Source organism: Frankia alni ACN14a (assembly GCF_000058485.1).
Taxonomy (GTDB): domain Bacteria; phylum Actinomycetota; class Actinomycetes; order Frankiales; family Frankiaceae; genus Frankia; species Frankia alni.
Map to the genome: position 1 here is coordinate 6,316,755 of NC_008278.1, position 115,343 is coordinate 6,432,097.

Consider the following 115,343-nt stretch of genomic DNA (forward strand, 5'->3'; position numbering starts at 1 on the left):
TCAGGCCGCCGCTCAGCCGAGCTTGTCCATGGGCAGCGACCGGAGGTCGTCCCGGGCCAGCGGACCGCCGCCCAGCCGCCGCACGCGAGGCTCCTCGTCGTCCGCCCGGATGCTGCGGGGTAGCGGCATGGGCACCGGCAGCGCCGCCTCCGGCTCCGGCGTGAGGGCCGCGTGAGCGGTGGCCGCCCACAGGTCGACCTCGACGATGATCTCGCCGTTTTCCGACGACATCCGCAGCCGCCCACCGTGCACCTCGACGAGCCGCCGGACGACGTACAGGCCCATGCCGGCACCGTCGGTGGGCCGGGTGGCGGTGCCGTCCCGCTGCGTGAACGGTTCGAAGAGCTGGCGGATCGTGCCGGGGTCGAGGTCGGGCCCGGGGTTGCGGACGCGGAGAACGACCTCGTCGCCGACCCGACCCGCGATCAGCCGCACGGGCGCACCCGGCCAGGAGTGCACCAGGGCGTTGTCGACCAGGTTCGCCACCACCTGGATGAGGGCCTGCCGCGCCATCCGCACGGGTAGTTCGGGCGGCAGATCCACCGTGATGCTGCTGGGCGAGCTGGTGTACGACAGGTTGGCGATCACATGCCGGACCACCTCCGGCAGATCGGCGATGGTCGTCTCGTCCGTGCCGGTGGCCGTGGCGGCCGTCAGCATGTTCTCCAGCAGGCGAGAGAGCCGGTCGGAGTAGTTCACCGCGGCATCCAGCAGATCGTCGAGCTGGGCGTCGGAGAGCCGGTTGCGGCGCCGCTTGATGGTGAGCAAGTTCCCTCGGATTCCGGTCAGCGGCGTGCGGAACTCGTGCGAGACGGTCGCGACGAGGTCGCTGCGGATGCGGTCGGTCTCCTCCAGCCGGGCCATCAGGCTCTGCTGGCCCTCGTAGAGCTGCTGGCGGTAATGCTCCACCCGCCGCCGGGACTGCTCGTTGTAGTGCCAGAAGACCATCTGCGCGCAGGCGAGGGCGAAGATGAAACCCGCGTGCAGGCCGGCGAGCAGCCAGGCGTTGTCCAGCACCGCCGCGCCGGCGCTGACGATGTTTCCCATCGCCAGGTTCGCGACGAACACGAACGCGATGGCCAGCAGGTAGACCGTCCACTCCTCATACAGCGCGATCAACGCCACGACCACGAAGAAGTGGAAGTACATCGGGGTGAGGCCGTCGGAGATGTGCACGAGCACGACCGAGCAGCACAGCAGGCCGAGGCTCGCGGCAAGGGCACGGACCCGGCGCCGGCCGGGCACGACCGCGGCGGCGAACAGCAGGGCAGGCGGGCTGGCCGCCAGGAACCCGTGGGCGAGGCTCAGGTTCTGCCAGATTGCGTAGCCGACGATGACCGGCAGGTGCATCGCCAGCACCAGGCACATGAGAGTGTGCCGGGCCGTCCAGTCCTCGATCGGCAGACCGCGACCCTGCGGGAGCAGCGCGGTGAGGCGCCGGCCCATCCCCGGCTGCGATCCCCCGCCCTCGCCCTCCGGCCCCGCCGCCCCGGCCGAACGCAGCCGTCCGGCGCGGCGCGCGACGCGACCCGCGTGGGCGCTGCCGTGCCGGCGCCGGGCCCGTTCGGGCGTCGATGGACTGACGGTGGACATCCGCGCAAGTTTCTACCGTTCCAACCCGGGAGCACCATGGTTGTCAAGGGTGGTGTCGCATGGCGACAGTGCCCAGGTTTGACTAGGCCATCCGCACCACTCGGGACCGGGCTCAACGGAGCATGGCGCGAACCTTGGTCGCGCCGCCAGGCTGTGGTCCGCGAGGTGGCCCCAGGACGGCCGCCCATGGAGGAGGACACCGTGCCCCCAGTGGCCCTGACAGCCTCGACCGCGTCCGCGATCGTTCCGCCGACCGCGGGACGCGGCGGCCCGTCGACGGCCGGCGCCACCGACGAGCCCGCCGGGCCCGCCGTCCTGACCCACCCGGCCCGCCCGCAGCTTCGGCTCGTCGCGTCGGCCCAGGGTGGACTGGTCGGTCCCGAGGCCGAGGTGCACGGCTGGGGCGGTCCCGCCTCCTGCAGCTGCCGGGAGTGCGCGATGGCCCGCCACCCGGCCGCCATGCCCCGCCTCACCGTCGTGCGGTAGGCGGCACCTGGTCCCTGACATGACGATGGCCCCCGGAGGGAAATCCGGGGGCCATCGTGAGTTCTGGGAGGTGGGCATATCTCTGATCCTCTGCGAAGAAGGAAGATAAACCCGTTGTAGCCCCGACCGGATTCGAACCGGCGCTACCGCCTTGAGAGGGCGGCGTCCTGGGCCGCTAGACGACGGGGCCAAGACTTTCGCTATTCCGTGCTGAGGTGCACGTCGTACTGTACACGATACCGGAGCAGTCCATCGAAGCGGTGCAACTCCGACCTTTGGTGCAGCTGGGGTACCAGGACTCGAACCTAGACTAACGGAGCCAGAATCCGTTGGGCTGCCAATTACCCCATACCCCATGGGGCCCTGTTCGGGCGTTGCCCACTGTACCTCATGACGCGGGGTCGTCTGCGCTCCGGGGGTCCGATGCACACCCGTCATCCCCGACACCGCAGCCGTCCCGCGCCACCCCACCAGGGCAGGCGCCCGGGTGAGCCCCCGCAACCCGCAGAGCGGTGCGGGTTGTCCGGCCGGCGCAGGACCGAGGAATGCCCCACCCCGCCCGCGGGCGGGGGAACTCAGCGGGCCGTCACCGGGTTGGTCAGGGTGCCGATGCCCTCCACGGTCACCGCCACGGTCTGGCCCGGTCGCATCGGCCCCACCCCCGCCGGCGTGCCCGTCAGGAGCACGTCGCCAGGCAGCAGGGTCATGGCGGCGGACATGGCGGCGATGAGGGCGGGCACGTCGCGCAGCAGCAGCTTCGTGCGGGAGTTCTGCCGCAGCTCACCGTCGAGGGTGGTGCGGATCGAGAGGTCCGTGGGATCGAGCTCCGTCTCGATCCAGGGACCGATCGGACAGAACGAGTCGTGTCCCTTGGCCCGGGTCCACTGGCCGTCGGTCTGCTGCTGATCCCGCGCCGTCACGTCGTTGGCGCAGGTGTAGCCGAGCACCACGTCGAAGGCCCGCTCCGCGGGGACGTCCCGGCACAGTCGCCCGATGACGACCGCCAGCTCCCCCTCGAAGTCGACCCGGTCGCTGTCCGGCGGGAGCGTGATCGGATCGCCCGGGCCGGAGACGCTCGTCGACGGCTTGAGGAACAGGATCGGGCGCTCCGGCGGGGTGTCACCGCCCATCTCCCGAACATGGTCGGCATAGTTCTTGCCGACGCAGAGCACCTTGCTGGGCAGGACCGGAGCAAGCAGCCGGACGTCGCCGAGCGGCCGCCGGGCGCCGGTGAAGGAGAAGGGGCCGAAGGGATGGGGGGCGATGACCGAGATGACGGCGTTGCCCTCCTCGACCGCCCCCTCGACGACCCCGAATCCGGGCTCCGAACCATCGGTGAACCTCGCGATACGCACGCCCTGACCGTATCCAGCCGGGCGACGGAACCCGGCGGCCGTCGCCGCGGGCGTCCGGCGAGCGCACCACGAGGCGGCGGCCTGTGATCGGGTTCGCCAGAACGCCGGGTGTGCCAGAGAATCGGGCCAGATCGAGTGACAGGTCCAGGCACCGGGCGGCAGCCGTTGCGGCCCGGCGTCCCGCCTGCCCGGTACTTCCGGCGCCGGCGGCGGTGAGCCCGTATCGGGCGTGTCACACCCGGATTGGAAGGAGAACGGTGAGCGAAATCGATACCACCCCCGTCTACGACGTCGGGGCGCCGGAGCCCAAGCCGATCGACGAGGAGCTGAGCGTCAAGCTGGGCCACCTTGCCGACGACGCGATCCTGCGCGGCAAGCCCAACGGGGACGAACGGTGCGACAACTGCCTGTACTACCTCGACACCGACAAGGACCTCACCTACTGCTGGCACCCGAAGCTGCGGATCCTCGTCGGCGGTGACTGGTGGTGCCAGTGGTGGGAGGAGATCCCGGAGGACTGACGGGCCGTCGGACGCGGCTGGTCGGTCCGATCGCGGCCCCCGGTGCCGCGGCACCCCCTGAGCCGGCCGCTGTGTGCCTGCCAGGGGGTGCCGTCGGGGCTCGTCACCCGAGCGGCCGGCGCGTCCCTCTGCCGACCCAGCCGCCCCAGCCGTGAACGCGGCCAGCCGATCAGCGGCTGCCGGCGGCTACGAGGCTGTTCAGGTCGCGTTCGGATCGGCGCGTCAGGTCGCGTTCGGATCGGCGCGCTCGCCCTGCCGCCGCAGCCCGTAGTTCACCGCGTCCTCGAGAGCCGACCAGGAAGCGGCGATGATGTTCTCGTCGACACCGATGGTGTCCCACCGTGACCGCCCGTCGCTGGTGCCGACCAGCACCCGGGTGACCGCGCCGGTGCCCTGCTTGCCGTCGAGGATGCGGACCTTGTAGTCGACGAGCTCCAGGTCGGCCAGGCCGGGGTAGGACTTCTCCAGGGCGTCACGCAGGGCGGTGTCGAGCGCGTTGACGGGCCCGTTACCCTCGGCCGTCGCGACCTGCCGCACCCCGTGCGAGCTGAGCTTGACGGTCGCCTCGCTGACCACCTGGCCGTCGGAGCGCTGTTCGACGATCACCCGCCAGGATTCCAGGGTGTAGAAGCGCTGGCGCCCCGTCACCTCGTCACGCAGCAGCAGCTCGAACGACGCCTCGGCCGCCTCGTAGGCGAACCCGGTGGCCTCGCGCTCCTTGACCAGGTCCACCACCCGGCCGAGGGCCTCACGCTCGTGGGACAGGTCGAGCCCCAGTTCGCGGCCCTTGAGCTCGATGGTCGCGCGGCCGGCCAGTTCGGAGACCAGCATCCGCATGTCGCTGCCGACCGCTGCCGGGTCGATGTGCTGGTACATGTCCGGGTCGATCTTGACCGCGCTGGCGTGCAGCCCGGCCTTGTGCGCGAACGCGCTGGCGCCGACGTAGGGCCGGTGGGGGTCCGGAACCGAGTTGGTGACCTCGTCGATGGCGTGGGAGACCCGGACGAGCTCCCGCAGCCGCCCCGGTGGCAGCGCCGCGCGGCCGAGCTTGGTCTCCAGGCCGGCGATGACGCTGAGCAGGTTCGCGTTGCCGCACCGCTCGCCGTAGCCGTTCGCCGTGCCCTGCACGTGGGTCACTCCCGCCTCGACAGCGACCAGGGTGTTCGCCACCGCGCAGTCGGCGTCGTCGTGGCAGTGGATGCCCAGCCGGGCACCGGTCCTGGCGAGCACCTCGGTGACGACGGCGCCGATGCGGGTGGGCAGCATGCCGCCGTTCGTGTCGCAGAGCACGACGACCTCGGCGCCGGCCTCGGCCGCGGCCGAGACGACCTCGAGGGCGTACTCGGGATGCACGCGGTAGCCGTCGAAGAAGTGCTCGGCGTCGAGAAAGACCCGCTTGCCCTCGGCCCGCAGGTGGGCGACGGTGTCCCGGATCATCGCCAGGTTCTCGTCGGGGCTGGTGCGCAACGCTCGCTCGACGTGCCGCAGATCCGACTTCGCGACCAGGCAGACCACCGGGGTGCCGGCCTCCCGCAGGGCCGCCACCTGTGGATCGTCCGCTGCCACTCGGCCGGCGCGCCGGGTCGCCCCGAAGGCGGTCAACACCGCGGTCGACAGCGTCAGCTCGGTGCGGGCCCGGGCGAAGAACTCCGCGTCTTTCGGATTGGATCCCGGCCAGCCGCCCTCGATGAAGCCGACGCCGAGGTCGTCGAGGTGGCGGGCCACCGCGAGCTTGTCACCGACCGAGAGCGACAACCCCTCCTGCTGGGTACCGTCGCGCAGGGTGGTGTCGTAGATGTGCAGGGAATCGGGATCGTATGGCCGCACGGGGGCGCCTCTCCGGTGGATCGGGGGCCGTGGGACCGCGTCGTCCGGCACGGCCGTCCCGCGTCCCACCGGGTCACGCACGGACCGTGCTCCGGCAGCGACGTCCGGCAGGGTTCGGGGACCATGGGACCGCCACGCGCCCGGTCCCATGGGTCAGCGACCGGAGCGCGCGACGGAGACGGGTTCGCCGCCGGGTGACAAGCCTACGAGGTAACAGACTCGACATGTATCGAGTGTGTTACGCGCCACAATCTACCCAGCTCCGCCACTCGCGGGATCGCTGAGCCGATCCCCGGAGGCCGCCCACGGCCCCGACCCCACCCCCATGGGGATCGCCGAAGGCGATTCCCGGAAACCACCCATGGCACCGACCACCAGCAGGGGTCCCCGTGGATTCGCGAAGCGAATCCACGGGGCTGCTCGGTTGCTCAGTCTCCGGCGAAGCGGCGCAGGCGGTCGACCTGGAGGATCGTGATCGTCTGCCCTTCCGACAGGATCCATGTGCGCCGTTCGAACTCGCGCAATGCCTGGTTGACGGACTGGCGGGAACCGCCGAGCAGCGAGGCGATCTCCGTCTGGGTGAGGCCGAGCTCGATCACCGGCCGGCCTGCTTCTCGCATCCGCAACAGCAACAGCTTCGCCACCCGGCGTGGCAGGTCGAGGAAGACGAGGTCGGCGTTGGCGCCGGTGAGCCGCCGGACGTGGGCGACGAGCGCCCGGATGAGCTGCTCGGCGACGGCCGGGCGTTCCCGGACAAGCTCCCATACGGCGGCCCGGTCGAGAACCAACGCCGTGCTGGGTTCCAGGGCCTCGACACTGGCGGATCTCGTCCCGGCTTCGACGATGTTGAGTTCGCCCAGCGTCTCTCGGGGGCCGGCGATGTTCAGCACGTGATCGCGCCCGTCGTCGGCCTTCGTGAGCACCTTGAGCCGCCCCGTGGCGACCACGAGGAGGGTGTCTCCTGGCTCACCCTCGGTGAAGACGACCTGCCCGCGGCGGAATCGCCGCGTGACCGCCCGTGAGGCGAGCCGCAGCAGGTCCTCCTCGTCCAACTCCTTCAGCAGCGTGGTCGCTCGGAGCAGGGCGACCGCCTCATTGTCGTGCATGCGGTGACCGTAGCGCCGTTGCTCCACCTGATGTTCCACAGCCACCGGGGTTTGCCGGTCCGAAGTGGACGGCGCATCGGGAACATCCTTGGCGTACGTCACGGACGCATCATACCGTTATATGTTGGTCACTCCAGCACCGCACCACGTCGCGCATGGAAAGAATTCCGGCCACTCCACCACCCGACGTGACGATAAGATGACGAAATCCTCCGCGCAGCATCGCGGCTGCCGCGTCGTCGAGCGACCAGGCTGGATCGGCGAAGACGACATCGCGGGTGAGGTGATCGCCGGCGATCTCGACATCCGGATCCTGTTCCGCCGCGATCGAACGGAGAATGTCCCGTTCGGTGAGAATTCCGTAGCCCTGACTGTCCGCGTCGTGGACGACCGCCGCGCCCACCTTGCGAGCGGCCATCAGCCGCGCAGCCTGGCGGAGCGTGTGGCCCGGACCGATCATGAGAACAAGGGAGCTCATCCCCTCCGACACACGCACGATGCCCTCCGAACCCCGCTATACCGTCCGAAACCTCGGCATACCATCCAGGGCCGCCGGTACCCGCCGGCGTCGACGGGGCCGTCCGCAGCGGTAATGCCGTCCACAGGCTCCGCGCTGCCCGCACGGCGCTTGTGCATTCGTGAAACCCGCTACTCGCGACGGTAGGCGCCGCGGAGCCCATTGGCCAGAGCGAAACGGGAATTACCGTGACCTCGTTGTGACCTCGACCACTCCGCTAATCGGTATTAATGCGGCCAAAGCGGGCCCATCCGCTTGCCAGGACGGGCCCAACCGTCGCCAGGAAGCCCGCACGTGGACTCCGCCGAGGCATCCCGCGGCCGCGTGCACCGGTGTGCCTCGACGGCGGGCGACGCAGCGCGGCTCCGCCTAGTTGCGGACCAGCTCGTTCCAGGATCGGTAGCGATCCAGTTCACCTCGCGTGGCCCGGTGGAAGATCTCCAGCAGCTCGCGAGTCACCGGGCCGGGCTTGCCCGCCCCGACCTGCCGGTCGTCGACTGAGACGATCGGCACGATCTCGGCCGCCGTCCCGGTGAAGAACGCCTCGTCGGCCAGGTAGAGGTCGGTGCGCACGACGTGCTGCTCGACCACCTCGTAGCCCTGGTCGGCGGCGATCTGCATGATCGAGGCGCGGGTGATGCCGCCCAGCGGCCCGTCGGTCAGCAGCGGAGTGATGACCTGACGGCCGGAGACGATGAAGACATTTTCCCCGGTGCCGTCCGCGATATGGCCGTTCGGGCTCGTCAGGATGGCCTCGTCGTAACCCGCCTTCACTGCCGCGACCTTCGCCAAGGACGAGTTCAGGTACTGCCCGGACGCCTTCGCCGCCGGCGGGGTGATGTTGGGGTCGTTCCGCTTCCAGGAGGAGATCTGTGCTCGCACGCCGTTCGCCTCGGCCTCCTCGCCGAGGTAGGCACCCCACGGCCACACCGCGATCATCACCTCGACGGGCGAGGGCAGCGGGTTGAGACCCATCTCCCCGTAGCCGAGGTAGACCAGGGGCCGGATGTAGCAGGAGGAGATGTCGTTGACAGCGATGGTCTCCTTGGTGGCCGCCACCACCTCCTCCTGGGTGAAGGAGGGCTCCATCACGTAGATCTTCGCACTGCGGTAGAGGCGGGCGATGTGATCCGACAGCCGGAAGACGGCGGGACCTTCCGCCGTCTCGTAACAGCGGATGCCCTCGAACACGCCCCAGCCGTAGTGCAGGGTCGGGTTGAGCACGTGGATGCGGGCGTCGTCCCAATCGACGAGCTCGCCACTCATCCAGATCTTCGAGGTGGGGGTGATGGGCACAGCGCACTCCAGGCCAGGATCGACGAACCGAACAGGGATGACGAATTCGCCGATCATCGCCGTGGTGGGCCCCGTCGGCTGCCGTCTACCGGATCTACGGCTCCCACGTCGAGGATAACCACCTCGCCGCGCGGCGGGGAAAGCCGCGAGGACGACCGACGACGACCGGCACGAGCAGGCCGGCACGAGCAGGCCGGCACGACCGGCACGGTCCCGGCGGTCGCACCGCCGGGGCTGGACGCCGGCGCGGCAAAGGTCGCGCCGGCCCGGGTCGAGCGGGCTAGCCGACCGCCCGCGCGGCGAGGTCCTCGCCGCGCTCTCGGGTCGACAGGGCCGCGGCTCCCGCACCCACCCGGTCCGCGAGCGACGCCGCGACCGCGGCCTCGACCCGTGCCGCCTCCTCGGCGTGCCCCAGGTGGTCGAGCAGCATCGCGACGGAGGCGACCGTCGCCGTCGGGTCGGCGAGCTGCTTGCCGGCGATGTCGGGCGCGCTGCCGTGGACCGGCTCGAACATGCTCGGATGGGCGCCGGAGGGGTCGAGATTGCCGCTGGCGGCCAGCCCGATGCCACCGGTGATCGCCGCGCCGATGTCGGTGATGATGTCGCCGAACATGTTGTCCGTGACGATGACGTCGAACCGTCCCGGATCGGTCACGAAGAACATCGAGGCCGCGTCCACGTGCTGGTAGTCGACCCGCACGTCGGGAAACTCGGGCGCCACCTCGGCGACCGCGCGCGACCACAGGTCGCCGGCCTTGGTCAGGACGTTGTTCTTGTGCACGAGGGTGAGATGGCGGCGCTCGCGGCGAGCGGCGCGGCGGAAGGCGTCCCGCACGACCCGCTCGACGCCGTAGCGGGTGTTGAGGCTCTCCTCGGTGGCGACCTCGTGGGGAGTACCCCGCCGCAGCACACCACCGGCACCCGCGTACGGGCCCTCGGTGCCCTCGCGCACCACGATCATGTCGATCGTCGGATCGCCGGCCAGCGGCGAGGCGACCCCGGGGTACAGCCGCACCGGCCGCAGGTTGACGTGGTGGTCGAGCTCGAAGCGCAGGCGCAGCAGCAGGCCGCGCTCGAGCACGCCGCTGGGAACACCCGGATCGCCGACCGCGCCGAGCAGGATCGCGTCGTGACCGCGCAGTTCCTCGAGCACCGCGTCGGGCAGCGTCTCCCCGGTCTGATGCCAACGCCGGGCGCCCAGGTCGTACTCGGTCGTGTCGACCTTGGGGTGCACGGCCCGCAGTACCCGCAGCCCCTCCGCCACCACCTCGGGGCCGATCCCGTCACCGCCGATCACCGCAAGCCTCATGTGCCCGACTGTAGCCGGAACCGGCGGATCGGAGCGGCTCGACTCGATCCGGCGCCGGGGGCCCGGCGGGGACCGCGGAAGCACCGCGGTGAGCTTCCCGACCAGGACTGCGGGACGACGCGACGAGGGCGTCCTCGGACAGCACCCGAGGTGGACGCACGGTGACGGACGGACACGGTGGGATGAGCCGGTAGGCCGCCCGCTACCACAGGGCATCGCCGGACGACCAGCGAGACCACCACACCGCGGCCTGACGATTACCGATCGTAACTCTGGTCGGGTCGGCGCACGCGGGCTATCAGGTTCGTTGTTCCCGAATTGATGTGTGCTCTCCGGAGCACCCACTCCGACCTTGCGGCGCCGATACCTCAGAAAGTGAGGTGCATTGTCATGGTCGACAACAGATCGGTGACGATCGACGGCCCAGCCGCATAGAACACGCCGCCCCTGCCGGGCGGACGCAAGAAAGACGACAACCAGCAATCCGACCGCCACCCGCCGGTCACACAAAAGACCGCAGGATTCACAACTCCGGACGGTACTCGCGACCGGCGTCGAGGCCAGATGGTAAGAAACTCACTTACAGGACAGGTGCGACGTGCTTCGAGGCGAGGGGGTGCACGGCGCATGATTACTCGACAGCGGACTCCCGCGGGATCTCCATCCCGCGGCCGCTCCGATGTCGGCGACTCCGCAGAGACATCCGGCGAGGTGCCCGACGCCCGACGCACGGTCGCGTCCGCGGGCGCCGAGGCGTCGGGTGCGGCGAGTCCGCCGAGACTCACCGGTGGGGAACAGGACGCCTGCGAGGCCGACCACCCCGACCTGGCCCGGGTTCTCGCCGATCCCGCCGAGCCCGCGCTGTACTTCCAGCCGATCGTGGATCTGCAACGCGGGGTCATCGCGGGATATGAGGCGCTCGCCCGCTTCCACAGTCATCCGACGCACTCCCCCGACCGCATATTCGCCGCGGCGGACCGGCTCGGGCACGCGGCCGAACTCGAGGCCCGGGTTCTCGCGGCCGCGCTCGCGGCCCGTGATCGGCTTCCCGACCGGTGTTTCCTGGCCGTCAACGTCCTGCCGCACCTGCTGGACGAGCCCGTGGTCGCCGAGGTCTGGCAGGACGCGGACCTGCGCCGGCTCGTGCTGGAACTCAACGAGGCGGTCGACCTCGACGCCACCACCGGTCTGACCACCACCGCGAGCGCGCTGCGCAATCGCGGTGCCTTCGTCGCCATGGACGACGTCGGCTCCGGCTACGCCGGGCTACGGCAGCTCGCCCGGATCCGACCGGACTTCGTCAAGCTGGACCGCTCGCTGGTGGTCAACATCGACGACGACCAGGTCAAGATCGCCCTGACCGAGCTCGTCGGCAACTTCGCCAGCCGGCTGAACGGCTGGGTGATCGCGGAGGGCATCGAGCGGGGCGACGAGCTGGCCATGCTCGTCGCGCTCGGGGTGCCCCTCGGGCAGGGATTTCTCCTCGGTCGCCCGTCCGAGGGCTGGCAGCAGCTCGATCCGGGGGTGGCCCGGCGCATCCGGCAGCTCTCCGAGCGCAGCAACCGGGCGGCGAGCATCGAGAGCCTCATGGAACAGGTCACCATCCGCGTGGGTGACTCGGGCTCGTGCGCCCAGTCGCCGGACTGCCCGAGCTGCCCCATGCGAGCGGCCGCGAACCGCGGAGATCCGACCACCGCCGGCCCCGACGACGAGCAGGCCCCCAGAGCGACGATCATCGTGTCCAACCGGTGCCGCCCGGTCGCGCTGCATCTGTCCAACGGTCCCGGCGGCGGTACCGAACCCCGCCGGGTGCCCACCACGCTGTTCGCCCGTCCGGAGGAGTCGGTGACGGAGGTGGCGCGGCGCGCCATGACCCGCGCCCGGGCCAGTCGGTTCGACCCGGTGATAATCGTGACCGAGATGGGTCGACCCCTCGGCCTGGTACGGATGGAGCGTCTGATGCTGCGTCTCGCGGAAATGTCCACATGAGACGGAACCGATATTGGACCGCCCAGGCGCTGATGTCACCGAGCCCGGCGGCCGGGGGTCATTCCCTGCCCGCGGAGATCACCGTCCGGCGGCCGGCCATGAAGGAATTCTACTGCGGCGCGATCATTCACGGGTGCGAGACGCGCATCGTCGCGTCTGCCGAGGACGACCTGGTCCGTGCCGTGGACACCCACGCCCGCGTGGACCACGGCATGACCGACGTCCCGGAGGCGATGCTGGATCAGGTCCGCCGCAGCGTCCGGGACGTCGAACCGGCGGATCTCCGCGACTGATCGTCGCCGTGGCCGACCCGGCGGCGGCGCGGCGGATCGGCCTGTGGCAGCCACGAGGCCGCCGCAGGCCACCGGCCAGACCACCGCGTCCGGCTCAGGCCACCGGTGCCGCGGCGGGTCGACCGCCATCCCTCGGCGCCGCGACCGCCGGCTCGGAGGTCGGCAGGGCCGCCCGGTCACGGGAGGCACGGTTGACGGCGCTCACCACGGCCCGCAACGATGCGGTGACGATGTTGGGATCGATACCGACCCCCCAGTACACCCGGTCGTCGACGGAGACCTCGAGGTAGGCCGCCGCCCGAGCGTCGGCACCCGAACCCAGCGCGTGCTCGTTGTAGTCGAGGATGCGCACGCTCAGGCCGCGGGTCGCCAGGGCGGCCACGAAGGCGTCGATGGGGCCGTTGCCGACCCCGGTGATCACCGAATCCGCGCCGTCGAACCGCACCGAGACCGAGACCTCGTCGCGTTCCCCCGAGGCGGCGTTCGTCCGCGACCCCAGCAGCTCCAGCGGGCCCGCCGTCTCGGCGCCGTCGAGGAAGTACTCGCCGCGGAAGATCCGCCACAGTTCCGCCGCGGTGACCTCGCCGCCCTCGGTGTCGGTGTGGCGCTGCACAACCCCGGAGAACTCGATCTGCAGCCGTCGCGGCAGTTCCAGCGAGTGCTCCGACTTCAGCAGGTAGGCGACGCCGCCCTTGCCGGACTGGCTGTTCACCCGGATGACGGCCTCGTAGGTGCGGCCCACGTCCTTGGGGTCGATCGGCAGGTAGGGCACCTCCCACCGGGTCTGGCCGGTCCGCTCCATCGCCTCCAGGCCCTTCTTGATCGCGTCCTGGTGCGAACCGGAGAAGGCGGTGTAGACGAGGTCGCCGCCGTAGGGATGGCGGGGGTGCACGGGCAGCTGGTTGCAGTACTCGACCGCCCGGCGGACCCCGTCGATGTCCGAAAAGTCGATCATCGGATCGATGCCCTGCGAGAACAGGTTCAGACCGAGGGTGACCAGGCAGACGTTGCCGGTACGCTCACCGTTGCCGAACAGGCAGCCCTCGACCCGGTCCGCACCGGCCAGCACGCCGAGCTCCGCCGCGGCGACCGCGCAGCCCCGGTCGTTGTGCGGGTGCAGCGAGAGGATCACCGCGTCACGCCGGGTCAGGTTCCGCCCGACCCACTCGATCTGGTCGGCGTAGACGTTCGGCGTCGACATCTCGACCGTCGCCGGCAGGTTCAGCACCACCGGTTGCCGCGGCGTCGGCGACCACACGTCCATGACCGCCTCGCACACCTCGACGGCGTAGTCCAGCTCGGTACCGGTGAACGACTCCGGGCTGTACTGCCAGCGCACGTCGGTGCCCTCGAGCAGCTTCTCGGCGTACTGGACGCACCAGCGCGCCCCCTGCACGGCGATCTCGGTGACGCCGGCCCGGTCCAGGCCGAACACGACGCGGCGCTGCAGCGTGGACGTCGAGTTGTACAGGTGGATCAGCGCCCGGTCGGCCCCCACCAGGGAGGCTGCGGTGCGCTCGATCAGCTCCTCGCGCGCCTGGGTCAGCACCTGGATGGTGACGTCATCCGGGATGCGGTCGGACTCGATGAGCTGGCGGATGAAGTCGAAGTCCGTCTGGCTCGCGGCGGGGAACCCGACCTCGATCTCCTTGTAGCCCATCGCGACCAGCAGCTCGAACATCTGCATCTTGCGCGCGGGGGTCATCGGGTCGATCAGCGCCTGGTTGCCGTCGCGCAGGTCGACGCTGCACCACTGCGGGGCGCGGACGATCGACTTCTCGGGCCAGGTCCGGTCCGGCAGCGACACGGGGGTGAACGCCTGGTACTTCTCGATCGGCATGCCGGACGGCTGCTGCGTGGTCATCGTGCTCCTGCTTCCTCGGAAGAGCCCCACGTCGACCGGATCTCACGATCGCACAGGGGACTTGGGGGCCGGCAGATCCTCCGCGGCGCCGGACGGGCGGCCGCCCGGGCTGGGCGTGACCGCCGGGCCACCATGACCGCGAGGATCCCGACGCTGGCGCACGAGAACACCGCGACGGGGAAGCCAGCTGGATCAGGCCCCGCCGCGGCGGCTAAGGAGGAGCAGCGCACGCATCGCGGATAAACAGTACCCGATGTCGGCCCGATAGGTCGGTGGTGAGCCGGCGCGGCGCGGCGCGCTCGCGCCCTCAGGCGCCGATCGAACCGATGACCCGGAACGGGCCGGTGCGGGCCCGCAGGTCGTCGGTGCGCACCGTACAGGCGACCGAGCGCGCACCATCCTGCCAGCTCGGCTCGGACGGGTAGATCGTGCCGACGATGTAGTGCGGGGTGGCGTCGATGGCCCCGGCGAAGTCCCGCAGCGCCCCGGCGCAACGCGTCTCCGCCGCCTGGGTCACCGCCGACGCACCGGGCCAGCGGCCGAACAGCGGCGCGAGGTTCACCAGCCGGGTGACCTCGTCGATGTGCGGCCGGTCGCAGCCCACCCGGACCGGGACCACCGGGACCATCGGCACGGACACGCCGGCCGGGTAGGGCGCCCAGTTCAGGCAGTCGCCGCGGTGCAGGGCGGCCAGCAGCGTCGGGGCGACCGCATAACCGGCGGGAGGGCCGGTCAGAGAGCCGGTGACCGCGGGTCTCGCGCCCGCGGCGCTCGCCGCGCCACCCTGTGCCGCGGTCGGTGCGGCCAGGCGGGTGGCGGTGCCCGGGCCGCCCCGGGTCGCCGTCTGCCGCAGGGCCACCACCGTGATCGTGATCATCCCGACGATGATGGCGACGAAGGTGACCATCTGGGCGATCTGCCGTGAGCGTCCCGGCGGCTTCGGCGGCGACACGAGCCGGTGGAAGAACCCGGGCAGCCCGCGGGGAGCGGGGACGACCTGGCAACGACCGGATGCGGTCCGGCCGTGCTGCCGGCTGCGTTCGGCCGCGGACGGCTCGAGGAAGCGGGCTCCCCGGACGAATCGCTCATCCAGGCGAAGCCCCTCGAACGGGTCCTGATGCCGCGACGCCATGCTAGCCACGGTAAACCCGACACCCAGCTGAGGCCGCCTGTTCGGCGTAAAGATCACTCCAGGCACCTCCGGGCGGGAACCGGGCGGCCGGCACCGCCGCGCCGGGCCGGTGGGCGGCCCCGACCGGCCGCCGCCGACGACCCACCTGCGGCGTCGCGAGGCCCCGACGGCAGTCGACCGCCGCGCCGTCGCCGCACCGTCGGCGGGCCCGCCAGCCTGCCGCCGCGGTGCGCCCCCACCGGGGTGCCACCGACCCGGCCCGGCAGCCCGGCGCCGACCGGCACCGACCGGCCACCCGATCCCGGGGGGTCGGGCCCGGACTGCCACCCACCCGGTCCCGGCGCGCGGGCCCGAACTGCCACCCACCCGATCCCGGCGTGCGGGCCCGGACTGCCGGTCAGCCGGTCCGGCGCCGCTCGGCCCGGATCGCTACTCGGCCTGGATGCTGACCGCGCGCGCGTAGGAAGCACCGATGATCTTCGCGATGTCGGCGAGGATGTCGGGGGCGACCGCGTCGTCCAGCGACAACGACATCAGCGCCTCCCCACCCGCCTGGATCCGGCTCACCTGAGCACTGGCGATGTTGATGTTCGCCTCGCCGAGCAGGGCGCCGACCGCGCCGACGATGCCGGGCCGGTCCTCGTAGCGGAAGAAGGCCAGGTGCGCCTCGGGTCGGATGTCGACCTCGAAGCCGTCGATGGCGGTGATCTTCTCGACCTGCCGGGACCCGACGAGGGTCCCACTGACCGACACCGGGGTGCCATCGGCGAGCACGCCACGGACGGTCACCAGGTTGCGGTAGTCCCTGGAGCCCTCCTCGGAGGTCTCCAGGGCGACCTCGACGCCGCGCTCCTTGGCCAGCAGGGGGGCGTTGACGTAGGTGACCTGCTCCTCGATGACGTCGGTGAAGACGCCCTTGAGCGCGGCGAGCTGGAGCACCGAGACGTCGTGGACCGCGATCTCCCCGCGGACCTCGACGGTGATGGCGGCGGCGAGCCCGCCGGCGAGGCCCGAGAACAGCTGCCCCAGCTTCTCGGCGAGCGGCAGGCCAGGGCGAACGTCCTCGGCCACCACTCCGCCGGCCTGCACGTTGACCGCATCCGGCACGAACTCGCCCTGCAGCGCGAGACGCACCGAGCGGGCGACGGCGAGCCCGGCCTTGTCCTGGGCCTCCTGGGTGGAGGCGCCGAGATGCGGCGTGACGACGACGTTGTCGAGCCCGAACAGCGGCGACGCGGTCGTCGGCTCGGTGACGAAGACGTCGATGCCGGCGCCGCCGACATGCCCGGAGGCGACCGACTCGGCGAGCGCCGCCTCGTCGACGAGCCCGCCGCGGGCGGCGTTGACGATGATGACGCCGGGCTTGGTCCGGGCGAGCTCGTCGGCGCCGATCAGGCCGAGCGTCTCGGGCGTCTTGGGCAGGTGGATCGTGATCACGTCGCTGCGCTGCAGCAGTTCGTCCAGGTCGACGAGGCTGACGCCGAGCTGGGAGGCGCGCGCTACCGACACGTACGGGTCGTAGGCGATGACCTTCATGCCGAAGCCGGCGAGCCGCTGCGCGACGAGGACGCCGATGCGGCCGAGGCCGACGACGCCGAGCGTCTTCTCGACCAGCTCGACGCCGGAGAACTTCGACCGCTTCCACTCCCCGCCGCGCAGCGACTGGTTGGCCGCCGGGACCCGGCGGGCGACGGCGAGCAGCAGCGCGATCGCGTGCTCGGCGGCGCTGACGATGTTCGACGTCGGCGCGTTGACGACCATGACGCCGCGCTGGGTGGCGGCGGCGACGTCGACGTTGTCCAGGCCGATGCCGGCCCGGGCGACGACCTTGAGCCGGCTCGCCGCCGCGAGCGCCTCCGCGTCGATCTTGGTGGCGGAACGAACGATCACGGCGTCGACGTCGGCGATCGCGGGCAGGAGGGCCGACCGGTCGGCGCCGTCGACGTGACGAAGCTCGAAGTCCCCGGACAGCACCTCCAGCCCGGCCGGCGACAGCTCCTCGGCAACGAGTACGACGGGCACAGGACCTCTCCTAGCAACCTCTGGTCAGGCCGGAGGCGACGCGCGGAACGAGGTGTGATCACGTGGCCGTCGGCCTGGCGGTGGTGAGCGTGTGGACTGCGCCGGGTGGCGCGGCGGGCCCAGCCTACCGACGCGGACTGCGCCCGCCGAACGCTTTGCGCACCGGTCCCGACGGAAATGCGCGATCCCGGCGATGTGGTCCGACTGTCCTCGCCGTTCGGCGGCCGGGCTCCGCCACCATCCGGCGGCGGCGCCCGGCACCGGCGTCCGGCGACCTACTTGGCGATCCAGGACATCAGCGGGCGCAGCTTGGCGCCGACCTGCTCGATCGGGTGCTGCTTGCCCTCCTCCACGAGCTTGGTGAAGTTCGGCCGGCCGTTGTCGTCCTCGGCGACCCACTCGCGGGCGAACGTGCCGTCCCGGATCTCGTCGAGGATCTTGCGCATCTCGGCCTTGACGGCCGGGGTGACCACGCGCGGACCGCGGGTGACGTCGCCGTACTCGGCCGTGTCCGAGATCGAGTAGCGCATCTGCGAGATGCCGCCCTCGTACATGAGGTCGACGATGAGCTTGAGCTCGTGCAGGCACTCGAAGTAGGCGACCTCGGGGGTGTAACCCGCCTCGACCAGCGTCTCGAAGCCGGCCTGAACCAGCGCGCTGGCGCCGCCGCAGAGCACCGCCTGCTCACCGAACAGGTCGGTCTCGGTCTCCTCGGTGAAGGTGGTGCGCAGCGCCCCGGCGCGGGTGCCGCCGATGCCCTTGGCGTAGGCCAGCGCGACGGCGAGCGCGTTGCCGGAGGCGTCGTTCTCGACGGCGACGAGGACGGGCACGCCCTTGCCCTCCTCGAACACCCGGCGCACCAGGTGGCCGGGGCCCTTCGGCGCCACCATGAACACGTCGACGCCCGCCGGCGGCTCGATGAGCCCGTAGCGGATGTTGAACCCGTGCCCGAACGCCAGCGCCTTGCCCTCGCTCAGGTGCGGGGCGATGGAGTCGGCGTAGATCTTGCGGTGGGTGGTGTCCGGGGTGAGCAGCATGATGATGTCGGCCTCGGCGGACGCCTCCGCCGGGGTGAGCACGCGCAGGCCCTCCTCGGCGGCCTTCGCCCGGCTGCGGCTGTCCGCGGGCAGGCCGACCCGCACATCGACGCCGCTGTCGCGCAGGTTCAGCGCGTGCGCGTGGCCCTGGCTGCCGTAACCGATGACGGCGACCTTGCGGCCGGCCAGCACGTCGAGCGACGCGTCGTCGTCGTAGTAGATCTCGACCATCGTGGGGGTGTCTCCTCGTTGAGTGATGGGAGGTGCGGGCGCGGCCCGACCAGGATCGCCGCGGGACGCGCCGGGACGCCCCGGCCGGCCGGGCCGGGTGAAGCGGGTGGAACGAGTGGGACGGGCAGAACTGGCGGAACGGGCAGAACGGGTGGAACGGGGCGACCGGTCAGGCCGACCGGTCGACGGCGCGCAGGCTGCGATCGGTGATCGAACGCGAGCCGCGGCCGAGCGCCACCATGCCGGACTGGACGAGCTCCCGGATCCCGAACGGTTCCAGCATCCGGATGAGGGCGTCCAGCTTGTCGCGGGTGCCCGTCGCCTCGATCGTGACGGCGTCCGGGGCGACGTCGACCACCTTCGCACGGAACAGGGCGACGGTCTCCAGCACCTGCGATCGGACGGACGCCTCGGCGCGGACCTTGACCAGCATCAGCTCGCGCTGCACCGAGACCGACGTGTCCATCTCGACGATCTTCAGGACGTTGACGAGCTTGTTGAGCTGCTTGGTGACCTGCTCCAGCGGCAGGTCCTCGACCGCGACGACGATCGTCATCCGGGAGACGTCCGGATGCTCGGTCGGGCCGACGGCGAGCGACTCGATGTTGAACCCGCGCCGGGAGAACAGGCCGGAGACCCGGGCGAGCACCCCCGGCTTGTTCTCCACCAGCACGGACAGGGTGTGCCGGGTCATGACGTCGCGCTCCTGGGGTCGGGGGTCGGGTCGGGGGCCGTCACAGGTTCACCTCGGCGTCCCCGGAGTAGTCGAAGTCGGGCGCGAGATCGCGGGCGACCCGGATCTCGTCGTTGCTCGCGCCGGCGGCGACCATCGGCCAGACCATGGCGTCGGGGTGGACGACGAAGTCCACGACCACGGGGGCGTCGTCGATCGCCATCGCCTTCTCGATCGTCGCGTCGACCTCGGCGGCCGAGTCGCAGCGCAGACCGACGCAGCCGAGCGCCTCGGCGAGGCGGACGAAGTCGGGCACCCGCTTGACCCCGGTCCGCGGCGACCCCGGGTGCGTGCCGAGCTCGGTGTTCGAGTAGCGCTTGTCGTAGAACAGGGTCTGCCACTGCCGGACCATGCCGAGCGAGCCGTTGTTGATGACCGCGACCTTGATCGGGATGCCCTCCAGTGCGCAGGTGGCGAGCTCCTGGTTGGTCATCTGGAAGCAGCCGTCGCCGTCGATCGCCCACACGGTGGTGTCCGGGCGGCCGACCTTGGCGCCCATCGCCGCCGGAACGGCGAAGCCCATCGTCCCGGCGCCACCGGAGTTCAGCCAGGTGTAGGGGTGCTCGTAGGAGATGAACTGGGCGGCCCACATCTGGTGCTGACCGACCCCGGCCGCGAAGATCGTCTCCGGGCCCGAGATGCGGCCGAGCCGCTCGATGACATGCTGCGGGGCCAGGGAGCCGTCGGCCGGGGTGTCGTAGCCCAGCGGGTAGGTGCGCCGCCAGCCGTCCAGGGTGTGCCACCAGGCGTCGAGCTCCGGGCGGGGCTCGGCGGCCAGGGCGGCGATCAGCTCGTTGATCACCTCTCGGCAGTCACCGACGATGGGCACGTCGGCGGTCCGGTTCTTGCCGATCTCGGCGGGGTCGATGTCGGCGTGGATGATCGCGGCCTTCGGCGCGAACGAGGCCAGCCGGCCGGTGACCCGGTCGTCGAAGCGGGCGCCGAGGGTGATGAGCAGGTCCGCCTTCTGCAGCGCGGTCACCGCCGCGACCGAGCCGTGCATGCCGGGCATGCCCAGGTGCTGGGGGTGCGAGTCGGGGAAGGCGCCGCGGGCCATCAGCGTGGTGACCACCGGGATGCCGGTCATCTCCGCCAGCGTGCGCAGCTCCGCGGCGGCGCGCGCCTTGAGCACGCCGCCGCCGATGTACAGCACCGGACGCCGGGACGCGCTGATCAGCTTCGCCGCCTCCCGCACCTGCTTGTTGTGCGGCCGGGTGATCGGGCGGTAGCCGGGCAGGTCGAGCGTGGGGGGCCAGATCTCGTGCGGCAGCACCGACGTGACCGACTGCAGGATGTCCTTGGGCAGGTCGACCAGGACGGGACCGGGGCGCCCGGTGCCCGCCAGGTGGAACGCCTCGGCGATCGTCCGCGGGATGTCGTCGACGGACTGGACGAGGAAGTTGTGCTTGGTGATGGGCAGGGTGATGCCGCAGATGTCCGCCTCCTGGAAGGCGTCCGTCCCGATCGCGGCGCTGGCCACCTGCCCGGTGATCGCGACCATCGGCACCGAGTCCATGTAGGCGTCCGCGATCGGGGTGACCAGGTTCGTCGCCCCCGGGCCGGACGTCGCCATGCACACCCCCACCCGCCCGGTGGCCTGCGCGTACCCCTCGGCCGCGTGGCCGGCACCCTGCTCGTGACGGACGAGGATGTGGCGCACCCGGGTGGAGTCGAACAACGGGTCGTAGGCGGGCAGGATCGCGCCGCCGGGGATGCCGAAGACCACATCGGCTCCGACCGCTTCGAGCGAGTGGACGAGCGACTGGGCTCCGGTGATCTCTCGTGTCATCTGGGCGTCTTCCTTGACAGGCCGGGAATCTGCGACAGCGGGTGGTCTCGGCGGGCGGAACGCGGGGGCGCGCGCAATGGGGCTGGATCACGAAACTGTGCTGGATCACGAAACTGGGCTGGGCACGAAAAAGCCCCTCGTGCCTAGGGCACTGAGGGGCGGCGCACGGGGTCGAGATCGTCGACTACGCGCGCTCTGAACGTACGAGAATCTGACTGTGCACAGACATACCGTGCCGGAGTTCGGGCCGTACGTCAAGCAGCGACCGCAGGTCGCCGCCCCGCAGCTCCTGCCGGCGGGGCCGCGACCTGCGGATCAGCGGCCGCCGGAGCCGGGCGCGGCCACCGCGCCGCCGTCGAGCGCGGTCAGGAAGCGGGCGGCGACCGGGGCCGCCGTCTCGGCGCCGAAGCCGCCGTCCTCGACGACGACGGCGAAGGCCACGTCACCTCGGTAACCGACGAACCAGGCGTGGGTGGGCGGCGGGTCGCCGTCGGCGTACTCGGCCGTGCCGGTCTTGCCATGGACCTCGCCGGGCATCGGCACACTCGCGGCGGTCCCCTCGGTGACGACGGCCCGCATGAAGTCCCGCAGCGGCGGGAGCACCGCGGGCGGGATGGCGTTGCTGCGCGCCGGCTGGCCGGTGACGAACGGCTGGCGCCAGGTGCCGCTGGCGACGGCCGCCGCCACGCTCGCCATCTGCAGGGGCGAGGCCTCGATGCGGGCCTGTCCGATCGACGCCGAGGCGGACTCGACCGAGTCGCGCGGGGTCGGGAAGCTCCCGCCGACGCTGGCGATGTCCAGCGGCGCCCGGCCGTCGAAGCCGTAGAGCGCGGCGGCCTTCTCCAGCGCGTCGGACGGCAGCGACTCCTCCAGCCGGATGAAGGCGGTGTTGCAGCTCTTGGCGAAAGCGGTCCGCAGCGGGATGGGCCCGAACTGCTCGGACTCGGAGTTCTGGAAGGTCCGCCCGCCCACGCTGACCGTCTGGGTGCAGTCCAGCGGGGTGTTCGCCGACTTGCCGTTCATCAGCGCGGCGGTGGCCGTCACGATCTTGAAGGTGGAGCCCGGCGGGTACTTGCCGCGCACGGCGCGGCTCGCCCCGCTCGGCGGGTGGTTCGCCAGCGCCAGCACGCCGCCGGTGCGGGTGTCGACGGCGACCATCGCCGCGGTGGGTCGGGCGGCGGTCGCGAGCGCCGTCTCGGCGGCCTGCTGGACCCGCAGGTCGAGGGTCGTGCGGACCGACTCGCCGTCGGTCATCGGGTAGGTGTGCAGCGTCTGGACGGTGGTGCCCCGCGCGTCGCGCACGACCACGGCGCCGCCCTGGGCGCGCAGCCGGTCGTCGTAGACGCGCTGCAACCCGGACAGCGGATCGGTGCGGCCGACGAGGTTGCTGGCGAGGTCCCCGGAGTCGCGCAGCGGCTGGCCGTCGGCGGCGAGCAGGTCGCCGCGGTGGCCGGTCGAGGCGGTCCGGTCCAGGTGCAGCCCGGGGCGCAGGGCGGGATGCACGGACGCCGGCTCCGCCCGGACCTTCCAGCCCCGGCCGGTGTCGACGAGGTTCAGCACGCCCGCGTACTCCAGCGGCGCCGGCAGGCCGGACAGGTCGAGTCGGGCCAGGTAGGGCGCGGTCGCCGTCGTGCCGTTGCGGTCGATCGACCCCGCGGTGTAGGTGGCGCCGGTGACCAGGAGCCGATCCCGCACGTCGGCCATCGCGGTCAGCAGGGCGGCCACGTCGATGCTGCCGGGCACGGTCACCGCGCTCACCGCGGCCCGACCGGCCCCGTCACGGTTGCCGGCCGCGGCTGACCCGCTGGCTCCGGCACCCGCACCCGCACCCGCACCGGCCGCGGCCGGTGACGCGGCCGCGCCGCTCCCGCCGCCCGGGACTGCCCCGGCCGCGGACGCCGAGCCGGCCGGGGTGCGGGTCGCCGTCCCGCCGGTGGTGGTGAGGGTTCGCCAGGCGACGAGGTAGGCCGCGGCCGCGGCCTGGGCCCGGTGGTCGGCCGCCCGCTCGTCGGACCGGTTCTTCAGGATGTAGCCGACCCCGCTGGCGGCGGCCAGGACGACGACCACCACGGCGGCGATGATCGCCCGGCGCCGGCCACGGCCACGGCGGCGCGAGGTCGACGCGGTGAATCCGGACGGAGTGAGGGGCATGACGAGACGCCTCCCCTCGCAGACGACTGCCCGATCGGAGACCCACCCTACGAAGGCCTCCGGCACTGCGCATCCGACGCGCCGGTCGGCGTCGGCAACTCGACACGCGGGTCCGACACGGACGGAAAACGTGGTCTTCCCGGGCCCGGGCTACGCCGGGGCAACCTTCGGCACCCGCGCCTGACACCCCGAACCCGAATGACTACGCCCAACCGGGCGACATCCCCCGAATCGGGATTGTCGGCCACGAAAAAGCGCAAGGCCCCACGATGACCGCGAGAGCGATCATATCGAGCGACCCGCACAGGCCGGAGCGGCCCCGGACGGCGTCGCCGACGACCCGGGCCCGCCGCAGCCCCCGGTCACCGACGAAGGCGCCCGACGCGGGGTTGGCGCGGGCGGGCGGGCAAGCGCGGCGACGGCCGCCGGGGGCGGTACACGGGACAACGGATGCGGCACGCCGAGTACGGTCCGCCGGCTCAGACCGTGCAGAACGCACCGCAACCTGCCGGCCCCCCGCGGTCCGGGCCCACTCCTCGACCGTGCAGAACAGGCCCGCCGCTGCGGGCCCGCTCGTCCCGGCGGTCAGGACGCGCCGAGGCGCTCCAGCAGCAGGCCGCGCACGCTCGCCGCGTCCGCCTGGCCTCGCATCGCCTTCATCACCGCGCCGACGAGGGGGCCAACGGCGTTGACCTTGCCGCCGCGGACCTTCTCGGCGATGTCCGGCGCCGCGGCGATGGCGGCGTCGACCGCCGCGGTGAGCGCTCCGTCGTCCGCGACGACGGCGAGGCCGCGCCCGGCGACGACCTCGTCCGGGGTGCCCTCCCCCGCCAGCACTCCGTCGATGACCTTGCGGGCGAGCGCGTCGGTGAGCTCGCCGCCGGCGACGAGCACGGTGATCCGTGCGACGTCGGCCGGGCTGATCGCGAGCTCGCTCGGCTGGCTGCCGGCGTCGGCGGCGCGACGGGCCAGCTCGTTGAGCCACCATTTGCGCGCCGCGGCGGGGGTCGCCCCGGCGGCCACGGTCTGCTCCACCAGGTCCAGCACGCCGGCGTTGCGCATGTCCGTCAGGTCTCGCCCGGTGTAGCCGTGCTCGGCGACGAGCCGGGCGCGCCGCGCCGCGGGCAGCTCCGGCAGGCCGGCGCGCAGCTCGTCGACGTACTGCTCGGGCAGCGCCAGCGGGGTCAGGTCCGGTTCCGGGAAGTACCGGTAGTCGGTCGCCTCCTCCTTGGACCGGCCCGGCGACGTCCGCCCGGACGCCTCGTCGAAGTGGCGGGTCTCCTGCAGGATCCGCTCGCCGTCGTCGAGCCGCCCGGCCTGGCGGGAGATCTCGTAGCGCACGGCCCGCTCCACCGACCGCAGCGAGTTGAGGTTCTTCGTCTCGGTGCGGGTGCCGAAGGGCGCGTCGGGCTCGCCGGGGGCGGGGCGCCGACGCAGCGAGACGTTCGCGTCGCAGCGCAGCGAGCCCTGCTCCATCCGCACGTCGGACACGTCGAGGGCACGGATCAGCTCGCGCAGCTCGTCGACGTAGGCGCGGGCCACCTCCGGCGAGCGGACGTCGGGCTCGGTGACGATCTCGACGAGCGGGATCCCGGCCCGGTTGTAGTCGACCAGCGAGTGGGTCGCCCCGTGGATGCGACCGGTGGCGCCGCCGACGTGCAGCGACTTGCCGGTGTCCTCCTCCATGTGCACGCGGGTGATCCCGACCCGGTGCACCTCGCCGTCGACCTCGACGTCGAGCCAGCCGTCCGTGCACAGCGGCTCGTCGTACTGGCTGATCTGGAAGTTCTTCGGCATGTCCGGGTAGAAGTAGTTCTTGCGGGCGAACCGGCACCAGGACGCGATGTCGCAGTGCAGCGCGAGGCCGATCATGACGGCGAACCGCACCGCCGCCTCGTTGACCACCGGCAGCGCGCCGGGCAGGCCGAGGCAGACCGGGCAGACCTGGGTGTTGGGCTCGGCGCCGAAGGCCGTGGGACAGCCGCAGAACATCTTGGAGACGGTGCCGAGCTCGACGTGCGTCTCCAACCCGATCACCGGCTCGTAACGGGCGAGCGCGTCGGCGTAGGAGGGCAGCGCGCTGGCGGGAGCCGCAGTGCTCACCGGGGGTTCTCCTCGTGGGTCGCTGGTTGCGCGGGTCGGCCGGTCATGACAGCGGGTCCTCCCCGGAGCCGGCACCGGAACCGGGCTCGGCGGAGGTGGGCTCGGCGGAGGCGGGCTCAGCGCCAATCGGTCCGGCGGGACCGGCGGGACCGGCGGGCGGGCGGGTGTCGCGCAGGTGCACGTAGCTGAGGAACACCGCGGCCGGCAGGCCCAGCACGCCCCAGACGAGCAGGATCGGGTTCACCGTGGCGATGCCGAGGCCCAGCACCACGACGGTCAGCAGCCAGACCACGACGACCAGCAGACGGTCCTGCCGCCCGCTGCGCAGACTCACCATCGCCGACCCCCTTCGTCCTGCCCCGTCCCCCGTCCGGTCCGCACCTCCTGGCGGCCGGTCCGCACCTCCTGGGCGGTCCGCACCTCCTGGGCGGTCCGCGCCTCCTGGCCGGTCACAGCGCGGGGGCCTCGTCGAGCAGCGAGTGCCCGCGCTGGGCGTCCAGGGCCTCCTCCAACGCCCCACCGACCAGGTAGAGCCGATCGTCGGCGAACGGCGGCGCCATGATCTGGATGCCCACCGGCAGCCCGTCGGCCAGGCCCGCGGGCAGGCTCATCGCCGGGCCGCCGGCCAGGTTCGACGGGATGGTGCACAGGTCCGACAGGTACATGGCGACCGGGTCGTCCACCTTCGACCCGAGCGGGAACGCCGGGGTCGGGGTGGTCGGCGAGACCAGCACGTCGACCCGCTCGTACGCCGCGGCGAAGTCCCGGCTGATCAACGTGCGGACCTTCTGCGCCTGGCCGTAGTAGGCGTCGTAGTAGCCCGAGGACAGCGCGTAGGTGCCGAGAATGATCCGCCGCTTCACCTCCGGGCCGAAACCGGCCTCGCGGGTGCGGCTCATGACCTCCTCGGCGCCGGCCTGGCCGTCGTCGCCGACCCGCAGCCCGAACCGCATCGCGTCGAAGCGGGCCAGGTTGGACGAGCACTCGCTCGGCGCGATCAGGTAGTAGGCCGCCAGCGCGTAGGTGAAGTGCGGGCAGCTCACCTCGACGACCTCGGCGCCAAGCTCGGTGAGCGTCTCGACGGCGGCGGCGAAGGCGGCCTGCACCCCGGGGTCGTAGCCCTCGCCGGCAAGCTCCCGTACGACGCCGATCCGCAGGCCGCGGATGTCGCGCCGGCCCGCCGCCTCGACGACCGCGGGCACCGGCACGTCCACGCTGGTGGAGTCGAGCGGGTCGTGGCCGGCGATCGCGGCGTGCAGCAGCGCCGCGTCGGTGACCGTGCGGGCCAGCGGGCCGGCCTGGTCCAGCGAGCTGGAGAAGGCGACCAGGCCGTAGCGGCTCACGCCGCCGTAGGTCGGCTTCACCCCGACCAGCCCGCAGACCGCGGCCGGCTGGCGGATGGAGCCGCCGGTGTCGGTGCCGATCGCCAGCGGCGCCTCGAAGGCGGCGACCGCGGCCGCGCTGCCGCCGCTGCTGCCGCCGGGGATGCGGGTGGTGTCCCACGGGTTGCGCGTCGGCCCGTAGGCCGAGTTCTCCGTGGACGAGCCCATCGCGAACTCGTCCATGTTGACCTTGCCGAGCAGGACGACGTCCGCCGCGCGCAGCCGGCCCACCACGGTCGCGTCGTACGGCGCGTGCCAGCCCTCGAGGATTCGGCTGCCGCAGGTGGTCGGCATCCCGCGGGCGGTCAGGACGTCCTTGAGCGCCAGCGGCACCCCGGCGAGCGGGCCGAGCCGCTCCCCGGCGGCGCGGCGTTCGTCGACGGAGCGGGCCGCGGCCAGCGCGCCCTCGGTGTCGACGTGGAGGAAGGCGTGGATGGTGTCGTCGACCTTGGCGATGCGGTCGAGTGCGGCCTGGGTCGCCTCGACGGCGCTCAGCTCGCCCGCGGCGATCGCCGCCGCCGTGGCCGCGGCGGTCAGGTGCACGACGTCGGCCGCGGCGACCGGAGTGGCCGGCGCGGTCGCGGCGGTCACGGTGGTCGGGGTGGAGGGTGTCGGGTGGTCCGTCATGCGGGCGGCGACCTCACTCGTCCGGATCGAGGATGCGGGGCACCCGGAAGCGGCCGTCCTCGGTGGCGGGGGCGCCGGCCAGGGCCTCGGCGGCGGGCAGCGACGGGCGGGCGACGTCCGGGCGGAATACGTTCGTCAGCGGCACGGCGTGACTGGTCGGCGGGATGTCCGCCGCAGCGACCTCGGCGACCCGGGCGACCGCCGACAGGATCGCCTCGAGCTGCGGTGCCAGCGCGTCGAGCTCGTCGTCGGTCACCGACATCCGCGACAGCCGGGCGAGATGGGCTACCTCGTCCCGCGTGATCCCCATTGCGTGTGGCCCCTTCGTGGGCGGTGGGCACGAGGCCCGTGACTGGTCGTGCGTGCCGCGGGCGGCAGCCGGAAAAGCCGGGGACTCCGGGCCGCCCGGAGGCTGGCCGCGGGGGGGAGAACCGGACCGGACGCTTCGCCGCGTCGACGTCATGTCATGGTACGGGCCGCGGCGCGACCGGGACGGACCCCGTCCCGCCGGCCTGGCGGCCGCGCCGGCCCCGCGCAGGCGGCGGGCGGCCCGTCGGCGCCGCCCGCCGGGCCCCTGACCTGGTCGGTGGCGGCGCGGCGCGTCATCTCGGCGTGACCGGTCGGCCATGCCGACGACACACTCTTTGTGCATGCTCAACTACATGTCGTACCTGCTCCGCGTCGTGTTGCCGGACCACCCGGGCACCCTGGGCGCCGTCGCCACCGCCCTGGGCGCCGCCGGCATCGACATCGTCAGCGTCACCGTCGTGGAGCGCACCGCCGCCGGGGCGGTGGACGACCTGCTCGTCATGCTGCCGCCGGGCGGACTCGCGGACCGGGCGATGAGCGCGGCCCACTCGGTACCGGGTGTGGTTGTCGAGTCGCTGCGGCCGTTCCTCGCCGACGGCGGGGGCGTGGCCAGCGACCTCGACCTCGTCGACGCGCTGACCGAGCGGCCCCTCGACGCCCCGGCGACCCTGACGGAACTGGCCCCGGGCGTGTTCAACGCCGACTGGGCGGTGCTGCTCGAACACGTCGGCGCCGACGACGTGCGGGTGCGGGAGACCTCGGTCGGCGCGCCCACCCTCGGCGGGGACGACCTCGGGGTGCCCGAGCGGGTGCGGTTACCGCTGCCCTGGCTGCCGCTGGACCGCGCGCGGCGGATCGGGCCGGCCGAGGGCACCTTCCCGCCTCGCTGGGAGGCGGTCAGCATGGAACTCGCCGCGGCGCCCGTCGGCGGCGACCGGCTGGTCATCCTCATCGGCCGCCCGGGTGGCCCGGCCTTCCGCCCCTCCGAGATCGATCGGCTGGCCCACCTCGCCGGCATCGCGGCGAGCCTGAGCAGAACGGACCGCCCCTGACGCCGACGGCGCCCCCGCCGGCGCCCCGCCCCGGTCACCCCGGCGGGGCATCATCCTGCGCCCGCTGCGCCCGCTGCGCCCGGCGGGCGGAGTCGACGTCCGGTGCGCCCTGGCCACCCGAGGTGTCCGGCGCGGCCGGGGCAGCCGGGGCGTCGGCGGCCACGGCACGCTCGCGCGCGGCGTCCGCGCCCCGTTCGAGCAGCACGGCGAACCCGGCCTCGTCGAGCACCGGCACGCCGAGGCTGCGCGCCTTGTCGTACTTGGCCGCCCCCGGATCGGCGCCGACGACGACGAAGGCCGTCTTCTTGCTGACCGAGCCGGTGACCTTGCCGCCGCGGCCCTGCACCGCCTCGGTCGCCGAGTCGCGGCTCCAGCCGTCGAGCGTCCCGGTGATGACCACCGCGACGCCGTCAAGCGGGCGGGGGCCCTCCGCGGCCCCGGCGTCGGCGAGCGAGGCGCCACCCGCGGCGATGCGGGCGACGATGTCGCGGTGGCGGGCGTCGGCGAACCAGTCCACCACCGCACTGGCGATCTTCGGACCGACGCCCTCGACGGCGGCGAGCTGCTCGGCGGGGGCGGCGGCGATCGCGTCGAGCGAGCGCAGCTCCCGGGCGAGCGCGCGCGCCGCGGTCGGCCCGACGTGGCGGATGGACAGACCGACCAGCAGCCGCCACAGCGGCCGGTGGCGGGCCGCCTCGACGCCGCGCAGGATCTGGTCGATCTTCTTCTGACCGAAGCCGCGCAGTCCCTCGAACGACTCCGGGGTCAGGTGGAAGATGTCGCCGATGTCGCCGACCCGGTCGGCCTCGAGCAGGGCGATCGCCGTCTCGTAGCCGAGGCCGTCGATGTCCAGCGCGTTCCGCGAGGCAAGGTGGAAGATCAACTCGCGGAGCTGCGCCGGGCAGGCGTCGGTGTTCGGGCAGCGGATGTCCACCTCACCCTCGGGTCGCACCAGCTCGGTGCCGCACTCGGGGCAGTGGGTGGGCATGACGAAGGCGCGCTCGGTGCCGTCGCGCAGGTCGACGACGGGGCCGACGATCTCCGGGATCACGTCGCCGGCCTTGCGCAGCACGACCGTGTCGCCGATCAGGACGCCCTTGCGGCCGACCTCGTCGACGTTGTGCAGGGTCGCCAGGCCCACCGTGGAGCCGGCGACGAGCACCGGTTCGAGCTCGCCGAACGGGGTCACCCGGCCCGTGCGGCCGACGTTCACCCGGATGTCGCGCAGCTTCGTCGTGACCTCCTCCGGCGGGTACTTGAAGGCCACCGCCCACCGCGGCGCCTTCGACGTCGACCCGAGCCGGCGTTGCAACGCGAACGCGTCGACCTTGACGACCACCCCGTCGATCTCGTGCTCGACGTCGTGGCGGGCCCGCCCCCAGCGGTGGATGAACGCCAGCACGTCGCCCACCGACGCCAGCACCTCGAAGTGGGTCGAGACGGGCAGCCCGAACTCGGCGAACCGGGCGTAGGCCGCGGACTGGGAGGCGGCGTCGAACCCGCGCTGCGCCCCCAGGCCATGGACGATCATGTCGAGCGGGCGGGTGGCGGTGACCCGGGGATCCTTCTGGCGCAGCGACCCGGCGGCCGCGTTGCGCGGGTTGGCGAACGGCTTGCCGCCGCCGGCCACCAACGACGCGTTGAGCTCGGCGAACTTCTCGGTCGGGAAGAAGACCTCGCCGCGGACCTCCAGCAGCTCCGGCACGCTCGCCCCGCGCAGCCGGGTCGGCACGCTCGCCAGCGTGCGGATGTTGGGCGTGATGTCCTCCCCCGTACGCCCGTCGCCGCGGGTCGCCGCGCGCACGAGCCGGCCCTCCTCGTAAACCAGGTCCACGGCGAGCCCGTCGATCTTCAGCTCGCACAACCAGCCGTCGACCTCGGTCTCCCGTGCCGCGCGCGCGGCCCACAGGTGGAACTCGTCGTCGTCGAAGACGTTGTCCAGCGACAGCAGCCGCTCGAGATGCTCCACGGGGGTGAACAGGGTCGAGTACGACCCGGCCACCTTCTGCGTCGGCGAGTCCGGGGTGCGCAGCTCGGGGTGGTGCTCCTCGAGCGCGGTGAGCTCCCGCATCAGCCGGTCGTACTCGGCGTCGGAGACGGTCGGCGAGTCCAGCACGTAGTACCGGTAGGCGTGCTCGTCCAGCTCGCGGGCGAGCTCGGCGGCGCGGGCCCGGTCCGCGACGGAGGCGGCGACGGCCGGTTGCACCGCGCCCCCGGCCCCGACCGCGGACGCAGCCTCGACCGCGGAGGCAGCCTCCGCCTCGGACGCCTCCACCTCGGACGCCTCCGCCTGGGACGCGGCCTCGAGCGCGGACGCAGCCGCGTCGCCGGAGCCCGGTGGCGCGTTCATGCCGGCGCGTCGACCAGGGCGCGGCCCGCCCGGCGGCAGTGCCGCATGACCGCCCTGGCCGCGCCGACGTCGAATCCCGCAAGGCCGCACGCGGGTGCCACGGCGACCACCTCCCCGAGCTGTTCGGGCCGGAATCCGAGCCGGCTCCACAGTGCAGTGACGGGCTCGACGGTACGGCGGACGTCCGACAGTTTCGCCGACCCGCCGCCGGTGGCCACCGAGCCGCCGGTGGGCACCGAGGCGCCGGTGGCGATCAGGCCCGCGATCAGGCGCACCCCGGCCTCCACGAGCTCGCCGACCGCGTCGTCCTGCGCGCGGGTCAGCAGGGCCGCGTCGAGGCCGACGAAATCCACCCCGGCGTCGCGCAGCGCCGCCAGCGGCACGTCCGCCGCGCAGCAGTGCACCCCGACCCCGGCGACGCCGGGCAGCGCGCGGGTGGCGTCGGCGACGGCACGCAGCCGCTGCACCACCAGGCCCTCCTCGACAGCCGGCACCACCGAGAAGCCGCTGGGGGTACGCACCCGACCGGCCAGCACCAGCGGCAGCGACGGCTCGTCGAGCTGGACGATCAGCCGCGCGCCCGGCACCCGCCGGCCGATGTCGCCGAGATGGTCGGCCAGACCGGCGGCGAGTGCGTCGGCGAGGTCCCGGGTGGCGCCGGCGTCGGACAGCGCCTTGTGCCCGCGGGGCAGCTCGATCTCGGCGGCCAGCGTCCACGGCCCGGCCACGGCGACCTTGAGCGGCCCGGAGTAGTCGGCGGCGACGTCGGTCAGGGCGTCCAGATCCTGCCGGAGCAGGTCCCGGGAACGGCGCAGGTCCAGACCCGGGCGGGGCACCAGCCGCCAACCGGCCGGCTGCAGGTCGACGGGCAGGTCGAGCAGGATCGCCGCCGACCGGCCGATCATCGCGGCGCCGGGCCCGCGGGCCGGCAGCTCCGGCAGGTGCGGCAGGTCCGGCAGCTCGTCGAACACCGACTTCGTGGCATCGACGGGGTCGGTGCCCGGCAGCGAACCCACCCCGGTGGCCGCGCCGGCCGGCCACAGCGGCGCGGGGCCGGCCTCAGTGCTCATCGGACCTCATCCCGCCATTGTGGCCGACGTCGCCCGGCTCCCCGCCCAGCCCCGCCGCCCGCTCACGCGGCGGTGACGCGGATGTGACCCCCTCCGAGCACCCGGTCGCCGTCGTAGAGCACGACGGCCTGACCCGCCGCGGTCCCGCGCACCGGCGTGTCGAGGGTGACGACGAGATCGTCGCCGCGCGCCTCGGCCTCGGCGGCCACGACCCCGCCGTGCGCCCGAACCTGGGCCTGGCAGGTCACCACGCCCTCGTGCGGCCAGGCCGCGCGGTCGGCGACCAGCCGGCGGATGTCGAGCTCCTCCGCCGGGCCGACGGTGACCGTCGAGGTCACCGGGGAGATGTCGAGGACGTAGCGGGGGCGCCCGTCCGGCGCCGGGTGCCCCAGGCGCAGGCCGCGGCGCTGACCGACGGTGAAGGCGAAGGTCCCGTCGTGTTCGCCGAGCGTCTGCCCGGTCCGGGAGTCGACGATGGGCCCCGGCCGCGAGCCGATCCGCTCCCGCAGCCAGCCGCCGGTGTCCCCGCCGGAGATGAAGCAGATGTCGTGGCTGTCGGGCTTGTCGGCGACGGCCAGGCCGCGCGCGGCCGCCTCCCGGCGCACCTGCGCCTTGGTGGAGTCGCCCAGCGGGAAGCGCGCGGCGCCGAGCTGCTCGGGCCGCAGCGTGCCGAGCACGTAGGACTGGTCCTTGGCGGGGTCGACGGAACGGCGCAGCGTGCCGTCCGGGTCGAGGCGGGCGTGGTGGCCGGTGACGACGGCGTCGAAGCCGAGGGCGAGCGCCCGGTCCAGCACCGCGGCGAACTTGATCCGCTCGTTGCAGCGCACGCACGGGTTGGGGGTGCGCCCCGCCGCGTAGGACTCCACGAACTGGTCGATGACCTCGGTCTCGAACCGCTCGGCCAGGTCCCACACGTAGAACGGGATGCCCAGTACGTCCGCGGCGCGGCGCGCGTCGCGGGCGTCCTCCAGCGTGCAGCAGCCCCGGGCGCCGGTCCGGTCCGACTCGGGCGATCGGGACAGGGCGAGATGGACGCCGGTGACGTCGTGGCCGGCGTCGACGGCCCGCGCGGCGGCGACGGCGGAGTCGACCCCGCCGGACATGGCGGCGAGCACCCGCATCAGACCTGCACCTCCCCAGAACCCCTCGGTTCCCCGAATCCTCCGGCGACGCCGCGCTCGCGGCGCGGATCAGGCGCCGGTCATCCCCGCGAGCGCGCCGGCGCGGCTCGCCCGCTCCACCACCGGCCCGATCGCCTCGACGAGCGCGTCCACGTCGGCGGCGCGCGACGAGTGGCCGAGCGAGAAGCGCAGCGAACCTCGCGCATGCTCCTCGCCAGCCCCCATGGCCAGCAACACGTGGGAGGGTCGGGCTACTCCCGCCGAGCAGGCCGAACCGGTCGAACACTCGATGCCGCGCGCGTCGAGCAGCATCAGCAGCGAGTCACCCTCGCAGCCGGGGAACGTGAGATGGGCGTTGCCGGGCAACCGCTGCGGATCGCCGGGCGCGCCACCGAGCGCAGCGCCGTTGAGCACGGCGCCCGGCACCTTCTCCTGAACGCGGCGGACGAGGTCGTCGCGCAGCGCGGCCAACCGGGCGCCCTCCCGGGGCGCCTGGGCGCAGGCGGTCGCCGCCGCGGCCGCGAACGCCGCCACCCCGGCGGTGTTCAGCGTCCCGGAGCGGATGTCGCGTTCCTGGCCGCCGCCATGGGTCAACGGCTCCAGCACGAGGCCGCGGCGCACCACCAGTGCGCCGACCCCGACCGGCCCGCCGATCTTGTGGGCGCTGACGGTGATGGCGTCGGGCCCGCCCTCGCCGACCGCGACGGGGATCTGGCCGAACGCCTGCACCGCGTCGGTGTGGAACGGCACCCCGTGCCGATGCGCGACGGCGGCGAGCTCCGCGACCGGCTCGACCGTGCCGACCTCGCTGTTCGCCCACATCACCGAGACCAGGGCCACCGCTGCGGGATCGCGCTCCAGGGCGGCGGCGAGGGTGTCCGGGTGCACCATGCCGGCGGCGTCGACGTCGAGCAGCTCCACCTCGGCGCCCTGCTCGGCGCCCAGCCACTGCACGGTGTCCAGCACCGCCCGGTGCTCGACCGCGCTGACGAGCACCCGGCGCCGGGTGGGCTCGGCCCGCCGCCGCGCCCAGTACAGGCCCTTGAGCGCGAGGTTGTCGCCCTCCGTGCCGCCGCCGGTGAACACCACGTCGGACGGCCGGGCGCCCAGCACGCCGGCCAGCGTCTCGCGCGACTCCTCGACGATGCGGCGGGCCCGGCGGCCGCTGGCATGCAACGACGAGGCATTGCCGGTGTCGGCGAGCACCGCGGCGTACGCGGCGAGCGCTTCCGGTCGCATCGGCGTCGTCGCCGCGTGGTCGAGATAGGTCACACGGTAGAGGGTAGTCGCGCGCGGCCGGGCGACGTCGCCGCGCCGATCTCGCCCCCGCCCCGGCCGCCCGCCTGCCCGCGGCGCGGGACCGACGGCGCCACCGGGAGCAGCGGTTCGAGGTGGCCCCGCAGCAGGCAGCCGGACCAGACGCCGGCGCAGTAGGCGGCGTCGTCGGCGACGCGCAGGAGCAGGTACGGCACGAGGCCGACCGCCGGGCGCGCCACCCACCACTCGTGCGCCAACGGCAGCGTCGCCGCGGCCAGGACCAGCCGACCCGGCGTGCCGGCGCAGGCCAGCAGGGGCAGCCAGGTTCGCCGGGATGTCTCGGCGGCGGCCAGCAGGGCGTGGCGGCGCCCCCGCACGGTCAGGGCCAGCGCGGCGCGGCCGGGACGGTCGGTGCGGCCCAGCCGGCGGGCGAGCCGGGCGGTGGTCAGCGCCACGGAGCCCGCGGCCACGGCGCCGACCACGGCGGCCCCGCCCCGGTCCCGGCGCAGCGCCATCAGGCCCACCGCCGCCACCGCGCTCGCCGCTCCCCGGGCCGGCCGCAGCGGTCCCGGATGGCGCCGGGCGAGCTCCGCCGCCGAGGAGCCGTAGCCGTGACGCTGGCGTGCCCAGGCCCACCAGGTCGGCCGCGGATCGTGGTGTACCACCGCCGTCGGCTCGTACCGGACGCTGTGGCCGGCGCCGACGAGCCGCCACACCAGGTCGACGTCCTCACCGAAGCGCAGCGCCGGGTCGAACGCGGCGTGCGCCCGCCGCAGGAGCAGCGCTGCCGACGGCACGTACGACACCCGGCTTCCGGGGCGCACCGCCGCCGGCCACGGCCCGAGATCGAGCGGGGAGCGGCCCGCCTCGTAGCGTTCCCGCAGGCCGGCGCGCGACGCCGGCGGCACCGGCGAGGCGACCCGCGGCGCGACGGCGACGACCGCCGGGTCCGCGAGGTGGGCGATGAGGCGGTCGAGCCAGTCGGCGGTGGGCCGCACGTCGCAGTCGCAGAAGACGATCAGCTCGGTGCGGGCGGCCCGGGCGCCGGCGGTGCGCGCCGCCGCGGGGCCGCGGGCTCGGTCGTGCCGGATCACCCGGGCACCGGCGGCGGTGGCCTCGGCCGAGGTGCCATCGCGGGAGCCGTCGTCGACGACGACGACCTCTGTGCACTGCCCGCGCAGTGCGCCGACCAGCGCGCCGATGCGCCCGGCCCCGTCCCGGACCGGAATGACGGCCGTGACCCCGCCGGCGCCGGCGACCTCGCTGCCGCCGCCGGTCCCGGCAACCCCGGCAGCTCCGGCAACCCCGGCGGGCTCGGCGGCTCCGGCGACCGCGGCATCCGCGGTGGGCGTGTCCACCGGCGCCGTGCGGCGCGGCGGCAGCGGATGAACGAGCCCGGCGTCGACGAGCCGGCGCGCCAACAACCCCGCACCGGGTCCGGCCGCACCAACCGTGGCGCCGCCACGCAGCGCCGCGAACACCCGCGCACCGGCAGCGGACAGTGCCATCAGCCGCAGCGGCGCCCCGCCGAGCAGCACGATCCCGCCGTCCGCCGCGGCGGCGGGCGCCGGCGCCAGGACCGCCAGGCCGGGATCGCACTGCACCCGGAACGCGGCCGGCAGTGCCACCCGAGCCGGCTCAGAAGTCACCGGCGGTACACCTGGGCCGGCTCAGAAGTCACCGGCCGCCCTGCGCAGGTCGGTGAGCAGGTCGATGAGCGTCCGCACACCCCCGTCCCCCAGACCGGGGTCGGCGAAGACGGTGTCGTTGAGCTTCTCCGTCGCGGCGAGGGCCGTCGCCCGCCCCTCCTCGGTGATCTCGGCGAGAATGGCGCGGCGGTCGGTGGGATGCGGGTTGCGGCGAACCTGGCCGCGGGCCTCCAGGCGGTCGACCGCGCTGGTGATGCTGGTCGGATGGACCTGAAGCCGACTACCGATCTTGTTAAGCGGCAGCGCGCCCCTTCGGGAGAACAACAGCAGCATCAGCAGCTCGTACCGGGCGAAGGTCAGATCGAGCGGGCGCAGGACCTCGTCGACCCGGGCCAGCATGATCTGCTGGGCACGCATCAGTGACGTGACCGCCGCCATCCCGTCCGCCACCGAGCCCCAGCCGTGCGCGGTCCAGTGCCGGTGGGCCTCCGCTATGGGATCGGTGGGCAGCGGTTTGGGGGTGGCCACGGTTTGGACGCTCCTGCACTTCAGGGGATGTCTCCCACCCGGCCGACATGGCCGGGGACCGCCCAGATGACGGCCGGCGTCCATTGCACCCCAGGACGCCACGTGCAGGCAAAGACTCATGCGTACCCGGAGATTACGGGTCGCCACCCTCAGCGCACCGTGCGGCGCCACCCCGTGCGGGAATGTCAGACATTGCGCCGATACTGGCCGCCCACGTCGAAGAACGCCTGGGTGATCTGACCGAGCGAGCAGACCCGGACCGCCTTCATCAACGCCGCGAAGGTGTTTCCCGTGCCGGCGGCAACCGCGCGCAGCTCGGCCAGGGCGGCCTCGGCCTCGGCGGCGTGCCGGCGCTGGAAGTCGGTCAGGCGGGCGAGCTGGGAACGCTTCTCGTCCTCGGTGGCCCGGGCCAGCTCCAGGGGGCCGGCGGCATCGGCGGCGCGCTCCGGGTCGTCGGCGGCACGGTCGGGCGCGAGGAAGGTGTTGACCCCGACGATCGGCAGCGTGCCGTCGTGCTTACGGCGCTCGTAGAGCATCGACTCGTCCTGGATCCGACCCCGCTGATAACCGGTCTCCATCGCGCCCAGAACGCCTCCGCGGTCGCTTATCCGCTCGAACTCGGCGAGCACGGCCTCCTCGACCAGGTCGGTCAGCTCGTCGACGATGAACGACCCCTGCAGGGGGTTCTCGTTGGCCGCGAGCCCCCATTCCTGATCGATGACCACCTGAATGGCGAGCGCACGGCGCACCGAGCTCTCGGTGGGAGTGGTCACGGCCTCGTCGTAGGCATTCGTGTGCAGGCTGTTGCAGTTGTCGTAGATCGCGCACAGCGCCTGGAGGGTCGTGCGGATGTCGTTGAACGCCATCTCCTGGGCGTGCAGTGACCGGCCGGAGGTCTGCACGTGATATTTGAGCATCTGCGAGCGGGGGGCGGCTCCGTATCGCTCGCGCATCGCGACCGCCCAGATTCGCCGCGCCACCCGCCCGATGACCGTGTATTCCGCGTCCATCCCGTTGGAGAAGAAGAACGACAGGTTCGGCGCGAAGTCGTCGATTCGCATTCCTCGGGCGAGATACGCCTCGACGTAGGTGAATCCGTTGGCCAGCGTGAAGGCGAGCTGCGTGATGGGGTTCGCGCCGGCCTCGGCGATGTGGTAGCCGGAGATCGAGACGGAGTAGAAGTTGCGGACGTTGTGCTCGATGAACCATTCCTGCACGTCGGCCATCGCCCGCAGCGCGAACTCGGTGGAGAAGATGCAGGTGTTCTGCCCCTGGTCCTCCTTGAGGATGTCGGCCTGGACCGTGCCCCGCACGGTGGCGAGCGCGCCGGCGGTGACCTCGGCGGCCTCGTCGTCACGCGGCTCGCGGCCGTGCTCGTCGACGAACGCGGCCAGCCGCTGGTCGATCGCGGTGGTCAGGAACATCGCGAGGATGGCCGGCGCCGGGCCGTTGATCGTCATGGACACGCTGGTCGCCGGGTCACCGAGATCGAACCCGTCGAACAGGGCCGTCATGTCGTCCAGGGTCGCGATCGACACACCCGACGTGCCGACCTTGCCGTAGACGTCGGGTCGGGGGGCCGGGTCGCGACCGTAGAGGGTGACCGAGTCGAAGGCCGTGGACAGCCGCGTCGCCGGCGACCCGGCGGACAGCAGGTGGAAGCGCCGGTTCGTCCGGAACGCGTCCCCCTCCCCGGCGAACATCCGCGCCGGCGCCTCCCCGGCACGCTTGAACGGGAACACCCCCGCGGTGAACGGGAAGTATCCCGGCAGGTTCTCCCGGCGCAGGAACCGCACCAGCCGGGCGTCGTCGTCGATGGCCGGCACCGCGACGCGGGAGACCTGGCTGCCGGCGAGGGTCACGCGACGCAGCGGAGTGCGGATCTCGGTCCCGCGCACCGTGTAGGAGAGCTGATCGCCCTGCCGCTCGGCCACGATCGCCGGCCACCGTTCGAGCAGCTCCCGCGCCCACGGCGCCAGCGCCGCACCCGCCTCGTCGCGCAGGGCGGTGAGGGCGCCGGCCTCTGCCGAGGAGGTACCCACGGCGTCGAGTGCGGTGGTCAGGTGCTCGCGGCGGCGGGCGAGCTGGGCCTGCCGCTCGGTCTCCGCGTGGTAGCCGCGCACCGTCTCGGCGATCTCGGCCAGGTATCGGGCCCTCGCCGGCGGGACGATGGTCGTCAGCCCCGTGGCGGCGCGCACCTCGACAGCGGGCAGCACGCCGGGCCGCGTCGGCAGGCCGACGTCGCGGAGCAGGCCGAGCAGATGCTGGTAGAGGGCGGTAACCCCGTCGTCCTGGAAGCGGGCCGCGGAGGTACCGAAGACCGGCATGTCCTCCCAGGACCGGTCGAACGCCTCCCGGTTGCGCACGAGCTGGCGGGCGACGTCGCGGCGGGCGTCCTCGGCGCCGCGACGCTCGAACTTGTTCACCGCGACCACGTCGGCGAAGTCGAGCATGTCGATCTTCTCGAGCTGCGAGGCCGCACCGTACTCCGGTGTCATCACGTACAGGGAGACGTCGCAGTGGGGCACGATCGCCGCGTCGCCCTGCCCGATACCGGGGGTCTCGACGATCACCAGGTCGTACCCCGCCGCCTTACAGGCCGCGATCGCCCCCGGCACGGAGGGGGGAACCTCGCTGCCTGCGGCCCGGGTGGCCAGGGAGCGGAAGAAGACCTCGCCGGCGTCGGACTCGCCCAGAGCGTTCATCCGGATCCGGTCGCCGAGCAACGCCCCACCACCGCGCCGGCGGCTCGGATCGACGGCCAGCACGGCGATGCGCAGCGCGTCGCCCTGGTCGAGGCGGAAGCGGCGCAGCAGCTCATCGGTCAGCGAGGACTTCCCGGAGCCGCCGGTGCCGGTGATGCCCAGCACGGGCACGGCCGGCCGCCGATCGGCCTCCTCGCGCAGCGCTGCCGCCAGCCCACCGTCCCGATCGGCCTCGAGCACCGTGATCGCCCGGGCGAGCGCGCCCTGTTCGCCGCCGATGACCTCCTCGAGCTTCGGACCGTCCCCGGCGAGGTCGACGTCGCAGCCGGCGATGATCGTGTTGATCATACGGGCGAGGCCCATCGCCTGGCCGTCCTGCGGGGAGAAGATCCGGGCGACGCCGCGGGACTGCAGCAGCTCGATCTCGGCCGGCACGATCACCCCACCGCCCCCGCCGAAGACGCGGATGTCGCCCGCACCGCGTTCCCGGAGCCGCTCGATGAGGTAGCTGAAGTACTCGACATGGCCGCCCTGGTAGGAGGAAAGGGCGATGCCCTGGGCGTCCTCCTGGATCGCCGCGGTCACCACCTCGTCGACGCCACGGTCGTGGCCGAGGTGGATCACCTCCGCCCCCTGGGCCTGCAGCAGCCGACGCATGATGTTGATCGCCGCGTCATGCCCGTCGAACAGCGCGGCCGCCGTGACGATCCGGACTGGATGGACGGGGACATGCAGACCTGCCGTGTCCTGCTGGGCGTCGGATGACATCGAGCGGCTCCCGGGGAGAACGGACGGGCCGGCGTACCCGGCCCACAGCCTTTCGACTTCCGATAGTAGGACGTCCATCCGACAGGTGCCACTACGGCCAGCGTCGATGAGGGCAGGGCTGCGACAGCAGTCGGACACGGGGCGCGGCAGGCATCCGGAGCCGGGGCCGCCACGAAGTGTTCGGGGGCCGGCTCGGGTAACGGGTGGACTCCGGCCGAAGGGCCGGGCGCGGAAGGTAGGGCCCGCAAGGCCCTAAAAGCGCCCCAAATACAAGTGTGGGGTTGCCTCGAAAGGCAACCCCACACTTTGTGTAAGTCCGGCGGCGTCCTACTCTCCCACACAGTCCCCCATGCAGTACCATCGGCGCTGAAGAGCTTAGCTTCCGGGTTCGGAATGAGACCGGGCGTTTCCCCTTCGCCAAAACCACCGAAACACTATTCAACTATACAACCAGCACCCAGCCGGCCATACAGCTGGGAACCGCACAGTGGACGCGTAGCACCTTCGAAGACAAGCCCTCGGCCTATTAGTACCGGTCAGCTCCATGCGTCACCGCACTTCCACCTCCGGCCTATCAACCCGATCATCTAGTCGGGGGCCTTACCAGGCTACCCTGTGGGAGACCTCATCTCGAAGCAGGCTTCCCGCTTAGATGCTTTCAGCGGTTATCCCTTCCGAACGTAGCCAACCAGCCATGCCCTTGGCAGAACAACTGGCACACCAGAGGTTCGTCCGTCCCGGTCCTCTCGTACTAGGGACAGCCCTTCTCAAGTCTCCTGCGCGCGCGGCGGATAGGGACCGAACTGTCTCACGACGTTCTAAACCCAGCTCGCGTACCGCTTTAATGGGCGAACAGCCCAACCCTTGGGACCTACTCCAGCCCCAGGATGCGACGAGCCGACATCGAGGTGCCAAACCTTGCCGTCGATATGGACTCTTGGGCAAGATCAGCCTGTTATCCCCGGGGTACCTTTTATCCGTTGAGCGACGGCGCTTCCACAAGCCACCGCCGGATCACTAGTCCCTGCTTTCGCACCTGCTCGACATGTCTGTCTCACAGTCAAGCTCCCTTGTGCACTTGCACTCAACACCTGATTGCCAACCAGGCTGAGGGAACCTTTGGGCGCCTCCGTTACTCTTTAGGAGGCAACCGCCCCAGTTAAACTACCCACCAGACACTGTCCCTGATCCGGATCACGGACCGAGGTTAGACATCCAGTACGACCAGAGTGGTATTTCAACAATGACTCCACCAGAACTGGCGTCCCAGCTTCACAGTCTCCCACCTATCCTACACAAGCCGAACCGAACACCAATATCAAGCTATAGTAAAGGTCCCGGGGTCTTTCCGTCCTGCCGCGCGTAACGAGCATCTTTACTCGTAATGCAATTTCGCCGAGTCTGTGGTTGAGACAGTGGGAAAGTCGTTACGCCATTCGTGCAGGTCGGAACTTACCCGACAAGGAATTTCGCTACCTTAGGATGGTTATAGTTACCACCGCCGTTTACTGGCGCTTAAGTTCTGAGCTTCGCCCCGAAGAGCTAACCCGTCCCCTTAACGTTCCAGCACCGGGCAGGCGTCACTCCGTATACATCGTCTTACGACTTAGCACGGAGCTATGTTTTTAGTAAACAGTCGCTTTCCCCTGGTCTCTGCGGCCACTCCCCGCTACGGAAGCAAGTCCCTACACGGAGAACGGCCCCCCTTCTCCCGAAGTTACGGGGGCATTTTGCCGAGTTCCTTAACCACAGTTCACTCGAACGCCTCGGTATTCTCTACCTGACCACCTGTGTCGGTTTAGGGTACGGGCGGCCCTGACACTCGCTAGAGGCTTTTCTCGGCAGCATGGGATCATCCACTTCGCCACAATCGGCTCGGCATCAGGTCTCAGACACATGGAACGCGGATTTACCTACGCACCGTCCTACACCCTTGCCCCAGGACAACCACCGCCTGGGTTGGACTACCCTCCTGCGTCACCCCATCGCTTGCCTACTACCAGCCGGGATCCCACCCTCCCAGACACATCTCCGAAAAGACACATCCGATCAGATGGTTAGCACAACCAGGTTCAGCATGGGCGCGTCAGCGCCGGTACGGGAATATCAACCCGTTGTCCATCGACTACGCCTGTCGGCCTCGCCTTAGGTCCCGACTCACCCTGGGCGGATTAGCCTGCCCCAGGAACCCTTGGTCATCCGGCGGACGGGTTTCTCACCCGTCATTCGCTACTCATGCCTGCATTCTCACTCGTATGGCATCCACGACTAGGTCACCCCGCCGCTTCACACGCCACACGACGCTCCCCTACCCATACACACACCTGGACATCAAAGATGCCTGGCTAACATGCGTATGCCGCAGCTTCGGCGGTGCGCTTGAGCCCCGCTACATTGTCGGCGCGGAATCACTTGACCAGTGAGCTATCACGCACTCTTTCAAGGGTGGCTGCTTCTAAGCCAACCTCCTGGTTGTCTATGCGACTCCACATCCTTTTCCACTTAGCGCACGCTTAGGGGCCTTAGCTGGCGATCTGGGCTGTTTCCCTCTCGACTACGAAGCTTATCCCCCGCAGTCTCACTGCCGCACTTCACTTACCGGCATTCGGAGTTTGGCTGACTTCAGTAAGCTTGTGGGCCCCCTAGGCCATCCAGTGCTCTACCTCCGGCAAGAAACATGCGACGCTGCACCTAAATGCATTTCGGGGAGAACCAGCTATCACCGAGTTTGATTGGCCTTTCACCCCTACCCACAGCTCATCCCCCAGGTTTTCAACCCTGGTGGGTTCGGTCCTCCACACGGTCTTACCCGCGCTTCAACCTGGCCATGGGTAGATCACTCGGCTTCGGGTCTTGGACATGCGACTCAAACGCCCTCTTCGGACTCGCTTTCGCTACGGCTACCCCACACGGGTTAACCTCGCCACACATCGCAAACTCGCAGGCTCATTCTTCAAAAGGCACGCGGTCACCAGACCGAAGTCCAGCTCCCACGGATTGTAGGCACACGGTTTCAGGTACTATTTCACTCCCCTCCCGGGGTACTTTTCACCTTTCCCTCACGGTACTAGTCCGCTATCGGTCACCAGGGAGTATTTAGGCTTAGCGGGTGGTCCCGCCAGATTCACACGGAATTTCACGGGCTCCGTGCTACTTGGGAACACGTCCGGGAGGAACACTGTTTTCAGCTACAGGGCTATTACCCTCTATGGCGGCCCATTCGCATGACCTTCGCCTAACAGCGCTCTTTCTGACTCCCCGACGGAACGGCAGTCCCGTCCGGACGATCCCACAACCCCAGCATCGCAACGCCTGCCGGCTATCACACGACACTGGTTTAGCCTCATCCGCTTTCGCTCACCACTACTCGCGGAATCACGGTTGTTTTCTCTTCCTGCGGGTAATGAGATGTTTCACTTCCCCGCGTTCCCTCCACATGCCCTATGTGTTCAGGCATGGGTGACAGGATTTAAAGCCCTGCCGGGTTTCCCCATTCGGAAATCCTCGGATCACAGCTCGGTTGACAGCTCCCCGAGGCATATCGCAGCCTCCCACGTCCTTCATCGGCTCCTGGTGCCAAGGCATCCACCGTGCGCCCTTACTAACTTGGCCACAAAGATGCTCGCGTCCACTGTGCAGTTCTCAACGTACGGACGGCCCCAGCCGACCCGGCAGAACCCACCCCCACACAGGAAGGCGGTCTCCTACCACGACCGGTCCGTTCACCAGCAGACCCCCACCACAACCCCCCGAAAGGGATCAGCAGAAGGGGTCACACCAGACGAGGAAGCCTCACTCCCTCAGGACCCAACAGCGTGCCACGCACCACCAGCCACCCACCAGACCCGTTCCACCCCCACCCACCCAACCCCACAAGGGAGAAGGACGACCAGAGAGTACTAGACGCCTGCCAGACAACCAGCAGCACTATCGTCAGCGTTCCACCCATGAGCAACCAGACCGGCATGCACATCCGGCCCTGGCCCTGAACCAGCCCACCCCCAACAGGACAGACCAGCCAGACGCTCCTTAGAAAGGAGGTGATCCAGCCGCACCTTCCGGTACGGCTACCTTGTTACGACTTCGTCCCAATCGCCGGTCCCACCTTCGACGGCTCCCCCCACAAGGGTTAGGCCACCGGCTTCGGGTGTTACCGACTTTCGTGACGTGACGGGCGGTGTGTACAAGGCCCGGGAACGTATTCACCGCAGCATTGCTGATCTGCGATTACTAGCGACTCCGACTTCACGGGGTCGAGTTGCAGACCCCGATCCGAACTGAGACCGGCTTTTTGGGATTCGCTCCACCTCACGGTATCGCAGCCCTTTGTACCGGCCATTGTAGCATGTGTGCAGCCCAGGACGTAAGGGGCATGATGACTTGACGTCATCCCCACCTTCCTCCGAGTTGACCCCGGCAGTCTCCTATGAGTCCCCGACATAACTCGCTGGCAACATAGGACGAGGGTTGCGCTCGTTGCGGGACTTAACCCAACATCTCACGACACGAGCTGACGACAGCCATGCACCACCTGTGCAGGACCCTTACGGACCCCGTATCTCTACGAGATTTCCCTGCATGTCAAGCCCTGGTAAGGTTCTTCGCGTTGCATCGAATTAAGCCACATGCTCCGCCGCTTGTGCGGGCCCCCGTCAATTCCTTTGAGTTTTAGCCTTGCGGCCGTACTCCCCAGGCGGGGCGCTTAATGCGTTAGCTGCGGCACGGAGGCCGTGGAAGGTCCCCCACACCTAGCGCCCAACGTTTACGGCGTGGACTACCAGGGTATCTAATCCTGTTCGCTCCCCACGCTTTCGCTCCTTAGCGTCAGTTCCGGCCCAGAGACCCGCCTTCGCCACCGGTGTTCCTCCTGATATCTGCGCATTTCACCGCTACACCAGGAATTCCAGTCTCCCCTGCCGGACTCTAGCCTGCCCGTATCGACTGCAGGCCCGGGGTTGAGCCCCGGGTTTTCACAGCCGACGCGACAGGCCGCCTACGAGCTCTTTACGCCCAATAATTCCGGACAACGCTTGCACCCTACGTATTACCGCGGCTGCTGGCACGTAGTTGGCCGGTGCTTCTTCTGCAGGTACCGTCACTTGCGCTTCGTCCCTGCTGAAAGAGGTTTACAACCCGAAGGCCGTCATCCCCCACGCGGCGTCGCTGCGTCAGGCTTTCGCCCATTGCGCAATATTCCCCACTGCTGCCTCCCGTAGGAGTCTGGGCCGTGTCTCAGTCCCAGTGTGGCCGGTCGCCCTCTCAGGCCGGCTACCCGTCGTCGCCTTGGTAGGCCATCACCCCACCAACAAGCTGATAGGCCGCGGGCCCATCCCGAGCCGATAAATCTTTCCACACCACCAGATGCCCGGTAGCGTCATATCCGGCATTAGCCCCGGTTTCCCGAGGTTATTCCAGAGCTCGGGGCAGGTTGCCCACGTGTTACTCACCCGTTCGCCGCTAGGAGCCGAAGCCCCTCGCTCGACTTGCATGTGTTAAGCACGCCGCCAGCGTTCGTCCTGAGCCAGGATCAAACTCTCCATCAATGATTTCGAGAGTGCCGGACAAACCGGCAGACCCCGACATCGACACCACAACCGTGATGCCGTGTCCAAAGGAATCCCTCACAACCACAACCAGCCACCCCCCACACACCACAAACGATGCGCAGAAAACAACCAGCCAGGCCATGAACGGGGTAAAACAATTGGCACTGACAATCGGCACGCTGTTGAGTTCTCAAGGAGCAGGCGCTACCAGCTCTTCGCCCTTGCGGGTTTCGCTCTGGTGCTTCTTTAAGTTACCCGCCTCTTCGTTCGGTGTCAAATCGCTTCGTTTTGTGCGAGATGACCCTCTTCGAACAGGTTTTGCCTCTGATGCTCGGCCCTTGCGGGCTTTCGTGCTTTTGCTTCTTTAACTTACTTGGCCTCTTCGTTCGGTGTCAAATCGCTTCGTTTTGTGCGAGATGACCCTCTTCGAACAGGTTTTGCTTTCGTGCACGCCTGAGACAATTCACCTTGCGATGATTGGCTCGTGCGATGTTTCCAGGTTACGAGCTTTGGCTGGTTTGTGTCAAATCGCTCCGGCTTTCGATGCTTTCGCATCGCCTGCCGGCGATTGCCACTTTCACACCGTATCGCACCGTCCGCGGCCCGTTTCCTCGGGGGGTCTGTGCCCCCTCGGAGGAGATGTGGTCCTGCGCGACATCGGGCTCTTTGCGGAGCTCGGTGGGCGACGAAGGAGAACTATACACGAGCAGGACCGCCGTGGGCGGCCCCAAGGGCATAACTTTCCGGCACCGCCCCCGGACGGTGCGTTAGCCCTGGCCTCGGTCCAGCGGCCCGGGGCACTGGGGTGGTTCCGGTCCCTGCGGAGCCACGACAGCGGAGGTCGGGCGCCGGCATGTTGCCGTCTGACCAGGTCAACGCGTGGCGCTTCGCCCCGGTTCCCGGCCGCCGGCCCTCGCTCTCGACCGACCTGGCGGGTTTCTGCCCGGCTGCGGCACCCCGCAAACCCTCCCAGGCGGATCGAGATCGAGTGGTACCCCGTCCGCGGGCGCACGGGCAGTCCGCCGACCGATGGACCGGCGTGTCGACCTGGCCTGCTCCCCAGGGCGGCGGGCCTCGCCTGCGGGCGGGCCGGCGCGGGCGCCGGGCCAGGACGGCCAGTACTCGGAGAGCGGGCACCTTCACCGGTGGCACCCGAACAGCGGACCCTCGCGGCGGATCGGTCGCACCCCCGACGCCGATCGTGGCCACACCGGTCGACCGTGGGTCCCCCGACATGCTGGGATGGATCCGACGCGGGAACCATGCCGCGATCGCCCCGGATCCCGACGCCTGGCCAGGCGGCCGAGCCGTACTCGTCGGCGTCGCAGGTCGGTTACCGCGGCAGCGAGGCCAGATCTTTCCGCGGCAGCCGGCGCGAGAGACCAGCTCGCGCGAGAGACCAGCTCGGTTGTCCGGGAGAGGAGTGACGAGGTGTCGGTACTCGGCCGAGCAACCTGGCGGGAGCTCGGGGGCGACCGACCGCTGCTCGTGCTGCCCCTGGGCAGCACCGAGCAGCACGGACCGCACCTCCCGCTCGACACCGACACCCGGATCGCCTCCGCCGTCGCCCACGGTCTCGCGCAGCGGCTGGAGCCCCTGCTCGTCGGGGCGGCGCTGCCGTACGGGGCCAGCGGCGAGCACGCCGGGTTCCCCGGCACGGTCTCCCTGGGCACGCAGGTGCTCGAGCGGGTGGTCGTCGAGCTCGTTCGCTCGGTCGACGACACGGCTCGCGCCGTCGTGCTGGTCAACGGTCACGGGGGGAACATCGCCGCCCTCAGGTCGGCCCGGCGGATCCTGGCCGGGGAGGGTCGTCCGGTGTTCCTGTGGGCGCCGGTTGCGGCGCTGGCCGCGACCGTCGGCGTACCGGCGGCGGACCGCGACCTGCACGCCGGCCGCGGCGAGACCTCCCTGCTACTGCACCTGGCTCCCGACCTGGTCCGGCTGGACCTGGCCGTGGCCGGACCCAGCCCGTCGCTGGCCGAGCTCCTCGCCCGCGGCGTCGCCGCGCTCAGCCCCTCCGGAGTGCTGGGCGACCCGGCGGGCGCGTCGGCGGCCGAGGGCGCCCGCCTGCTCGACGCCTACGTCGACGACGCCGTCGAACGGCTGCTGGACTGGACGCGGCATCAGGGCCTCACGCCGCCGACGGCGCGGACCGTGGGCCGGTCCGCGTGACGCGCGGCAGCGGCGCCCCGGCCTCGTCGCCGTCTTCGGTCGCGCCGTCTTCGGTCGCGCCGGCTCCCGTTGCGCTGATCACCGGTGCGGCGCGCGGGCTCGGGGCCGCGGTCGCCCAGGCGCTCGACGCGGCCGGATACCGCCTCGTCCTCGCCGATCTGGCAGTGCCGGAACCGCCGACGGCGGGCTACCCGTACGCGACCGGACGAGAGCTCGACGCGGTCGCCGCCCGCTGCCGCGACGCGGTCGCCGTCCGGGTGGACGTCCGCCGCCAGGCCGACGTCGACGCGGCCGTCGCCGTCGCCCGGGAGCGCTACGGCCGGCTCGACACGGCCGTCGCCGCCGCCGGCATCATCGCCGGCGGGCCCCCGATCTGGCAGACCGACGACGACTCCTGGCAGACACTGCTCGCCGTGAACCTCACGGGTGTGTTCCACGTCATCCGGGCGGCGGTCCCGGCACTGCTCGAGGCGCCCGCCGGGCGGTTCGTCGCGGTCGCCTCTGCGGCGGGAACCCGGCCGCTGGCCCGCCTGGCCGCCTACTCCGCCGGCAAGCACGGCGTCGTCGGGCTCGTGCGCAGCCTCGCCGCGGACCTCGCCGGTACGGCGGTGACGGCGAACGTCGTCTGCCCCGGCTCGATGGACACCACCATGCTGGCCGAGTCCGCGAAGATCTACGATCTGCCCGACGCGGGGGAGTTCGCCGGCCATGCCTACCTGCGCCGGCTGCTGCGACCCGAGGAGGTCGCCGCCGCGGTGGCCTTTCTGTGCTCACCCGCGGCGAGCGGGATGACCGGCTCCGTGCTGGCTGCGGACGGCGGCTTCACCGGCTGACCGGCTGACGGGACATGTCAGTCTGGCCAGCCGTAGCGTTCCGGCGCCAGGACGAAGGCGGCGGCTCCCCGCAGCGCGACGCCGGCCGGATCGTCGCTGCGCCCGATGCGCATCCGCCGGACGAAGGCCAGACCGGCATGGCGCTCGAAGCCGGCGAGCAGGGCGTCCCAGAAGATCGGCCCGGACTGCGCGAAGCCGCCGGCCACGACGGCCGCCTCCAGGTCGAGCAGGCTCGCGCTGGCGGCGAGCCCCGCGCCGACGGCGGTCCCGGCTCGGGCGAGCTCGCGGCGGGCGATCTCGTCACCGGCCGCGGCCGCGGCGGCGAGGGTGTGACCGTCGGCCGGCTGACCGGCGGGGGGAGCCCACCCGGCCGCCCGGGCCCGGTGCACCGTCCGCGGACCGGACGCGAGCGCCTCGACGCAGCCCCGACCGCCGCACGGGCAGTCCGGTCCGTCCACGTCCACGACGACGTGACCGATGTGGCCGGCGTTGCCGGAGGTGCCGTGGAACAGCCGGTCCCCCAGCACCAGCCCGCCGCCGACGCCGGTCGAGACGGTCACCGCGAGCAGGTTGCGCACGCCCCGCCCCGCCCCGGCCCAGTGCTCGCCGGCGACGAGCGCGACGCCGTCGTTGTGGACCAGCACGGGCCGCTCGGGGAACAGCTCGCGCAGCCGCGCGCGCAGCGGGAACCCCCGCCAGGCCGGGATGTTCAGCGGCGACACCTCGCCCGCCGGCCATTGCATCGGGCCCGCGCACCCGCAGCCGACCCCGGCTACCGCGTCCGCCGCGACCCCGGCGGATGCCAGCGCCGCGTTGACGCACTCCCGCAACGCGCCGAAGACCTCCTCGGCCGCCCTGCCCCGACCCGGCCCGGCTCCGGCCGGCTCGGCTCCGGCCGGCTCGGATTCGGGCGGCTCGGATTCGGGCGGCTCGGATTCCGACGGCTCAGGCCCGGACGGACGGTGAGCAGGCACGGGACGGCGGGCGGTGGCACGGATCGTGCCGTCGGCGTCGACGACCGCCGCTGCGATCTTGGTGCCGCCGACGTCCACGGCCAGCGCGGGCCCGGCTCCGAGCTCGACCAGCGGTGCCGACGCCTCGACCCCGACGACCCCCCGTGGCCGCGACGACCCCGCCATGCCCCATCCCTCCGCTCGGCCCGTTCTCTCGACTGGCCGTCCTGCGACCCGATCCGCGGGCCCGTGGCCGTGGCCGTGGCCGTGGGCGTGGCCGTGGGCGTGGGCGTGGGCGTCCGGGCGAACAACAACGGCCGGGCTCCAGCCTCGTCGGGGACGGGTGGAGGCCCGGCCGTGCGGTCCGGGGAACCGGTCAGCCAGCCTTGCGCTTCTCGATCGCCTCGGTGAGCTGCGGGACGACGTTGAAAAGGTCGCCGACCAGCCCGTAGTCCGCGAACTCGAAGATCGGCGCCTCGGGGTCCTTGTTGACGGCGACGATCGTCTTGGACGTCTGCATCCCGGCCCGGTGCTGGATGGCACCGGAGATGCCGACCGCGATGTAGAGCTGCGGCGACACCGTCTTGCCGGTCTGGCCGACCTGGTTCTGGTGCGGGTACCAGCCGGCGTCGGTCGCGGCACGCGAGGCGCCGACGGCCGCACCGAGGGTGTCGGCCAGCTTCTCCACCAGCGCGAAGTGCTCGGCTGCGCCGAGACCACGGCCGCCGGAGACGACGACCTGGGCCTCGGTGAGGTCCGGCCGGCCGGACTTGGCCTCGACCACCCGGTCGACGATCTTCGCGCCCTTGGCGGCGTCGGAGATCGCGACGTCCACGGTCTGCTCGGCCGGCGTCGACGGCGCGGCCTCGGGAGCCGTGGAGTTCGGCCGGACGACGACCACCGGAACGCCCTTGGTGACCTTCGAGGTGACGATCGTCGAACCGCCGAAGATCCCCTGGGTGGCGACCAGGTCCGCGGTCAGCGCGGTGGCGTCCCAGATCAGGCCGGACTCGGTCTTGGCGGCGACCCGGGCCGCGACCTCACGGGAGTCCGCGGTGGCCGCGACCAGCACGGCCGCCGGCGACGCCGAGGCGACCAGCGAGGCCAGCACCTCCGCCGCCGGTCCGCCGACGTAGCTCGCGATGTCGTCCGACTCCGCGACGTACACCTTGGCGGCGCCGTACTGGGCGAGGTAGTCCTTGGCCTTCGCGTAGGTGCCCGGGGCACCGAGGAAGACCGCGGACGGCTCACCGAGCGTGCGGGCGAGCGTCAGCAGCTCGGCGGTGACCTTCTTGGGTTCACCGTCGGCGTGCTCGACGAGTACGAGAACTTCAGCCATCGAACAGACCCCTCAGATGAGCTTCTGCGCGGCGAGGAACTCCGCGACCTTCGTTCCGCCGTCGCCCTCGTCCTTGACGATCGTCCCGCTCGAACGCGGCGGGGCGGGCTCCGACGTGACGACCGCCGACGCGGCGCCCGCGAGGCCGACCGCGGCGCCGTCGAGCCCGGCGTCGCCGGCGGACAGCGTCGTCAGCGGCTTCTTCTTGGCCGCCATGATGCCCTTGAACGAGGGGTAACGCGGCTGGTTGATCTTCTCGACGACACCGACGACCACCGGCAGGCTCGCCTCGACGAGGGCGTAGCCGTTGTCGGCGAGCCGCTCGATCGTCACCTTGCTCGCGCCCGGGTCCACCGTGACCTTGCGGGCCTGGGTGAGCTGGGGCAGCCCGAGGCGCTCCGCCAGCAGGGCACCGATGACGCCGCCACGGGCGTCCGAGGCCTCGGAGGAGGTGATGACGATGTCCGGGGACAGCGTCGAGATCACCTTGGCGAGCGCCGCGGAGGTCGCCAGCGCGTCCGACCCGTGCAGCGAGTCGTCCGTGAGGTGAACGGCCTTGTCCGCGCCCATCGAGAGGGCCTTGCGGATCGTCTCGACCGCCTTGGCCGGCCCCATCGTGACGACGGTGACCTCACCCCCGTGCGCTTCCTTGATCTTCAGGGCCTCTTCGACCCCGTACTCGTCCATCTCGTTCATGACGTTGTCGACGCTCTTGCGGTCGACGGTCTTGTCCGCGGCGTCGAGCTTCTTCTCCGCCCAGGTATCGGGAACCTGCTTGACGGTAACGACGATGTTCACGCCTTGGGGCCTCCGTAGCCAACATCCGATGTCAGTGCTCTTGACATCGTCGCATCTGGGGCGCTCACACGCCCGATGATCGGCGGCGTGACGCCGACCGCACTGTGCCCCTGACCTGGACAGGCAGCACGGGACGGGTATCGACTACACGCCGTCACCAAGACTAGTCCGTGCGCCCCGCTGCGGCCATACCTCGCGGTGGGTGCACCACGCCCGGCCAGTTCCACCCAGAGCGGGACAAGGTCTCCCCCGCGGACGCGGCTTTGCCACGCATATGTCCCATCCGCCCCGGGATGCACGTGCATAAGTACCGCGCATCTGGATGAGCAGATGACTCAACTCCCACGTTCCGTGGTACCGCTGCGAAGCCATCCCCCGCCGCCGGCGCAGCACCAGAGGCGTCGGCCCCGGATGGGCGTGCAATTCGGCCAGGTTGTGCACACCCTCTTCCCTTGACAGTGACTGACCCACTACTTTCTGCCCAAGGCAGGGTTACCACCCAGGGCACCGCCCACCAGACAGGGCCACCACCCAGGGCACCGCCTACTTAGGCTTACTTAACTTCGACGGGGGACAGATGTCGAATACGCCGCCGGAAAATCCCGCACCCAGCTCCCCCTTCGCGCGTCTGCTGCGCGAGGCCGGGGTATCGGACACCAGGTTCGCCTGTCAGGTGAACGCCCGCGCCCGCCAGCAGCGCAAGATCGAACTGGGCCTGGCACGCACGACGGTCGGTCACTGGCGGCGGGGCATGCGCCCGCGCGACCCGATGGTCGCGGAACTTGCGGCCGCCGAGATGTCGGCCGCGCTGGGTTACCCCGTCCTGCCGGCCGACCTCGGCTGGCGCGGGGAGTCCTACGGCAACGACGACCTGGGGCTGTGCGGCGCGAACGCACCCGTCGAGACCCTGCGCACCCTCGCCGGACTATCGGGAAGAGACATGCGCCGACGTGACCTTCTCCAGGATGGAACCGCCTTCATCGCGTCCGCCTTCGCCGAGCCGGTGCTCTCCAGCCTCACCGGCGTCGTCGACCGGATCGTCGGCGCGCCACCACCGGTCGCGGGCGGCGGCGCGCTGATCCGCGACGTGACCGAGACCTTCCGCAAGCTCGACGCCAAGTTCGGCGGCAGCGAGATCCGCCCCCAGGCGGTCAGCTTCCTGCACGACCAGACCCGGGCCGCCCGCGACAACCGTCCCAACCCGGACCTGTTCAGCGCCCTGGCGGAGCTGACCCAGTTCTGCGGCTGGCTCGCCCAGGACTCCAGGCGCGAGGCGCTCGCCCAGCGCTACTACATCCAGGCCCTCAGCCTCGCCGAGCACGCCGACGACGCGATGCTTGCCGGGCGGATCCTGTCCGGCATGAGCGACCAGGCCGCCCAGCTCGGCCATCCGCGCCAGAGCCTGGCGCTGGTCCGGGCCGCGCTGCGCCGGTCGTTGAAGCAGTCCACCAGCGCGGTGCAGGCCATGCTGTACGACAAGAACGCCTGGGCGCTGGCGCGCAACGGCGACGAGTCCGGGTGCCTGCGGGCCCTGGACGCCATGGACGAGGCCATCGCCCGCGACGACGGGGCCGGGCCGTCCTGGGCCGGCCACTACAACGCCGGCGACGCCGCCGAGTGCCGCGGTCACTGCCTGCTGCTGCTGAAGCGGCCGCGCGAGGCGGCGGACATGCTCGTCGAGGCACGCACGCTGCAGGGCGCGGCCCGCGCGCGTACCCGCAGCTACGCCGAGGCCGACCTGGCTCTGGCCTACCTGCGCGGGCCGGTCCCGGAGCTGGAGGGCGCCCTGGAGGCGGGCTACCGGGCCGTCTCCGTCGCCGGGCAGGTCTCCTCGCAACGGATCGCGAGAAAACTGGGCGAGCTCGACGAGGAGCTCAGCAGGCACCCGACCGTCGCGTCACGGCAGTGGCGCGAGCAGGCCCGCCCGCTGCTCCAGTCCGCCTCCGCCGCCTAGCCCTCCCGACGGGGGCTGCCACTCGGCGTGGCCCCCTCCCCCACGTGACGCACTCCTGGGGCCCGCCTCGCGACGGCCCGGCGCTCCCGCCGGGCCGCGCGGGGGTCCCCGCCAGGTCACCCGGGTCACCCACCGCTCGGATGCCCCGGCGCGCCGGGCACTCTGGGATGGTGACATCCGCGCAGGATTCCGGCCGCACGGCACCGGACGCCAAGACCGACACCGGACCGGGCGACATCCCGGTCGCCGCTCCCGAGCCGAGGACCCGGCCGGCCGTTCCGGTCGGCACCGTCATCACGGTGATCGCCTGGGTCGTCGCCACGGGCCTCGCCCTGCTCGCCCTCGGCCGGCTGGTGCACCTCGACGACGGCGTCGACTGGCCCTACTCGGCGATCAACGCCGTCACCCCGCTGCTCTACCTGCCGGCCTACGCCACGCTCGCCGTGGCCTTCGCCCTGCGCCGCAACCTGCTGCTGATCCTGTCGGTCGTGCTGGTCGCCGTCCACCTGTTCTGGTCGGTGCCCGAGCTGCTCCCGGGCGACGCCGAGGACGCGCCCCAGGGATCGGCCAGGCTGCGGATCATGTCGGCGAACCTGCTGTACCGCAACGCCCACGCCGACCGGCTCGGCGCGCAGATCCGCTCGGCCAACCCCGACGTGCTCATCCTCGTCGAGCTCTCGCCGCTGACGCTGTCCCGGGTGAACGCCTCCGGCGCCCTGGCCGGCTTCCCCTACCGGGAGGTGCACCCGGACGACGGCGCCTTCGGCGCGGCGATCTACTCCCGGTTCCCGCTGCGCGACGCCGCCACCCCGGTCGTCGGCGGGTCGATGTCGCTGCGGGCCACCGTCGAGGTCGACGAGAACCGCCGCTTCGTGATGTACGCGGTGCACACCATCTCGCCGACGTCCGGTTCCTACACCGGCCGATGGCGCACCCAGCTCACCGCGCTGCGCCACGAGGCCCAGCACGCCACCCTGCCGGTGGTGATGGCCGGCGACTTCAACGCCACCCGCGACCACCGGCCGCTGCGCAGACTCGTCAGCGCCGGGGTCCGCGACGCGCACGACGTCGTCGGCGGCGGGTGGGAACCCACGTGGAACGCCCGCTCGGTGGTGCTGCCGCCGGTGCTGCGCATCGACCACGTGCTGACCTCGCCCGCCTTCGCGGTCACCGGCTTCCAGGTCGGCCACGACTTCGGCAGCGACCACCTCCCGGTGATCGCCGACCTGGCCATGCGGTAGCGGGGATCAGCGGCCCGTGAAGTCGGCCTTGCCGGGGCCGTGGGCGAGGAAGGACTCCATGCCGATGCGACGGTCCTCGGTGGCGAACAGGCCGGCGAACAGGGCGGCCTCCAGACGCAGGGCCTCGGCGAGGGCGAGCTCCGAACCGTCGTCGACGGCCTGCTTCGCCGCCGCCAGCGCCATCGCGGGGCCGGCCGTGTACCGTCCGGCGATCTCCCGGGCCCGGTCCAAGACCTCCGCCGCGGGGACGACGACGTCGGCCAGGCCGATCTCGGCGGCCTCGTCGGCGCGCACCTGCCGGCCGCTGAAGATGAGGTCCTTGGCCCGCCCCGGGCCGATCAGCCGCGGCAGGCGCTGCGTCCCGCCGGCCCCCGGGATCACCCCGAGCAGGATCTCCGGCTGGCCGACCTTCGCGTTGTCGGCGAACACCCGCACGTCGGCGCACAGCGCGAGCTCCAGCCCACCGCCGAGGGCGTAGCCGGTGACCGCCGCGACCACCGGCTTGGGAATGCGGGCGACCACCTCGAAGGTCGAGTTGAGGTCGCCGACCCAGGCCGACGCCTCCGCGTACCCCATCGGCGCCATCTGCTTGATGTCCGCGCCGGCGGCGAAGACCTTCTCGCCCCCGTAGAGGACCACCGCCCGGATCGCCGGATTGCGAGTCGCCTCGACGGCGGCCGCCCGCAGGTCGGCGGCGACGCCGGAGTCCAGCGCGTTCATCGGCGGCCGATCCAGCCGGATGGTGCCGATCCCACCGTCGACCTCGAGCCGCACGACGCTCATCCAGGGTCCTCCCGCTCTGGCCCGCGCCCGGGCAGGCGGGGCATGGCGACACCCGACCGGCCGCGGCGATCACCTGCCGGGGACGCCCGCCGCCCGGCCTGGTCGTCGGTCGCTCCAGGGATGGGTCGCGGCGGCCGCCCGGGTCGGATCGCGCGGATCAGCGGGTGGTCGGTGGTCACGATAGGCCGACCGGCGCTGATCTTCCTGCGTTCGCGGCGGCGGCGGGGGTGGGAGGGAGGGAGCCGCCCGATCGGCCCACCGGGGGCGGGGGCGTCCGTTAACGTCACCGAGGTGTCCGACGCAGGCGGCAGCATCCGCGCACCACACATGTCACCCCGCTCGGGCGGCGGCCCGCACCCGGGGCGGCCCGGCCCGCTCGGGGTGATCTGGGACGGCGCCGGGGTCAACATCGCCGTCGCCGCCCCCGGCGCCGAGGCGGTCGAGTTCTGCCTGTTCGACGACGCCGACCGGGAGTCCCGTCACCGCCTGCCGGAGCGCGACGGCGAGGTGTGGCACGGCTACCTGCCCGGCGTCGGGCCGGGGCAGCGCTACGGCCTGCGCGCGCACGGACCGTACGACCCGAGCCGGGGCCAGCGCTACAACCCGGCGAAGCTGCTGGTCGATCCGTACGCCCGGCTGCTGACCGGGGCGCTGCGGCCGGATCCGGCGATCTACGGGTTCGGCGGCGGCGATCCCTACGGCTACGAGCCGGACGCCCGGGACTCCGCCCCCTTCGTGCCCCGCTGCGTCGTCGCCGGACCCACCCGCCGCGACGGCGCGCGCCGCCGGGGCAGGGGCCGGCACCCGGCGGACAACAGACCCGCGATCCCCTGGTCCCAGACCGTTCTGTACGAGGCGCACGTGCGTGGCTTCACCCGCCTTCACCCGGGCCTGCCGGCCAGGCTGCGCGGCACCTACGCGGGGCTGGCCCATCCCGCCGTGGTCGACCACCTGCACCGGGTGGGCGTCACCGCGCTCGAGCTGCTGCCGGTGCAGGCCTCGGTCTCCGAGCCGGCGCTGCTCGAACGCTCGAAGACCAACTACTGGGGTTACAACACCCTGGGGTTCTTCGCGCCGCACGCCGCATACGCGGCGACCGGCGACCCGATCGGCGAGTTCCAGACGATGGTGTCGACGCTGCACGCCGCCGGCATCGAGGTGATCCTCGACGTCGTCTACAACCACAGCGCCGAAGGCAGCGAACGCGGCCCGACGCTGTCACTGCGCGGCCTGGACAACGCGACCTACTACCGACTGGAACCCACGGACCCGCGGCGCTACCGCGACGTCACCGGGTGCGGCAACACCCTGAACATGACGTCGCCGCACGTGGTGAAGCTGATCTGCGACTCCCTGCGCTACTGGGTCAGCGAGATGGGCGTCGACGGCTTCCGCTTCGACCTGGCCACCGCGCTCGCCCGCAACCCGGACTCCTTCGATCCCGCCGCCGGCCTGCTGACCGCGATCCACGCCGACCCGCTGCTGTCGTCGGTGAAGCTGATCGCCGAGCCGTGGGACGTCGGCTGGGGCGGCTACCAGGTGGGCTCGTTCCCGGCGCCGTGGGCGGAGTGGAACGGGCGCTTCCGCGACACGGTGCGCGACGTGTGGAACGGGCGCAGCAGCGGCGTAGCCGATCTCGGCTACCGGGTGACGGGCTCGTCCGACCTGTTCGAGCACGGTGGGCGCCGGCCGTGGGCGTCGGTGAACTTCGTCACCGCGCACGACGGCTTCCCGCTGGCCGACCTGGTCTCCTACGCGGAGAAGCACAACGAGGCCAACGACGAGGGCAACCGGGACGGCGAGTCGGACAACCGGTCGTGGAACTACGGCGCGGAGGGCCCGACCGACGACCCGACGATCCTCGCCACCCGCCGCCGGGTCCGTCGCGGCCTGCTCGCCACGCTGCTGCTGTCGGCCGGCGTGCCGATGCTGCTGGCCGGTGACGAGTTCGGCCGTTCCCAGGGCGGCAACAACAACGCCTACTGCCAGGACAATCCCGTGTCCTGGCTGGCCTGGCCGGTCTCCGGCTCCAGGCCCGAGACCAGGGCCGGTGCCGCCGGTGCCGCCGGGGCAGCAGGGGCCGCGGGGCGCGACCCTGCCGGACCGGACGCCGCCCTGACCCGCCTGGTCAGCGGCCTGATCTCGCTGCGTCGACTCGAACCGGCGCTGCGCCGCGAGGTGTTCTTCCACGGCGGCGAGTCAGGCCCCGACCGGCTCGCGGACATCACCTGGTTCCGCGCCGACGGGCAGGTGATGTCCACGGCGGACTGGAACGCGCCGAAGGTCGTCACGCTGGTCGCCCACATCGCCCCCGGCACCTGCGCGGGCACCGCCCCGGACACCACCTCCGGCGCCGTGCCGGGCGGCCTGCCCGGCACCGGACGCGACGGTGGACGCGCGCCGGGCCTGCTGGGCGTGATCCACCCCGACGGTGCGGACACCGCCGTCACCCTGCCCGCGGCGCCGTGGGCGCAGCGCTACGACCTGCTGCTCGACACCGCCGACGAGGACCTCGCCGGTTTCCCGGCGACCCTGGCCGACCCGCGCCGGACACTGCTGCCCGGCGCCGTCGTGCCCGTCCGCGCCCGCAGCGTCCTGCTGCTGCGGGCGCATCCCCCGGCCTGACCAGCCGGCGAGCCACGACGATGGTGAGCCGACCGGGCGGACGACTTACGGGCGGGCCGACTTACGGGCGGGCGACTTACGGGCGGGCGACTTACGGGTTGGCGACGAGGCCCAGCTCGGCGACGCTGGCGGTGAGGCGGTGGCGGGGCAGCACCCGCACGGTGTAGCCGAACGGCCCGGTGCGGCCGAGCGGGATCGTGCCCTCGTAGCGGTGGCCGCCCTCGCCCTCGCCGACGGGCTGCAACGACAGCACCTCCGGGGCAAGGATCCGGTCGGTCTGGTCGATCCGACCGTAGGAGGCGAGGACGTCGACGTCGTCGGCTGCGAGCCCCCCGAGGTCGATCGTCGCCCGCACCACCAGCGACTGGCCCACCTGCGGGGTGTCGCCGAGCCCGGCGGAGTCGACGTTGAGCACCCGCACCCCCGGCCAGGCGGCGCGGACCCGGCTCTTCCAGGCGGCGAGGTCGCGGGCGCCGGCCAGGCCGTCGGCGGCGGCGGTCCGGGCGGAGACGCCGGCCGGCACGTAGTACCGCTCGACGTACTCCTGCACCATCCGGCTGGCCAGCACCTGCGGGCCGAGGCTGGACAGCGTGTGCTTGACCATCGCCGTCCAGCGCCGCGGCGCGCCGTCGCCGCCGTCGCGGTCGTAGAACCGCGGGGCGACGGTGTTCTCCAACAGGTCGTACAGGGCGGCGGACTCGATGTCGTCGCGCCGGTCGGGGTCCTCGACGCCGTCGGCGGTCGGGATCGCCCAGCCGTTCTGGCCGTCGAACATCTCGTCCCACCAGCCGTCCCGGATGGACAGGTTGAGGCAGCCGTTGAGCGCCGCCTTCATCCCGGACGTGCCGCACGCCTCCAGCGGGCGCAGCGGGTTGTTCAGCCAGACGTCCGAACCGGAGTAGAGGAACCGCGCCATGCCGATGTCGTAGTCGGGCAGGAACACGATGCGCGCGCGCACGGCCGGGTCGTCGGCGAACTGGACGATCTGCTGGACGAGCTGCTTGCCGCCGTCGTCCGCGGGGTGGGCCTTGCCGGCGATGACCATCTGGATCGGCCGCTGCGGGTGCAGCAGCAGTCGGCGCAGCCGGTCGGAGTCCCGCAGCATCAGCGTGAGCCGCTTGTAGGACGGCACCCGGCGGGCGAAGCCGATCGTCAGCACGTCGGGATCGAAGACGGACTCGACCCAGTCGAGCTCGCCGGGCGCGGCGCCGCGCTCCAGCCACGAGGCCCGCACCCGGCGGCGGACCTCGCCGACGAGCCGTTCCCGCAGCTGGCGACGGGTGGCCCAGACGACGTCGTCGGGCAGCTCGGAGATCTTGGCGAAGCCGGCCGCGTCGTCGGCGAGCAGGCCGGGGCCGGGCTGGCGGTCGGCCAGCTCGATGACCGCCCGCGAGACCCAGGTCGGGGCGTGCACGCCGTTGGTCACCGAGCCGATCGGCACCTCGGCGGAGTCGAACCCGGACCACAGGCCGGCGAACATCTCCCGGCTGACGATGCCGTGCAGCTTGCTGACGCCGTTCGACCGCTGGGCGAGGCGAAGGCCCATGTGCGCCATGTTGAACACGTTCGGGTCGGACTCGACCCCGAGTTCCAGGATCCGCTCGACCGGCACGCCTGGCCAGGAGTTGTCCCCGCCGAAGTGACGCGCGACGAGGTCGCGGGGGAAGCGGTCGATGCCGGCGGGTACCGGGGTGTGCGTGGTGAACAGCGTGCCGGCGCGGGCGGCCTCCAGCGCCTCGTCGAAGCTGAGCCCGGTCTCGACGAGCTCGCGGATCCGCTCCAGGCCGAGGAAGCCGGCGTGGCCCTCGTTGGTGTGGTAGACCTCCGGCGTCGGCGTGCCGGTGACGGCCGCGTAGGCGCGCAGCGCCCGCACCCCGCCGATGCCCAGCAGCATCTCCTGCAGCAGCCGGTGGTCGGTGCCGCCGCCGTAGAGCCGGTCGGTGACGCCGCGCTCGGCCGGCTGGTTGTCCTCGACGTCCGAGTCGAGCAGCAGCAGCGGAACCCGGCCGACCTGCGCCTTCCAGATCTGCGCGTGCAGGGTGCGGCCCTCGGGCAGCCCGACGGCCACCTTCACCGGCACGCCGGCGGCGTCGGTGAGCTGGGTCAGCGGCAGCCCGTGCGGGTCGATGCCCGGGTAGCGCTCCTGCTGCCAGCCGTCGCGCGACAGGGACTGGACGAAGTAGCCCGCCCGGTACAGCAGGCCCACGCCGATGATCGGCACGCCGAGGTCGCTGGCGGTCTTGAGGTGGTCGCCGGCGAGGATGCCCAGGCCGCCGGAGTACTGCGGCAGCACCTCGGTGATGCCGAACTCCGGCGAGAAGTACGCGATCGCCGCCGGCGCGCCCGGCAGCTGCTGGCGCTGGTACCACAGGTCGGCGGAGAGGTAGTCCTGGAGATCGTCCGCGATGGCGGTGAGCCGGCGTACGAAGCGGCGGTCGGCGGCGAGCGCGAGGAGCCGGTCGTGATCGACCTCGCCGAGCAGGCGGACCGGGTCGCCCTTGGTGGCCCGCCAGAGCTCGGGATCGACCGACTCGAACAGGTCCAGCGTCTCGGGGTGCCAGGACCAGCGAAGATTCAGGACAAGTTCCCCCAGTGGAGCAAGCTGCTCGGGGAGCTGCGCACGGACGGTGAACCGTCGGAGGGCTCTCACGAAGACGTGAGCCTAGACAGTGCGGGTGACGTCGGCGCAGCCGGGTTCGACCTGCGGGTTACGTTCTCCGAACAACTCGCCGCCCGGCCCGACGATCAGCCGGAATCCTCCGGAATTGCCCTGCCGGGACGGGCCGGTCTTGCTACTCCTCGTCGGGCGCGGCGGCCACCTTCGCGGCGAGGGCGGACATGACCGCGGGGTCCCGCAGGGTCGTGACGTCGCCGAGCTCCCGGCCCTCGGCGACGTCCCGCAGCAACCGGCGCATGATCTTGCCGGATCGGGTCTTCGGCAGGTCGTCGGCCCAGACGATCCGCCGCGGCCGGGCCAGCTTGCCGATGCGCCGGGCCACGTGCTCACGCAGCTCGGCCTCGACGGCGGCGTCGCCGACCCGTTCGCCCGCCAGCGTCACGAACGCGACGATCGCCTGGCCGGTCTGCTCGTCGGCCTGCGCGACGACGGCGGCCTCGGCCACGGCCTCGTGGGCGACGATCGCCGACTCGACCTCGGCGGTGGACAGGCGGTGCCCGGAAACGTTGATGACGTCGTCGATCCGGCCGATGATCCAGAAATAGCCGTCGGCGTCGAGCCGGGCCGCGTCCCCGACCACGTACGTCGTCGGGCCGAAGCGGGAGAAGTACGTCTCGACGAACCGCTTGTCGTCCTTGTACAGGGTCCGCAGCATCGACGGCCACGGCTGGGTGATCACCAGGATGCCGGTGCCCTCGGTGACGGGCCGGCCGTCCTCGCTCAGCAAGGCGGGGCTGATCCCGGGCAGCGGCCTCGTCGCCGAGCCCGGCTTCGTCGGGGTGACCCCCGCCAGCGGCGAGATGAGCACCGAGCCGGTCTCGGTCTGCCACCAGGTGTCGACGATCGGGCAGCGCCCGCCCCCGATCACCAGGTGGTACCACAGCCAGGCCTTCGGGTTGATCGGCTCGCCGACCGTGCCGAGGACCCGCAGCGAGGACAGGTCGTGGCGGTCGGGGTACTGCGCGCCCCACTTGATGCAGGTGCGGATCGCCGTCGGCGCCGTGTAGAAGACGGTGACCTTGTACTCCTCGACGATCCGCCACCAGATGTCGTGGTCCGGGTAGTCCGGGGCCCCCTCGAACATCACGCTGGTCACGCCGTTGGACAGCGGTCCGTACACGATGTAGGAGTGGCCGGTGATCCAGCCGACGTCGGCGGAGCACCAGTAGACGTCGGTCGCCGGGTCGAGGTCGAAGACCGTCCGCAGGGTGTAGGTCGCACCGAGCAGGTAGCCCGCGGTGGTGTGCAGGATGCCCTTCGGCTTCGCCGTCGACCCGGAGCTGTACAGGATGAACAGCGGATGCTCCGCCGGCAGGCCGACCGCCGGGCACACCGGACCGGCGGCGGCGAGCAGCTCGTCGTACCAGACGTCGCGCCCGGCGGTCATCGGCACCTCGTCGGCGTTCTCCCCCGGGCCGCGGACCACCACGATGTGCTCCAGCGCGGGCAGGTCGCCGAGCTCGGCGTCGACGGCGGCCTTCACCGGCGCCCGGCGCCCCTTGCGCCGCGCCCCGTCGACGGTGATGAGCACCTTGGCGTCGGAGACCTCCATCCGCTCGCGGACCGCGGACGGCGCGAAGCCACCGAAGACCACGTTGTGGACCGCGCCGATCCGGGCGCAGGCCAGCATCGCGGCGGCCACCTCGGGAATCATCGGCAGGAAGATGCCGACGACGTCGCCGGCCCGCACGCCGAGGGACAGCAGACCGTTCGCCAGCCGCTGGGTCTCGGCCAGCAGGTCGGCGTAGGTGACGTCGCGGTGCTCGCCCTCCTCACCGCGCCAGTGGAACGCGACCCGCCCGCCCCGGCCGGCCTCGACATGGCGGTCCAGGCAGTTGGCCGACAGGTTCAGCTCGCCGTCGGCGAACCAGGTGTAGAAGGGCGGGTTCGTGTCGTCGAGCACCTGCGTGAACGGCGTGTCCCAGGTGAGCAGCTCGCGGGCCGCGGCGGCCCAGAACGCCTGCGGGTCCGCCGCGGCGGCGGCCCGGTCGGCGTCCACGGGGCGGCGTCGGACGAAGCCGGCCGGTGGGTCGAAGCTCTCCACCGACAGCAGGCCCTCCAGCGTGGCCTCCAGATCGGTCGTGGCGCTCCGACCGGTCGTGGCGCTCCGACCGGTCGTGGCGCGCACGGCCTGATCGGTCACGGTTCCTCCTGGACGAACGCTGTCTGGACGAAACGGTGGGTGGTGGGACACCTACCCCAGTGTACCACGAAGACCGCTCGCCGCCCAGGATCACGCCGGGGCGGCGGGAGTCGGATCGGGCCGGTCGGCGCGCACCCGGTCCAGCAACGCCGCCAGCACCTGTTCGCCCGCGAGCGCCCCCGCGCCGGCGGTGACGGCGACGTTCGGCGCCGACCAGCCGAGTTCGTGCAGCTCACCGTGGGCGGGCCGGACGGCGGCGTCGGCCGCCAGCAGCATCGGGATGTCCAGGACCGAGTCGCCCGCGGCCAGCAGCGTCACCGTGCCGGCCCGGCGGACCACCTCGTCGACGGCCCGCTGCTTGGTCAGCACCGTCGGCACCAGGTACACCTTGCGGCCCTGCGCCGACACCGACCAGCCGCCCGCCCGGGCCGCCGCGGTGACGCCGGTCAGGTCCGGGATGGCGGGCCGGTCGTGGGCGACGAGGTAGACGAACAGGTCGTCGGCGGCGCGGACCGTCCGGGCCCAGCCGCCGGCGGCGAACCGTTCGGCGAGCGCCAGCATCTCGGGCAGCGGCGCGCAGGCGGCGGCCACCTCCGCCGCGATCCCGGCCGCCCACGCCGGGTCCGGGACGCCGTCGACGAGCAGGTGCCCGCCGTTGGCCGCGATCGCGTACCGCGGCCGGACCCCGAGGTCGACGCGGCGGTACTGGGCGAGCGTGCGGGTGGTGACGGGGACGACCACGGCCCGGCGGTGCAGCTCGGCCAGCAGCGCGAGCTCCCGCGCCGTCGCGAAGGACAGCGGGGCGCCGTCGAGCCGCTCGACCTCGACCAGCTCGGGCTCGGCGGCGCCGGCGGGCAGCAGCAGCGAGCGCCGGGAGAAGATCAGCGTCTTGTCCAGGTCGAGGGCCACCAGATGGTCGGCTCCCGCCGTCACGAGGCGTCCGAGGCGCCGGAGGGGCTCCAGGGGCCGGAGGGGCCGGAGCGGTCCGAGGGGCCCGGGACCGCCGGCAGGTCCGGCAGGTCCGGCAGGTCCGCGGCGTCGGGGCGCCAGCGCGCGTTCGGGGTGTGGAACACCGGCGCCGCGCCGACCGGACGCACGAGCCCCACGCACGAGAACGGCAGGTCGGCCATCTCCTCGACGGCAACGCCGCGGTCGGCGGCCAGCGCCAGGACGTGGGGCAGCTCGTCGACGCGGTCCGGGGCGACGAGGATGCGCCACGGCACCCGGCGCAGCAGCACCCGGGTGGTCTCGCCGACTCCGGGCTTCACCATGATCACGTCCGGGATGTCGTAGGCGGCGGCGATGCGCTCCACCGCCGCCCAACCGGCCCAGGTCGGCCGCCGGTCGCCCGCCCACAGCCGCGGCCAGGTCTCGGCGACCTCGTCCGCGACCGCGTCGAACTGCGCGACGACCGTGTCGACGAAGTGCCGGGACAGGTCGTGCGGCGCGAGCTCACCGTAGAACTTCGCGCCGTGGAAGTCGTCCGGGCCGATGTGCTCGGCATTGAGGACGGTCCGGCTGACCAGCCCACTGACCGTGGAGTTCAGGCAGGCGCTCGGGATGAGGAAGTCGTCGCGGGTGCCGTACAGCGGCACGCACCGCGCCGGGTCGGCGAGCACGGCGAGGGTGTCGTCGAGCCCGAGACCCGCGACCGCCTCGGTGAGCACCCGCGTCATCACGCCCTTGCCCGTCCAGCCGTCGACGAACTGGATCGCCTCGCGGTCGAACCGCTCGGTCAGGTAGCGCACGGCGTTCATGTCCACCCCGCGATCCTTGATCACGGAGATGGCATAATGCGGGGTGTCGAGGCCGTGCCGCCAGCCGTACCAGCGGCGCATCAGGATCCCGACCGGCGTCCCCGCCCGGGCGATCGAGGCCAGGACCGGCTCGGGCTTCGTGACCCGGACGAGCTCGGCGACCAGCCCCGTGGCCAGCGCCACCCGTCGGGCCGAGCGTTCCAGCGCCTGGTGGTAGAGGCGCAGGTAACCGGCGTCGGGCTGGTACTCGACGGGCAGGTCCTCGGAGTAGTGCCGGCCGGCCTGCATCGCCTCCTCGCGGTCCTCGGTGGGCCGTTCGAGGTCGACGGCGCTCAGATCGGTGAGCAGGAAGGTGACGTCCGCCGGGTCGTACGAGCCCGAGCCGATCGTCCCGGCGAGCGCGGGGTCGCCCGGCCGCCCGGCCACCGGCGTCGCCGGCCCGGATCCCGCGGCGCTCATCGGGCCTGCTCCGGCAGGGCCAGCCCGACCTCGATGCTGCGGGGGGCCGGGCGGTAGGCGGGCAGGGTGAGCACGGCGACCGGGGCGCAGCGACGCAGCTCGGCGACGAGGCCCGCCGGGTCGGCGACCGGCGCGGGGGAGGCGGCGTCCACGCCGGAGTCGACGATCAGGACGATGTCGTCGTAGGCGCCGGGACGGACGTTGTAGACGTGGCTGACCCGGCCGGGGTCGTCCGGGGCCGGGAACGTGTGCGCCGCCCGGATGGCGTAGCCCTCGACGTCGACCGGGTGGACCGGCGAGCGGGTCGTCGACTGGTAACGGACGTCGCCGGAGCCGGTGGCGGCCAGCGTGTCCGCGATCCGCATCGGGGTGTACATCAGTTCCTCCGTCCCGAGGACGAGTGTGCGGCCGTCCGGCCGGGTCAGTGCCGCGCGCACGGCGGCGGCGACCGGCGCCAGGGCGTCGTCCAGCCGGCGCCGGTGGGTCGGCGACCAGCCGTACCTGCCGCCCTCGGGCAGGTCCGCCGGCCAGTCCGCAGTCAGCCACCGAACCGGATGCCCGGCCTGGACGGCCTGGACGAACGGGACGGACGGGACGGACGGGACGGACGGGCGGGCCTTGGCGGGGGTCGGGATCTGGTCGGACGCCGGGGCCCGGTCGGACGCCGGGGCCCGGTCGGGCGGCTCGGCCCCGGCGAGGCGGGCACGGATGCTCGCAGCCCGGTCGGCGATCTCGGGCGGCACCGTGACGGTGGCCGCGATCAGGGCGACGACGTCGATCCGGACGCCGAGTTCGGCGGCGAGGTCGGCGAACGCCGTGCGGGCCGCGGCCGGCCGGGCGTCGACGAGGGTCGCCACCACGTAGCGACCGCGGGGGGCGTGGGCGTGCAGGATGCGGATCGTGCCGAGGGCGGTCCGGCCGGTGGACAGCTCGTCGTCGACGAGCACGATCGGCTCGCCGCCGCGCAGGATCGCCGGATCCTCGGGGACCAGCCAGTGGTGGGAGGCGTGCGAGTGCGACTCGGTGAACTCCAGCACCGGCGGCACTCCTGGCAGGTCCCGCCGGGTGGTGTGCAGGTAGTGGCTGCCCGCCAGGCCGTCGGCGACGGCGTGGCCGAGCGCCGTCGCCGTCTCGCAGTAGCCGATGACGAGCGGCCCCGGCCGGGCGCCGTCACGATGGCCCGCGGCAGCGGCCTCGCCGACGGCAGCGGCCTCGCCGGCGGCAGCGGCCTCGCCGGCGTCGTGGGCGTGGGCGGCGCCCGGGCCGTCTTCGGGGAAGCCGGGCAGCGCCCGTACCAGCGCCGCGAGGTCCGCGCCGGCGGCCAGGCCCGCCCCCGGCGCGACCGGCAGGTGCTTGCCGAGCACCCGGCTGACCAGCAGGTGGGCCCGGCGCGGATTGCGCCGCAGGGCCAACCCGACCAGCGCGTCCAGGCCCTCGCCGCGCACGTCCGCGCTGACCTCGACGGCGAGCCCCAGCTCCGCCCACAGCCAGCCCGGGTCCGCCGGCACCGGTGTCGTCGTGGTCATCGGGTGGCGCCCGCGCTGCTGTGGCCGCGGGTGGCCGCCAGCACCTCGACGAAGGTGTCCCCCTCGCGCAGGACCCCGAACGCCCTGGCCCGGCGCTGCACCGCCTCGGCCCAGGCCCGGTGCGGGCGCAGCTCGTTCATCTTGTTCGCGTAGCTGCTCGGGCGGACTCCGCCGGAGTCCCCGGCGAGGATCGTCTCGGCATCGGTGAACTCCTCCTGGCTCACGACGTGCAGCGCGTGCACCGCCGGGATGTGGCTGGGATGGATCACGGTCTTGCCGATCAGGCCGTTGGCCCGGTCCAGGACGACCTCCCGGATCAGCCGGTCGAGGTCGGCCGAGACCAGCGCGCTGCGCATCCGGATCGCCTCCTGGCTGCCGTCGACCCGGTCGGCCTGGGCGAACGGGGTCACCCGCAGCGAGCTGACGAACAGGCGCTCCGGCTGGGCGAAGTACTCCCACACCGGGCCGGTGACGATGTGATCGCCACCGCGGGCGCAGATGTTCACGATGTCGGCGATGCAGTCGCGGACCACGGCGATGTCGTAGATCGTCAGGTCCCGGTCCCGGCGCAGCCCGAACAGCCCGCACAGGTCGGTGGCGCCGAGCCGGATCGCGAGGACCTGCTCGGCGTGCTTGTCGACCAGTCGCCGCACGGCCGTGAGCGCCTCGACGCGGGTCTCCCGATTGATCACCGGCGGGCTCTCCAGCACCGGCATCGCCCACAGCGGCCGGCCGGCGACGTCGGAGGCCCGCAGCACCGCCTCCAGCGCCGCCTGGCCGCCCTCCTCGGCGAACTTGGGCAGGACGAACCCGGCGAGGCAGCGGGCGCCGTCCGGACCGAGCCGCGCGATCAGGTCCGGGATCTGCCCGACGGCACGCACCCGGACGAACACCAGCGGCAGCCCGTCGCCGGAGCGCGGCGGGTCGTCGGCGAGCGAGCGCAGCGCCGCGACGACGTTGGCCTCGGCGTCGGCCACCTCGGTGTCGGCGATCGAGTCCTCGAGACAGAGCACCATCGAGTTCACCCCGGCCGCGGTCTGCCGGCGCACGTCGAACGCCAGGTGGGGCCTGGTGCCCGGCGCGTACAGCGTGGCGCCGAGCGCGGTGGCCAGCAGCCGGCGGTCCCCGTCGACGGCGATCTCCTCCGGCGGGCGGTGGAACAGGGTCTCGATCGTCTCGTCGTCGAGGAAGGCGAAGTGGCGCAAGCGACGTTCCCCTCGTGAAAGGCGGCGGCGTCGCTCGACCAAGGTCCCGGGTTCGGTGTGCGCCGGCCGGGCCGGCAAGATCGTCAAACGTCGCCTTTCGGGTGACGGTACCTGCCCGGGGGCGTGTGACGACAGACAACGACAACCGTCAGTCAGCCGACATTCGACGGTCACCCTGAGGTCATCGGCAGGCAGCCGACCTGCAGCTGAGCATCCGCAACGGGTCGGGCCGGGACGGATCGCTCCGTCCCGGCCCGACGATCTGCCGCCCGCGCGTCCGGCGCCCCGGTCAGCTTGCTCCGGTGCCGAACAACTTCTTGTACTCGGCGGCGGCCTTCGGGTTCTGGCCGCCGTTCGTGATCGTCGAGCAGACGTTGCCGGGGGTGGGATCGCTGAAGTAGGCGTCGTAGCCCATCACGTCGCCGGCCGCCTTGAACGTCTCGAACATCTTCTGGATGTAGAAGGGGTTGTCGCCGCCGCCGTCACCGCTGCAGGAGGCCACGCCCCACTCGCCGACCCCGACCTTCTTGCCGTGCTCCCGGGCGAACCGAATCACGTAGCACAGGCCGTTGACGTCCTCGCACTGCTTGTTCCACGTCGCGTCGTCCTTCGACGGCGGGAAGTGGTCGTAGGCGTCGATGCCGACATAGTCGACGTACTCGTCGCCCGGGTAGGCGCTCCACGGGCTGTTGCCGGTGGGAACCGGGGAGTTGTGCGCGTTGAACGTCCAGTCGATCTTCACCTGCGGGTCGGTGGACCTGATGGCCGCCGAGATCTTCTGGAAGCAGGTGCGGAACGTCGTGGCGTCGGCGTCGGTGTGCCAGTACATGAACGTGCCGTTGAACTCCCAGCCGATCCGGACGATGGAGTCGCCCCGGCCGTGCGCGACCAGGAAGCTACCCAGCTTCTTCCACTGGCCGTCGTACTCACCGCGGGCGCAGGCTCCGTTGTCGCCCTGACCCTTGGGGTAGGTCGGCTCGCTGATCAGCAGCTTGCCGGCGAACCCCTTGAACAGGTCGACCGGCCAGCTCGGCTCCACGAGCCCGCCCCAACCGGAGGTGCGGTCGGTGTAGACGTGGACGAGGTCGTTGGGCCGCCCGCGCCAGTTACCGAACTCCGTGAGCTGCGCGAGCTGGTGCGACTGGAACCCGGACAGCCAGGGCAGGCCCGACGTGGACCCGCCGGCGTCGATCTCCGGCGCCCCGCCGGTCGCCGGGGTGGCCGCGGCGGTCGCGCCGGTCGTGGTGCCCGGGCTCGCCGGCGGGACCGTCGGCAGCCCGGCGGCCGACGGCGAGGCGGCCGAGGCCGACGGCGACGCGGCACCGAACGGCCGGCGCCCACCCCTGCCCTCGGCGGCGGACGGACTCGCGGTCGGGCTCGGCGGCGTGGTGACGCCGACGGCGGGCGAAGGCTGCGTCGTGGCGCTCGGCGTCGGCGATCCCACGGCGTCCGGACCCGGCGACACGGTCGGCGACGCGGCACCGGGGCTCGCCGAGGCGGCGGTGCCCGTGGTACCCGGCAGGGCGGCGGCACCCGGCGTGGCGGTGGCGCCCGGCGTCGTGGTTGTGCCCGTCGCGGTCGAGCTGCCGGAGTGCTGCACGGGGACGTCGGGCAGGGCCGGCGCCTGCCTGAACTCCTTCGCCGCCGCCTCGGGGCCGGTCACGTCGAGGGCCTCGGCGGCGGTGGCGTTGCCCTGGGTCGCCTTGACGTTGACCGTGCCCTTGAAGTCCGCCGGGACCCGGAAGCCCAGGATGAAGCGGCCGTCGGCGTCCGCCTTGGTCAACGCGCTGCCGCCCAGACTGGTGGTCTCGGCGGCGACGGTGACGTCGTCGCCGGCGGCGAAGTCACGCCCGCCGACGAGCACGATGTCCTCGTCGAACAGGACCAGCGTGATGCGACTGCGGGCCTGCGGGGTCATCGTGGAGATCGGGACCCCGGGCTGGGCGGTGCCGGCGGGCTCGGTCGAGGCCGTCGGACTGGCGCTCGGCGACACCGCGCTCGGGGGCGTCGCCGACGGCTGGGGGCTCGGCGTCTCGCCCGCGGCCTGCGCCAGCGGGGTGACCGCGCCCAGCAGGCCGAGGACGAACACCGACACCAGGCCCAGCCGGGCGCCGGTCCGGACCGGCCGACGGGCCCGACGGCGACCGGGGCCGCCGTGGCCGGGCGCGCCACGAGGTCGGGTGGGCGGGGAGACCGAACGGCCGACCGGAGGGGACGGTCGGCGACGAGAGGTCGAGACCATGCTCGCGCGCTGCCTTTCGGAGTTGGCGTGAGACGCACCCGCCGAGCGCACTGCACACCGACAACGGAGCATGGTCGGATCACGACCGTTGATGGGGCGTCCCCTCCGAGCCGCCGCCTGCGCGGCCGCCCAGCGCGCCATCAGAGCTCGACGACACCACGATGGGCGCGTCGACCGGGCTGCCACTGCGGCCCGTCCGTGACGCCGACCATCTCCGACCTCGAGGTCAGGACGGTTCGACAGATGCTCCGGCCGGGTGGCGAACACCCACCTGACCGGTACTGGAACTACGCGTGATGGACCCAATCGTAAGGGGCACACCGGCTACAAGGAACAGCACCAGGACGAATACTTTCCGTGGTAGTGCCATTATTGCAGACCTGGTGGGACATCTCCGCACGGCGGACGCCACAGGACAACACTCGCCCAAATCGCGACGCGGAAGAACATGATCTGACCAGGCCGGAACGGTCGTTCAGCGGACGACCAGATCCTCGTCGGCGGGATGCGTGACGCTCCAGCCGGTGGGGTGGACCAGCGCCGGCAACAACCGGACGCCCCACGGAAGCTGCGCCCCGTCGAGCGTGACGTCGATGGTGCGGGTCACGGCCTGATCGACGGCCGCAAGCCGGGACAGCTCGTGGGCCTCGGCGGCCACCCGCGGCGGCGCGGCGCCCGGCCGCGCGAACAGGATCAGCTCACCGACCGGGCCGGAGGTGTGCACCTGGACCCGCATGGTCCGCCGCCGCCACCCGGACCGGCTCACCGTGTAGGTGACCGTCGGCTGCACCAGCGCACCGCCCTGCGACCCGAGCGGGACCGGACCCGTCTGCGCCGGACCGTCCGCCGCTCCCGCCGCCGCCGGGACGCCGGGCCCCCCCGCGGCCACGGGCGTCGCCGGCCCACCGGAGGGACCAGGAACAGCGGAGGCACCAGGAACACCGGGAGCGCCGGGAACACCGGGAACACCGGGAACACCGGGAGCACCGGGAGCGCCACCTCCCCCGCGGCCGTCCGAGCCGCCGGCACCGTCGGGGACGACCGGCTGCCCCGGGCCGGGACCGGGTCCCGGCGGTGCCACGCCGCCAGGAACAACCGGGACGGGCGCGCCGGGCGCGAACCGCCCGTGCCACGCCTGCGCCGAGCCGCCCGCGCCCGACATGCCGGCGCCGGGTCCGGCCGGCGGGAACAGGGGCAGGGGCAGTACGCCCAGCGGGGTCGTGGGCGGGTTGTCCCCGTGCGAGGGCCCCCGGGTCCCGCCCGGCTGAGGGCCCCCCGCCACCGGAGGGCGGGCGCCGACCGGCACCGGGACCGCGCCGGTGCGCGGCTGGGCCGGGCCCCCGAGCGGGTGCGCGGCGGTGATCGGATCGGCGCCTGGCGGGTCGGACCCGGCGGTGGGCCGCCCCGCGAACGGACCGCCGGCGAGGTGACCTCCGACGAGCTGACCGCCGACGAGGTGACCTCCGGTGGCGGGCCCGGCCGGCATGGCAGGCGTCACCGGCAGCGGCGGCGGGTCGCTGCGGGTCGCGGGCCGGGCCAGCACCGCCACCCCCGCGGTCGCGACGCGGGCGATCCCGCCCGCCCGGTACATCGGATAGGCGGCCACGTGGTAGGCCCACCCGTCCGCCGGGGCGGCGAGATGCCAGCCGCCCTTGATCTCCAGGCTGGTGTTGGTGACCTTGGCGCTGGCGGCATACGGGTCGTCCGGACCGGTGGGCGTCCGGTCGCGCCGCCAGAGCACCCGCGCCTCGGTCACCCCGGGTGGCATCTGGAAGGACAGCACGATCGACTCGCCGCGGTCGTCGGCGCGCAGGTCGCGCACGGGCTCGATCACCACGTGTCGCACGGCCCGGCCGATGACGGCAGACTCCCCGTGCACCGTCACCGGGGTGTAGATCACCTCGCCGACCGGGGCGGACTCCGCGGCCTGGCCGGCGCGGCTGGCGCCGACCAGGCGGACGGGCCCGGTGATGGCGGCGAGCTGCACGTCGTCGCCCTCGCCACCGAGCCCGCCGAGGGGCAGCGGGCCGGAGCCGGGCATCGCCAGCGGGCCCGAGCCGGCGCCGGGCAGGGGCAACGGGCCGGAACCCGAGCCCGCCACCAGCCGCGGACCGGTGTTCCCGGCGCCGCCGGCGGGACCCGACGCGACCGGTGTCGCGTAGATCCGCACCTCCCAGCCGGGCGGGGGCGTCCAACGCAGCGTGGTGCGCCCGCTGGTGGTGACGGCGGCGAGATCCTGGACCGGCCGGGGCCGGGCGGTCACCTCGACCTCGGCCTCGGCGCCGGGCGTGCGGACGGGGTGCCCGGCCGCGTCGTGATACTCGATGAAGACGTGGTAACGGTAGGTCACGCCGACGACGACGTCGGTGTCATGGAACACCCCGCCGGTGACCCGGGCCCGCCGGGGCGGCTGGCTGACGGGCGAGCCGGGCGCCACGGTCCGCTCGACCGTGACGACCGACAGGACGCCGTCGAGCCGCCAGGCCAGCCGGATCCCGGCGGCGGTCCGCTCGGCCCGCAGCTCGGCGAGGTCACGGGTGCAGACCACGGGCGCGGTGGCGACCGGTTCGGAGCGGCGCTCGCCGCAGATCGCGGTGACCTCGTGGCGCACCGGCGTCCACGCCGGCGCGCCGGCGTCGTAGAGCTCGGTGGCACGGGTGGTGCCCAGGCTGCGCCGACCCAGCGTCGCCGCGGCGCCCTCGACGAGCACGACGCGCTCCACCCGGTAGGAGACGGGGCCGCCGACGGACGGCGATGCCCGCCAGCGAAGTTGCACCGATCCGTCGGGGCCGGCGACCGCGACGAGGTCCGACGGCGGCGACAGCGGCAGCGCCGCCAGCGCCGCGAGCGCCTCCCGGTTGTCCGCGGCGGTGGCGAGCACCGCGGCCAGGGCGGCCTCCTGGGCCTCGGGCGGCAGCGCCCGCGCGGCCTGGACCCGCCGGCGGATCACCGCCTGGGCGGCGATGAGCTCGGCCAGCACCTCGGCGGGCCCGCGGCCGTCCGGACCGGGCACGTCCGCCGCCTGCGCGGCGAGCCAGCGGGCGTCGTCGAGGGCCGCGTCGGCCCGGTTGGCCGCGCGCGCCTCCGACAGGGCCCGCCAGCCGGCGTCGGCCGCGCCGAGCGCGGCGGAGACCCGGGCGCCGAGCTCGTCGGCGGCGCCGGCGACCGGGCCGCCGACGGCGACCAGCACGGGATGTGCGGCGGCGAGCAGCTCACCGGCCTCGCGGGGGCGCCCGCCCTCCAGCGCGCGGCGCACGGCGGCGAGCGCCTCGGCCGCCTCCCGGGCCTGGCGCAGGCTGTGCCCGCAGTGGCGGCAGACCACCGCCGCGGCCTCGGTCATCGAGCCGCAGGACGGGCAGGTCGTGTAGAGGTCGGTGTCGCAGTACCGGCAGTGCCGGGCGGCGCCGGCCGCCTCCGGGCGCCCACAGCCGGGACAGACGACGTAGTCGACGACCCCGCCGACGTTGACCGCGGCGCCGAGTTCCCGCGCCACCCCGAGGACCACGGACTTCGCCTGCGCCGCGGTCAGCCCTCGCCCGGTGGCCAGCGCCGCGCGGACGAGGCCCTCGAAGGCGACGGCGGTGAGCTCGCCGTCGAGGACGACGTGTTCCTCCACCGCGGGGCGCAGCTCGTCGGCCGCGTCCGCCATCAGGCCGACGGTGTAGGCGGCCGGATCGCCCTCGACCAGCCGGGTCGACACGAGGGCCAGCAGGTCGGCGGTGACCGTCTTCTCCCGGTCGTGCGGGCGGCGGCTGTTGGCCGCCGCCACCGCGGCGTAGGCGGCGGCGAGCCGGTCCGGCGAGGCGTCGGGGGCGAGCCCGAGGAACGCCCACAGCGACGCGCTGGACACCCGGTCGCCGCCGCGCAGGGCGCGCAGTTCGGCCAACCGCTCGGCGATCTGGCGGCGGACCTCGGGCGCCAGCGGCTCCACTCCCCCGCCGACCCCGTCGACGATGATCTGCTCCCGGCTGAGCCGGGCGTCGAACTCCTCGACGGTCACCCCGGCGGCGACGGCGAGCCGGCGCAGGCCGTCGACACGGGAGGCGGGGATGCCGCCGAAGCGTTCCCGCACGGTGGCGAGGTAGCCGTCGACCTTGGCCAGCCGCTCCGCGTCACCGCTGCGCCGGGCGGCGAGCACGTGGGCGCGGACCCGTTCCCGGGACTCCGCGTCGCGCAGCGGCTCCTCCCACTCCCCGCGGCGACGCACCAGCTCGGTGGCGAGCGTGGCGTACTTGGCCGAGTTGCGCTCCCGTTGCAGGAAGGCGAGGACGCGGACGAGATGGGCCCCGACGTCGGAGTCGGTGTACGGCACGGTGGGGTCCAGGCCGGCGATGAGGAAGGGGTCGGCGGTGTCCAGGAAGGAGCCCGCCCGCAGCGGTGCGAGCACCCGCTGGCGATAGCCGCTGCCGTCGAACGCCGCGCTCAAGGATCCACCTTCGTCCCACGTGACCGCCGTGCCCTGCGGACGGACCGGCGACCGGCCCGTCTTCGGGCGCCGAACGCGGGGCGGCAGTTTACCGCCCCACACCCGGCAGGCCCCACACCCGAGAGTACGAAGCGGCGCCCCGCCCCGGGTCCCGGACGCCGCAGACGCCCAGTCCGGTCCTTGCGGATCGGCGGTCCGGTAGCGCCGTCTGGCGGCGATTGCGGACCTTGACCGTGCGTCCCGGCTGACCCTACCGACTACGGGGCCGACACCCGGAAGCGCCTGCGTACGTGGGAAATTGGCAGCTCATAACACTTCTTGAGGGGGTTTTTCCCGGTCCGCGGGAGAAGTCCCAGGTCGCGGGATCGACCGGCTCAGTCCCGCTGCTTGAGCAGGCTGACCTTCGCCGACTCGGTCGCCCGCATCTCCTCGGAACCGACCCCGGCACGCACCTGGAGGACCAGTGCACTGGCGGCACCCTCGTGCGCCGCGGTAACCCGAATTGTCTGGTCCCCCGCCATGGCGAAGGTGACCTCGACCGGCGTGCCCCGCTGATGGCCCGGCGGAATCCCGGAGATCGCCCCGGCGACAATCACCTTGTTGTCGTCGATCGCCGTCGATTCGGCCGTGGTCCCCTGCTCGAAGACCCGGATGTCGACCTCGGCCTGATCGTCGGTCACCGTGTAGAAGGTGCGGGTCACCGAGATCGGCAGCGGGTCGTTCTGGTGGGCGAGGAAGGCCGCGACCGGCACGCCGCGGTCCTCCGCGAAGATCCCGAAGCCGCGGGAGGTCACATTGGTGACCTTGGTGCGGACGAGGTCGACCACGGACGCGGTCGCGAGCCCGGCGGCGCCGGCGCTGGCCGCCGCCGCCTTCTCCACCTCGGCGGCGTCGGCCGCGGCGAGGTCCTGGTCGGGCCGCAGCGCCCCGCTGGCCACCAGGTCGGAGTGGACCTCGCGCTCGAGTGCCTTCTTCTGCCCGTACACGGCGGCGCCCTTGGCCACGGCCAGGTCCGGGTCGACGAGCCGGGAGGTGAGCCCGAAGGACTCCTGCAACCGGCGGCCGACCGCCGGGGTCTTGCTCATGCCGCCGACCAGCAGGCACAGGTCGATCTTCTCGACGCCCTTCTCCCGGGCCCGCTCCAGCACGGAGCCGGTCAGGTCCAGGGTGCGGCGCAGCAGCGGCCCGGTGATCTCCTCGAACGTCGCCCGGGTCACCGGCACGCTCACCCGCCTGCCCTTGTGCACGACGAGAACGTCGACGCTGTCGCGCCCGGACAGCGCGAGCTTGGCGTCCTCGGCCGCGGTGAGCAGCTCCTGCTCGTCGTAGACGTCGTCGAGGGGGTCGCCCGCGTCCGGCTGCGCCTCGGTGAACTTCTGCGCCAGGTAGCGGACGAGCTCGTTGTCCCAGTCCGCCCCGCCGAGCTCGTGGTCGCCGTCGGTGGCCACCACGGTGATCGCGCCCTCGCTCAGCCGGATGACCGTGGTGTCGAACGTGCCGCCGCCGAGGTCGTAGACCAGGACGGTCGACTCCTCCGCGCCGTCCTGGCCGAAGCCGTACGCGAACGCCGCGGCCGTGGGCTCGTTGATGATGTCGACCACGTTCAGCCCGGCCAGCTCGCCCGCGAGCTTGGTCGCCTTGCGCTCCTCGTCACCGAAGTACGCCGGCACGGTGATGACCGCGTCCGTGACCGGGGTACCGGTCGCCCGCTCCGCGTCGGCGGCGAGCGCCTTGAGCACGAGGCTCGACACCGCCGAGGCGCTGTACTCCACGTCGTGCGCGACGAAACGCCAGTCGGACGCGCCCATGTGCCGCTTGACCAGCCGTGCGACGTCGTCGGGGCGGATGCGGGCCTGCCGCTTGGCCTGCGTGCCCACCACGAAGGACGTCGCGCCCTCGCCACCGCCGTCGAACAGCACCACCGACGGCGTCGTGGGCTGCGACTCGATGTTGCGGATCACGTCCGGCCGGCCGTACTCGTCGACCTGGGCGATGCAGGAGTAGGTCGTGCCCAGGTCGATCCCGAACACCTTGGTACCCGCCACCGTCTGAACTCTTCCCTTCGCCAGTCTCGTCAGCGTTCGCCGACACCGCGACTCAGCGCGAGCGGTAGACCTCGGTCTCCGCGGGCCGGACGACGGTCGTCTCGCCACGGACGAAGCCGGGGCGCACGGTGCGGGCGATGGTCCCGTCCCGTCCCGGATCGTCCGTGGCCACCCGCCGCACACCGAGATGCCGCGCCGGGTCGAAGGTCCCGCCCGGTACCGCTGTGTACGGCCGCACGTCCACGGCCAGGTCCAGCACCTGGAGGAGCTGTTTGCGCAGGATGCCGGCGACGCTCTGCGGATCGTCCGCCCCCAGGCTACCCATCTGATCGTGGAGCCGGATCAGGCCCCGCAGCAGCGGCGCCATCGCCTCGGTGAGCTCCCCGGCCCGCAGGCGGCTGTTCTCCGCGTGCAGCCGGTCCACCAGCTCCGCGTCGTGGCGGCGCAGCCGGGCGAGCTCGTCAACCTGGCCGGCGAGACGCTCGAGGGCCACCGCCTGGATCGCGCCGATCGACCCGACCAGGTCCCCGTCCCCCGCCGACCCGGCGCCCGCCCGCCCGCCGCGAGGGCGGAACGCGGCCGCCACGGAGTCCTCCGCGTCCTGCGCGTCCTGCGTGCACCCGGCGGCGTCCTCCCGGACGGCGCCCCGATGACGACCGGCAGCGTCCTCACGGTCGGGATCCTCATGATCGACATCCTCGCGGCCGGCCTCCCCGGGGTGGAGATCCTCGCGGTGGACATCCCGATGATGATCGACTTCGCCGCTCCGATCGCCCGCCACCTGCGCCGTCACCATTGCGTCCGCATCGTCGTCGGGGTCGGGATCCGTGCCGCCGGGGTAGTTCGTGCCGCCGGGGTAGTTCGTGCTGCCGAGGTGGTCCGCCTCCGCGGCATCGCCCACCTCGTCGTGGCGCCCCTCGCCCGCCCGGTTCGCCGCGTCGTCGTGGTCGTGGTCGCGCACCGGCGGCGGGCCCGTAGCCGGCGATACGGCGAAACCGGCCGCCCGCAGCGCGTCGTCGTCGATGCCGAGCGCGTTCGCCCCGGCCTCGCCCGAGCCCCGCAGCCTGCCCGTCCCCCATGCTTCGGCCGCCGGCCCAACGCCCCGCACCGCCTCGACGCCCCAGGCCAGCCCAGCACCCTGCGCCTGCCGGACCCCTGGTGCCGGCCCAACCCCTTGTACCGGAGCAACCCCTTGTACCGGAGCAACACCACCGAGGGTCGGCTCAGCAACCGGATTCGGCTCAGCCTCAGGATTCGGCCCCACCTCCAGGGTGGATCCGGGACGCTGCGCCGTCCCGGCGAGATCGGCGTACCCGGCCGGCCCGACGAGATCGGCGTACCCGCCGGCGGCCGTCCTCAGCGGGTTGTCGGCTCGCGCTCCGTGCGGGTACTCGCCCGGATCGCGGCGCTCCTCCGGAGCGAGCAGGTCCGGATAGTCCATGCGGCGGGAGTGCTCCAGCTCCTGCGGGTATGGACGCCGGACACCGTCCCGCCGCGGGCCGAGGTCCGGCTCGGCGCGGGCGGGCCAGGCGTGGTCGGGGTGGTCCGGGTTGTCCGGGTGGTCCGGGTCGGAGAGGTCGGCCTCGTAGGCAGGCTCGGTCCGACGACCGGGGTCAGCCCAACGTGCCGGCTCGGCCGGCCGCTGGGGATCGGCGGCGTGCCGAGGACCGACGCCGTGGTGGAGGCCGGCAGCGGGCCGGGGATCGGCGGCGTAGCGCCGAACGACGGGCGGATAGGGCTCGCCGCGGTAGTCGTCGGCCGGCTCGTCACGCCACTGGCCGCCGTCATGGTCGTCGGCCACGGGCCCCGGGTCGGCGGTGGATGCACCCGTCGCCGCGTGTCCGGCGTCCTCGGCTCCGGAGCCGAGGACTCCGCCCGCGTGAGGCGCGGCGTCGGCGTAGGAGGGGCCGTCTGCATAGGAGGGCCCGCCAGCGTGGGAGGAGCCGCCGGCATGAGGGAAGCTGTCGGCATACGAGGCGGCGTCACCACAGGTGTCGGCGTCGGCGTGCGAGGCAGTGTCGGCGAACGAAGCCGTGTCGGCGAACGAAGCCGTGTCGGCGGCGGGGCCCGGGGCGTCATCGGCGTCGCGGGCGTCCGCGGTACCGGCGCGATCGCGTCCCGCGGGCTGGTACGGGTTGACCGGCGGGGCGACGCCCAGAGGCGGCACCCCGAAGCCGCGCACCCCCACCGGCACGGACTCGTCCCAGTCCCCGCCGGCCTCGGGGGCAGACTCTCCGCCCGTCGCCGGGCGCCCGTCAAAGCCGTGGGTGCGGTCGGGGGGGTCGAAGTAGTCCCTCGGGCCGTGGCCGGCAGGCCACGGATCCCATTCAGGGAGGGCGTCGTCACGCCGCGGCCCGAGGTTCCGCCCCGACCGCTCGAAGGCTGCCCGGTCCTGGGCCGCCCGGTCCTGGGCCGCCCGGTCCTGGGCCGCCCGGTCCCGCGCTGCGCGGACCTGCGCTGCGCGGTCCCCGGGATGGTCCGGTCCCCGCCAGGCCGAGTAGCCGGCGTCGTCGAACGACTCCAGCCCGTCCCCCACCCCCAGCGGGTCGCGGCCCGGCTCACCGACGCCTGCGAGCGGGTCCGCGTGCGACGGGTCGGGTCGCGGCGACTCCGGCTCCAGCAGCCGCGGATCCGGCAACTCCGGATCCGGCAACTCCGCGTCCGTGGGATCCGGAGCCAGGGGGTCCAGGGCCAAGGGATCAGAGGCCGGGGGATCGGGGGCCAGGGGATCGGGGGCCAGGCGGTCCGGCGGCCCGGGGCGCGCCCCGCCGGGCGGGAACCAGCTTCCCCGGCCGCGGGGCGCGGGATCGCGACGTGACTGGAACATCGGGTATCGATCCTCCTCGCCGCCGGGCGGCGGGACCGGGGGGGTCATCGCGAGGTACCGGCGTTACTCACTTACGGCCGGCGGTCCAGTTCAGCCCCCAGCCGTAAGCCTGGTCGAGCTCGCGGTGCCCGCCGACGTACCGGACCTCACGGCTCACGGTGAAGTCGTTGCCGGTGTTGGTCAGCAGCGCGATCGCGCACATCCGGGCGCCGCCGGCCTGCTCGTCGAGGCGTACCTCGATCGGGGCACCCTGGGCGGGCGTCAGGGTTACCACCGCGTCGGCCTGGTCGAACGAGGCCACGCCCTGGTAGATGAAGGCGAAGACGAGCAGCCGGCGGATCTGGCCGATCTGCGCGAGGTTGACGTAGAGGTTCTCCCCGCCCACGGCGGCGCCGGTCCGGTCGTCCGCGTCGAGGTTGACGTAGGGCGGCCCGTCGAAGGAACCGAACGCGTCGCCGAGCGCCTGCACCACGCCGGAACGGCCGTCGGCGAGCTCGAACAGCGCGGCGAGGTCCAGGTCGATGCCGCCGCCGGCGGCGCCGAGCACCCGCTTGAGGAAGCCGCCCTTCTGCTGCTGGCCCCCGGACGGGTTCTGGTTCCAGTTGAGGTTGACGTGCAGCCGGCCGCCGCCGCCCTGCTTGCTCAGCGACACCGACGGCGCGGACTTCGTCAGCGTCACCTTGCTCAGCGAGACCGGTCCGGAGCCGGCCGGTGGCGTGCCGGGACGCTTGGTGTAGTCGATGCCCATGGTCCGCTCCTTCGCGGTTGCCGGATTGGTGATCTGCGATCGGTGGGCGGATACGAGCGGTGGGGGTACCGTCGCCGGCTGCGCCCGGTGTCATCCCGACGATGCCACATCGGCGGCGGACCACTCCAGAGCGCAGCATCCGCCGGATGCGCGGGACCGACGGACCGACCATCGCCGGCCCGGCCCCTGGTACTGCAACGGCACCAGGCGGGTCGCGCCGGCGCTACAGCGGCGCGCCCACCGCCTCGCGCGGCTGGCCCTGGCCACCCTCGCCCCCGGCGGAGCCGGTGGAGTCGGCGTCGTCGTCGGCGTGCCGGCGGCGGTGCCGGATGGAGGACACCAGCGCCAGACCGATGAAGGCCACCCCGACCAGGCCGGTGACGATCTCCGGGACCTCGGTCTCGATCGAGATGGCGAGGATGATCGCGAGAGCGCCGATCGCGTAGTGCGCGCCGTGCTCGAGGTAGATGTACTCGGACAGGGTGCCGCGGCGGACGAGGTACACGGTCAGCGAGCGGATGTACATCGCCCCGATGCCCAGGCCGGTGGCGATGACGAAGATGTTCTGGGAGATCGCGAACGCGCCGACGACGCCGTCGAACGAGAACGACGCGTCGATGACCTCCAGGTAGAGGAACAGGAAGGCGGCCGCCCGGCCGGTGGCCAGCACCAGCTTCGGCTGCCCGGAGGACCTCGGGGCAGCGGTCGTCTTCCCGGCGCCATCGACGGCCACGCCGTCGGAGTCGGCGGCGTCGTCGTCCTCGGCGCCGACTCCGCGCGACTCGAAGAACTCGCCGAGGCCCCGCACCCCCAGATAGGTGGCCAGGCCCGCGACGCCCGCGGTCAGCACCTGCTGGGTGTGGTCACCGGAGAACGCCTCGCCCACGACGAGCAGCGCGACGAGGCCGACCACGGTCGGGATCACGTCAAGCTGGCCGGCGCGGCGCAGCGGCTCCTCCAGCTTCTTGATCCACTGAACATCCCGCTCGGGGTCGAACAGGAAGTCCAGGAACAGCATGAACAGGAAGATCCCGCCGAAGGCCGCGATCGCCGGGTGCGCGTCGCCGAGCTTCTCGGCGTACTGCGCGCTGTCGTTGAGCGCCAGGTCGAAGACCTTGACCGGCCCGAGGTGCGCAGTCAGCGCCACGATGATGATCGGGAAGAGCAGCCGCATGCCGAACACGGCGATGACGACCCCGAGCGTCAGGAAGAGCTTCTGCCAGAAGGGGCTCATCCGGCGCAGGATCGTCGCGTTGATGACCGCGTTGTCGAAGGAGAGGCTGATCTCGAGCACGGCGAGGATGGCGACGATGGCCGCGTCCCGGGGGGTGCCGATCACCCCCGCTCCGGCCACCCCGATCGCGGTGATCGCCAAGGACCACCCGAAGATCCGCAAGGCGTGCACGCCCATCAACACCTTTCCGGACCGATCGCCAGACCCCGGTCGCGCCGTGCGGGCGGATCCGCGGTCCGTCGGATCCCGCCGCGTCGCCTGAACTCGCCGGAGACCGCGTCGGCCCGCGGCCGGTTGGCCCGGAGCGGCGGTCGTCGGCATCGTAGCTGTTCATCCGGTGGGTGCGACCTGACAAATGGGTTACACCGGATAGGTCGCGCCCTACCCGCGCACTACCTCCACACACTCCGGGTGATGGAGTCGCTGCGCCGCCGCCACCGGCCGTCCCGGGCTGGTGAGCGGCTCCCTCGGGATGGCCGGTGCCGGTACCGCGCCCGGCGCCGGCCGTCCCCGCCGCCGGGCGCGCGGCCCGGCGTGACGTACGTGCCGCGAACCCGGGTCAGACGTTGACGCCGTAGTCGCGGGCGATCCCGGCCAGGCCCGAGGCGTAGCCCTGGCCGACGGCGCGGAACTTCCAGTCCGATCCGTGCCGGTAGACCTCGCCGAACACCATGGCCGTCTCGGTGGAGGCGTCCTCGGTGAGGTCGTAGCGGGCGATCTCGGTGCCGCCGGCGCCGTTGACGATCCGGATGAAGGCGTTGCGGACCTGGCCGAAGTTCTGCTGGCGCGAGTCCGCGTCGTAGATGGAGACCGGGAAAACGATCTTGTCGATCTCCGCGGGCAACGACGTGAGGTTCACGGAGATGGCCTCGTCGTCGCCCTCACCCTCGCCGGTGAGGTTGTCGCCCTGGTGCTCGATCGCGCCCTCGGGGCTCTTGAGGTTGTTGAAGAAGACGAAGTGCCCGTCCGAGACCACCTTGCCGTCGGCGCGGCACGCGATGGCGCTGGCGTCGAGGTCGAAGTCGGCGCCGGTCGTGCTGCGCACGTCCCAGCCGAGGCCGACCAGGATGTTGGTCAGGCCGGGCGCCTCCTTGGACAGCGACACGTTGCCGCCCTTGCTGAGACTGACTCCCACTGTGTTCCTCCTGCTGTGCGTCGACTGCGTTGTCTGGGGGCCGCACCCGAGCCGGGCGGCGGCCGCTGTCCGGAAGCGCGGCACGCCCCCGGGTGTCCCGGATACCCCGGCGGCCGGGCGCCGGCAGCCTACTGCCCGACGCGAACGGCACGGTGACTCTCCGCCCGCGGAGGCCACGTGCCGGAGTACGTGTGCTCTGCGGGACGAACGAGTCGCGCGCGAGGTTCCCGCGAGCGGTCCACCGGTCCGCCTGCTGGCGGCCGGCCGACCCGATCCGGTATACCGGTCTGCCCGTCCACCTGCCGTCGCGCAGCCGACAGGGTCCGGACCAGCCCGGCGATGACCCGATCGGGCGGTCACTTCACCTGCCGGAAACGCGGGTGGAACACGACCCGACCGGTCACCCAACGCAACAACAACGGCGGCCGAGCCCGCCGGACCCGCTCCGGGCCCGGCACTGTCACCGGTACGGCAGCGAATGCGCACGCCGGACGGCACAACAGACGAGGTTCCGACGTTCGTGGGCACAGCAACTGGGGAACATCGGCTTCGGCAGGAACCATCCGGACGGGGCAGGCGGACCCACCCCAACGCCAACAATCACCCATCCGGTGGCCGCGGGCAGTTCACGCAGAGGTGTCGCTATTCGCCACGTGCAGGGCGGACCATTGAGGTGTGGTTCGTCTGGATAAGGTCGCCATGATGATCGGACGTTCAGTAGGCCGGGTTGTCATCTCCGATGTGACCCCGGTCGTGTCGTGTGGGCAGTGGCCCGCGCGCGCGGTCGTGGGCGAGAACCTCACCGTCGGTGCGACCGTGTTCCGGGAGGGTCACGATCTCATCGGCGCCAACGTCGTGCTGTCGGGTCCCGACGGCCAGGGCACGCCGTTCATCCGCATGCGTTCCGCGGGCCCCGGCACCGACCGACTCGAGGCTGAGATCACGGCGGGCGACGAGGGCCTGTGGGGGTACCGCGTCGAGGCGTGGTCCGATCCGGTCGCCACCTGGCGGCACGGCATCGAGCTCAAGGTCGGTGCGGGGCAGAGCGTCGACGAGCTCGCGGTCGACCTCGAGGACGGCGCGCGGCTGCTGCTGCGGGCGTTGCCGGGCGTGCCGGAGGGCCGGCGCGCCGAGATCGCCCGGGCGGTGGCCGCGCTGCGCGACGACACCCGCGACGATCCCCACGAACGGATCGCGGCCGCCGTGGACCCCCGGCTGACGAGCCTGCTGGACGCCTTCCCGCTGCGCGAGCTGGTGACCCGCTCCTCGCTGTACCGGATCTGGGTCGACCGGCCCCGGGCACTGTACGGGAGCTGGTACGAGATGTTCCCCCGCTCGGAGGGGGCGACCCTCGACCCGCCGCGCTCGGGGACCTTCCTCACCGCCGCCGAGCGCCTGCCGGCGATCGCGGCGATGGGTTTCGACGTGGTCTACCTGCCGCCGATCCACCCGGTCGGCGAGATCAACCGCAAGGGCCCGAACAACACCCTCGTCGTCGGCCCGGATGACCCCGGCTCGCCCTGGGCGATCGGCAGCGAGCACGGTGGCCACGACGCCGTGCACCCGGACCTGGGCACGATCGAGGACTTCGACCTGTTCGTCGCGCGGGCCCGCTCCCTGGGCATGGAGATCGCCCTGGATCTCGCCCTGCAGTGCGCGCCGGACCATCCGTGGGCGAAGCACCACCCGGAGTGGTTCGTCGTGCGCAGTGACGGTTCGATCGCGTACGCGGAGAATCCGCCGAAGAAGTACCAGGACATCTACCCGCTGAACTTCGACACCGACCCGACCGGGCTGTATCAGGAGATCCTGCGGGTGGTCCGGCACTGGACCGCTCACGGAGTGCGAATTTTCCGGGTGGACAACCCGCACACGAAGCCGGTCGAGTTCTGGGAGTGGCTCATCGGCCAGGTGAAGGCGACCGAACCGGACGTGCTGTTCCTCGCGGAGGCGTTCACCCGGCCGGCGATGATGCACACCCTCGCCAAGGTCGGCTTCACCCAGTCGTACACGTACTTCACCTGGCGCAACCAGAAGTGGGAGCTGGAGGAGTACGCCCGCGAACTGATCGACGCCGCCCACTACATGCGACCGAACTTCTTCGTGAACACCCCGGACATCCTGCCGGGCTTCCTGCAGGATGGCGGGCCGGCGGCGTTCCGGATCCGCGCGGTGCTCGCGGCCACGATGTCGCCGACCTGGGGCGTGTACGCCGGGTACGAGCTGTACGAGAACACCGCGGTCCGGCCGGGCAGCGAGGAGTACCTCGACTCGGAGAAGTACCAGTACCGGCCGCGGGACTGGGCGGCGGCCGAACGGGAGGGGCGCTCGCTGGCGCCCTACCTGACGCGGCTCAACCAGATACGCCGGGCCCACCCCGCGCTGCACTGGCTGCGCAACCTGCACCTGCACCACGCCGACGGCGACGAGTTCATCGTCTACTCCAAGCGGCTGACGGACGACGCCGACCCGCGCAGGACGGCCGGTCCGGGCGGGACGGGTGATCCGGCTGGCGCCGACACCGTGCTCGTCATCGTCAACCTCGACCCGCACGAAGCGCGGGAGACCACGGTGCGCCTCGACATGCCCGCCCTCGGCCTCGGCTGGGACGACTCCTTCGACGTGACCGACGAGATCACCGGGCAGACCTTCCGGTGGGGCCGGGACAACTACGTCCGGCTCGACCCGTCCGTCGAGCCCGCGCACATCCTCACCGTGCGGGCCCGGTCGTGAGGGAACCGGAGCCGCTGAGCGAGCCCATCGGCGACGACAACCCCCGCCCGGCCCCCGCCGGTCCCGTCGGCGAGTCGTCCCGCGATCCCCACTGGTTCAAGCGCGCCGTGTTCTACGAGGTGCTCATCCGGGGATTCGCCGACTCCAACGGTGACGGCACCGGCGACATCCGCGGCCTGATCTCCAAGCTCGACTATCTGGAGTGGCTCGGCGTCGACTGCCTGTGGCTGCTGCCGATCTACTCCTCGCCGCTGCGCGACGGCGGGTACGACATCAGCGACTACTTCCAGATCCTGCCCGAGTTCGGCGATCTGGGCGACTTCGTCAGTCTCGTCGACGAGGCGCACCGACGCGGCATTCGGATCATCGCCGATCTGGTGATGAACCACACCAGCGACGCACATCCGTGGTTCCAGGCGTCCCGGTCGGATCCGGACGGGCCCTTCGGGGACTTCTACGTCTGGTCCGACACCGACGAGCGGTATCCCGAGGCGCGGATCATCTTCGTCGACACGGAGAAGTCGAACTGGTCCTGGGACCCGGTGCGCGGCCAGTACTACTGGCACCGGTTCTTCTCCCATCAGCCCGACCTCAACTACGACAACCCGGACGTGCAGGAGGCGATGCTGGAGGTCCTGCGTTTCTGGCTGGACCTCGGCATCGACGGTTTCCGGCTCGACGCGGTGCCCTACCTCTACGTGCGGGACGGCACCAACGGCGAGAACCTGCCGGAGACCCACGAGTACCTGCGGCGGGTCCGCAAGGAGGTCGACGCCAAGTACGCCGACCGGGTGCTGCTCGCCGAGGCCAACCAGTGGCCCTCGGACGTCGTCGAGTACTTCGGCAACGACGACGAGTGCCACATGGCGTTCCACTTCCCGCTGATGCCGCGCATCTTCATGGCCGTGCGCCGCGAGTCGCGCTATCCCATCTCCGAGATCCTCGCCCAGACGCCGCAGATCCCGCCGAACTGCCAGTGGGGCATCTTCCTGCGCAATCACGACGAGCTCACCCTGGAGATGGTCACCGACGACGAGCGCGACTACATGTGGGCGGAGTACGCCAAGGACCCCCGCATGAAGGCGAACATCGGCATCCGCCGCCGGCTGGCCCCGCTGCTGGACAACAGCCGCGACCAGATGGAGCTGTTCACCGCCCTGCTGCTGTCGCTGCCGGGTTCCCCGGTGCTGTACTACGGCGACGAGATCGGCATGGGCGACAACATCTACCTCGGCGACCGGGACAGCGTGCGGACCCCGATGCAGTGGTCGCCCGACCGCAACGCGGGCTTCTCCACGTCCGACCCGGCCCGACTCTACCTGCCCCTGATCATGGACCCGGTGTACGGCTACCAGGCCCTGAACGTCGAGGCCGGGCAGCGGATGCCGACGTCGTTCCTGGCCTGGACGAAGCGGATGATCGAGGTGCGCAAGCGCCATCCCGTCTTCGGTCTGGGTACGTACGAGGAGTTGGCCGCGTCCAATCCGTCGGTCTTCGCCTACGTGCGCGAATTCGGCGACGACCGGGTGCTGTGCGTCGCGAACCTGTCCCGCTTCGCCCAGCCGGTGGAGCTGGACCTGCGCCGTTTCGAGGGACTGGTGCCCGTCGAGCTGCTCGGCCGGGTGCACTTCCCGCCGATCGGCGAGCTCCCCTACCTTCTGACATTGCCCGGACACGGACATTACTGGTTCGCGTTGACCGTACCGGGGGAATTCACCCCCTAGCCCCCTGGGGCGGACGGGGGGAGAGTAAGGCGCTAGGCCCGACCCCGGTGACGGCGGTCGGGTCCGGTGAAACCGGCGGGCCGGCCGGCACACCGCGAGGCTGGCTGGCGGGAACACCGAGGTCGCCGCGGTGGCACGTGCGCGACATGGTCGACGAAAGGTAACTTTCGGGACATTCGACGTTAGGTGCACACGATGATCGTCGAGCACAGGCATCGGGAGGTCGAGGATGGGTGACCACCACGCCGAACTGACCGGCCTGCTGACCGACTGGCTTCCCCGACAGCGCTGGTTCGCCGGCAAGGGCCGCGGCGCCGGGCGGATCCGGATCCGCCGGGACACGACCGTCTTCGAGCCGCTGCGGCTGCTCGTCGTCGACGTGGACTACGACCACGGGCCGCCGGACCACTACCAGGTACCGCTGGTGGTCCGCGCCGACGCCCCCTTCGGCCACGACGGCTTCCTGATCGGCGAGTGCGCCGGCGGGCTGGTGTACGACGGGCTGCACGACCCCGACGGCAGCGCCGCCCTGCTGCAGTTCCTCGGCCGCTCGGCGCGCCGCGACGACCTCGTCGCCGAGGCGACGCGGACGCTGGACGACCTGCCCGCGCACGCCGTCGGCGCAGAACAGTCCAACACCTCGATCATCTACGGCGACGCCTACATCCTGAAGGTCTTCCGCCGGCTCTGGCCGGGCCTCAACCCCGACCTGGAGGTCACCCGGGCCCTCGCCGAGGTCGGCAGCGCGCACGTCGCCGCCCCGGTCGCCTGGTTCTCCGGCGAGGTCGAGGGACAACCGACCACGCTCGGCTTCCTCCAGGAGTACCTGCGCAGCGGGACCGAGGGCTGGCGGCTGGCGCTGGCCAGCGTGCGCGACCTCTACGCCGAGGCCGACCTGCACGCCGACGAGGTCGGCGGGGACTTCGCCGCGGAGGCGGAGCGGCTCGGCGCGGCCACCGCCGAGGTGCACGCGGACCTGGCCCGGGCGCTGCCGACGCGCCAGCCCACCGCCGACGCGCTGCGCGCCCTGGTGACGTACCTGCACGGCCGCCTCGACGCCGCCGTCGAGGCCGTCGCCGAGCTGCGGCCCTTCGAGGCCGCCGTGCGCAAGTCCTACGACGAGCTGACCGGCGCGGCGCCGGCGGTCGTCCATCCCCGGCCGTTCCAGCGCCTGCACGGCGACCTGCATCTCGGCCAGGTGCTGCGGGTCGACTCGGGCTGGGTGCTGTTCGACTTCGAGGGCGAGCCGGCCCGCCCGGTCGCCGAGCGGGTGGGGCTGGAGTCGCCGCTGCGCGACGTCGCCGGGATGCTGCGCTCGTTCGACTACGCGGCCCGCTCCATGCTGCTGGAGCGGGGCGACGAGCCCGCGCTGGTCTACCGGGCGCAGGAGTGGGCCGACCGCAACCGGGAGGCGTTCTGCCGCGGGTACGGCGCCGCGGCCGGTCGTGACCCGCGCGACGACACCGCGATGCTGCGCGCGTTCGAGCTCGACAAGGCGGTCTACGAGGTGCTGTACGAGGCGCGCCACCGGCCGGGGTGGATCGGCATCCCGATGGCCTCGGTGGAGCAGCTCACGCAGACCCATCCACCGGCGGCCGCCCAACCACCGGCGGCTACCCAACCACCGGCGGCGACCCATCCGACGGCCGCGACCCATCCACCGGCCGCGACCCATCCACCGGCCGGATGAGCGGGCGCGGGCGGAGCGACCCGCCGGTGCGCCGGACCATCGTCCCCATCGCGGAGAGAGGCAGGGGTGTCCCAGTGAACAGCGGCGACGTCAACAACGGCACGGCGCGGACGGGGCACCGCGGCGCCGGGCAGAGCACCGGTCGACCTGACGCCGATCCGGCGAGCGCCCCGGCCCGCGATCGCGCGAGCCGGGTGGCCCTGGCCGACCGGATACCGGGGCGCCTGCCCGACCTGGACACCTCGGCGACCGATGCGCCGGCGGCGGCCGGCGATCAGCCGACCTCGGGCGATCCCGCGGCGGCTACCGGGCCGCCGACGTCCCCCGGCACCGGCACCGCTGCCGGCTCCGGCATCGCTACCGGCACCGGCACCGCTGCCAGCACCGGCACCATCGCCGCCGGTGATGTGGCCGACTTGCCCGGCACCGCCGCGCCGGCGCCGGCCGTGCCACTCGGCCTGCCGCGCGAGGACCTCGAACGGCTCGTCAACGGCACCCACCACGACCCGCACGCCCTGCTCGGGGCGCACCCGGCCGGGGACGTGACCGTCGTGCGGGTGCTGCGTCCCGACGCGAGCGCCGTGACCGTCCTCGTCGGCGAGGCCCGCCACCCGGCGGCCCGACTCCACAGCGGCGGCGTGTTCGCCGTGGCGCTGCCGGCGATCCTGCCCGACTACCGCGTCGAGGTGGCCTACCCGCACGGCTCCCACGTCGTCGACGACCCGTACCGGCACCTGCCGACCCTCGGCGAGATGGACCTGCACCTGATCAGCGAGGGCCGCCACGAGGAGCTCTGGAAGGTCCTCGGGGCGCACCTGCGTGAGCTGACGACCCCGGGCGGCACGACCGTCACCGGGGTGAGCTTCGCCGTGTGGGCACCGTCGGCGCGCGGGGTGCGCCTGGTCGGCGACTTCGACTTCTGGGACGGCCGGGCGTTCCCCATGCGCTCGCTGGGCCACAGCGGCGTGTGGGAGCTGTTCGTGCCCGGCGCGGGCGTCGGGCTTCGGTACAAGTACGAGATCCTCGGCTTCGACGGGGTGTGGCGGCAGAAGGCCGACCCGATGGCCTTCCGCACCGAGGTCCCGCCCGCCACCGCGAGCGTCGTCACCCACTCGGACTACACGTGGGACGACCAGGACTGGATCGACCGGCGCGCCCGCACCGCCTGGCATGCCGAGCCGATCAGCGTCTACGAGGTCCACCTGGGCTCGTGGCGGCGCGGGCTGTCCTACCGCGAGCTCGCCGACCAGCTCACCGCCTACGTCCTGGCCAACGGCTTCACGCACGTGGAGATGCTGCCCGTCGCCGAGCACCCGTTCGGCGGCTCCTGGGGCTACCAGGTGTCGGCGTACTACGCGCCGACGGCGCGCTTCGGCAGCCCGGACGAGTTCCGCCACCTCGTCGACACGCTGCACAACGCCGGCATCGGCGTGATCGTCGACTGGGTGCCGGCGCACTTCCCCCGGGACTCCTGGGCGCTGGGCCGCTTCGACGGCACGCCGCTGTACGAGCACCCCGACCCGCGCCGCGGCGAGCAGCCCGACTGGGGGACCTACGTCTTCGACGTCGGCCGCAACGAGGTGCGCAACTTCCTCGTCGCCAACGCGCTGTACTGGTTCGAGGAGTTCCACATCGACGGCCTGCGGGTCGACGCCGTGGCCTCGATGCTCTACCTCGACTACTCCCGCCCCGACGGCGCCTGGCTGCCCAACGTCCACGGCGGCCGGGAAAACCTCGAGGCGGTGGCGTTCCTGCAGGAGACCAACGCGACGGTCTACCGGCGCTTCCCGGGCGCCATGATGATCGCCGAGGAGTCGACGGCCTGGCCGGGCGTCACGCGTCCCACCCATCTCGGGGGGCTGGGCTTCGGCTTCAAGTGGAACATGGGCTGGATGCACGACACGCTGGACTACAACTCCCGCCAGCCGGTGCACCGCAGCTACCACCACCACCAGATGACGTTCTCGATGGTCTACGCCTACTCGGAGAACTTCGTCCTGCCGTTCAGCCACGACGAGGTCGTCCACGGCAAGGGGTCGCTGTTGCGCAAGATGCCGGGCAACCGGTGGGAGCAGCTGGCCAACCTGCGCGCGCTCTACGCCTACATGTGGGCGCATCCCGGCAAGAAGCTGCTGTTCATGGGCTGCGAGTTCGGCCAGGACAACGAGTGGAACGAGGCCGGCTCGCTCGACTGGCCGCTGCTGACCGACCCGCCGCACCGGGGCGTGGCCGCCCTGGTCGCGGACCTCAACGAGCTGTACCGGTGCACCCCGGCGCTGTACCGCCGGGACAGCGACCCGACCGGCTTCTCCTGGATCGATGCCAACGACACCGCCAACAACGTGTTCTCGTTCCTGCGCTGGTCGGACGGGACCTCCGCCGGCGGCGACCCGGCGGCGGGCGTGAACGCGGCGGGTGCGGAGGTGGCGGACGGCGGGGTCCTGGCCTGCGTCACGAACTTCGCCGGCATCGGCCACCACGGCTACCGTCTCGGCCTGCCCTTCCCCGGCCGCTGGCGGGAGGTGCTCAACTCGGACGGGCAGCGCTACGGCGGCGGCAACGTCGGCAACTTCGGCGCCGTGCAGGCCGTCGAGGAGTCCCACCACGGCCTGCCCGCCTCCGCGACCGTCACGCTGCCGCCGCTGGGCACCGTCTGGTTCCGCTACGACCCCGGCACCGCCGACTCCCCCGGTTCCCCGGCCTGAGGGCCTGACCGGGTCGGTCTCTCGTCGGCGGAGCCGGAGCCGGAGCCCGCGGACGGGTCGCCCGCGCCACTGGCCGCGGTCAGAACAGGGCCGCGGCCAGGGATCGGCGGGCGGGGGCGACGGCGGGTTCGGCGTCGCCGAGGGCCTGGAACAGGTCGACGAGGTGGGCGCGGGCCTGCTCTCGCTGCGGGCCGGAGGTACGCCGCACGACCTCGACGAGACCGGCGAGCGCACCGGCCACGTCGCCCTGCGCGATGCCCAGGTCCGCCGCTGCGATCGCGGCGTCGACGTCGTCGGGATCGGCCGCGAGCCGCCTGCGGATGTCCGCCGGGTCGTGGTCGCGCACCCGGCGCAGCAGCTCGGCGCGGGCCAGGCCGGTGAGCGCCTCCGGATCCGCCGGCGCCTCGGCGAGGCGGACCCGGTAGGACTCGACCGCCGTGTCGATGTCGCCGCGGGCCAGCGCGTCCTCGGCCGCGGCCAGGTGCGGATCCCGCGCGGCATCGCCGGCCGCCGCACCGGGCATCCCGCCCATCGCCTCGTCGACGAGGGACAGCAGCTGGTCGAGCCAGTTGCGCACCTCGCGCTCGGGGACGGCGCCGGTGAACTCGCCGATGATCCGCCCGCCGACGACGGCCTTCACCGCCGGGATGCCCTGCACCCCCGCCGCCTGGGCGAGGCCCGGGTTGGCGTCGACGTCGATCTTGGCGAGGATCCAGCGGCCGCCGTCGGCCAGAGCCAGCTTCTCCAGCACCGGGCTGAGCTGCTTGCACGGGCCGCACCAGGACGCCCAGAAATCGAGCACGACCGGCACCTGCATCGATCGGCTGACGACGTCGGTGGCGAAGCTCGCCTCGGTGACGTCGATGACCACAGGGCCGGCGGGCGCGTCACCGGCGGCGGGGGCGGCACCGTTCACGGCGGCTGCGGCGGGCCCGGCACTCGCGGGCGGGGGCGGGGTGGCCGGCTTCGGGTCCAGGGGGACGGCGCCGGCGAGGCGCAGACCGCCGAGACTGTCGGGCAGGCGCCCGGGTCGTCCCGGGCCTCCCGCACCCCGCGGCGGTCCGGATGGGACTGGTGGCCTACGTTGCATGCCTCCATCGTGACATCCGGGTGGGCGGACGGCCCTGCCGGCGGATGACTTTTCGCCAGCCCGTCGTCCGCGCCGCCGCCCGACGGCCCGGGTCAGCCTGCATCGTCCCCGGCGTGGTCCCCCACGACGCCGCCCGCGGGGTCCCCGGCGAGCAGCCGGTCGATGCTCGCCACCTTGCCGTGCAGGGCGTCGCTGACGCCGGGGCGCAGGTCGGCCTTGAGCACGAGGCTGACCCGGCCGGCGCGGGCGCCCACGGCCTGGGTGGCCCGGTGCACGACGTCCATCACCTCGTCCCACTCGCCCTCGATCGTGGTGAACATGGCGTTGGTCTCGTGCGGCAGGCCGCTCGCGCGCACGATGCGGACCGCCTCGGCGACCAGCTCGGCGACACCCTCGCCGGTTCCGATGGGCGTGACACTGAAGGCAACCAGCATGCGTCAGACCTACCACGCCGACGCCGCGCCGACCATCGCTCCGACGCTGCGCCACGCGCCTGCTACGTTGACAAAACGGATGGGTCGGTAAGCTAGCGACTTGTCACGAAAAGTTGCGCGATCGACCCTCATGTGGGCGGTTACGCAAACCCGGGACAACGGGCTCTGACGGCACGCCCTACCATTGCCCGCCGTGGGGTGGAAGAAGACGGATGACGAGGCGTAGGTGGGGCCACGCACACTGCTCGACGCGCTGACGGACCTTGCTGTGGTCGTCGGCGCGGACGGCCATGTCACCGACATGGGCGCCGCGGCTCGCGCCTTCCTCGGTGACCGGATCCCCCGTGACCCGCAACTGCGGGACCTCGTCGAGGTGGTCGACCCGGCGTTCCGCGCCGCGCTCGGCGAGGCCGTGACGGCCGCCCTGGCGCAGTCCGGGCAGTGGCGCGGCTCCGTGGGTCTGGTCGACGCCGCCGGGACGACCGTGCCGCACCACGTGACCATCCGGCGCGATCCGGACGGCGGCCTGGTCCTGCTCGCCCGCGACACGTCCGACCAGCGTGCCCGCGAGATCGCCGAGAACGACTCCAGGGCCAAGGACGAGCTGATCGCCCGCCTGGGCCACGAGCTGCGCACCCCGCTCAACGCGATGCTCGGCTTCGCCCAGCTCCTGGAGCTGGAGCCGCTCACCCCCGACCTGCACGACGACGTCGAGCGGATCATCACCGGCGGCCGGCACATGCAGGCCCTCATCGACGACGTGCTGGACCTGGCCCGGCTGCGCGCGGGCCGCGGTGACATCAACAAGGGCCCGGTCAACGTCCTCGACATCGTCCAGGGCGTGGTGGAGCTGGTCGAGCCGCTCGCCGCGCAGCGCAGCATCCGCCGTGTGATCGACCCGGCCGTGCCGCTCGTCGCCGACGCGGACCGCCGCCGGCTGTGGCAGGTACTGCTCAACCTCGTCGGCAACGCCCTGAAGTACGGCCGCGAGGGCGGCAGCGTGCGGGTCGGCATCGTGCCGATCACGGGCTCCCGCATCCGCATCGAGGTCGAGGACGACGGCGCGGGCCTGTCCCCACGGGCGATCGACCGGTTGTTCCGCCCCTTCGAACGCCTCGGCGCCGAACGCAGCGGGATCGAGGGCAGCGGGCTGGGGCTCGCCCTCTCCCACGCCCTGGTCACCGCGATGGGCGGGGTGTTGACCGTCGCCAGCCGCTACGGGGTCGGCAGCGTGTTCGCCATCGTGCTCGACGCCGTCGACATGCGCTTCGAGGACCCCGACGCCGACGACGACGGCTTCGGCGATCACCTCCGTGGCCACGGCTACCGCGACACGGGCCACGGACGCGCCGGCTACGGCGAAGCCGGCCACGAACGCAACGGCCACGGCTACGGCTACGGCTACGGCGAGATGGGCCGCGCATCCGGATACGGCGACGGGGGTCATGGACGCGCCGGCTACGGCGGAACGGACCACGACAACATCGCCTATGGCGACGCCGGCAATGGGCGGGCCCGCCATGCCGGCAGCGCCGAGGGTGCTCCAGGCGGGCGGCACGCGGGCGTCTCCCCCGCCGGTGGCGGCGGGCTCGGGCGGCGGGCGGCGCCCGGCGGCCTACGGGTCGTGCACGTCAGCGGCGATCCGGCCGTGCGGACGGCCGTGGCGGAGACCCTCACCGAGAGCCTGGCCGCCGATCCGGTCACCGTGCCGCGGGCGGCCCTCGCGGTCGACGCGGTGCGCCGCGCGCGGCCGGCGTTCATCCTCCTCGACCGCGACCTGCCCGACGCGACCGCGCCCGAGCTGCTCGCCCAGCTCGCGGCGGACCCCGCCACGGCCGGCACCCCGGCGTTCGTCCTGACGGAGGACACCGACCCCCGCGAGCGCACCATGCTGCGCCGCGCCGGAGCCGTCGACATCCTCGCCCTCCCGCTGGACCCGGCGAGCCTCGTCGCCGCCGCGACCGCCCTCACCGCCGCGATGACCGCCCCCCGCTGACCCGCCCCCGCCGCGCCGCTGCGTCACCCGCGGGGGTGGGACCGACTGCGGTGCGGTCTGTACAGTCGGCGGGCCCAGACCGTACACAACGCACCGCAACCGGCACGCCCTGGCTAGTCGGCGAGGAGTTCGAAGTCGGCCCAGTCGAAGCCGGGCGCGACGACACAGCCGACGAGAACGTGCCGCCCGTCGCGCGGCGCGGCCGTCTGCCACTGCCCCGCCGGGACGACGAGCTGCGGCACCTCGCCGGCCGCCGCGTGCGGCCCGAGCAGGCCTGCGGGGCCCGGCGACGGTCGACGGGCCGTGCCGCCGAAGGTGAGCTCGAGGACGCCGCCGCCCTGCCAGAGCCAGATCTCGGCCGAGGCCACCCGATGCCACCGGGACACCTCGCCCGGGCGCAGCAGGAACAGGATGGACGTCATCGCGGGCCGCTGCCCGCCGTGCGCCGTGACGAGGTCGGGGCTGGCCCAGGTCTGGCGGTACCAGCCGCCCTCCGGGTGGGGTTCAAGGCCGAGGGTGTCGATCAGGTCGTCGGCGGACGTCGTCGGGTCGTCGAGGCGGCTCATCGACGGATCCTCTCCCACGGGTCGCAGCGGCGTGCCGAGGCTCGGCGGCGGGCCCGGTGCGCCGGCGTGCCGGGGTCGCAGGATGGGGGGCGGCCTGACCGTCAGCGGGACGGGGCCGGCTGCGCCGGCGTGAGGTCGGCGAGGAGGCGCTCGGCGGCCGACCAGGGGTCGGCGGCACCGGCGAGGACGTGGTGGGCAAGCTCCGCCAGGCGCTCGTCGTGCGGCGGGGCGGCCAGGCGGTCGCGCAGCGCGGTCAGGGCCAGCCCCCGGATCTCGTCGGCGGCCCGGGCCAGGCGGCGACGGTCGAGTTCACCGGTCGCGGCGAGATCCCGTCGGTGCGCGGCGATACACGTGACGAGCTCGTCGACGCCCTCGCCCAGGGTCGCGGCGACACGCACCACCACCGGTTGCCGGGCACCGACCCGCATCCGGGTCATCGCGGTCAGGTCGGCGGCGGTGCGGGCCGCGCCCGGCCGGTCCGCCTTGTTGACGACGAGGACGTCCGCGACCTCCAGCAGGCCCGCCTTGACCGCCTGCACGTCGTCGCCCGCGTCGGGCGCGAGCAGGACGCAGGTCGTGTCGGCGAGCGCGGCGATGTCGATCTCCGCCTGGCCGACGCCGACGGTCTCGACGAGGATGACGTCGAACCCGGCCGCGTCGAGGACCCGCAGGGCCTGCGCCGTCGCGGCCGCCAGCCCACCGAGGCGCCCGCGGCTGGCCAGGGAGCGGATGAACACCCCGGGGTCACCGGCGTGCTCGCTCATCCGCACCCGGTCGCCGAGCAGCGCGCCGCCGGAGTACGGCGAGGACGGGTCGACCGCGAGCACCCCCACCCGGCGCCCGGCGCGGCGGTAGGCCCGCACCAGCGCGGTGACGGTCGTCGACTTGCCGACTCCCGGGGCGCCGGTCAGGCCGACGGTCTGCGCGCCGCCGACGTGCCCGACCAGCGCCGCGCCGATCTCAGGCCACCGCCGAGGAGTGTTCTCCACCGCCGAGAGCAGCCGCGCCAACGCCCGCCGGTCCCCGCCGACGGCCGCCGCCAGCTCCGCCTCGGCCGACGGCTCCGCTCCGGCCGACTCCGCGCCGACCGACCTCGTCCCGGCCGACCTCGTCCCGGCCGACCTCGTCCCGGCCGACCCCGTCCTGGCCGACCCCGCGCCGGGCAGCCCGGCCGCGGCCGGGTCACGATCGCGGTCGGGCAGACCCCGCTCGCGGTCGGCACCCGCGGCGGAGCCCGCGGTCACGCCGCCGGGACGCGCAGGATCAGGGCATCGCCCTGGCCGCCGCCGCCGCACAGGCCGGCCGCGCCGATCCCGCCGCCGCGCCGGGCCAGCTCGTTGAGCAGGGTCAGGGCGATGCGGGCGCCCGAGGCGCCGAGCGGGTGGCCGATGGCGATCGCCCCGCCGTTGACGTTGACGATGTCGGAGCTGATCCCGAGGTCGCGCATGGACTGGATGGAGACGGCGGCGAACGCCTCGTTGATCTCGACGAGGTCGAGGTCGGCGGGAGTGAGCCCCTCCTTGGCCAGCGCGGCGAGGATGGCGTTGGACGGCTGCGACTGCAGGGAGGTGTCGGGGCCGGCGACGAAACCGTGGTGGCCGACCTCGGCGAGGATCGGCAGGCCGAGCTCCTCCGCCTTGGCCCGGCTGGCCACGATGACCGCGGCCGCCCCGTCGGAGATCTGCGACGCCGACCCGGCGGTGATCGTGCCGTCCTTGCCGAACGCGGGGCGCAGCTTGCCGAGCACCTCGGCGGAGGTGTCGGCCCGCACGCCCTCGTCCTGGCTGACGACGAGCGGCTCGCCGCGGCGCTGCGGCACCGAGACGGGGACGATCTCGTTGTCGAACAGGCCGTTCTTGGCGGCGGCCGCGGCCCGCTGGTGCGACCGGGCGGCGAAGGAGTCCTGCTCGGCGCGGGAGATGTTCAGCGCACCGTTGTAACGCTCGGTGCTCGCACCCATGGAGATCTGGTCGAAGGCGCAGAACAGGGCGTCCTGGTCGATGGCGTCGAGCGCCTCGGTCGCGCCGTACTTCACCCCGGCGCGCATCGAGCGCAGCAGGTGCGGCGCCCCGGTCATGGACTCCATCCCCCCGGCGACGACCAGGTCGAACTCGCCGCTGGCGATGTAGGTGTCGGCGAGGGCGATCGCGTCGAGGCCGGACAGGCAGACCTTGTTGACGGTGACCGCGGGCACCGTCATCGGGATGCCGGCGGCGACGGCCGCCTGCCGGGCGGTGATCGGGCCGGTGCCGGCCTGGATCACGTGCCCCATGATGACGTACTGGATCGCGTCGCCGGACAGCCCGGCCCGCTCCAGTGCACCCTTGATCGCGATGCCGCCCAGGTCCGTCGCGGTGAAGCTCTTCAACGCCCCGGACAGCTTCCCGATCGGTGTCCGTGCGCCGGCCACGATCACGGAACCAGGCATGGCTGCCTCCTCATCACTCCTGGGAAGATCTCCACCGACGTCCCCCCGCGAGCCGGCGCCGGACGTTCCCCCGCGACGACGTCACGGCGGCACGCTCGGTGCGCTCACCCCACGGGCACCTGCAACACCACGATAACGTGATCTTGTTCCTGGTGCCCGGCCCGGCGGTGCACCCCGTGCCCGACCGGGGCCGCCCCGCGGCGGCCGGGTGGGAGACCTCGCCGCCCGGCCCCGGTCACGACCCGGTCAGGACAGGGCGCCGCAGGCCACCACGAAGGGGGACGGGTCCGCCGGCAGCCGCACCGTGCTGGAGGCGGAGTCCTGGACGCTCAGGCCGTCGGGGGTGAACCCCAGCGTCGTGGTGACGACGTTGAACTGGGCTCCGTCGGTCGAGGTGCCGGTGATGATCTGCAGGGTCCGGTCGGCGCAGCGCAGGCCGAGGCCGGAGTTGCCGTGGACGCCGGCACCGAGGGCCAGGCCGCTCGGCGGCGTCACCGCGACCAGCTCGCCGAGGCCGACATAGCGCAACAGGGCGTAGTTCTTCGTCCCGTTGGTCACCTGGGTCTGCACGAGCAGCTCACCGAAACCGTCGCCGTCGATGTCGACGACCGCGCTGTTCAGCGGGGTGACGATGGCGCCGAGGGGGATCCTGGCCTGCTGGCCGTCCCGGGAGAACCGCACGCGCAGGTTCGTCCCGTCCACGGCGACCGTGTCGGGCTGGCCGTCGCCGTCGACGTCGTTCAGGCCGGCCGGCTTCGCCACCGGCGTGGGCAGCTGCGGGCTGCCCGGGCCGGTCGTGCCGGTCGGCGCGGACGGCTGCGTGCTGGCGGCCACCGACGGCGAGGACGCCGACGTCGTCGGCCGGCTCGGCGGCGGGCTCGTCTGCGTGCGGGTGGCCGGGCCCGAGCCTGGGCCCGAGGCGGACCCACCGCCACCGCCGGAGCTGGAGTGCCCCCCACCGCCGCCCAGTGACGGCACGGTCGCCGCCCGGCTCGGCTCGGTGAACATGGTCGGCAGAACCGGCGGCGCGGCCGGCTCGACGACCTGGTTCGACGGACTCGGCCGGATGGCCACCACCGCCAGCCCGATGAGCGCCGCCATCACCATCCCGCCGACGGTGAACACGGGGACGCGCCAGCGGCGCCGGCGGGCGATGCCGGCGCGGATCTGCCGGTAGGCCTCCGGGGACGGCCGGATGGGCTCGACCGCCTCGGTCAGCAGCCGCGTGAGCTCGTCCGGTTCCAACGCGCTCACCGTAGGCCCTCCAGCTTGCCGCTCAAGGCCGACAGCCCTCGGGAGGTGTAGGCCTTGACGGAGCCGATGCTGCAGCCCATCACCGCCGCCGCGTCCGCCTCGGACATGTCGGCGTAGTAGCGCAGGACGACCGCCTCCCGCTGGCGCCGCGGCAGCTCTCGCAGTGCCTGGATGACGGCGGCTCGCTCGACGAGAGAGTAGGCCCCCTCCTCGGCGCTGGCGGCATCGGGCATGGGCTTGGGGGCATGCTTGAGAGCGACGAGTCGACGACGCAGCGTGGAACGTGCGAGATTGACGACGGTCTGCCGAAGGTAGGCCAGGGCCTTGTCCCGGTCCTGCAGGCGTCCCCAGGCCCCGTGGACGCGGATGTAGGCGTCCTGGACGACCTCCTCGCACAGACCCACGTCGTCGAGCAGCAACGCGGCGAGACGCACCAATGACCGGTAGTGCTCGGAGTACAAGGCGGTCAGGGCGGCGTCCGCGTCCCGCGCGACGTCGCTACGGGCGGCGTCGCTCCGCGCAGGCACGGGCCGCCACCCCTCCACGACTGTCATGGGCGCGGTCACACCACGTTGGACGCGGACCGAGCACTCGAAGTTGTCCCGAAAGTTCTATCGCGTCGCGCACCAAACAGACAGCCCCCTCATCCCGCGACCCCGTCTCCGTACCCATCGGTTACCTCTGCCGCCCTGTCGACGCCGTCTGCCGCCCTGTCGACTACCTGTGCCGCCTGCCGGTTGACTACGTGTACCGCCCCGCCAACTGCCCGTGTCGCCCGCCCGACTGCCCGTGCCGCCCGTCCCCCGCCCGCCGACAACCCGCCTGTGCCACCCGCCTGTGCCACCCGCCTGTGGCGCCGGTCATCCGCCCTCGACCACGCACCGCCGGAGGCCGATCGTGAAGGACATCCTCGAAGCGATCCTCGCCCAGACCCCACCGTCCCCCGAACGCCGAGCGGAGTTCGCCGCGTTCGCGGTTCCGGAGTTCTACCGCGGCGTGGTCGTGCGCCGCGACGAGACCGGGATGTTCGACGGCGTCCCGTCCCAGGACAAGGACCCGCGCCGCTCCCTGCACGTCGACGAGGTACCCACGCCCGAGGTCGGCCCCGGCGAGGCCCTGGTGGCGGTCATGGCCTCCTCGGTGAACTACAACACGGTTTGGACATCGATCTTCGAACCGATGTCCACGTTCGGCTTCCTCGAACGCTACGGTCGGACATCTCCCCTCGCTTCCCGCCATGACCAGCCTTACCACGTCGTGGGTTCCGATCTGGCCGGAGTCGTGCTGAGGACAGGAGCCGGCGTACACGTCTGGTCCCCGGGGGACGAGGTCGTGGCCCACTGCCTGTCGGTCGAGCTCGAACGCGCCGACGGTCACAACGACACGATGCTGGATCCGGAGCAACGAATCTGGGGTTTCGAGACGAACTTCGGTGGCCTGGCCGAGCTGGCCCTCGTCAAGGCGAACCAGCTCATGCCCAAACCGGGCCATCTCACGTGGGCGGAGGCGGCTGCGCCGGGGCTGGTCAACTCCACCGCCTACCGCCAGCTCGTCTCCGCCAACGGAGCCCGGATGAAGCAGGGCGACGTCGTCCTGGTCTGGGGGGCGTCCGGGGGACTGGGCTCCTACGCCACCCAGCTCGCGCTGCGCGGCGGGGCGATCCCGGTCTGCGTCGTGTCGTCGCCGACGAAGGCGGCGATCTGCCGATCCCTCGGCGCCGAGCTCGTCATCGACCGGGCCGCGGAGGACTACCGGTTCTGGAGCGACGAACGCACGCAGAATCCGCGCGAATGGAAGCGACTGGGCCAGCGCATCCGCGAACTCACCGGCGGCGACGACCCGGACATCGTGCTCGAGCACCCCGGGCGGGAGACCTTCGGCGCCTCCGTCTACGTGACCCGTCGCGGTGGCACCATCGCGACCTGTGCCTCCACCAGTGGCTTCCTGCACGAGTACGACAACCGGTACCTGTGGATGAACCTCAAGCGCGTCGTCGGCTCCCACTTCGCCAACTACCGGGAGGCCTGGGAGGCCAATCGCCTCATCGCCCGGGGGATGATCCATCCCACCCTCTCCCGGGTGTACCCGCTCAACGAGACGGGGCAGGCCGCCCACGACGTGCACCGCAACATGCATCAGGGCAAGGTCGGCGTGCTGTGCCTGGCCCCCAGCGAGGGGCTGGGTGTCCGCGACGAGGAGTTCCGCGCCCGCCACCTGACTGCAATCAACCGGTTCCGTGGCGTGTAGCCAGGGAAATCGCGACGGGCCCGATGACCGGCTGGCGTCACGTTCACAGTGACGGTCTGAGATGCTGAGGCCCTATGACCGAACACACGGATCTCATCCCGATGGCCGGCGAGACCGACGGGCCCCCAGCCTTCGATCTGGTCCGCCGTGGCTACGACCCCAACCAGGTCACCCACCACGTGAACTGGCTCGTCGAGCAGCTCCGCGAGGCCGAGGCGCACCGGGCCGCCGCCGAGGCCGCCGCCTCCGAGGCGGCGACCGAGGCGGCCCGCGTGCGCGACGATCTGGCCGCGAACCGTCCCGCCTGGGAGGAGTTCGGCGGCCGGGTCACCCAGATCCTCCAGCTCGCGGAGGAGGAGGCGGCCACCGTCCGCGCCGAGCGGACCCGCGAGGCCGACGCCCAGCTCGAGGAGGCCCGCCGGATCGTCACCGAGGCCGAGGCCGCCCGGGAGAAGACGCTGCGGGAGGCCGACGAGCAGGCCGCCTCGATCGTCTCGACGGCGCGCGCCGAGGCCGAGCGGATCGTCGAGATCGCCCGGTCCACCGCGGCGGCGGCCGAGGACGAGTCGAAGCGCCGGCTGGCCGATCTGGAGCGTCAGCGCGAGCAGGTCACCACCCAGCTCGCCGCCCTGCGCGAGCAGGTGACGGCCCAGCTCGGCGCGCTGCGCGACAAGCTCACCGCCGCCAGCGCCTCGATCGCCTCCATCGAGGCCGCGCCGGTCGAGGAACGCAAGGCGATCGGCGCGGAGACGACCGTGCTGCCCGCGCCCGCCAGCGTGCGCAGCGCCTGAACCCGCGCCTGCTCCCCTGCGCGGCCGACTCGGGCGGGCGCGCCTTCAGCCGGCACCCTCCGACCGCAGGCGCGCCGCCCGGCAGCGGCGATCCCAGCACGGGCGATGCCAGTGCCGGCGGTCCTCGACGCGCTCCGGCGGCCAGACGACCAGGTGGGCGGTGCCCGGGTTGATCTCATGGTCACACCCGGGGCACCGGTAGACCTTCGCCGTCGCCGCCCCGGTGACCGGGCGGACCACCCACTCCCCGTCGCGCAGCACCACCACCGGATCGGGCAGCCACGCCCCGACCGGCCGCCCGCGCCCGTTCTGCCCGCGCCCGTTCTGCCCGCGCGCGTTCTGCCCGCGCCCGTCCCGACCTCGGGTGGGACGGCGCCGCGCCCGCCGCGTCACCGACCTCGTCTGCCCGGCTCCCAGGAGCGCGCCCGCCGCGGCCGCGCCCCGGCCGGGCCGCCGTCCGCCTCCGGCGCGGCGACCCACTCGGCCCGGTCCACGACCTCCCCGTCGACGACCCGGCCCGGGTCTCCCGCCGTGTGACCGCCACCGCCGGCCCCGCCGCCGCCACCGCCACCGCGGACGCGGTCGATGCCGGCGGCCACGAGCGACCGGGCCACCTTCGCCTTGCGCAGGGCCCCGGCCGGGCTCGCCAGCGCCGAGGACGCGCCGATGAGCACCTGGAAGCCGCGGTCGCTGCCCCGCCAGTGCTCGCGCAGGATCGGCTCGCCGGCGCCGACGACCAGCCGACGGAACGCGAAGGCGACGATGGCGACGTCGTCGAGCTGGCCCACCACGGGGATCATGTTCGTCAGCCGGTTGCGCGGCGACACCAGGTACGCCAGCGCCGCCGCGGCCTCGACCTTCGCCGACTGCGGCACCCGCGGATCGGCGACGACCCGCCGCAGCATGATGACCAGATCGGGGAGAAACATCGTTATCTCCCGACCGAACTGCCGCACGGCGTCCTTGTCGAGCGTGACCATCGCCGTCGCGTCTCCTCTTGTGCGAACCAGGACTTCCCGCCGACCGGCGACATCCTAGTGCCGCATCCGGCACCTGCCACGGGCGACCGCGGCGCCGGCCGTCACCTGTCAACGGACGGCGCCCCCACGGCGTGCCACGCCCTACCGGGGACGCCTCCATCCGGCGACCCCGCCCGGACTATCGGGGAGCATGCGCGTGAAAGCCCCGGCCGGTCTTGCGGCCCAGGAAGCGGGCTCGGACGAGATGCTCCAGCAGCGGTGCGGGGGCGTAGCCGGGCTCGCGGAACTGCTCGTACAGCGAGCGGGTGATGGCGAGGGTGACGTCGAGCCCGACCACGTCGGCGAGGGCGAACGGACCCATCGGATGGCCGCAGCCGACGGTCATCGCCGTGTCGATGTCCTCGATCGTGGCGTAGTTCGCCTGCAGCATCTTCACGGCGTCGTTCAGATAGGGGAACAGCAGCGCGTTGACGATGAACCCGGCCCGGTCGGCGCACTGCACCGGGTGCCGGCCCGCCGCCCGCGCCAGCGCCGTCACCGTCGCCGTCGCCCCGGCCCCGGTGAGCACCGTGGGCACCACCTCGACCAGGCGCATGACCTGGGCCGGGTTGAACCAGTGCATGCCGACGACGGCCTCGGGCCGCCGGGTCGCGGTGGCGCACTCGACGACCGGCAGACAGGACGTCGTGGTCGCCAGCACGGCGCCGGGCCGGGCGACCTTGTCCAGATCGGTGAACAGCTCCCGCTTGACCGCCAGGTCCTCGACGACCGCCTCGAGCAGCACGTCGCAGCCGCCGAGCTCGCCGAGGTCGGTGGTCACGCGCAGCCGGCCCAGGGCGGCGTCGCGGTCGTCGTCGGACAGCCGGCCCTTCGCGACCGCCGCCGCCAGCGACGCCGCCACCCGGTCGTGGGCCGCGTCGGCGGCGTCCGGCCGCCGGGCCCGCAGGATGACGTCATGACCCGATCGGGCCAGCACCTCGGCGATGCCCCGCGCCATCGTGCCGCTGCCCACGATCCCCACCGACCGAACCCGCACCGCCGCCCCGCCGACCGCCCCAGCCTCGCCGGGTGTCGCCGGGCCGCCGGGTGTCCTCGCGGCGGCCGTTCCCGCGCCACCGCCTCCGCCGGGCTCCCCGACTGCACCGGACTCCCCGACTGCACCGGACTCCCCGACTGCACCGGGCTCCCCGACTGCACCGGGCTCGCCGACTGCACCGGGGTCCTTCCTGCCGGGGCCCTCGGGCGGCACGTCCGGGGCGTCCGTCGCCGGATAGGTGTAGAAGCCGCGGCCGGTCTTGCGGCCCAGCAGGCCGGCCGCGACGAGCTGGCCGAGCAGCGGGGCCGGGGCGTGGAGGTGATCGCGGGTCTGGTCGTACATCGACGCGAGGATGGCGTGCGCCGCGTCGAGGCCGATGAGGTCGAGCAGGGCCAGCGGGCCCATCGGATGACCGCAGCCGAGCCGCATCGCGGCGTCGACGTCCTCCCGGGTGGCGAAGCGCGCCTCGACCATCCGCACCGCGTTGTTGAGGTAGCCGAACAGCAGCGCGTTGACGATGAACCCGGCCCGGTCCGCGGCGACGACGGCCGTCTTGCCGACCGCGCCCACCAGCGAGACGACGGCGGCCAGGGCGTCGGCGTCGGTCACCACCGTGCGGACGACCTCGACCAGGCCCATCACCGGCGCCGGGTTGAACCAGTGCATGCCCAGCACCCGGGCCGAGCGACCGGTGCCCGCGGCGAGCTCCGTCACCGACAGGGAGCTGGTGTTCGTCGCCAGGACGGTCGCCGGCAGGCAGACCTCGTCGAGCCGGGCGAACAGGGCCGTCTTGGCGTCGAGCCGCTCGTCGATGGCCTCGATCACCAGGTCGCAGTCGGCCACCGCGGCGAGCTCGGTGCCGAGGCTCAGCCGGCCGAGCAGCTCGCCGCGAGCGGCGTCGGCCAGCCGGCCATGGCGGGCCGCGCGCTCCAGGGAGTGCTCGATCCGCCCGCGGGCCCGGCGCAGCGCGTCGGTGTCCCGTTCGACGCCGACGACGTCGAGCCCGGACCCGGCCAGCACCTCGGCGATCCCGGCCCCCATGGTGCCGAGCCCCACCACCCCGACGCGCCGCCACCGCGCGCTCCCGTCGCCGGCGGCGGCGCGCCCACCCGGCGACACCGTCGCACCCTCACCGCCGGTGCGGGAGGCGTTTTCCGACCTGCCGTGCGCGTGCGTTCCCCGCCGGGCTTCTTCGCCCATTCTCAGGCTCCTCAAGGTCGTCGCGACGGCCCGACGACAATGTGCCCGATATCGCGGGCCACACGGTGTGCAACCGCGGACCCGTCGATTCTCCCAGCCTTTCCACCACCCGGCCCGAGATCAGTCGGGGCTTGCCCACGGCGACGGGATCCCCGGCCGCAAACCTCTTTTCAACGGCCTGGGAGAGGAACGACGTAGGAGGAGAAACCGCCAAACCCGCAATGACCCATAACGGAATATCCGCGTCCTGGGCGGGGCGGTCAGAACAGGGTGGGAATGGAGGGTTCCAGTCCGCGCAGCTCGTCGTAGTCGACGACGGCGCAGCCCAGACCACGGTCGGCGGCCAGCAGGCGGGCCTGCGGCGTGATCGACTGCGCGGCGAGGATGCCGCGCACCGGATGCGGCAGCGCCGGGTCCGCGTCCAGCCGGACGAGGTAGCGGGTGAGCTGCTCGACCCCGTCGATCTCGCCCTTGCGCTTGATCTCGACGGCCACGGTGGAACCGTCGCTGTCGCGGCAGAGCAGGTCGACCGGCCCGATCCCGGTCTCGTACTCGCGGCGGATCAGGGTGAGCCCCGGGGCGATCGCGTCCGGCCGGTCGGCGAGCAGGACCTGCAGGTGCGCCTCGACGCCGTCCTTGCGCAGTCCCGGGTCGACGCCCAACTCGTGGCTGGAGTCGTGGAGGATTTCCTCGAGGGTGATGACGAGCTGCTCGGCGGCCTTGTTGGTCACCCGCCAGACCCCGGACTCCTCCGCGATGACACACGGCGGGCTCATCCAGTTCAGCGGCTTGTAGGCCCGCCCGTCGGCGTGGATCGACACCGACCCGTCCGCCTTGACGAGCACCAGCCGCACGGCGCTCGGCAGATGGGCGGTGAGCCGTCCGACGTAGTCGACACTGCACCGAGCGATGACAAGCCGCATGACGTCACGTTATCGCGACCCCCCTGACCGCCCCGCCGTCCGGTGGCCGCCGGTGCTCACCCGCGGCCGGGACCGCCGCCGGTGCGGGCGGAGACGAGGTCGTCGAGGAGCTCGCGGCGGCCGGCGTAGCGGGTGGCGAGGCGTTCGGCCTGGTCCGGGGCGAGCCGGCCGAGGCGGACGGGGTCGGAGTTGTCCTGCATGTCCGCGTGTTTGACGACGACGGCGAGCGGGTCGCCGGCGACGCGGGCCAGGTAGTCCCGCATCGACTCGTCGGGACGGTGCGACAGGGCGTCGACGGCGGCGACGACGACCGCGGGGTAGCCGGCGGCCGTGAGGTCCGCGAGCGTGGTGTCGCTGTCCTCGACGACGTCGTGCAGGACGGCGGCGAGCTGGGCGGTGTGCGGGTCCACGCCGGCCGGCTCGGCGGTGCGGGCGACCGTCGCCATGACGCGCAGCGGGTGGCCGATGTACTCCTCGCCGCCCTTGTCGATCTGGCCGGTGTGGACCCGGGTGGCGAGGGCGATGGCGTCGTCCAGGGTCGGGCCGGCGCTCGGACCGGCGCTCGAGCTGCTCGGCGCCGGGCCGGGCCGGGCGGGGTCGGCCGCGTCAGGGATGGTCGAGGGCATGCCTCGACCGTACGACGTCCACGATGCCGCGCATGATGGCGTTGAGCTCGTAGTCCCGGGGCGTGAAGACCGCGGCGACGCCGAGGCGGGCCAGCTCGCGGGCGTCCGCCGACGGGATGATGCCGCCGACGACGACGGGGATGTCCCCGGCGCCGGCTGCCCTCAGCCCGCCGAGCACCTCGCCCACCAGGTCCAGGTGGGCCCCGGAAAGCACCGACAGGCCGACGACGTGCACGTCCTCCTCGACCGCGGCGGCGACGAGCTGCCCGGGGGTCAGCCGGATCCCCTGGTAGACGACCTCGAAGCCGGCGTCGCGGGCGCGCACGGCGATCTGCTCCGCGCCGTTGGAGTGGCCGTCGAGGCCGGGCTTGCCGACGAGCATCTTCACCGGCCGCCCGAGCTGCGCGCCCGTGCGGGCCACCAGGGCACGCAGGTCCCCGAGCCCGGTCGCACCCGCACCGGTGTCGCCGCCGACCCCGACGGCGCCGCTCACCCCGGTCGGCGCGCGGTACTCACCGAACACCTCCCGCAGGGTGTCGGCCCACTCCCCGGTGGTGACGCCCGCCCGCGCGCAGGCCAGCGTCGCGGGGACGAGGTTCACCTCGGTGCCGGCGGCGGTGCGCAGCCCGAGCAGCGCCTCCCGGACGGCGGACGGATCACGCCCGGCCCGCCAGGCGGCGAGCGACTCCCGGGCCGCGGGCTCGACGGCCGGATCGACCGTCTGGATCGCCGTGTCGAGCTCGGCGAGCAGCGGGCTGGGCTCGGTCTCGGTGAACCGGTTCACGCCGACGACGACGTCCTCGCCGGTCTCGATCCGCGCGCGGCGGCCCGCCTGGGCGGAGACCAGCGCCGACTTCAGGTAACCGCTCTCGACGGCGGCCACGGCCCCGCCCATCGCCTGGACCCGGTCGATCTCGGCGGTCGCGTCCGCCACCAGCCGGCGCACCCGCTCCTCGACGACGGGCGAGCCGGTGAACAGGTCGTCGTACTCCAGCAGGTCGGTCTCGTGGGCGAGGATCTGCTGGACGCGCAGCGACCACTGCTGGTCCCACGGCCGGGGCAGGCCGAGCGCCTCGTTCCAGGCCGGCAGCTGCAGCGCCCGGCACCGCGCGTCCTTCGACAGGGTGACGCCGAGGGTCTCCAGCACGATCCGGATGACGTTGTTCTCCGGCTGGGCCTCGGTCAGCCCGAGCGAGTTGACCTGCACGCCGTAGCGGAACCGGCGGGCCGCCGGGTCGCTCACCGCGTACCGGGTGCGCAGCAGGTCGTCCCACAGTCGCCCGAACGCCCGCATCTTGCACATCTCCTCGACGAACCGCTCCCCGGCGTTGACGAAGAACGAGATCCGCGCGCACACCTCCCCCATCCGCTCGGGGGGGATCGTCCCCGTGGCCGCCACCGCGTCGAGGACGGCGATCGCCGAACACATCGTGAACGCGAGCTCCTGCACCGGGGTCGCCCCGGCCTCCTGCAGGTGGTAGCTGCAGATGTTGATCGGGTTCCACCGCGGCAGCTCCGCCACCGAGTAGGCGATCAGGTCGGTGACCAGCCGCAGCGACGGCCCCGGCGGGAAGACGTACGTCCCGCGCGAGAGGTACTCCTTGATGATGTCGTTCTGCGTGGTGCCGGCCAGCTCCGCCGGGTCGGCGCCCTGCTCCTGCGCGACGACCTGGTAGAGCGCGAGCAGCCACATGGCGGTGGCGTTGATCGTCATCGATGTGTTGGTGCGGGCCAGCGGGATGCCGTCGAACAGCGCACGCATGTCGCCGAGGTGCGCGATCGGCACGCCGACCCGGCCGACCTCGCCGCGGGCGAGCGGATGATCCGGGTCGTAGCCCGTCTGGGTCGGCAGGTCGAAGGCCACCGACAGGCCGGTCTGGCCCTTCGCCAGGTTGCGGCGGTACAGCGCGTTGCTCTCGGCCGGGCTGGAGTGCCCCGCGTAGGTGCGGATGATCCAGCCCCGATCCCGGGCTCCGCGCCGGTCGCCGGCACCGACACCGGCACTCGCGTCGGCGTCGGCGTCGAGACGGGCACCGGCGTCGAGACGGGCGTCGGCGGGGCGGTCGGCGCCGGTCTCGGGACAGGCGGCCGGCTGCTGCGTGCGGGTACCGTGCGGATTCGTCGAGCGGGTTGACAGATCCGTCATCGCCGCCGCCTCCCTGGGGCGCTGCGCCGTGGCCGGTGACCGACCGACGGCAGGCGCGGGCGGGGTCATCACGCCGGCCTCAGCCCGCGCGGACCGCGGGCGACGAGTCAGAGACTAGGCCGACCGACCGGGCCCCGCCTGTCGGCGCGGTGCGCGGTCAACCCGCGCAGGGAGCCGGCTGGCCGTTCCACTCGTGGATGAGGGCCGCGGGAATCGTCGTGCAGGCGTTCGGGCCGTTGCGGACGATCGTCCACGGTCCCGTGCCGACCCGCCGCCACACGTACGGGTCGGCCGCGGCGGCCGGTCGGTTGACGCCGCCCGCGACCTGGATGCGGCCGATCGCCCAGTACTCGTCGTGCGCGGCGTCGGCGCCCTCGATGGCGCCGAAGAACATTCCCTGCGGCACGGTGACCTGAGCGGCCGTGATCGTGCTGGCGCCCGCGGCCCTGATCTGCTCGGCGACCGTCCACGACAGGGCCAGGCGAAGAGCGGTGGGGTTCGGCTCGTCGTCGACCCGCATCTGGTGCGCCCGGCCCGGCTGGCGCGCGGAGTCCCACGGCGCGGTGCGCAGGGCGGGGGTGAGCTCGGGCGCCGGCTGGCCGGACGCGTTGACCGACGTGCCGTCGCCCGCGCCGCGGTCGGCGGTGGTGTAGCCGATGGCGACGCCGATCAGGACCGCGACGAGGAACGCCGCGAGCACCACGACCGGCCGCGACTCACGCACGCCGAGAAGCCCCGCGGGCCGCGCACTGCGTTCGCCGGCGATATCCACGCGCGCGGGCACCTCCACGTCCTGCAGACCTCCGTCCGGCGTCCACCATGCCATCAGCCGGGCCCGTGACCCGAAAGCAGTACCCGATCAGCAGGTACCCGGCAAGCATGCCGCATCGGATGTCCAGGCGGCACGCGGGCGCGCCCGGGATGACGGTGCGCATCCACCCAGGTTCGGTGCGCTCTGCTCGGTCGCCGACCGCGAGGGCGGCGCCGCGAGGCGGCTCAGGCGTGCCCGACGTGCACCAGCTCGGTCGACTCCTCGAACCGCAGCAGCCGCCCGAGCCGGTCGGCGGCGAACATCCGGCCCAGCGCGCTCGGCACGTCGACCAGCACCATGGATCGGCCCGCCGCCCTGGCCCGGCGCGCCCCGCCGAGCAGCACCCCGAGCGCCGCATGGTCGCCGAGCTCCAACCCGGCGACGTCGACGCGCAGCGGCCCGCTGCCGTTGTCGATGGCGGCGTGCAGCAGGGACCGCAGCGTGCCCACCGTCCGCACGTCCACCCTGCCCACCAGCCGCACCGCCTGCCCGCGGCGGTCGCCCGCCCCGAGTGGGCCGTACACGTGCACCACGTTCACGCCGTTGTTCATGTGGTCTCCCGTCCCCGGCCGCCCGGCACCCCCGCTCCGTGACGCCGGCGCTACCAGCTATCCGCGCCGACCGCGGGTAGCACCCAGGTGCGGTTCCGCGCATGGCGGACCGCCTCGTGCCCTCTCACCTCGTCCGAACCGTTGTCGCTCGGCCACGGGGGGTCGGGGCCGGTTACCTCGATGATCCCAGCCGTCGCGGCGCGATGTTTCCTCTGTCGGATTCCGCGGACGGGATCAGGACGGATCGGGGCGGGAACTCCTGCCGATCCGCCGAACGTCTGGGACCATGGAGACCGGAGGTCGACGGGCGAGGAGCTCCGTCCGAGGCTCCCGCGCGCCCCCGTGACCCGGCCGCGGCGCGGTGATTCGGAGGTGCCAGGTGGCCGTGAACTCGGCGCAATACCTCGTCGAACCGGCGTTGGCGATGCTGACCGTCGGGCTGCTGATGGTCATGGCGCGCTGGGCGTCCGCCCCGCTGCGCGCGCTGCCCCGCGGGGTCGTGCTCGGCGGTGACTTCGGGCTGCTCGTCCCCGTCGCGGTCGTCGACACGCCGGCCGAGGTGAGCCGCGCCCGGGCCGCCCTGCGCACGCAGGGCATCCGCTCCACCTGGGCGATGGCGATGACCCCGCTGCACATCGACGCGGCCGGCAACATCCTGTCCCGCCCCCGGCAACGCCGGCACGTGCTCGTCTTCGGCGCCGACGCGGCCCGGGCCGCCCGCACCCTGGCCGCCCCGCCCGGCGGGCTGTCCTCGCAGACCTGAGACGCCGCAGACCCCGAGACGCCGCAGACCCCGAGACGCGGCAGACCCCCGAGACGGCAGCGAGCCGAGACGGCCGCTCAGGCCACCGCGCGGTCGGAGACCCGCCGGATGTCGGCGCCCAGCGCCGTCATGTTCTCCACGAAGCCGGCATAGCCGCGATCAATGTGGTAGACGTCGGTCACTTCGGTCTCGCCCTCGGCGACGAGCGCGGCGAGCACCAGGCCCGCGCCGGCGCGCACGTCCGACGACATCACCCGGGCACCCGTCAACCGCTCGGCCGGTCGCACGATGACGTGATGGCCGTCGGTGCGCAGGTCCGCGCCCAGCTTGTGCAGCTCGCGGCAGAACACGAAGCGGCTGTCGAAGACGTTCTCGGTGATCAGCGACGTCCCGCTGCTGATCGCCTCCAGCGCGATGATCTGAGGCAGCAGGTCCGTGGGGAACCCCGGGTAGGGCAGGGTCACGACGTCGATCGAACGCGGCCGGTCCCGGCCGACGACGCGGAACCCGTCGTCCAGGACGTCGATCTCCGCGCCGGCCTGCACCAGCTTCTCCAGCACGATCCCGAGATGCCCGGCCCGGCCGTGCCGGATCATGACGTCGCCGCCGGTCATCAGCGCGCCGATCGCGTACGTGCCGGCGACGATGCGGTCCGGCACCGTCCGGTGCTCGACCGGGGACAGCGCGTCCACCCCGTCGATCACCAGCGTCGACGAGCCCGCGCCGTCGATGCGCCCGCCCATCGCCGTCAGCATCGCGCAGAGGTCGGCGATCTCGGGTTCCTGCGCGGCGTTGTCGATCACGGTCGTGCCCTTGGCGAGGACGCCGGCCATGAGGAGGTTCTCCGTGGCGCCGACGCTCGGGAAGTCCAGCCAGATCGACGCCCCCTGCAGCCGACCCGAGCAGCGCGCCACCAGCGCGCCGCCCTCGACGTCCACCAGCGCCCCGAGCTTGGCCAGCCCGTTGACGTGGATGTCGAGCGCCCGCGAGCCGATCGCGTCCCCTCCGGGCAGGGCCACCCGTGCCTCCCCGCAGCGGGCGACCAGCGGCCCGAGCACCGCCACCGACGCCCGGATCCGCCGCACGAGTTCCCCGTCGGCCGAGAACCCCGGCTTCTCGGGAACGTCGATGGTCAGCCGGCCGCCGCCGACGTCCCGTTCGACCACTGCCCCGAGTCCGACCAGCACCTCGGACATCACCGTGACGTCGAGGATGTCGGGAACGGCGGTCAGGGTCGTGCGACCGGCGGCCAGCAGGCTCGCGGCCATCAGTTTGAGAACCGAGTTCTTCGCGCCCGGGACGGCGACCTCGCCGACCAGCCGGGTGCCGCCTGTCACGACGAAGCGCTCCACGGACCTCGATGCTAGGTCCTGCGACAAAGATCTTCATCGGCACCCACCGGATTGACCCCCACCACCCTGCGCGCTCGCCTCATCCCGATCCGTCCGTCACCACCACGGACACCCCGTCATGAGCCCGGACGAACGGCTTCCACGTCCTGCTCATCGGCTCGGCGGGCGGTGGCGGGTCCGCCTGGCGTCGGCTCGCCCCCGCGATCGTCGGCGCGGCGCCACCCGCGTTGCGGCGCGTTGTGCACGCTTGCGGGAGCCAGACCGGGCAGAACGCACCGCAACCGATCTCACGGGGCACCTCGCCGGCGGGGACGAGGGGCGCGCCGCTCCCTAGAGTGGGGGCATGGCGGTACACCTCACCCGGATCTACACCCGTACCGGGGACGACGGCACGACGGCGCTGGGCGACATGTCCCGGGTGGCGAAGACGGATCCGCGGCTGGCCGCCTACGCCGACGTCGACGAGGCGAACGCGGCGATCGGCGTGGCGCTCGCCCTCGGGGGGCTCGCCGACGACGTGCGGGCGGTGCTCGGGCAGATCCAGAACGACCTGTTCGACGTCGGCGCGGACCTGTGCACGCCGGTCGTGGCCGAGCCGGCCTATCCCCCGCTGCGGATCACCGCGGCGTACGTGGACAGGCTGGAGGAGGCGTGCGACCGCTTCAACGCCGACCTGCCGAAGCTCGACTCGTTCATCCTGCCCGGCGGCACCCCGGGCGCCGCCCTGCTGCACACCGCCCGCACCGTGGCCCGCCGCGCCGAGCGTTCCGTCTGGGCCCTGCTCGACGCCGAGCCCGAGCGCACCGGCCCGCTGCCCGCCAAGTACCTCAACCGCCTGTCGGACCTGCTGTTCATCCTCGCCCGGGTGGCGAACCCACAGGGTGACGTGCTGTGGCGCCCGGGCGCGCACGCCTGACAGGTCGGCTCCGTGGAGCCAGGCACATACCGGAGGGTCGACAGTCCAGTCAACCCAATTGTAGACTGGCGATCATGAGTACGACGGTGCGCGTGAGTGATCGGACGCGGCAGCGGGTCGCGGCCATGGCCGCGTCCACCGGTCAGCAGATGCAGACCATCATCGACTCCGCAGTCGAGGCCTACGAGCGCGAGCTGTTCTGGCGCGGGTTCGAGCAGGGCTATGACCAGCTCGCCGACGACCCGGCCGGCTGGGACGACCTCGACGCCGAGCGCTCGGCCGAGTCGCCGGCCCTGCGGGACGGGCTGGACGGGTTGGACAGGCCGGAGTGATCTCGCCTCGCCGCGGCGAGGTATGGATGGTCGACTTCGGCGAGCCGATCGGCCACGAGCAGGGACTGCGCCGGCCGGCGGTGGTCGTGTCCGCGGATCGGCTCAACCGCAGCCGCGCGGGCCTGTCCATCGTCGTTCCCGTCACCAGGACCCGGCGGGGTCTGCCCTCCCACGTCGAGCTCGCGCCCGGCGGCACGGGCCTGCACCAGACGAGCTTTGCCAAGGTCGAGGACGTCAAGTCGGTGTCGCAGCAGCGGTTCGCCCGCCGCCTCGGCGTCGTCGGCCCCGACCACCTGCTCCGGATGACCGAGGCGCTGAAGTTCCTGCTGGACATGTGACCGCCCGGCGGCCCGCGGCGGCAGGCCCGGGAACGAGCAAGGGCGCGTCCCCCGCGGGGAACGCGCCCGTGACTGCCGGCGTCGACTAGTTGCTCAGCGTGGCCGTCTCGGCCAGGATGCTGACGCCCTGGTGGGTGACGGAGATGAAGCCGCCGTCGACCTGCGCCGAGATCTCCCGGCCGCCGGTCTTGACCCGCACCGTGCCGCCCGGGACCAGCACCCCGAGCAGCGGCACGTGGCCGGGCAGCACGCCGAGATCACCGTCGGTGGTCCGGGCGACGACCATGTCGGCCTCGCCGGACCACACCTCCTGCTCGGGCGAAACGATCGCCACCCGGATCGGCATTACAGGTTCTCCGCGTTCTTCTCCGCGTCCTCGATGCCACCGCACATGAAGAACGCCTGCTCGGGCAGGTGGTCGTAGTCGCCCTGGGAGAGCCGCTTGAACGAGTCGATGGTCTCGTCGAGCGGGACGAACTTGCCGGGGATGTTGGTGAACTGCTCCGCGACGAAGAACGGCTGCGACAGGAACCGCTGGATCCGCCGGGCCCGGTTGACGAGGATCTTGTCCTCTTCCGAGAGCTCGTCGATGCCGAGGATGGCGATGATGTCCTGCAGGTCCTTGTAGCGCTGCAGGATCCGCTGCACCTCGCGGGCCGTGTCGTAGTGCTCCTGGCCCAGGTAGCGGGCGTCGAGGATCCGGGAGTTCGAGTCCAGCGGGCTCACGGCCGGGTAGATGCCCAGGTCGGAGATGGACCGGTCGAGCACCGTCTGGGCGTCGAGGTGGGTGAACGTCGTCGCCGGGGCCGGGTCGGTCAGGTCGTCCGCGGGCACGTAGATGGCCTGCAGCGAGGTGATCGAGTGGCCTCGG

The 115,343-nt window shown here is 72.6% G+C and carries 81 protein-coding genes, 2 tRNA genes and 3 rRNA genes (1 of these 86 only partly in view); 21 read left to right on the top strand and 65 right to left on the bottom strand.

The features are described from left to right. Positions 1-12: 12 nt before the first annotated feature. The gene (locus FRAAL_RS25400; protein WP_011606900.1) at positions 13-1,593 is read right to left on the bottom strand and encodes a sensor histidine kinase; all 1,581 of its coding nucleotides are present in this window, start codon (positions 1,591-1,593) and stop codon (positions 13-15) included. Positions 1,594-1,794: 201 nt separating this feature from the next. On the opposite strand from FRAAL_RS25400, the gene FRAAL_RS25405 reads away from it, so the two are divergent. Then, the gene (locus FRAAL_RS25405; protein WP_041941000.1) at positions 1,795-2,079 is read left to right on the top strand and encodes a hypothetical protein; all 285 of its coding nucleotides are present in this window, start codon (positions 1,795-1,797) and stop codon (positions 2,077-2,079) included. A gap of 117 nt (positions 2,080-2,196) precedes the next feature. Here FRAAL_RS25405 and FRAAL_RS25410 read toward each other — a convergent pair. The 3 genes from FRAAL_RS25410 to FRAAL_RS25420 form a co-directional block, all read right to left on the bottom strand. Then, positions 2,197-2,269, bottom strand: a tRNA-Glu gene (locus FRAAL_RS25410). A 94-nt stretch (positions 2,270-2,363) separates the two neighbouring features. Then, positions 2,364-2,435 (bottom strand) — tRNA-Gln (locus FRAAL_RS25415). Between the two features lie 219 nt (positions 2,436-2,654). Further along, positions 2,655-3,434 carry a fumarylacetoacetate hydrolase family protein gene (locus FRAAL_RS25420; protein WP_011606903.1) on the bottom strand — a complete coding sequence of 260 codons (780 nt, stop codon included), beginning with the start codon at positions 3,432-3,434 and terminating at the stop codon, positions 2,655-2,657. A gap of 257 nt (positions 3,435-3,691) precedes the next feature. Between FRAAL_RS25420 and FRAAL_RS25425 the strand changes: the two genes are divergently transcribed. After that, complete coding sequence (locus tag FRAAL_RS25425; RefSeq protein WP_011606904.1) at positions 3,692-3,955, top strand: hypothetical protein; 264 nt, start codon at positions 3,692-3,694, stop codon at positions 3,953-3,955. A gap of 222 nt (positions 3,956-4,177) precedes the next feature. Here FRAAL_RS25425 and cimA read toward each other — a convergent pair whose 3' ends face one another. The 5 genes from cimA to FRAAL_RS25450 all read right to left on the bottom strand — a co-directional run bounded on the left by cimA (position 4,178) and on the right by FRAAL_RS25450 (position 10,010). After that, complete coding sequence (gene cimA, locus FRAAL_RS25430) at positions 4,178-5,782, bottom strand: citramalate synthase (protein ID WP_011606905.1); 1,605 nt, start codon at positions 5,780-5,782, stop codon at positions 4,178-4,180. A gap of 428 nt (positions 5,783-6,210) precedes the next feature. Further along, positions 6,211-6,888, bottom strand: coding sequence for a Crp/Fnr family transcriptional regulator (locus FRAAL_RS25435; protein ID WP_041941001.1), 678 nt, complete (start codon positions 6,886-6,888; stop codon positions 6,211-6,213). Positions 6,889-6,997: 109 nt separating this feature from the next. Next, positions 6,998-7,384 (bottom strand): CBS domain-containing protein, encoded by a 387-nt coding sequence (locus FRAAL_RS25440; protein WP_011606907.1) that lies wholly within the window; start codon positions 7,382-7,384, stop codon positions 6,998-7,000. Positions 7,385-7,774: 390 nt separating this feature from the next. After that, entirely contained in the window at positions 7,775-8,701 is a 927-nt protein-coding gene (gene ilvE, locus FRAAL_RS25445; protein ID WP_041941002.1) for a branched-chain-amino-acid transaminase, read from the bottom strand. 280 nt (positions 8,702-8,981) lie between these two features. Next, the gene (locus tag FRAAL_RS25450; protein ID WP_011606910.1) at positions 8,982-10,010 is read right to left on the bottom strand and encodes a 3-isopropylmalate dehydrogenase; all 1,029 of its coding nucleotides are present in this window, start codon (positions 10,008-10,010) and stop codon (positions 8,982-8,984) included. 711 nt (positions 10,011-10,721) lie between these two features. Between FRAAL_RS25450 and FRAAL_RS25455 the strand changes: the two genes are divergently transcribed. Together FRAAL_RS25455 and FRAAL_RS25460 are read left to right on the top strand one after the other, a co-directional pair. Continuing rightward, on the top strand, positions 10,722-11,999 hold the full coding sequence (locus tag FRAAL_RS25455) for an EAL domain-containing protein (protein WP_011606911.1): 1,278 nt from the start codon (positions 10,722-10,724) through the stop codon (positions 11,997-11,999). Continuing rightward, entirely contained in the window at positions 11,996-12,292 is a 297-nt protein-coding gene (locus FRAAL_RS25460; protein ID WP_050997250.1) for a DUF1059 domain-containing protein, read from the top strand. The genes FRAAL_RS25455 and FRAAL_RS25460 overlap by 4 nt, the downstream gene beginning before the upstream one ends. Before the next feature lie 94 nt (positions 12,293-12,386). Here FRAAL_RS25460 and leuA read toward each other — a convergent pair whose 3' ends face one another. From leuA to gatC, 11 genes are all read right to left on the bottom strand, one after another. After that, positions 12,387-14,156, bottom strand: a complete 1,770-nt coding sequence (leuA, locus tag FRAAL_RS25465; RefSeq protein ID WP_041939769.1) for a 2-isopropylmalate synthase — start codon at positions 14,154-14,156, stop codon at positions 12,387-12,389. Positions 14,157-14,463: 307 nt separating this feature from the next. Beyond that, positions 14,464-15,288, bottom strand: a complete 825-nt coding sequence (locus FRAAL_RS25470; protein ID WP_041939770.1) for a septum formation family protein — start codon at positions 15,286-15,288, stop codon at positions 14,464-14,466. Between the two features lie 429 nt (positions 15,289-15,717). Continuing rightward, positions 15,718-17,310, bottom strand: coding sequence for a phosphoglycerate dehydrogenase (serA, locus tag FRAAL_RS25475; RefSeq protein WP_011606915.1), 1,593 nt, complete (start codon positions 17,308-17,310; stop codon positions 15,718-15,720). A 275-nt stretch (positions 17,311-17,585) separates the two neighbouring features. After that, on the bottom strand, positions 17,586-18,578 hold the full coding sequence (gene ilvC / locus FRAAL_RS25480; RefSeq protein WP_011606916.1) for a ketol-acid reductoisomerase: 993 nt from the start codon (positions 18,576-18,578) through the stop codon (positions 17,586-17,588). A 169-nt stretch (positions 18,579-18,747) separates the two neighbouring features. Then, complete coding sequence (ilvN, locus tag FRAAL_RS25485; protein ID WP_011606917.1) at positions 18,748-19,272, bottom strand: acetolactate synthase small subunit; 525 nt, start codon at positions 19,270-19,272, stop codon at positions 18,748-18,750. 40 nt (positions 19,273-19,312) lie between these two features. Then, entirely contained in the window at positions 19,313-21,178 is a 1,866-nt protein-coding gene (locus FRAAL_RS25490; RefSeq protein ID WP_083866922.1) for an acetolactate synthase large subunit, read from the bottom strand. 237 nt (positions 21,179-21,415) lie between these two features. Further along, positions 21,416-23,251 (bottom strand): penicillin-binding transpeptidase domain-containing protein, encoded by a 1,836-nt coding sequence (locus FRAAL_RS25495; protein ID WP_041939771.1) that lies wholly within the window; start codon positions 23,249-23,251, stop codon positions 21,416-21,418. Positions 23,252-23,836: 585 nt separating this feature from the next. Next, positions 23,837-25,354, bottom strand: coding sequence for an Asp-tRNA(Asn)/Glu-tRNA(Gln) amidotransferase subunit GatB (gene gatB, locus FRAAL_RS25500; RefSeq protein ID WP_011606921.1), 1,518 nt, complete (start codon positions 25,352-25,354; stop codon positions 23,837-23,839). Positions 25,355-25,397: 43 nt separating this feature from the next. Beyond that, entirely contained in the window at positions 25,398-25,691 is a 294-nt protein-coding gene (locus FRAAL_RS25505; RefSeq protein ID WP_041939772.1) for a hypothetical protein, read from the bottom strand. Positions 25,692-25,803: 112 nt separating this feature from the next. Next, complete coding sequence (gatA, locus tag FRAAL_RS25510; RefSeq protein ID WP_011606923.1) at positions 25,804-27,363, bottom strand: Asp-tRNA(Asn)/Glu-tRNA(Gln) amidotransferase subunit GatA; 1,560 nt, start codon at positions 27,361-27,363, stop codon at positions 25,804-25,806. Positions 27,364-27,376: 13 nt separating this feature from the next. Beyond that, entirely contained in the window at positions 27,377-27,673 is a 297-nt protein-coding gene (gene gatC, locus FRAAL_RS25515; protein WP_011606924.1) for an Asp-tRNA(Asn)/Glu-tRNA(Gln) amidotransferase subunit GatC, read from the bottom strand. Positions 27,674-28,013: 340 nt separating this feature from the next. Between gatC and FRAAL_RS25520 the strand changes: the two genes are divergently transcribed. Further along, entirely contained in the window at positions 28,014-28,724 is a 711-nt protein-coding gene (locus FRAAL_RS25520; protein WP_050997251.1) for an ACT domain-containing protein, read from the top strand. A 34-nt stretch (positions 28,725-28,758) separates the two neighbouring features. On the opposite strand, the gene ligA is transcribed toward FRAAL_RS25520, so the two are convergent. The 10 genes from ligA to FRAAL_RS25570 form a co-directional block, all read right to left on the bottom strand. Next, on the bottom strand, positions 28,759-31,074 hold the full coding sequence (ligA, locus tag FRAAL_RS25525) for an NAD-dependent DNA ligase LigA (protein ID WP_011606927.1): 2,316 nt from the start codon (positions 31,072-31,074) through the stop codon (positions 28,759-28,761). Continuing rightward, the gene (locus FRAAL_RS25530) at positions 31,071-32,144 is read right to left on the bottom strand and encodes a methionine synthase (RefSeq protein ID WP_011606928.1); all 1,074 of its coding nucleotides are present in this window, start codon (positions 32,142-32,144) and stop codon (positions 31,071-31,073) included. The genes ligA and FRAAL_RS25530 overlap by 4 nt, the downstream gene beginning before the upstream one ends. 62 nt (positions 32,145-32,206) lie before the next feature. Further along, complete coding sequence (gene mnmA / locus FRAAL_RS25535) at positions 32,207-33,265, bottom strand: tRNA 2-thiouridine(34) synthase MnmA (RefSeq protein WP_011606929.1); 1,059 nt, start codon at positions 33,263-33,265, stop codon at positions 32,207-32,209. Between the two features lie 69 nt (positions 33,266-33,334). Next, positions 33,335-34,537 carry a cysteine desulfurase family protein gene (locus tag FRAAL_RS25540; protein WP_011606930.1) on the bottom strand — a complete coding sequence of 401 codons (1,203 nt, stop codon included), beginning with the start codon at positions 34,535-34,537 and terminating at the stop codon, positions 33,335-33,337. After that, complete coding sequence (mftF, locus tag FRAAL_RS25545) at positions 34,534-36,171, bottom strand: mycofactocin biosynthesis glycosyltransferase MftF (protein WP_011606931.1); 1,638 nt, start codon at positions 36,169-36,171, stop codon at positions 34,534-34,536. Before mftF ends, FRAAL_RS25540 begins: the two co-directional genes overlap by 4 nt. A 21-nt stretch (positions 36,172-36,192) precedes the next feature. Next, positions 36,193-36,699 carry a MarR family winged helix-turn-helix transcriptional regulator gene (locus tag FRAAL_RS25550; RefSeq protein ID WP_011606932.1) on the bottom strand — a complete coding sequence of 169 codons (507 nt, stop codon included), beginning with the start codon at positions 36,697-36,699 and terminating at the stop codon, positions 36,193-36,195. A gap of 185 nt (positions 36,700-36,884) precedes the next feature. Beyond that, positions 36,885-40,172 carry a fused isobutyryl-CoA mutase/GTPase IcmF gene (gene icmF / locus FRAAL_RS25555; RefSeq protein ID WP_041939773.1) on the bottom strand — a complete coding sequence of 1,096 codons (3,288 nt, stop codon included), beginning with the start codon at positions 40,170-40,172 and terminating at the stop codon, positions 36,885-36,887. 314 nt (positions 40,173-40,486) lie between these two features. After that, positions 40,487-40,603 (bottom strand): 5S ribosomal RNA (rrf, locus tag FRAAL_RS25560). Positions 40,604-40,678: 75 nt separating this feature from the next. Next, positions 40,679-43,784, bottom strand: a 23S ribosomal RNA gene (locus FRAAL_RS25565). Positions 43,785-44,205: 421 nt separating this feature from the next. Continuing rightward, positions 44,206-45,715 (bottom strand): 16S ribosomal RNA (locus FRAAL_RS25570). The 16S, 23S and 5S rRNA genes sit together here, the layout of an rRNA operon. A 1,434-nt stretch (positions 45,716-47,149) precedes the next feature. Here FRAAL_RS25570 and mftE point away from each other — a divergent pair. Both mftE and FRAAL_RS25580 read left to right on the top strand, forming a co-directional pair. Beyond that, positions 47,150-47,890: a mycofactocin biosynthesis peptidyl-dipeptidase MftE gene (gene mftE / locus FRAAL_RS25575; RefSeq protein WP_041939774.1), complete on the top strand. Its 741-nt coding sequence runs from the start codon at positions 47,150-47,152 to the stop codon at positions 47,888-47,890. After that, the gene (locus FRAAL_RS25580; protein ID WP_011606936.1) at positions 47,887-48,723 is read left to right on the top strand and encodes a mycofactocin-coupled SDR family oxidoreductase; all 837 of its coding nucleotides are present in this window, start codon (positions 47,887-47,889) and stop codon (positions 48,721-48,723) included. Before mftE ends, FRAAL_RS25580 begins: the two co-directional genes overlap by 4 nt. Positions 48,724-48,740: 17 nt before the next feature. On the opposite strand, the gene FRAAL_RS25585 is transcribed toward FRAAL_RS25580, so the two are convergent. From FRAAL_RS25585 to FRAAL_RS25595, 3 genes are all read right to left on the bottom strand, one after another. Then, positions 48,741-49,862, bottom strand: coding sequence for an ROK family protein (locus FRAAL_RS25585; RefSeq protein WP_011606937.1), 1,122 nt, complete (start codon positions 49,860-49,862; stop codon positions 48,741-48,743). 190 nt (positions 49,863-50,052) lie between these two features. Continuing rightward, on the bottom strand, positions 50,053-51,015 hold the full coding sequence (locus FRAAL_RS25590) for an electron transfer flavoprotein subunit alpha/FixB family protein (RefSeq protein WP_011606938.1): 963 nt from the start codon (positions 51,013-51,015) through the stop codon (positions 50,053-50,055). 12 nt (positions 51,016-51,027) lie between these two features. Beyond that, entirely contained in the window at positions 51,028-51,813 is a 786-nt protein-coding gene (locus FRAAL_RS25595; protein ID WP_011606939.1) for an electron transfer flavoprotein subunit beta/FixA family protein, read from the bottom strand. Between the two features lie 577 nt (positions 51,814-52,390). Here FRAAL_RS25595 and FRAAL_RS25600 point away from each other — a divergent pair. Then, positions 52,391-53,767, top strand: coding sequence for an NsdA family TPR-like regulatory protein (locus tag FRAAL_RS25600; protein ID WP_011606941.1), 1,377 nt, complete (start codon positions 52,391-52,393; stop codon positions 53,765-53,767). Positions 53,768-53,934: 167 nt separating this feature from the next. Then, a complete protein-coding gene (locus FRAAL_RS25605; RefSeq protein WP_041939775.1) occupies positions 53,935-55,008 on the top strand; it encodes an endonuclease/exonuclease/phosphatase family protein in 1,074 nt (357 codons plus the stop codon). A gap of 6 nt (positions 55,009-55,014) precedes the next feature. Here the strand turns inward: FRAAL_RS25605 and FRAAL_RS25610 are convergent, their stop codons facing one another. Further along, on the bottom strand, positions 55,015-55,791 hold the full coding sequence (locus FRAAL_RS25610; RefSeq protein ID WP_011606943.1) for an enoyl-CoA hydratase/isomerase family protein: 777 nt from the start codon (positions 55,789-55,791) through the stop codon (positions 55,015-55,017). A gap of 327 nt (positions 55,792-56,118) precedes the next feature. Between FRAAL_RS25610 and glgX the strand changes: the two genes are divergently transcribed. Continuing rightward, positions 56,119-58,416, top strand: coding sequence for a glycogen debranching protein GlgX (gene glgX, locus FRAAL_RS25615; RefSeq protein ID WP_011606944.1), 2,298 nt, complete (start codon positions 56,119-56,121; stop codon positions 58,414-58,416). A 91-nt stretch (positions 58,417-58,507) separates the two neighbouring features. Here the strand turns inward: glgX and glgP are convergent, their stop codons facing one another. From glgP to FRAAL_RS25680, 13 genes are all read right to left on the bottom strand, one after another. After that, positions 58,508-61,066, bottom strand: coding sequence for an alpha-glucan family phosphorylase (glgP, locus tag FRAAL_RS25620; protein WP_011606945.1), 2,559 nt, complete (start codon positions 61,064-61,066; stop codon positions 58,508-58,510). A gap of 142 nt (positions 61,067-61,208) precedes the next feature. Beyond that, a complete protein-coding gene (gene acs / locus FRAAL_RS25625) occupies positions 61,209-63,221 on the bottom strand; it encodes an acetate--CoA ligase (protein WP_050997449.1) in 2,013 nt (670 codons plus the stop codon). A gap of 105 nt (positions 63,222-63,326) precedes the next feature. Further along, a complete protein-coding gene (locus tag FRAAL_RS25630) occupies positions 63,327-64,169 on the bottom strand; it encodes a hypothetical protein (RefSeq protein WP_011606948.1) in 843 nt (280 codons plus the stop codon). Beyond that, positions 64,166-65,452 carry a cysteine protease StiP family protein gene (locus tag FRAAL_RS25635; protein WP_231861347.1) on the bottom strand — a complete coding sequence of 429 codons (1,287 nt, stop codon included), beginning with the start codon at positions 65,450-65,452 and terminating at the stop codon, positions 64,166-64,168. The genes FRAAL_RS25630 and FRAAL_RS25635 overlap by 4 nt, the downstream gene beginning before the upstream one ends. Further along, the gene (locus tag FRAAL_RS25640; protein ID WP_050997252.1) at positions 65,449-66,978 is read right to left on the bottom strand and encodes a phosphoribosyltransferase family protein; all 1,530 of its coding nucleotides are present in this window, start codon (positions 66,976-66,978) and stop codon (positions 65,449-65,451) included. The genes FRAAL_RS25635 and FRAAL_RS25640 overlap by 4 nt, the downstream gene beginning before the upstream one ends. Continuing rightward, complete coding sequence (locus tag FRAAL_RS25645; protein ID WP_011606951.1) at positions 66,975-68,183, bottom strand: HpcH/HpaI aldolase/citrate lyase family protein; 1,209 nt, start codon at positions 68,181-68,183, stop codon at positions 66,975-66,977. Before FRAAL_RS25645 ends, FRAAL_RS25640 begins: the two co-directional genes overlap by 4 nt. 289 nt (positions 68,184-68,472) lie before the next feature. Further along, on the bottom strand, positions 68,473-70,425 hold the full coding sequence (locus FRAAL_RS25650) for a glycosyl hydrolase (protein WP_011606952.1): 1,953 nt from the start codon (positions 70,423-70,425) through the stop codon (positions 68,473-68,475). 475 nt (positions 70,426-70,900) lie between these two features. Then, complete coding sequence (locus FRAAL_RS25655) at positions 70,901-74,851, bottom strand: hypothetical protein (RefSeq protein WP_041939776.1); 3,951 nt, start codon at positions 74,849-74,851, stop codon at positions 70,901-70,903. 374 nt (positions 74,852-75,225) lie between these two features. Then, positions 75,226-76,896 carry an Hsp70 family protein gene (locus FRAAL_RS25660; RefSeq protein WP_041939777.1) on the bottom strand — a complete coding sequence of 557 codons (1,671 nt, stop codon included), beginning with the start codon at positions 76,894-76,896 and terminating at the stop codon, positions 75,226-75,228. 52 nt (positions 76,897-76,948) lie between these two features. Then, a complete protein-coding gene (locus FRAAL_RS35300) occupies positions 76,949-79,723 on the bottom strand; it encodes a hypothetical protein (RefSeq protein WP_041939778.1) in 2,775 nt (924 codons plus the stop codon). 67 nt (positions 79,724-79,790) lie between these two features. Continuing rightward, positions 79,791-80,471, bottom strand: coding sequence for a TerD family protein (locus FRAAL_RS25670; protein ID WP_011606956.1), 681 nt, complete (start codon positions 80,469-80,471; stop codon positions 79,791-79,793). A 223-nt stretch (positions 80,472-80,694) separates the two neighbouring features. Further along, a complete protein-coding gene (locus FRAAL_RS25675) occupies positions 80,695-81,876 on the bottom strand; it encodes a DUF475 domain-containing protein (protein WP_041941008.1) in 1,182 nt (393 codons plus the stop codon). 388 nt (positions 81,877-82,264) lie between these two features. Next, entirely contained in the window at positions 82,265-82,840 is a 576-nt protein-coding gene (locus FRAAL_RS25680; RefSeq protein WP_011606959.1) for a TerD family protein, read from the bottom strand. Between the two features lie 699 nt (positions 82,841-83,539). On the opposite strand from FRAAL_RS25680, the gene FRAAL_RS25685 reads away from it, so the two are divergent. The 4 genes from FRAAL_RS25685 to glgB all read left to right on the top strand — a co-directional run bounded on the left by FRAAL_RS25685 (position 83,540) and on the right by glgB (position 91,692). Further along, entirely contained in the window at positions 83,540-85,573 is a 2,034-nt protein-coding gene (locus FRAAL_RS25685; protein WP_041939779.1) for an alpha-1,4-glucan--maltose-1-phosphate maltosyltransferase, read from the top strand. Next, positions 85,570-87,297 carry a maltose alpha-D-glucosyltransferase gene (gene treS / locus FRAAL_RS25690; protein WP_041939780.1) on the top strand — a complete coding sequence of 576 codons (1,728 nt, stop codon included), beginning with the start codon at positions 85,570-85,572 and terminating at the stop codon, positions 87,295-87,297. Before FRAAL_RS25685 ends, treS begins: the two co-directional genes overlap by 4 nt. Positions 87,298-87,526: 229 nt before the next feature. Then, positions 87,527-88,987, top strand: coding sequence for a maltokinase N-terminal cap-like domain-containing protein (locus FRAAL_RS25695; protein WP_011606962.1), 1,461 nt, complete (start codon positions 87,527-87,529; stop codon positions 88,985-88,987). A 74-nt stretch (positions 88,988-89,061) separates the two neighbouring features. Next, positions 89,062-91,692, top strand: coding sequence for a 1,4-alpha-glucan branching protein GlgB (gene glgB / locus FRAAL_RS25700; RefSeq protein ID WP_050997253.1), 2,631 nt, complete (start codon positions 89,062-89,064; stop codon positions 91,690-91,692). Positions 91,693-91,771: 79 nt separating this feature from the next. Here the strand turns inward: glgB and FRAAL_RS25705 are convergent, their stop codons facing one another. Both FRAAL_RS25705 and FRAAL_RS25710 read right to left on the bottom strand, forming a co-directional pair. After that, entirely contained in the window at positions 91,772-92,782 is a 1,011-nt protein-coding gene (locus FRAAL_RS25705) for a tetratricopeptide repeat protein (RefSeq protein ID WP_372666017.1), read from the bottom strand. Positions 92,783-92,874: 92 nt separating this feature from the next. Continuing rightward, positions 92,875-93,216: an MTH1187 family thiamine-binding protein gene (locus FRAAL_RS25710; protein ID WP_011606966.1), complete on the bottom strand. Its 342-nt coding sequence runs from the start codon at positions 93,214-93,216 to the stop codon at positions 92,875-92,877. Between the two features lie 226 nt (positions 93,217-93,442). Between FRAAL_RS25710 and FRAAL_RS25715 the strand changes: the two genes are divergently transcribed. After that, the gene (locus FRAAL_RS25715; protein WP_011606968.1) at positions 93,443-95,212 is read left to right on the top strand and encodes a hybrid sensor histidine kinase/response regulator; all 1,770 of its coding nucleotides are present in this window, start codon (positions 93,443-93,445) and stop codon (positions 95,210-95,212) included. A gap of 113 nt (positions 95,213-95,325) precedes the next feature. Here the strand turns inward: FRAAL_RS25715 and FRAAL_RS25720 are convergent, their stop codons facing one another. The 5 genes from FRAAL_RS25720 to FRAAL_RS25740 form a co-directional block, all read right to left on the bottom strand. After that, on the bottom strand, positions 95,326-95,778 hold the full coding sequence (locus FRAAL_RS25720; RefSeq protein WP_050997254.1) for a cupin domain-containing protein: 453 nt from the start codon (positions 95,776-95,778) through the stop codon (positions 95,326-95,328). Positions 95,779-95,879: 101 nt separating this feature from the next. Next, positions 95,880-97,022, bottom strand: a complete 1,143-nt coding sequence (gene meaB, locus FRAAL_RS25725; protein ID WP_157892220.1) for a methylmalonyl Co-A mutase-associated GTPase MeaB — start codon at positions 97,020-97,022, stop codon at positions 95,880-95,882. Continuing rightward, entirely contained in the window at positions 97,019-98,206 is a 1,188-nt protein-coding gene (locus tag FRAAL_RS25730; RefSeq protein ID WP_011606971.1) for an acetyl-CoA C-acetyltransferase, read from the bottom strand. Before FRAAL_RS25730 ends, meaB begins: the two co-directional genes overlap by 4 nt. 246 nt (positions 98,207-98,452) lie before the next feature. Then, positions 98,453-99,460: an FG-GAP repeat domain-containing protein gene (locus FRAAL_RS25735; protein WP_041939781.1), complete on the bottom strand. Its 1,008-nt coding sequence runs from the start codon at positions 99,458-99,460 to the stop codon at positions 98,453-98,455. Then, positions 99,457-100,014 carry a SigE family RNA polymerase sigma factor gene (locus FRAAL_RS25740; RefSeq protein ID WP_009742232.1) on the bottom strand — a complete coding sequence of 186 codons (558 nt, stop codon included), beginning with the start codon at positions 100,012-100,014 and terminating at the stop codon, positions 99,457-99,459. The genes FRAAL_RS25735 and FRAAL_RS25740 overlap by 4 nt, the downstream gene beginning before the upstream one ends. A 343-nt stretch (positions 100,015-100,357) precedes the next feature. Between FRAAL_RS25740 and ccrA the strand changes: the two genes are divergently transcribed. Beyond that, positions 100,358-101,707: a crotonyl-CoA carboxylase/reductase gene (gene ccrA, locus FRAAL_RS25745; RefSeq protein ID WP_011606974.1), complete on the top strand. Its 1,350-nt coding sequence runs from the start codon at positions 100,358-100,360 to the stop codon at positions 101,705-101,707. A gap of 74 nt (positions 101,708-101,781) precedes the next feature. Further along, the gene (locus FRAAL_RS25750; RefSeq protein ID WP_011606975.1) at positions 101,782-102,498 is read left to right on the top strand and encodes a F0F1 ATP synthase subunit B family protein; all 717 of its coding nucleotides are present in this window, start codon (positions 101,782-101,784) and stop codon (positions 102,496-102,498) included. Positions 102,499-102,543: 45 nt separating this feature from the next. Here the strand turns inward: FRAAL_RS25750 and FRAAL_RS25755 are convergent, their stop codons facing one another. The 8 genes from FRAAL_RS25755 to FRAAL_RS25790 form a co-directional block, all read right to left on the bottom strand. Continuing rightward, the gene (locus tag FRAAL_RS25755; RefSeq protein WP_011606976.1) at positions 102,544-102,891 is read right to left on the bottom strand and encodes an Rv1322 family protein; all 348 of its coding nucleotides are present in this window, start codon (positions 102,889-102,891) and stop codon (positions 102,544-102,546) included. Continuing rightward, entirely contained in the window at positions 102,888-103,478 is a 591-nt protein-coding gene (locus FRAAL_RS25760; protein ID WP_011606977.1) for a YkvA family protein, read from the bottom strand. The genes FRAAL_RS25755 and FRAAL_RS25760 overlap by 4 nt, the downstream gene beginning before the upstream one ends. Before the next feature lie 178 nt (positions 103,479-103,656). Continuing rightward, positions 103,657-105,714 carry a 3-hydroxyacyl-CoA dehydrogenase family protein gene (locus FRAAL_RS25765; RefSeq protein ID WP_083866923.1) on the bottom strand — a complete coding sequence of 686 codons (2,058 nt, stop codon included), beginning with the start codon at positions 105,712-105,714 and terminating at the stop codon, positions 103,657-103,659. Positions 105,715-105,974: 260 nt separating this feature from the next. Next, the gene (gene nucS, locus FRAAL_RS25770) at positions 105,975-106,637 is read right to left on the bottom strand and encodes an endonuclease NucS (protein WP_011606979.1); all 663 of its coding nucleotides are present in this window, start codon (positions 106,635-106,637) and stop codon (positions 105,975-105,977) included. 56 nt (positions 106,638-106,693) lie between these two features. After that, positions 106,694-107,263, bottom strand: coding sequence for an HD domain-containing protein (locus tag FRAAL_RS25775; protein ID WP_011606980.1), 570 nt, complete (start codon positions 107,261-107,263; stop codon positions 106,694-106,696). After that, positions 107,244-109,409, bottom strand: a complete 2,166-nt coding sequence (locus FRAAL_RS25780) for an ethylmalonyl-CoA mutase (RefSeq protein WP_157892221.1) — start codon at positions 109,407-109,409, stop codon at positions 107,244-107,246. The genes FRAAL_RS25775 and FRAAL_RS25780 overlap by 20 nt, the downstream gene beginning before the upstream one ends. Before the next feature lie 157 nt (positions 109,410-109,566). After that, a complete protein-coding gene (locus tag FRAAL_RS25785) occupies positions 109,567-110,181 on the bottom strand; it encodes a hypothetical protein (RefSeq protein ID WP_231861349.1) in 615 nt (204 codons plus the stop codon). Between the two features lie 224 nt (positions 110,182-110,405). Further along, a complete protein-coding gene (locus tag FRAAL_RS25790; RefSeq protein WP_011606983.1) occupies positions 110,406-110,771 on the bottom strand; it encodes an STAS domain-containing protein in 366 nt (121 codons plus the stop codon). 385 nt (positions 110,772-111,156) lie between these two features. Between FRAAL_RS25790 and FRAAL_RS25795 the strand changes: the two genes are divergently transcribed. Continuing rightward, on the top strand, positions 111,157-111,534 hold the full coding sequence (locus FRAAL_RS25795; protein WP_231861350.1) for a hypothetical protein: 378 nt from the start codon (positions 111,157-111,159) through the stop codon (positions 111,532-111,534). A 77-nt stretch (positions 111,535-111,611) separates the two neighbouring features. Here FRAAL_RS25795 and murA read toward each other — a convergent pair whose 3' ends face one another. Further along, entirely contained in the window at positions 111,612-112,886 is a 1,275-nt protein-coding gene (murA, locus tag FRAAL_RS25800; protein WP_231861351.1) for a UDP-N-acetylglucosamine 1-carboxyvinyltransferase, read from the bottom strand. Positions 112,887-113,229: 343 nt separating this feature from the next. Between murA and FRAAL_RS25805 the strand changes: the two genes are divergently transcribed. The 3 genes from FRAAL_RS25805 to FRAAL_RS25815 all read left to right on the top strand — a co-directional run bounded on the left by FRAAL_RS25805 (position 113,230) and on the right by FRAAL_RS25815 (position 114,472). Next, positions 113,230-113,802 (top strand): cob(I)yrinic acid a,c-diamide adenosyltransferase, encoded by a 573-nt coding sequence (locus tag FRAAL_RS25805; protein WP_011606987.1) that lies wholly within the window; start codon positions 113,230-113,232, stop codon positions 113,800-113,802. Between the two features lie 74 nt (positions 113,803-113,876). Then, positions 113,877-114,134 carry a hypothetical protein gene (locus tag FRAAL_RS25810; protein WP_231861352.1) on the top strand — a complete coding sequence of 86 codons (258 nt, stop codon included), beginning with the start codon at positions 113,877-113,879 and terminating at the stop codon, positions 114,132-114,134. Then, positions 114,131-114,472: a type II toxin-antitoxin system PemK/MazF family toxin gene (locus tag FRAAL_RS25815; RefSeq protein WP_083866924.1), complete on the top strand. Its 342-nt coding sequence runs from the start codon at positions 114,131-114,133 to the stop codon at positions 114,470-114,472. The genes FRAAL_RS25810 and FRAAL_RS25815 overlap by 4 nt, the downstream gene beginning before the upstream one ends. A gap of 85 nt (positions 114,473-114,557) precedes the next feature. On the opposite strand, the gene FRAAL_RS25820 is transcribed toward FRAAL_RS25815, so the two are convergent. Continuing rightward, positions 114,558-114,818 carry a F0F1 ATP synthase subunit epsilon gene (locus FRAAL_RS25820; protein WP_041939783.1) on the bottom strand — a complete coding sequence of 87 codons (261 nt, stop codon included), beginning with the start codon at positions 114,816-114,818 and terminating at the stop codon, positions 114,558-114,560. After that, positions 114,818-115,343 carry the 3' portion of a F0F1 ATP synthase subunit beta gene (gene atpD, locus FRAAL_RS25825; protein WP_041939784.1) on the bottom strand. It continues 914 nt past the right edge of the window, so 526 of the gene's 1,440 nt are visible here — the last part of the coding sequence; its start codon lies beyond the right edge, outside the window; it ends in the stop codon at positions 114,818-114,820. The genes FRAAL_RS25820 and atpD overlap by 1 nt, the downstream gene beginning before the upstream one ends.

What these genes read in the sequence shown, in the direction of transcription:
- FRAAL_RS25400 (WP_011606900.1), bottom strand. Translation starts at nt 1,593, where the DNA reads ATGTCCACCGTCAGTCCATCGACGCCCGAACGGGCCCGGCGCCGGCAC.
- FRAAL_RS25435 (WP_041941001.1), bottom strand. Translation starts at nt 6,888, where the DNA reads ATGCACGACAATGAGGCGGTCGCCCTGCTCCGAGCGACCACGCTGCTG.
- FRAAL_RS25450 (WP_011606910.1), bottom strand. Translation starts at nt 10,010, where the DNA reads ATGAGGCTTGCGGTGATCGGCGGTGACGGGATCGGCCCCGAGGTGGTG.
- FRAAL_RS25460 (WP_050997250.1), top strand. Translation starts at nt 11,996, where the DNA reads ATGAGACGGAACCGATATTGGACCGCCCAGGCGCTGATGTCACCGAGC.
- leuA (WP_041939769.1), bottom strand. Translation starts at nt 14,156, where the DNA reads ATGACCACGCAGCAGCCGTCCGGCATGCCGATCGAGAAGTACCAGGCG.
- FRAAL_RS25470 (WP_041939770.1), bottom strand. Translation starts at nt 15,288, where the DNA reads ATGGCGTCGCGGCATCAGGACCCGTTCGAGGGGCTTCGCCTGGATGAG.
- ilvC (WP_011606916.1), bottom strand. Translation starts at nt 18,578, where the DNA reads ATGGTCGAGATCTACTACGACGACGACGCGTCGCTCGACGTGCTGGCC.
- ilvN (WP_011606917.1), bottom strand. Translation starts at nt 19,272, where the DNA reads ATGACCCGGCACACCCTGTCCGTGCTGGTGGAGAACAAGCCGGGGGTG.
- FRAAL_RS25495 (WP_041939771.1), bottom strand. Translation starts at nt 23,251, where the DNA reads ATGCCCCTCACTCCGTCCGGATTCACCGCGTCGACCTCGCGCCGCCGT.
- FRAAL_RS25505 (WP_041939772.1), bottom strand. Translation starts at nt 25,691, where the DNA reads ATGGTGAGTCTGCGCAGCGGGCGGCAGGACCGTCTGCTGGTCGTCGTG.
- gatA (WP_011606923.1), bottom strand. Translation starts at nt 27,363, where the DNA reads ATGACGGACCACCCGACACCCTCCACCCCGACCACCGTGACCGCCGCG.
- gatC (WP_011606924.1), bottom strand. Translation starts at nt 27,673, where the DNA reads ATGGGGATCACGCGGGACGAGGTAGCCCATCTCGCCCGGCTGTCGCGG.
- FRAAL_RS25520 (WP_050997251.1), top strand. Translation starts at nt 28,014, where the DNA reads ATGCTCAACTACATGTCGTACCTGCTCCGCGTCGTGTTGCCGGACCAC.
- ligA (WP_011606927.1), bottom strand. Translation starts at nt 31,074, where the DNA reads ATGAACGCGCCACCGGGCTCCGGCGACGCGGCTGCGTCCGCGCTCGAG.
- FRAAL_RS25530 (WP_011606928.1), bottom strand. Translation starts at nt 32,144, where the DNA reads ATGAGCACTGAGGCCGGCCCCGCGCCGCTGTGGCCGGCCGGCGCGGCC.
- mnmA (WP_011606929.1), bottom strand. Translation starts at nt 33,265, where the DNA reads ATGCGGGTGCTCGCCGCCATGTCCGGCGGGGTCGACTCCGCCGTCGCC.
- icmF (WP_041939773.1), bottom strand. Translation starts at nt 40,172, where the DNA reads ATGTCATCCGACGCCCAGCAGGACACGGCAGGTCTGCATGTCCCCGTC.
- FRAAL_RS25585 (WP_011606937.1), bottom strand. Translation starts at nt 49,862, where the DNA reads ATGGCGGGGTCGTCGCGGCCACGGGGGGTCGTCGGGGTCGAGGCGTCG.
- FRAAL_RS25590 (WP_011606938.1), bottom strand. Translation starts at nt 51,015, where the DNA reads ATGGCTGAAGTTCTCGTACTCGTCGAGCACGCCGACGGTGAACCCAAG.
- FRAAL_RS25600 (WP_011606941.1), top strand. Translation starts at nt 52,391, where the DNA reads ATGTCGAATACGCCGCCGGAAAATCCCGCACCCAGCTCCCCCTTCGCG.
- FRAAL_RS25605 (WP_041939775.1), top strand. Translation starts at nt 53,935, where the DNA reads ATGGTGACATCCGCGCAGGATTCCGGCCGCACGGCACCGGACGCCAAG.
- FRAAL_RS25610 (WP_011606943.1), bottom strand. Translation starts at nt 55,791, where the DNA reads ATGAGCGTCGTGCGGCTCGAGGTCGACGGTGGGATCGGCACCATCCGG.
- glgX (WP_011606944.1), top strand. Translation starts at nt 56,119, where the DNA reads ATGTCACCCCGCTCGGGCGGCGGCCCGCACCCGGGGCGGCCCGGCCCG.
- FRAAL_RS25635 (WP_231861347.1), bottom strand. Translation starts at nt 65,452, where the DNA reads ATGAGCGCCGCGGGATCCGGGCCGGCGACGCCGGTGGCCGGGCGGCCG.
- FRAAL_RS25640 (WP_050997252.1), bottom strand. Translation starts at nt 66,978, where the DNA reads ATGACCACGACGACACCGGTGCCGGCGGACCCGGGCTGGCTGTGGGCG.
- FRAAL_RS25650 (WP_011606952.1), bottom strand. Translation starts at nt 70,425, where the DNA reads ATGGTCTCGACCTCTCGTCGCCGACCGTCCCCTCCGGTCGGCCGTTCG.
- FRAAL_RS35300 (WP_041939778.1), bottom strand. Translation starts at nt 79,723, where the DNA reads ATGTTCCAGTCACGTCGCGATCCCGCGCCCCGCGGCCGGGGAAGCTGG.
- FRAAL_RS25670 (WP_011606956.1), bottom strand. Translation starts at nt 80,471, where the DNA reads ATGGGCATCGACTACACCAAGCGTCCCGGCACGCCACCGGCCGGCTCC.
- FRAAL_RS25685 (WP_041939779.1), top strand. Translation starts at nt 83,540, where the DNA reads ATGATGATCGGACGTTCAGTAGGCCGGGTTGTCATCTCCGATGTGACC.
- FRAAL_RS25695 (WP_011606962.1), top strand. Translation starts at nt 87,527, where the DNA reads ATGGGTGACCACCACGCCGAACTGACCGGCCTGCTGACCGACTGGCTT.
- FRAAL_RS25705 (WP_372666017.1), bottom strand. Translation starts at nt 92,782, where the DNA reads ATGCAACGTAGGCCACCAGTCCCATCCGGACCGCCGCGGGGTGCGGGA.
- FRAAL_RS25710 (WP_011606966.1), bottom strand. Translation starts at nt 93,216, where the DNA reads ATGCTGGTTGCCTTCAGTGTCACGCCCATCGGAACCGGCGAGGGTGTC.
- FRAAL_RS25720 (WP_050997254.1), bottom strand. Translation starts at nt 95,778, where the DNA reads ATGAGCCGCCTCGACGACCCGACGACGTCCGCCGACGACCTGATCGAC.
- FRAAL_RS25730 (WP_011606971.1), bottom strand. Translation starts at nt 98,206, where the DNA reads ATGCCTGGTTCCGTGATCGTGGCCGGCGCACGGACACCGATCGGGAAG.
- FRAAL_RS25740 (WP_009742232.1), bottom strand. Translation starts at nt 100,014, where the DNA reads ATGACAGTCGTGGAGGGGTGGCGGCCCGTGCCTGCGCGGAGCGACGCC.
- FRAAL_RS25750 (WP_011606975.1), top strand. Translation starts at nt 101,782, where the DNA reads ATGACCGAACACACGGATCTCATCCCGATGGCCGGCGAGACCGACGGG.
- FRAAL_RS25760 (WP_011606977.1), bottom strand. Translation starts at nt 103,478, where the DNA reads ATGGTCACGCTCGACAAGGACGCCGTGCGGCAGTTCGGTCGGGAGATA.
- FRAAL_RS25765 (WP_083866923.1), bottom strand. Translation starts at nt 105,714, where the DNA reads ATGGGCGAAGAAGCCCGGCGGGGAACGCACGCGCACGGCAGGTCGGAA.
- nucS (WP_011606979.1), bottom strand. Translation starts at nt 106,637, where the DNA reads ATGCGGCTTGTCATCGCTCGGTGCAGTGTCGACTACGTCGGACGGCTC.
- FRAAL_RS25775 (WP_011606980.1), bottom strand. Translation starts at nt 107,263, where the DNA reads ATGCCCTCGACCATCCCTGACGCGGCCGACCCCGCCCGGCCCGGCCCG.
- FRAAL_RS25780 (WP_157892221.1), bottom strand. Translation starts at nt 109,409, where the DNA reads ATGACGGATCTGTCAACCCGCTCGACGAATCCGCACGGTACCCGCACG.
- FRAAL_RS25790 (WP_011606983.1), bottom strand. Translation starts at nt 110,771, where the DNA reads ATGAACAACGGCGTGAACGTGGTGCACGTGTACGGCCCACTCGGGGCG.
- FRAAL_RS25805 (WP_011606987.1), top strand. Translation starts at nt 113,230, where the DNA reads ATGGCGGTACACCTCACCCGGATCTACACCCGTACCGGGGACGACGGC.
- FRAAL_RS25810 (WP_231861352.1), top strand. Translation starts at nt 113,877, where the DNA reads ATGAGTACGACGGTGCGCGTGAGTGATCGGACGCGGCAGCGGGTCGCG.
- FRAAL_RS25820 (WP_041939783.1), bottom strand. Translation starts at nt 114,818, where the DNA reads ATGCCGATCCGGGTGGCGATCGTTTCGCCCGAGCAGGAGGTGTGGTCC.